Annotated in this window: 90 protein-coding genes, 4 tRNA genes, 2 other RNA genes and 1 pseudogene; 53 read left to right on the forward strand and 44 right to left on the reverse strand. The window is 67.2% G+C overall.

Features of this window, described 5'->3' with window-relative positions:
• From LL962_RS13805 to LL962_RS13860, 12 genes are all read right to left on the reverse strand, one after another.
• On the reverse strand, positions 1-95 hold a 95-nt coding region (locus tag LL962_RS13805), incomplete at its 3' end, for a GTP-binding protein (RefSeq protein ID WP_033013367.1).
• 46 nt (positions 96-141) lie between these two features.
• A tRNA-Thr gene (locus tag LL962_RS13810) sits at positions 142-217 on the reverse strand.
• 33 nt (positions 218-250) lie between these two features.
• A tRNA-Gly gene (locus LL962_RS13815) sits at positions 251-324 on the reverse strand.
• Positions 325-353: 29 nt separating this feature from the next.
• A tRNA-Tyr gene (locus LL962_RS13820) sits at positions 354-439 on the reverse strand.
• Between the two features lie 153 nt (positions 440-592).
• A complete protein-coding gene (ychF, locus tag LL962_RS13825) occupies positions 593-1,684 on the reverse strand; it encodes a redox-regulated ATPase YchF (RefSeq protein ID WP_104584662.1) in 1,092 nt (363 codons plus the stop codon).
• Between the two features lie 74 nt (positions 1,685-1,758).
• The gene (pth, locus tag LL962_RS13830) at positions 1,759-2,343 is read right to left on the reverse strand and encodes an aminoacyl-tRNA hydrolase (RefSeq protein ID WP_228317325.1); all 585 of its coding nucleotides are present in this window, start codon (positions 2,341-2,343) and stop codon (positions 1,759-1,761) included.
• 51 nt (positions 2,344-2,394) lie between these two features.
• Entirely contained in the window at positions 2,395-3,030 is a 636-nt protein-coding gene (locus LL962_RS13835; RefSeq protein ID WP_228317326.1) for a 50S ribosomal protein L25/general stress protein Ctc, read from the reverse strand.
• 110 nt (positions 3,031-3,140) lie between these two features.
• Entirely contained in the window at positions 3,141-4,100 is a 960-nt protein-coding gene (locus LL962_RS13840; RefSeq protein WP_104584667.1) for a ribose-phosphate diphosphokinase, read from the reverse strand.
• 159 nt (positions 4,101-4,259) lie between these two features.
• Positions 4,260-4,336 (reverse strand) — tRNA-Gln (locus LL962_RS13845).
• A 3-nt stretch (positions 4,337-4,339) separates the two neighbouring features.
• The gene (ispE, locus tag LL962_RS13850; protein WP_104585549.1) at positions 4,340-5,224 is read right to left on the reverse strand and encodes a 4-(cytidine 5'-diphospho)-2-C-methyl-D-erythritol kinase; all 885 of its coding nucleotides are present in this window, start codon (positions 5,222-5,224) and stop codon (positions 4,340-4,342) included.
• Positions 5,206-5,859, reverse strand: a complete 654-nt coding sequence (gene lolB / locus LL962_RS13855) for a lipoprotein insertase outer membrane protein LolB (protein ID WP_228317327.1) — start codon at positions 5,857-5,859, stop codon at positions 5,206-5,208. The genes ispE and lolB overlap by 19 nt, the downstream gene beginning before the upstream one ends.
• On the reverse strand, positions 5,856-7,544 hold the full coding sequence (locus LL962_RS13860) for a tetratricopeptide repeat protein (RefSeq protein ID WP_228317328.1): 1,689 nt from the start codon (positions 7,542-7,544) through the stop codon (positions 5,856-5,858). Before LL962_RS13860 ends, lolB begins: the two co-directional genes overlap by 4 nt.
• Before the next feature lie 65 nt (positions 7,545-7,609).
• Here LL962_RS13860 and hemA point away from each other — a divergent pair, with 65 nt between their 5' ends.
• The 5 genes from hemA (at position 7,610) to ppk2 (ending at position 13,308) form a co-directional block, all read left to right on the forward strand.
• Entirely contained in the window at positions 7,610-8,908 is a 1,299-nt protein-coding gene (gene hemA, locus LL962_RS13865; RefSeq protein WP_228317329.1) for a glutamyl-tRNA reductase, read from the forward strand.
• The gene (prfA, locus tag LL962_RS13870; RefSeq protein WP_228317330.1) at positions 8,886-9,971 is read left to right on the forward strand and encodes a peptide chain release factor 1; all 1,086 of its coding nucleotides are present in this window, start codon (positions 8,886-8,888) and stop codon (positions 9,969-9,971) included. The genes hemA and prfA overlap by 23 nt, the downstream gene beginning before the upstream one ends.
• On the forward strand, positions 9,968-11,674 hold the full coding sequence (locus LL962_RS13875; protein ID WP_228317331.1) for an O-linked N-acetylglucosamine transferase, SPINDLY family protein: 1,707 nt from the start codon (positions 9,968-9,970) through the stop codon (positions 11,672-11,674). Before prfA ends, LL962_RS13875 begins: the two co-directional genes overlap by 4 nt.
• A 300-nt stretch (positions 11,675-11,974) precedes the next feature.
• Positions 11,975-12,493 (forward strand): molybdenum cofactor biosynthesis protein B, encoded by a 519-nt coding sequence (moaB, locus tag LL962_RS13880; RefSeq protein ID WP_104584676.1) that lies wholly within the window; start codon positions 11,975-11,977, stop codon positions 12,491-12,493.
• 32 nt (positions 12,494-12,525) lie between these two features.
• Entirely contained in the window at positions 12,526-13,308 is a 783-nt protein-coding gene (gene ppk2, locus LL962_RS13885) for a polyphosphate kinase 2 (protein ID WP_228317332.1), read from the forward strand.
• Here ppk2 and LL962_RS13890 read toward each other — a convergent pair.
• The 4 genes from LL962_RS13890 to LL962_RS13905 form a co-directional block, all read right to left on the reverse strand.
• Positions 13,290-14,519 (reverse strand): hypothetical protein, encoded by a 1,230-nt coding sequence (locus LL962_RS13890; RefSeq protein WP_228317333.1) that lies wholly within the window; start codon positions 14,517-14,519, stop codon positions 13,290-13,292. The two genes, ppk2 and LL962_RS13890, sit on opposite strands and share 19 nt — an antisense overlap.
• 85 nt (positions 14,520-14,604) lie before the next feature.
• The gene (locus LL962_RS13895; RefSeq protein WP_228317334.1) at positions 14,605-14,868 is read right to left on the reverse strand and encodes an acylphosphatase; all 264 of its coding nucleotides are present in this window, start codon (positions 14,866-14,868) and stop codon (positions 14,605-14,607) included.
• Positions 14,868-15,473: a TlpA family protein disulfide reductase gene (locus LL962_RS13900; RefSeq protein ID WP_104584683.1), complete on the reverse strand. Its 606-nt coding sequence runs from the start codon at positions 15,471-15,473 to the stop codon at positions 14,868-14,870. Before LL962_RS13900 ends, LL962_RS13895 begins: the two co-directional genes overlap by 1 nt.
• The gene (locus tag LL962_RS13905) at positions 15,470-16,747 is read right to left on the reverse strand and encodes a YihY family inner membrane protein (protein WP_104584685.1); all 1,278 of its coding nucleotides are present in this window, start codon (positions 16,745-16,747) and stop codon (positions 15,470-15,472) included. Before LL962_RS13905 ends, LL962_RS13900 begins: the two co-directional genes overlap by 4 nt.
• A gap of 51 nt (positions 16,748-16,798) precedes the next feature.
• Between LL962_RS13905 and wrbA the strand changes: the two genes are divergently transcribed.
• The 4 genes from wrbA (at position 16,799) to ybaK (ending at position 18,957) form a co-directional block, all read left to right on the forward strand.
• Entirely contained in the window at positions 16,799-17,455 is a 657-nt protein-coding gene (gene wrbA / locus LL962_RS13910) for an NAD(P)H:quinone oxidoreductase (RefSeq protein ID WP_208621375.1), read from the forward strand.
• Entirely contained in the window at positions 17,452-17,796 is a 345-nt protein-coding gene (locus LL962_RS13915; protein ID WP_228317335.1) for a DUF2069 domain-containing protein, read from the forward strand. The genes wrbA and LL962_RS13915 overlap by 4 nt, the downstream gene beginning before the upstream one ends.
• Positions 17,797-17,993: 197 nt before the next feature.
• Positions 17,994-18,479, forward strand: coding sequence for an asparaginase domain-containing protein (locus tag LL962_RS13920; RefSeq protein WP_228317336.1), 486 nt, complete (start codon positions 17,994-17,996; stop codon positions 18,477-18,479).
• Between the two features lie 4 nt (positions 18,480-18,483).
• Positions 18,484-18,957, forward strand: a complete 474-nt coding sequence (gene ybaK / locus LL962_RS13925) for a Cys-tRNA(Pro) deacylase (RefSeq protein ID WP_228317337.1) — start codon at positions 18,484-18,486, stop codon at positions 18,955-18,957.
• 209 nt (positions 18,958-19,166) lie between these two features.
• Here ybaK and LL962_RS13930 read toward each other — a convergent pair whose 3' ends face one another.
• From LL962_RS13930 to sufT, 5 genes are all read right to left on the reverse strand, one after another.
• The gene (locus LL962_RS13930) at positions 19,167-20,864 is read right to left on the reverse strand and encodes a S8 family peptidase (protein ID WP_228317338.1); all 1,698 of its coding nucleotides are present in this window, start codon (positions 20,862-20,864) and stop codon (positions 19,167-19,169) included.
• Positions 20,865-21,205: 341 nt separating this feature from the next.
• Entirely contained in the window at positions 21,206-22,615 is a 1,410-nt protein-coding gene (locus tag LL962_RS13935) for a S8 family peptidase (RefSeq protein ID WP_228317339.1), read from the reverse strand.
• Positions 22,616-22,877: 262 nt separating this feature from the next.
• Positions 22,878-24,605, reverse strand: a complete 1,728-nt coding sequence (locus LL962_RS13940) for a S8 family peptidase (protein ID WP_228317340.1) — start codon at positions 24,603-24,605, stop codon at positions 22,878-22,880.
• A 325-nt stretch (positions 24,606-24,930) separates the two neighbouring features.
• Complete coding sequence (locus LL962_RS13945) at positions 24,931-26,016, reverse strand: branched-chain amino acid aminotransferase (RefSeq protein WP_228317341.1); 1,086 nt, start codon at positions 26,014-26,016, stop codon at positions 24,931-24,933.
• Positions 26,017-26,081: 65 nt separating this feature from the next.
• Positions 26,082-26,636, reverse strand: a complete 555-nt coding sequence (sufT, locus tag LL962_RS13950) for a putative Fe-S cluster assembly protein SufT (RefSeq protein WP_228317342.1) — start codon at positions 26,634-26,636, stop codon at positions 26,082-26,084.
• 195 nt (positions 26,637-26,831) lie between these two features.
• On the opposite strand from sufT, the gene LL962_RS13955 reads away from it, so the two are divergent.
• A complete protein-coding gene (locus LL962_RS13955; protein WP_228317343.1) occupies positions 26,832-27,251 on the forward strand; it encodes a hypothetical protein in 420 nt (139 codons plus the stop codon).
• Between the two features lie 469 nt (positions 27,252-27,720).
• On the opposite strand, the gene LL962_RS13960 is transcribed toward LL962_RS13955, so the two are convergent.
• Together LL962_RS13960 and LL962_RS13965 are read right to left on the reverse strand one after the other, a co-directional pair.
• Positions 27,721-29,178 carry an NAD(P)(+) transhydrogenase (Re/Si-specific) subunit beta gene (locus LL962_RS13960; protein WP_228317344.1) on the reverse strand — a complete coding sequence of 486 codons (1,458 nt, stop codon included), beginning with the start codon at positions 29,176-29,178 and terminating at the stop codon, positions 27,721-27,723.
• Complete coding sequence (locus LL962_RS13965) at positions 29,175-29,480, reverse strand: NAD(P) transhydrogenase subunit alpha (protein ID WP_104584711.1); 306 nt, start codon at positions 29,478-29,480, stop codon at positions 29,175-29,177. The genes LL962_RS13960 and LL962_RS13965 overlap by 4 nt, the downstream gene beginning before the upstream one ends.
• 113 nt (positions 29,481-29,593) lie before the next feature.
• Between LL962_RS13965 and LL962_RS13970 the strand changes: the two genes are divergently transcribed.
• The 4 genes from LL962_RS13970 (at position 29,594) to LL962_RS13985 (ending at position 31,500) form a co-directional block, all read left to right on the forward strand.
• Complete coding sequence (locus tag LL962_RS13970) at positions 29,594-30,157, forward strand: RNA polymerase sigma factor (RefSeq protein WP_104584713.1); 564 nt, start codon at positions 29,594-29,596, stop codon at positions 30,155-30,157.
• A complete protein-coding gene (locus LL962_RS13975) occupies positions 30,154-30,501 on the forward strand; it encodes a DUF3379 domain-containing protein (RefSeq protein ID WP_228317345.1) in 348 nt (115 codons plus the stop codon). Before LL962_RS13970 ends, LL962_RS13975 begins: the two co-directional genes overlap by 4 nt.
• A 5-nt stretch (positions 30,502-30,506) precedes the next feature.
• Positions 30,507-30,995, forward strand: coding sequence for a DUF3106 domain-containing protein (locus LL962_RS13980; RefSeq protein WP_104585551.1), 489 nt, complete (start codon positions 30,507-30,509; stop codon positions 30,993-30,995).
• Positions 30,996-31,424: 429 nt separating this feature from the next.
• Positions 31,425-31,500, forward strand: a non-coding RNA gene (locus LL962_RS13985) — sX9 sRNA.
• 24 nt (positions 31,501-31,524) lie between these two features.
• On the opposite strand, the gene LL962_RS13990 is transcribed toward LL962_RS13985, so the two are convergent.
• Positions 31,525-32,616 carry an NAD(P) transhydrogenase subunit alpha gene (locus LL962_RS13990; RefSeq protein ID WP_228317346.1) on the reverse strand — a complete coding sequence of 364 codons (1,092 nt, stop codon included), beginning with the start codon at positions 32,614-32,616 and terminating at the stop codon, positions 31,525-31,527.
• Positions 32,617-32,947: 331 nt separating this feature from the next.
• Positions 32,948-33,547 carry a TetR/AcrR family transcriptional regulator gene (locus LL962_RS13995; protein WP_228317387.1) on the reverse strand — a complete coding sequence of 200 codons (600 nt, stop codon included), beginning with the start codon at positions 33,545-33,547 and terminating at the stop codon, positions 32,948-32,950.
• A 120-nt stretch (positions 33,548-33,667) separates the two neighbouring features.
• Between LL962_RS13995 and LL962_RS14000 the strand changes: the two genes are divergently transcribed.
• The gene (locus LL962_RS14000) at positions 33,668-34,531 is read left to right on the forward strand and encodes an alpha/beta hydrolase (protein ID WP_228317347.1); all 864 of its coding nucleotides are present in this window, start codon (positions 33,668-33,670) and stop codon (positions 34,529-34,531) included.
• A 123-nt stretch (positions 34,532-34,654) separates the two neighbouring features.
• Here the strand turns inward: LL962_RS14000 and LL962_RS14005 are convergent, their stop codons facing one another.
• Both LL962_RS14005 and LL962_RS14010 read right to left on the reverse strand, forming a co-directional pair.
• On the reverse strand, positions 34,655-36,997 hold the full coding sequence (locus LL962_RS14005; RefSeq protein WP_228317348.1) for a DUF1631 domain-containing protein: 2,343 nt from the start codon (positions 36,995-36,997) through the stop codon (positions 34,655-34,657).
• A gap of 204 nt (positions 36,998-37,201) precedes the next feature.
• Positions 37,202-39,442: a DUF1631 family protein gene (locus LL962_RS14010; RefSeq protein ID WP_228317349.1), complete on the reverse strand. Its 2,241-nt coding sequence runs from the start codon at positions 39,440-39,442 to the stop codon at positions 37,202-37,204.
• Between the two features lie 259 nt (positions 39,443-39,701).
• Here LL962_RS14010 and LL962_RS14015 point away from each other — a divergent pair, with 259 nt between their 5' ends.
• Genes LL962_RS14015 through LL962_RS14040 form a run of 6 tightly spaced genes read left to right on the forward strand, consistent with a single transcriptional unit; the run spans position 39,702 to position 43,541 of the window.
• Positions 39,702-40,277, forward strand: a complete 576-nt coding sequence (locus LL962_RS14015) for a nitroreductase family protein (protein WP_228317350.1) — start codon at positions 39,702-39,704, stop codon at positions 40,275-40,277.
• Positions 40,274-41,260: a 5'-3' exonuclease gene (locus tag LL962_RS14020; RefSeq protein ID WP_104584729.1), complete on the forward strand. Its 987-nt coding sequence runs from the start codon at positions 40,274-40,276 to the stop codon at positions 41,258-41,260. Before LL962_RS14015 ends, LL962_RS14020 begins: the two co-directional genes overlap by 4 nt.
• A complete protein-coding gene (locus LL962_RS14025; RefSeq protein WP_228317351.1) occupies positions 41,257-41,808 on the forward strand; it encodes an NUDIX hydrolase in 552 nt (183 codons plus the stop codon). The genes LL962_RS14020 and LL962_RS14025 overlap by 4 nt, the downstream gene beginning before the upstream one ends.
• Complete coding sequence (locus LL962_RS14030; protein WP_228317352.1) at positions 41,801-42,586, forward strand: N-formylglutamate amidohydrolase; 786 nt, start codon at positions 41,801-41,803, stop codon at positions 42,584-42,586. Before LL962_RS14025 ends, LL962_RS14030 begins: the two co-directional genes overlap by 8 nt.
• 57 nt (positions 42,587-42,643) lie before the next feature.
• On the forward strand, positions 42,644-42,958 hold the full coding sequence (locus tag LL962_RS14035; protein ID WP_228317353.1) for a hypothetical protein: 315 nt from the start codon (positions 42,644-42,646) through the stop codon (positions 42,956-42,958).
• A gap of 1 nt (position 42,959) precedes the next feature.
• Positions 42,960-43,541 (forward strand): hypothetical protein, encoded by a 582-nt coding sequence (locus LL962_RS14040; RefSeq protein ID WP_228317354.1) that lies wholly within the window; start codon positions 42,960-42,962, stop codon positions 43,539-43,541.
• A gap of 218 nt (positions 43,542-43,759) precedes the next feature.
• Here LL962_RS14040 and pip read toward each other — a convergent pair whose 3' ends face one another.
• Together pip and prmC are read right to left on the reverse strand one after the other, a co-directional pair.
• Positions 43,760-44,701, reverse strand: a complete 942-nt coding sequence (pip, locus tag LL962_RS14045; RefSeq protein WP_228317355.1) for a prolyl aminopeptidase — start codon at positions 44,699-44,701, stop codon at positions 43,760-43,762.
• 127 nt (positions 44,702-44,828) lie between these two features.
• Positions 44,829-45,683, reverse strand: a complete 855-nt coding sequence (prmC, locus tag LL962_RS14050) for a peptide chain release factor N(5)-glutamine methyltransferase (RefSeq protein ID WP_228317356.1) — start codon at positions 45,681-45,683, stop codon at positions 44,829-44,831.
• Between the two features lie 201 nt (positions 45,684-45,884).
• On the opposite strand from prmC, the gene ahpC reads away from it, so the two are divergent.
• From ahpC to LL962_RS14080, 6 genes are all read left to right on the forward strand, one after another.
• Positions 45,885-46,448, forward strand: coding sequence for an alkyl hydroperoxide reductase subunit C (ahpC, locus tag LL962_RS14055; protein ID WP_039523700.1), 564 nt, complete (start codon positions 45,885-45,887; stop codon positions 46,446-46,448).
• A 191-nt stretch (positions 46,449-46,639) separates the two neighbouring features.
• Positions 46,640-48,232, forward strand: coding sequence for an alkyl hydroperoxide reductase subunit F (gene ahpF, locus LL962_RS14060; RefSeq protein WP_104584741.1), 1,593 nt, complete (start codon positions 46,640-46,642; stop codon positions 48,230-48,232).
• Positions 48,233-48,322: 90 nt separating this feature from the next.
• Positions 48,323-49,264, forward strand: coding sequence for a LysR substrate-binding domain-containing protein (locus tag LL962_RS14065; RefSeq protein WP_104584743.1), 942 nt, complete (start codon positions 48,323-48,325; stop codon positions 49,262-49,264).
• 390 nt (positions 49,265-49,654) lie between these two features.
• Positions 49,655-50,095 (forward strand): nucleoside diphosphate kinase regulator, encoded by a 441-nt coding sequence (rnk, locus tag LL962_RS14070; RefSeq protein WP_329957136.1) that lies wholly within the window; start codon positions 49,655-49,657, stop codon positions 50,093-50,095.
• A 52-nt stretch (positions 50,096-50,147) separates the two neighbouring features.
• Entirely contained in the window at positions 50,148-51,116 is a 969-nt protein-coding gene (gene tal, locus LL962_RS14075) for a transaldolase (protein WP_228317357.1), read from the forward strand.
• Positions 51,117-51,544: 428 nt separating this feature from the next.
• Positions 51,545-52,114, forward strand: coding sequence for a type 1 glutamine amidotransferase family protein (locus LL962_RS14080; protein ID WP_104584747.1), 570 nt, complete (start codon positions 51,545-51,547; stop codon positions 52,112-52,114).
• A gap of 328 nt (positions 52,115-52,442) precedes the next feature.
• Here LL962_RS14080 and msrA read toward each other — a convergent pair whose 3' ends face one another.
• Positions 52,443-53,093 (reverse strand): peptide-methionine (S)-S-oxide reductase MsrA, encoded by a 651-nt coding sequence (gene msrA / locus LL962_RS14085; RefSeq protein WP_228317358.1) that lies wholly within the window; start codon positions 53,091-53,093, stop codon positions 52,443-52,445.
• A 92-nt stretch (positions 53,094-53,185) separates the two neighbouring features.
• Positions 53,186-53,701, reverse strand: a complete 516-nt coding sequence (locus LL962_RS14090; RefSeq protein ID WP_228317359.1) for an SgcJ/EcaC family oxidoreductase — start codon at positions 53,699-53,701, stop codon at positions 53,186-53,188.
• 124 nt (positions 53,702-53,825) lie between these two features.
• Here LL962_RS14090 and LL962_RS14095 point away from each other — a divergent pair, with 124 nt between their 5' ends.
• The 3 genes from LL962_RS14095 to LL962_RS14105 are packed head-to-tail and all read left to right on the forward strand — an operon-like array spanning position 53,826 to position 56,919.
• Complete coding sequence (locus LL962_RS14095) at positions 53,826-54,533, forward strand: helix-turn-helix transcriptional regulator (RefSeq protein ID WP_228317360.1); 708 nt, start codon at positions 53,826-53,828, stop codon at positions 54,531-54,533.
• Entirely contained in the window at positions 54,530-56,440 is a 1,911-nt protein-coding gene (locus LL962_RS14100) for an ATP-binding protein (RefSeq protein WP_104584757.1), read from the forward strand. Before LL962_RS14095 ends, LL962_RS14100 begins: the two co-directional genes overlap by 4 nt.
• On the forward strand, positions 56,437-56,919 hold the full coding sequence (locus LL962_RS14105; RefSeq protein ID WP_104584759.1) for a response regulator: 483 nt from the start codon (positions 56,437-56,439) through the stop codon (positions 56,917-56,919). Before LL962_RS14100 ends, LL962_RS14105 begins: the two co-directional genes overlap by 4 nt.
• Before the next feature lie 104 nt (positions 56,920-57,023).
• On the opposite strand, the gene LL962_RS14110 is transcribed toward LL962_RS14105, so the two are convergent.
• Together LL962_RS14110 and LL962_RS14115 are read right to left on the reverse strand one after the other, a co-directional pair.
• On the reverse strand, positions 57,024-57,254 hold the full coding sequence (locus tag LL962_RS14110; RefSeq protein ID WP_104584761.1) for a putative signal transducing protein: 231 nt from the start codon (positions 57,252-57,254) through the stop codon (positions 57,024-57,026).
• Position 57,255: 1 nt separating this feature from the next.
• A complete protein-coding gene (locus LL962_RS14115) occupies positions 57,256-57,897 on the reverse strand; it encodes a glutathione S-transferase family protein (RefSeq protein WP_228317361.1) in 642 nt (213 codons plus the stop codon).
• Positions 57,898-58,128: 231 nt separating this feature from the next.
• Between LL962_RS14115 and LL962_RS14120 the strand changes: the two genes are divergently transcribed.
• From LL962_RS14120 to rlmM, 6 genes are all read left to right on the forward strand, one after another.
• Positions 58,129-59,868, forward strand: coding sequence for a glutamine--tRNA ligase/YqeY domain fusion protein (locus tag LL962_RS14120; protein ID WP_228317362.1), 1,740 nt, complete (start codon positions 58,129-58,131; stop codon positions 59,866-59,868).
• A 214-nt stretch (positions 59,869-60,082) separates the two neighbouring features.
• Positions 60,083-61,012 carry a DMT family transporter gene (locus LL962_RS14125; protein WP_228317363.1) on the forward strand — a complete coding sequence of 310 codons (930 nt, stop codon included), beginning with the start codon at positions 60,083-60,085 and terminating at the stop codon, positions 61,010-61,012.
• Positions 61,013-61,072: 60 nt separating this feature from the next.
• Positions 61,073-61,315: a hypothetical protein gene (locus tag LL962_RS14130; RefSeq protein WP_228317364.1), complete on the forward strand. Its 243-nt coding sequence runs from the start codon at positions 61,073-61,075 to the stop codon at positions 61,313-61,315.
• A gap of 106 nt (positions 61,316-61,421) precedes the next feature.
• Entirely contained in the window at positions 61,422-61,760 is a 339-nt protein-coding gene (locus tag LL962_RS14135) for a hypothetical protein (protein WP_228317365.1), read from the forward strand.
• Positions 61,761-61,933: 173 nt separating this feature from the next.
• On the forward strand, positions 61,934-62,494 hold the full coding sequence (locus tag LL962_RS14140; protein WP_104584769.1) for a nucleoside deaminase: 561 nt from the start codon (positions 61,934-61,936) through the stop codon (positions 62,492-62,494).
• 21 nt (positions 62,495-62,515) lie between these two features.
• The gene (rlmM, locus tag LL962_RS14145; RefSeq protein WP_228317366.1) at positions 62,516-63,559 is read left to right on the forward strand and encodes a 23S rRNA (cytidine(2498)-2'-O)-methyltransferase RlmM; all 1,044 of its coding nucleotides are present in this window, start codon (positions 62,516-62,518) and stop codon (positions 63,557-63,559) included.
• Between the two features lie 117 nt (positions 63,560-63,676).
• Here the strand turns inward: rlmM and LL962_RS14150 are convergent, their stop codons facing one another.
• The gene (locus LL962_RS14150) at positions 63,677-64,786 is read right to left on the reverse strand and encodes a Gfo/Idh/MocA family protein (RefSeq protein WP_228317367.1); all 1,110 of its coding nucleotides are present in this window, start codon (positions 64,784-64,786) and stop codon (positions 63,677-63,679) included.
• Positions 64,787-65,019: 233 nt separating this feature from the next.
• Between LL962_RS14150 and LL962_RS14155 the strand changes: the two genes are divergently transcribed.
• From LL962_RS14155 to LL962_RS14185, 7 genes are all read left to right on the forward strand, one after another.
• The gene (locus tag LL962_RS14155; RefSeq protein WP_228317368.1) at positions 65,020-65,922 is read left to right on the forward strand and encodes an SMP-30/gluconolactonase/LRE family protein; all 903 of its coding nucleotides are present in this window, start codon (positions 65,020-65,022) and stop codon (positions 65,920-65,922) included.
• An 81-nt stretch (positions 65,923-66,003) separates the two neighbouring features.
• The gene (locus LL962_RS14160; RefSeq protein WP_228317369.1) at positions 66,004-66,726 is read left to right on the forward strand and encodes a hypothetical protein; all 723 of its coding nucleotides are present in this window, start codon (positions 66,004-66,006) and stop codon (positions 66,724-66,726) included.
• An 80-nt stretch (positions 66,727-66,806) separates the two neighbouring features.
• The gene (locus LL962_RS14165; protein WP_228317370.1) at positions 66,807-67,214 is read left to right on the forward strand and encodes an EF-hand domain-containing protein; all 408 of its coding nucleotides are present in this window, start codon (positions 66,807-66,809) and stop codon (positions 67,212-67,214) included.
• 119 nt (positions 67,215-67,333) lie between these two features.
• Positions 67,334-67,807, forward strand: a complete 474-nt coding sequence (locus tag LL962_RS14170) for a MarR family winged helix-turn-helix transcriptional regulator (protein ID WP_104584777.1) — start codon at positions 67,334-67,336, stop codon at positions 67,805-67,807.
• Positions 67,808-67,839: 32 nt separating this feature from the next.
• Positions 67,840-68,667: a p-hydroxycinnamoyl CoA hydratase/lyase gene (locus tag LL962_RS14175; protein ID WP_104584779.1), complete on the forward strand. Its 828-nt coding sequence runs from the start codon at positions 67,840-67,842 to the stop codon at positions 68,665-68,667.
• An 80-nt stretch (positions 68,668-68,747) separates the two neighbouring features.
• The gene (locus LL962_RS14180) at positions 68,748-70,217 is read left to right on the forward strand and encodes an aldehyde dehydrogenase (protein WP_228317371.1); all 1,470 of its coding nucleotides are present in this window, start codon (positions 68,748-68,750) and stop codon (positions 70,215-70,217) included.
• A gap of 205 nt (positions 70,218-70,422) precedes the next feature.
• On the forward strand, positions 70,423-71,895 hold the full coding sequence (locus LL962_RS14185; RefSeq protein ID WP_228317372.1) for an AMP-binding protein: 1,473 nt from the start codon (positions 70,423-70,425) through the stop codon (positions 71,893-71,895).
• 118 nt (positions 71,896-72,013) lie between these two features.
• On the opposite strand, the gene LL962_RS14190 is transcribed toward LL962_RS14185, so the two are convergent.
• The 3 genes from LL962_RS14190 to LL962_RS14200 all read right to left on the reverse strand — a co-directional run bounded on the left by LL962_RS14190 (position 72,014) and on the right by LL962_RS14200 (position 74,345).
• Positions 72,014-73,015 (reverse strand): LysR substrate-binding domain-containing protein, encoded by a 1,002-nt coding sequence (locus tag LL962_RS14190; protein ID WP_228317373.1) that lies wholly within the window; start codon positions 73,013-73,015, stop codon positions 72,014-72,016.
• Positions 73,016-73,078: 63 nt separating this feature from the next.
• The gene (locus LL962_RS14195) at positions 73,079-73,438 is read right to left on the reverse strand and encodes a protocatechuate 3,4-dioxygenase (RefSeq protein WP_104584785.1); all 360 of its coding nucleotides are present in this window, start codon (positions 73,436-73,438) and stop codon (positions 73,079-73,081) included.
• A gap of 10 nt (positions 73,439-73,448) precedes the next feature.
• The gene (locus LL962_RS14200) at positions 73,449-74,345 is read right to left on the reverse strand and encodes a gallate dioxygenase (protein WP_228317374.1); all 897 of its coding nucleotides are present in this window, start codon (positions 74,343-74,345) and stop codon (positions 73,449-73,451) included.
• 225 nt (positions 74,346-74,570) lie between these two features.
• Here LL962_RS14200 and LL962_RS14205 point away from each other — a divergent pair.
• Positions 74,571-75,244, forward strand: a pseudogene (locus LL962_RS14205) (GntR family transcriptional regulator).
• Between the two features lie 140 nt (positions 75,245-75,384).
• Here LL962_RS14205 and LL962_RS14210 read toward each other — a convergent pair.
• From LL962_RS14210 to ubiH, 6 genes are all read right to left on the reverse strand, one after another.
• Positions 75,385-76,332, reverse strand: coding sequence for a SphA family protein (locus tag LL962_RS14210; protein ID WP_228317389.1), 948 nt, complete (start codon positions 76,330-76,332; stop codon positions 75,385-75,387).
• A gap of 202 nt (positions 76,333-76,534) precedes the next feature.
• A complete protein-coding gene (locus LL962_RS14215) occupies positions 76,535-76,966 on the reverse strand; it encodes a nuclear transport factor 2 family protein (RefSeq protein ID WP_228317375.1) in 432 nt (143 codons plus the stop codon).
• Positions 76,967-77,049: 83 nt separating this feature from the next.
• Positions 77,050-77,769 carry an alpha/beta fold hydrolase gene (locus tag LL962_RS14220; RefSeq protein ID WP_228317376.1) on the reverse strand — a complete coding sequence of 240 codons (720 nt, stop codon included), beginning with the start codon at positions 77,767-77,769 and terminating at the stop codon, positions 77,050-77,052.
• 82 nt (positions 77,770-77,851) lie between these two features.
• A non-coding RNA gene (locus LL962_RS14225) (sX9 sRNA) lies at positions 77,852-77,927 on the reverse strand.
• 107 nt (positions 77,928-78,034) lie between these two features.
• A complete protein-coding gene (locus tag LL962_RS14230) occupies positions 78,035-79,216 on the reverse strand; it encodes a UbiH/UbiF family hydroxylase (RefSeq protein ID WP_228317377.1) in 1,182 nt (393 codons plus the stop codon).
• Positions 79,213-80,421: a 2-octaprenyl-6-methoxyphenyl hydroxylase gene (gene ubiH, locus LL962_RS14235; protein ID WP_228317378.1), complete on the reverse strand. Its 1,209-nt coding sequence runs from the start codon at positions 80,419-80,421 to the stop codon at positions 79,213-79,215. The genes LL962_RS14230 and ubiH overlap by 4 nt, the downstream gene beginning before the upstream one ends.
• 174 nt (positions 80,422-80,595) lie before the next feature.
• Here ubiH and LL962_RS14240 point away from each other — a divergent pair, with 174 nt between their 5' ends.
• The 9 genes from LL962_RS14240 to LL962_RS14280 all read left to right on the forward strand — a co-directional run bounded on the left by LL962_RS14240 (position 80,596) and on the right by LL962_RS14280 (position 90,013).
• Positions 80,596-81,174 (forward strand): hypothetical protein, encoded by a 579-nt coding sequence (locus LL962_RS14240; RefSeq protein ID WP_228317379.1) that lies wholly within the window; start codon positions 80,596-80,598, stop codon positions 81,172-81,174.
• Positions 81,175-81,177: 3 nt separating this feature from the next.
• A complete protein-coding gene (locus LL962_RS14245; protein ID WP_228317380.1) occupies positions 81,178-81,735 on the forward strand; it encodes a cob(I)yrinic acid a,c-diamide adenosyltransferase in 558 nt (185 codons plus the stop codon).
• 131 nt (positions 81,736-81,866) lie between these two features.
• Positions 81,867-82,775: a histone deacetylase family protein gene (locus LL962_RS14250; protein WP_228317381.1), complete on the forward strand. Its 909-nt coding sequence runs from the start codon at positions 81,867-81,869 to the stop codon at positions 82,773-82,775.
• 126 nt (positions 82,776-82,901) lie between these two features.
• Entirely contained in the window at positions 82,902-85,322 is a 2,421-nt protein-coding gene (lptD, locus tag LL962_RS14255; RefSeq protein WP_228317382.1) for an LPS-assembly protein LptD, read from the forward strand.
• Positions 85,319-86,710, forward strand: coding sequence for a peptidylprolyl isomerase (locus tag LL962_RS14260; RefSeq protein WP_228317383.1), 1,392 nt, complete (start codon positions 85,319-85,321; stop codon positions 86,708-86,710). Before lptD ends, LL962_RS14260 begins: the two co-directional genes overlap by 4 nt.
• Positions 86,711-86,713: 3 nt before the next feature.
• Positions 86,714-87,685 (forward strand): 4-hydroxythreonine-4-phosphate dehydrogenase PdxA, encoded by a 972-nt coding sequence (gene pdxA / locus LL962_RS14265; protein ID WP_228317384.1) that lies wholly within the window; start codon positions 86,714-86,716, stop codon positions 87,683-87,685.
• A gap of 104 nt (positions 87,686-87,789) precedes the next feature.
• Entirely contained in the window at positions 87,790-88,578 is a 789-nt protein-coding gene (gene rsmA / locus LL962_RS14270; RefSeq protein ID WP_228317385.1) for a 16S rRNA (adenine(1518)-N(6)/adenine(1519)-N(6))-dimethyltransferase RsmA, read from the forward strand.
• A gap of 36 nt (positions 88,579-88,614) precedes the next feature.
• Entirely contained in the window at positions 88,615-88,998 is a 384-nt protein-coding gene (apaG, locus tag LL962_RS14275) for a Co2+/Mg2+ efflux protein ApaG (RefSeq protein ID WP_104584803.1), read from the forward strand.
• A gap of 28 nt (positions 88,999-89,026) precedes the next feature.
• The gene (locus tag LL962_RS14280; protein WP_228317386.1) at positions 89,027-90,013 is read left to right on the forward strand and encodes a symmetrical bis(5'-nucleosyl)-tetraphosphatase; all 987 of its coding nucleotides are present in this window, start codon (positions 89,027-89,029) and stop codon (positions 90,011-90,013) included.
• A gap of 47 nt (positions 90,014-90,060) precedes the next feature.
• On the opposite strand, the gene LL962_RS14285 is transcribed toward LL962_RS14280, so the two are convergent.
• Positions 90,061-90,549, reverse strand: coding sequence for a dihydrofolate reductase (locus LL962_RS14285; protein WP_228317390.1), 489 nt, complete (start codon positions 90,547-90,549; stop codon positions 90,061-90,063).
• Positions 90,550-90,563: the final 14 nt, after the last annotated feature.

Consider the following 90,563-nt stretch of genomic DNA (forward strand, 5'->3'; position numbering starts at 1 on the left):
AGCGCAGCTGTCAACGTGGTCTTGCCATGGTCGACGTGACCGATGGTGCCGACGTTCACGTGCGGCTTGGTGCGCTCAAATTTAGCTTTTGCCATGGGTGCGTGTCTCGGTAATCGTTTGGAGTTGAAGACGATTGAGTAATGGTGCTCACGAAAGGAATCGAACCTTCGACCTCCTCCTTACCAAGGAGGTGCTCTACCGACTGAGCTACGTGAGCGAGTTTTGCATTATGCCATGCATTTGCGTTCAATGGAGCGGGAGACGGGAATCGAACCCGCACCATCAGCTTGGAAGGCTGAGGTTCTACCGTTGAACTACTCCCGCGCCGGGAACTGCATGCCACAACGTGAAACTGGTGGAGGGAGGTGGATTCGAACCACCGAAGGCGTAAGCCAGCAGATTTACAGTCTGCCCCCGTTGGCCGCTTGGGTATCCCTCCAGCTTTTACAACCGGACCGCGCCGCCGCGTGGCGATTTCGGTTCGGGGTGAAGCAGCCCGTTATTCTGTTGTGGGCCACGCCCCGTGTCAACAAGAATTTCGAAAAATCGTCACGACTGAATGCGCGCGGCATCCGCTGCCGCGCACAGCCGATCAGACATTGAAACGGAAGTGCAGGACATCACCTTCCTGGACGCGATACTCCTTGCCCTCCAGACGCAGACGACCCGCATCGCGAGCGCCGGCTTCGCCGCGATACTTGATGAAGTCGTCGAAGCCGATCGTCTCGGCGCGAATGAAGCCCTTCTCGAAATCGGTGTGGATCACCGCCGCGGCTTGCGGCGCGGTGGAACCGGCCTTGACCGTCCACGCACGCACTTCCTTGACGCCGGCAGTGAAGTAGGTTTGCAGACCCAGCAGCGTGTATGCCGCCCGGATCACGCGATTCAGGCCAGGCTCGTCCAGACCGAGGTCGGCGAGGAACGTGTCGCGGTCCTCGTCGTCCAGCTGGGAGAGCTCCTCCTCGATGGCGGCCGAGACCGGCACCACTTCCGCACCTTCGGCCGCGGCATGCGCGCGCACTGCGTCCAGATGGGGATTGTTCTCGAAACCGTCTTCGAGCACGTTGGCGATGTACATCACCGGCTTGAGCGTCAGCAGGAACAGATCGCGCACCAGTGCCTTCTCCTCCTCGTCCAGGCCGGCCGCGCGGCCCGACTTGCCCTCGGCCAGTGCAGCCTGCAGCTTGGCCAGCACCGGCTTGCGTGCCGCCGCGTCCTTGTCGCCGCCCTTGGCGCTGCGTTCGGCGCGATTGAGCGCCTTTTCCACGCTATCGAGATCGGCCAGCGCCAGTTCGGTATCGATGGTTTCGATATCGGCGATGGGGTCGACCTTGTTGTTGACGTGGATGACGTCGTCGTTCTCGAAGCAACGCACCACGTGGGTGATCGCGTCGACTTCGCGAATGTGCGCCAGGAATTTGTTGCCCAGGCCTTCGCCACTGGCCGCGCCCGCCACCAGGCCGGCGATGTCGACGAACTCGACCGCGGTGGGAATCAGCTTCTGCGGCTTGACGATCTCGGCCAGCTGGTTGAGGCGCGGATCCGGCACCGGCACGATGCCGACATTCGGCTCGATCGTGCAGAACGGAAAGTTGGCCGCAGCGATGCCCGCCTTGGTCAGCGCGTTGAACAGGGTCGACTTGCCGACATTGGGCAGGCCGACGATGCCGCATTTGATACCCATGGGTCACATCCGGGATTCGGGATTCGGGATTGGGGATTCGTCGCGACGCCTGGCCGCGAATCCCCAATCCCCAATCACGCGCCCCTGCTGGTATGCAGGCGCTTCATCGCCTCGTTGAAATTGCCATCCATTGCCAGCGGCAGCACATCGATGGCGGCATCCACTGCCGCGCCGATCGCCGCATCGTCCTCGCGCCCCGCCCGCCCCAGCACCCACGGCACCACGCGGTCCTTGTGACCGGGATGGCCGATGCCAACGCGCAGACGGTGAAACCTGCCATGCCCGAGCAGGCGAATGGTGTCGCGCAGGCCGTTCTGGCCGCCGTGACCGCCGTCGAACTTGAGCCGCGCCGTGCCCGGCGCCAGATCCAGCTCGTCATGTGCGACAAGCAGGTGTTCCGGCTCGATCTTCCAGAACCGCAGCGCGGCGGTGATCGACTTGCCACTGATATTCATGAAGGTGGCCGGCTTGAGCAGCCAGACCGACTGCCCCGCGATATCGACCCTGGCCGTCTCGCCGAACAGCTTGCTGTCCAGTGCCCAGCGGGCGCCGCTGCGCTCGACGAGGGCATCGACGAAACGAAACCCGGCGTTATGCCGGGTTTGCGCGTGTTCCGGGCCGGGGTTTCCCAGCCCGACGATCAGACGAAGTGCAGACATGCCAGTCGCCGCAGCCGATTCCCCGCAGCATGCGGGGAACCGGCCGACGGATTACTTGGTCTCGGCGCCTTCGCTGCCTTCTTCGCCGGCAGCGTCGTCTTCCTCGACACGCACGTGCTTGGCGGCAACCACCGCAACGTCGTGTTCCTTGCCCAGCTTCAGTTCGGGAATTTCCACACCGGCCGGCAGCTTGATCTCGGACAGGTGGATCACGGTGCCCACTTCCAGGGCGCCCAGGTCCACTTCGATGAACTCAGGCAGGTCCTTCGGCAGGCAGACCACCTGAACTTCGTTGAGCTCATGGGTGACGACCACTTCGCTCGACTTGCCGGCCGGCGAGCTGGCTTCGTTGATGAAGTGCAGCGGCACGGACGCGCTGAGTTTCTCGTTGGCGCTGACGCGCTGGAAGTCGATGTGCATGATCAGCTGCTTGAACGGATGGCGCTGCATGTCACGCAGCAGCACCTGCTGCACGTCGCCATTGAGGTTCAGGTCCAGGATCGACGAGTAGAACCACTCGTTCTGCTGGGCGAGCCAGATCTGCTCATGGTTGAGCTGGATGCTGACCGGCTCCAGATCGCCACCGTAGACGATGGCCGGAATGACGCCAGCGTGACGCAGGCGGCGGCTCGCACCCTTCCCCTCGTCTGCGCGGCGCTCGACCTTGATTTCGTGAGTCTTTGCCATGTTGTTTCACTACCTAGATTGGAATACCGCCTCGCGGCGATGGAGCGTCTCACCCGCGACCAGGAGAGACGTATACCGGCACCCGCGGGATGCGGACGCCGAATGGGGTTCTAGTCGACGTAGAGCGAACTGACCGACTCGCCGAATGCGATACGGCGGATGGTTTCGGCCAGCAGCTCGGCCACGCTCAACTGCCGGATCTTCGGGCATGTGCGTGCGGCCGCGCTCAGTGGGATCGTGTCGGTGACCACCAGCTCGTCGAGTTGGGAATTGGTGATGTTGTCCACGGCCGGGCCGGACAGCACCGGATGGGTGATATAGGCCACCACCTTGAGCGCACCGCGCTGCTTGAGCGCTGCGGCGGCGGCGCACAGGGTGCCGGCGGTGTCGACCAGATCGTCCACCAGCACGCAGGTCTTGCCCTGCACGTCGCCGATGATGTTCATCACCGTGGCCACGTTGGCGCGCGGACGGCGCTTGTCGATGATGGCCAGGTCGGCGTCGTCCAGGCGCTTGGCGACCGCGCGTGCGCGCACCACGCCACCCACGTCCGGCGACACCACGATCAGGTTGTCGGTGCCATAGGCGCGCCAGATGTCGGCCAGCAGCAGCGGCGAGGCATACACGTTGTCGACCGGCACGTCGAAGAAGCCCTGGATCTGGTCGGCATGCAGGTCGACCGTCAGCACGCGGTCGGCCTCCATCGCGCAGATCATCTTGGCCGCGACCTTGGCGGTGATCGGCACGCGCGAGGAGCGCATGCGGCGGTCCTGGCGCGAGTACCCGAAATACGGAATCACTGCGGTGACCGAGGCGGCGCTGGCGCGCTTGAGCGCGTCGATCAGCACCAGCAGTTCCATCAGGTTCTCGGCGCTGGGCGCACAGGTCGGCTGGATGACGAACACTTCCTGCCGTCGCACGCTTTCTTCGATCTCGACCTGCACTTCGCCATCGGAGAACCGCGTGACCAGCGCCTTACCCATGCGCAGACCCAGTTCCTTGCAGATGCTCTGGGCAAGCGGCTTGTTGGCATTGCCGGAGAACACCAGCAGGTTGCGTTGATCTTGCATGGGATCTCTCGGGCGGCGGCGGCGAGCGTACGGACGATGGTGGAGCGGAACAAGGCCGGACAAACGCCGGGCCTTTCGTTAAATCCCCGCACATGGATGTGCGGGATCTTGCAGAGGGATCTGCATGTGCGGCTCTTGCAGAGGGATCTGCATCAATAGTGGCAGGGGCGGTAGGATTCGAACCTACGAATGCCAGGATCAAAACCTGGTGCCTTGGGCCTCTTGGCGACGCCCCTGCATCAAACCTGTAACGCGTCCAGTGCGTCGAGCAACGGCGAGTGCGCTGCACCCTCCGCCACCCACGCCCGCAGGCCGCCCGGCAACCTCGCCAGTGCCTGCTCTGCAGCAGCGCGCGTGGCGAATTCGACGAAACAGCCGCTTCCCGACCCGGTCAAGCGTGGCGTTCCGATCCTGGACAGCGCCTGGAACACGGCCTCGACGGCAGGTTCGCGGCGCCGCAGGACCGGCTCGAACGCATTGTCGAGCAGAGAACCGGAAGCGAAGTCCGCTATTTTCGCGGGCGCAGCATCCCGCGTCAATTCCCGCGACTGAAATAGGGCCGGCGTGGGCACGTGAACGCCGGGATCCACCAGCACATAGGCGGCCTCGGCGAGCGCCATCGGGGTCAGCCGCTCGCCCACCCCCTCGGCCCAGGCGTTGCGACCCCGCACGAAGACCGGCACATCCGCGCCCAGCTGCAGGCCGAGTTCGGCCAGCGTATCGACCGGCAATCGGAGGCCCCACAAGGCGTTGAGCGCCACCAGCACGGTCGCCGCATCCGAGGAACCGCCACCGAATCCGCCGCCGGCCGGGATGCGCTTGTCGACCCGGATCTCGGCGCCGGCCTGCGCAGTGGCGGCCGTTTGCAGCAGGCGGGCGGCGCGGATCACCAGATCGTCGTCTTCGGCCACGCCGGGCAAACTTTCCCCGACACGCCGGATCAGGCCGTCATTGCGCACACGAAGATGAATGGTGTCCCCCCAGGCCAATAGCCGGAACACCGTCTGCAGCAGGTGATACCCATCGGCGCGGCGTCCGGTGATCTGCAGAAACAGATTCAGCTTGGCCGGTGCGGGCCAGGCCGACCAGCCGTCCAGTGCATCCATCAGGGCGAGACCGTCCAGCGGTCGACCAGCAGGCGGACCTTGGCGCTGCCGTTGCGGGCCTCGATGCGCTGCGGCAGCTCGGGCTGGCCGTCGCCGGCCGGCGCCCAGGCCAGGAAATCGATGGTCCAGCCATCCTGTTGCACGGTGCGCGGACGTCCTGCGGCATCCAGATCCACGCGCTGCGCGGCGGGCTCGGCGAGCCGTAGCGCGCGCACCCAGTCGGGCATCTGGTTGACCGGGATGGTCCAGCCGGTGGCGTCGCGCAGCACCTGCTCGGCATCGGGGCCGCTGCGCGGGCCGCCCTCCAGGCCTTCGATGCGTCCCGCTCCGGTGGTGGTGTCGCCGCTGAGCACCCAGCTCTGCCGGGTCACCGGCGCACTGAGCTGCACGCGATAACGCGGGCCATCCTGCTGCCAGTCGATACGACCGCTCCCCCCATCGCGCTCCCTGCTGATCGCCACCCGCCCCTGGAAGGACCACTGCGGATGCGCCTGCAACCAGGCCTGCCGCGCAACTTCGGCCTGGCGTGCCTGCTGCGAGACCTGCTCGACGACCGACGCACCCGTGCCCTGCCCGCGCGGCACGCTGACACACGCGGACAGCCCGGCGAGCACCAGCCCACTCAGGGCCAGCGTGCGGATGGATCCCTTCATGGACCGAACTTCTCGATCGCGCGTTGCAGGGCACGGTTGTCCGGATCCAGCCGGCGGGCTTCGTCGAAGTAACGCCGCGCCTCGTCCTGTTTGCCACTGACCCACAGCACTTCGCCCACGTGCGCGGCGATCTCCGGATCCTTGGTCAGCGCCCAGGCACGACGCAGTTGCACCAGTGCCTCCTTGGTCCGGCCCATGCGGTAGAGCACCCAGCCATAGCTATCGACGATGGCCGGATTGTCCGGGTCTGCGGTGCGGGCGCGGTCGATCAGCGCCAGCGCCTCCTTGTAGCGGGTGGTGCGGTCGGCCAGGGTGTAGCCCAGCGCGTTCAGCGCTGCGACGTTCTCGGGTTCGGCGACCAAGATCTTGCGCAGGTCGGCCTCGGCGCGCGGCACGTCGTCGCGCCTCTCCCAGGCCAGCCCGCGGGCATAGAGCAGCGCGCCGTCGTCCGGATACGCGGCCAGGCCGCGTTCGAAGGCCTCCAGCTCGCCCGGCGCATCGCCGGCACGCTGCTGCAGTTCGGCTTCCAGCACATAGGCATCGCGACGGGCATCGTCGTCGGCACTGGCATCGCCCTGCAGCGCGCGCGCTTCCGCCAACGCCTCGGGCTTGCGCCCCAGTTCGTACAAGGCGCTCGCGGTACGCAGCCGCGCTTCGCTCAGCTGCGGGCCGCCGGGCACACCGCGGTACCACTCCACCGCCTCGTCGTAGCGCTTGAGGAACTCGGCGATCTTGCCGAGCAGCAGGCGGCGATCCGGGTCCGGCTTGGTCGCATTGCCCTTGAGCTCGCCATACAGCGCCTCCAGCGCGCTGCGGTCTTTTTCCTTGGCCAGCATGGAGGCACGCAGGCCGTAGGTCTGGGTGTCCTGCGGCCCGGTGGACAGGACCCGCGCGGCGGCCTCGGTCTGCCCCATGGCGTCATAGGCGAAAGCCAGCGCGCCACGCAGCTCGGAATCCTTGACCGCCTGCGGCTCGACATTCTTCAGCAGCGCCAGGGCCTCGTCGTTCTTGCCCTCCTGCTGCAGCTGCGTGGCATGCAACAAGGCCACGCGCGGCTCTTCGGGGAAGCGCCGCACCACCTCATCGACGATGCGCTTGGCCAGCGCCGGGCGCTCCATGCGCAGCGCGAGCCGGCCGAACTCCTGCCAGGCTTCGATCTGGTTGGGGATGGCGCCGGCCTTGACCAGGTCTTCAAGCACGTCGGCGGAGGCTTCCGGCTCGCGCCCGCCATTGGCCAGGGCGATCAGCGCGAAGCGCCAGCCACGCGGATCCGGCTCCTTGAGCAGACCGAGCAGATCGCGGCGCGCGGTGCGCAGGTCGTTGCGGCGCAGGGCCAGCGAGGCCTCGGTGCTGCGCATGGACAGCGACGAGGGCGCGCGGGCACGCCACAGCGCCAGGGCTTCGATGGCGCGCGGGTCGTCATTGGCCAGCATGGCGATGCGGGCGGCACGTTCGGCCAGTCCGGCATCTCCGGCTTCGGCCCTGGCGGCGTCGAGGTAGGCGCGCGCGGCATCGTCCAGCTGGCCGGCCTGCAGGGCGAACTCACCGGCCAGCACCGGCTCCAGCGCAGCGCTGGAGGTGTTGCCGGCCACGGGCGCAGGCGTGGCTTTTTTTGCTGCTGCGGTGGCGCTGGCGGAGGCTGCGGCCAGCAAAAGAACACACAGGATGCGAATCGGTACAGGCATCGGGGGCAACCGGGCCGTAAAATGGGGCCCTGAATGGCCGCCAGCTTATCGCAAGCAACTGAACAATGACGTTGTGGGTGCTCGGACTGAATCACCAGACCGCACCTGTGGACCTGCGCGAACGCGCAGCGTTCGCAGGGGACGCACTGCCGCGCGCGCTCGAATCCTTGCGCGCCTTGCCGCAGGTGCGCGAAGCCGCGCTGCTGTCCACCTGCAACCGCACCGAGCTGTATGCACTGGCGGACGATGCCCGGACACTGGCCAGCTGGCTGGATGCCCACGCGCCGGGCCTGAGCGGCCACCTGTACCAGCATCAGGAAGCCGAGGCGGTGCGCCACCTGTTTCGGGTCGCCACCGGGCTGGACTCGATGGTGCTGGGCGAGCCGCAGATCCTGGGCCAGGTAAAGGATGCCTGGGCGGTGGCGCGGGCGCACGGCGCGCTGGGCAGCGGCCTGGATCGCCTGTTCCAGCAGACGTTTTCGGTGGCCAAGCGCGCGCGCACCGATACCCGTGTCGGCGCCAATCCGGTGTCGGTGGCATCCACTGCCGTGCGGCTGGCGCAGGAATCGTTCGCCCGGCTCAACGAATCGACCGTACTGCTGGTCGGCGCCGGCGAAACCATCGAACTGGCCGCCAGACACCTGAGCGAAGGCCGCGTGCGCCGCCTGCTGATCGCCAACCGCACCCTGGCCCATGCGCAGACCCTGGCCGGCCAGCATGGCGGCTATGCGCTGCCGCTGACCGACCTGGAACGCCATCTGGCCGAGGCCGATGTCGTGTTCTCGGCCACCGCCGCGCGCGAGCCGGTGGTGACGCGGACACAGGTGGAACAGGCGCTGCGCTTACGCAAACGCAAGCCGATGCTGTTGTTCGACCTGGCGGTGCCGCGCGATATCGAAGCGTCGGTGGCGGAGCTGGGCGATGCCTACCTGTACACGGTGGACGACCTGGAACGCGCGGTCGAAGACAACCGCCGCAGCCGCCGCGAGGCAGCCGACCAGGCCGAGGCCATCATTGACCTGCAGGTGGCACGCTATGTCGAAACCGTGCAGGCCACTGCGCGCCAGGCCCCGCTCAAGCGACTGCGCGCCTTCGGCGACCGTACCCGCGACGACTTGCTGGCCAAGGCGCGTCAGCAGTTGCATAACGGCAAGCCGGCCGACGAAGTGCTGGAGCAACTGGCGAATGCGCTGACCAACCGCCTGCTGCATCCGCCGACCGCGGCCTTGCGCGAGGCGGCACTCAACAACGACCTGGAACTGACCAGCGCAGCCGAACGGCTGTTTCCGGAAAGCCCCGGTTACCAACATCCCCCTGGAGCTACCCCGATCGTGAGGACCGATGACGCCGACCCTGCGCCGTAAGCTCGAAGCGCTGGCCGAGCGCCGCGAAGAACTGCAGCACCTGTTGTCCGACCCGGAGGTGGTGGGCAACAACGACAGGTTCCGTACCCTCTCGCGCGAACTGTCGCAGCTGGAGCCGGTAGCGGTGGCACTGCAAGACGAAGCGCGCGCCAAGGCCGACCTGAGCGCGGCCGAAGCCATGCGCAACGACCCGGAAATGCGCGAGCTGGCCGAGGAAGAAATCGCCGCCGCGCAGGCGCGCCTGGAAGAACTGGATGCGCAACTGGCGCTGCTGCTGGTACCGCGCGACCCACGCGACGACGGCAACCTGTTTCTGGAAGTGCGCGCCGGCACCGGCGGGGACGAAGCGGCGATCTTCGCCGGCGACCTGTTTCGTATGTACGCGCGCTATGCCGAACGCCAGGGCTGGAAGGTCGAGATCGAGTCGGACAGCCCCGGCGAGCACGGCGGCTACAAGGAAGTGGTGGCGCGCGTGGTCGGGCGCGGCGCGTATTCGCGGCTGAAGTTCGAATCCGGCACCCACCGCGTGCAGCGCGTGCCGGCGACCGAATCGCAGGGCCGTATCCACACCTCGGCCGCCACGGTGGCGATCATCCCCGAAGCCGATGACGTGGAAGAGATCGCGATCAATCCGGCCGAGCTGAAGGTGGATACGTTTCGCTCTTCCGGCGCCGGCGGCCAGCACGTCAACAAGACCGAATCGGCGATCCGCATCACCCACCTGCCCAGCGGCGTGGTGGTGGAATGCCAGACCGAGCGCAGCCAGCATGCCAACCGCGACAAGGCGATGAAGCGGCTCAAGGCGCAGTTGCTGGAGACCGAGCGCAGCAAGGCCGCCGCCGCCGAAGCGCAGACACGCAAACTGCAGGTGGGCAGCGGCGACCGCAGCCAACGCATCCGCACCTACAGCTTTCCGCAGGGTCGCATCACCGATCATCGCGTGGACGGACTGACCCTGTACGACCTGCCCAACATCATCGAAGGCGATCTGGATGCCCTGATCGGCCGGCTGGTCCATGAGCATCAGGCCGACGAACTGGCGCGGTTGAGCGAGACCCCATGAACGCCGCGGTTCCGCGCGAGCTGCTGCAGTTGCGCGAGGCGGCGCGGCGCCAGCCCGGCGATCTGGTGGCCTGGTTGATGCTGGCCGATGCCGAGCTCGACATGGGCGCCACCGCCGCAGGTGAGCAGGCCGTGCAACGCGCACTGGTGCTGCAGCCAGGTCACCCGGAAGCGATCGCGCGGCTGGGACGCGTGCGCTGGGCGCAGGCGCGGCACGCCGAGGCGGCGCACCTGTTGCAACAGGCCTCCGACCTGGTACCGCAGCATCCAGGCATCGCGCTCTGGCTGGGCCATGCGCTGGAGGACGCCGGCCAGCCGGAGCAGGCCGCAACCGCCTACACGCGCGCATACCGGCTGCTTCCCGACGAACCCTATATCGCTGCGCAGTTGCTGAACTGGCGCCGCCGCCTGTGCGACTGGCGCGATCTGGAAGCGCTGTCCACGCAGGTGCGGGCCGCCGTGGCGCAAGGCGCTGCGGCAGTGGAGCCGTTCGCGTTCCTGAGCGAAGACGCGAGCGCGGCCGAGCAACTGGCCTGCGCGAGAACGCGGGCGCAGGCCATCGCGGCGATGCTGCAGCCACTGCCGCCGGTGGCGGTGCGCGGCCAGGGAGCGCTGCGGATCGGCTTCGTCTCCAATGGCTTCGGGGCGCACCCCACCGGGCTGCTGACGGTGGCGCTGTTCGAGGCGCTGCAGCGCCGCCAGCCGGACCTGCACGTGCACCTGTTCGCCACCAGCCCCGACGACGGGAGCGAGATCCGGGCGCGCCTGGCGCAGGCCGTCACGCTGCACGAAGTGACCGCGCTGGGCCACGTGGACACCGCCCGCCACATCCGCGCGCAGGGCATCGACCTGTTGTTCGATCTGCGCGGCTGGGGCGGCGGCGGGCGCCCGGAAGTGTTCGCGCTGCGGCCGGCGCCGGTGCAGATCAACTGGCTGGCCTATCCCGGCACCTCGGGTGCGCCATGGATGGACCATGTGCTGGGCGACGCGTTCGCATTGCCACCCTCGCTGGCGCCGTTCTACAGCGAGCAGGTGCTGCGCCTGCCACGCGTGTTCCAACCATCGGACACCTCGCGCACGGTGGCCGAGCCGCCCTCGCGCGCGGAATGCGGCTTGCCCGAGCGCGGCGTGGTGCTGTGCTGCTTCAACAACAGCTACAAGCTCAATCCGCGCAGCATGACGCGCCTGCTGGCGGTGTTGCGCGCGGTGCCTGGCAGCGTGCTCTGGCTGCTGTCCGGCCCGGGCGGGGCCGACGCGCGCTTGCGTGCGGTGGCACAGGCGCAGGGCGTGGACCCGCAGCGCCTGTTGTTCATGCCGAAACTGCCCCATCCACAGTATCTGGCGCGCTACCGGCATGCGGATCTGTTCCTGGACACGCACCCGTACAACGCCCACACCACCGCCTCCGATGCGCTATGGGCAGGCTGCCCGGTGCTGACCACGCCGGGCGAGACCTTCGCTGCGCGCGTGGCCGGCAGCCTCAATCATCATCTGGGTCTGGATGAGATGAATGTGGCCGATGACGCGGCGTTCGTGGCCAAAGCCATCGAGCTGGCGAACGATCCGGACCTGCTGGCTGAGGTACGCGCGCATCTTGCCGAGCAACGACAGCGCAGCGGCGTTTTCGATATGGATGGATTTGCGGACGATCTTGCGGCCCTGTTGCAGGCGATGGCGCGGGAGCGTGGTTGGTTGGGGATGTAAAGGGCGGTGTTGCCATTGAGGCTTCGCCCGTACCCTCACCCCCCCGCTCCGCGCCCCAGCCCGCGCTTGCGGCGCGGGCGCTCCAAGGCACGCGCGCCAGTGGCGCGCAAAGCTATGCCTTTTCGCCCCGCAGGAGAGGTGAACGTCGCAGCGCGGGATGGCTGACGCCCGATGTTTCCAGCACTGATCGAAGCCCAACATTGATCGAATTGCGGCCTTGTTCGATGTCGACCGCTTGGCGTCCCTCAAATTCACACCACAACGCTGTACCCGGCCACCCAGGCTCGCTAGGCTGCGCACATGCCTTCCAATCTCGACTTCATTCCGTTGCGCCTGTGCGTGCTGACCGTATCCGACAGCCGCACCCTGGCCGACGATCGCTCCGGCGATTACCTCACCGAGGCGCTCACCCGGGAAGGCCATGTGCTGCACGAGCGTGCGCTGTGTCCGGACGATCGCTACCGCATGCGTGCGATCGTGTCGGCCTGGATCGCCGATGCGCAGGTCGACGGCATCCTGGTCACCGGCGGCACCGGTTTCACCGGGCGTGACAGCACGCCGGAGGCGATCACCCCACTGCTGGACAAACTGATGCCCGGCTTCGGCGAGATGTTCCGCGCCGTCAGCGTCGATGAAATCGGCACCTCGTCGCTGCAGTCGCGTGCGTTCGCGGGGCTGGCCAATCATAGCTTCGTGTTCTGCCTGCCCGGCTCCACCTCGGCCTGCCGCACCGCCTGGGAAAAGATCGTGCGCGCGCAACTGGATGCGCGCACCAAACCCTGCAACCTGGCGACACTGCGTCCACGCCTGGGGCAATAGCCTGCGCGCTTTCCACCGTTGCTGGATCGCGCATGCCGCACCTCAAACGCAAGGCCTACAAGAAACTGCTGGCACCGCTGCAACTGGAACTGGTGGGCATGGCGCGCTGGCTGCGCCACACCAACCAGCGTGCGCTGGTGTTGGTGGAGGGCCGCGACACCGCCGGCAAGGGCGGCGTGATCCAGACCATCGCCAGCCACCTCAATCCACGGCAATGCCGGGTGGTGGCGCTGCCCAAACCCAGCGACCGCGAAAGCACGCAGTGGTACTTCCAGCGTTACGTGACGCATCTGCCGGCCGGCGGCGAGTTGGTGCTGATGGATCGCAGCTGGTACAACCGCGCCGGCGTTGAACGGGTGATGGGCTACTGCGCCGATGCGCAATACGTGGCGTTCCTGGAGCAGGCGCCACGCTTCGAACAGATGCTGGTCGACGACGGCATCCTGCTGTTCAAGTATTGGTTGTGCGTGGACCAGGCCGAGCAGGAAGCGCGCTTTGCCGAGCGCCATGAGAACCCGCTCAAGGGCTGGAAGCTGTCGCCGGTGGATCTGCAGTCGCGCGCGAAGTACGACGACTACACCGCCGCACGCGAGCGCATGCTCGAGGCGACCCATACGCCGGACGCGCCGTGGACGCTGGTGGATTTCAACGACCAGAAACGCGGCCGGCTGAGCCTGATCCGCGATCTGCTGGACAGGCTCCCGGACACGTCGGTGCCCGAGGAGCCAATACCGCTGCCGCCCCTGCCCGGCAAGCCGCAGCGGGAACGCTATGGCGTGCTGGAACCGATCGACGATTACGCCGGCCAGTCCTGAGAGACTTCGTCGCTGGCCGCAGCGGCGCGCGGCAACGGATGCAGGCCAGCCTGGCGCTCGGCCTGCTCGGCCTGCAGCACCAACTGGCTCAGGCGATGGCCGAACAACTGCATGAAGCCACCGTGCAGCGGACGCATCGCTTCCATGTAATCCACATCGTCGGCCTGCGCACCGAGCGGGCTGCACGAGGCCAGCAACAGCTCGTCCAGCCGCAGGGCGCTGTCGGGCAGGCGCACCAGGGCGGCGCGGCGCAACCAGTCGCGCATGCCGTGGCGGTACTCGGCAGCCAGGATGTAGGCCACTTCGACCTGGTCCAGGTCCACGTCAGGGTTCCAGGCCAGCACCTGGATCACCTGCGAACGTTCGTCCAGCATGCGGCTTTCGGCCACCAATGCATGCAGTTGCTGCAACAGGCGCCATTGCACACTGGCGGTTTCGCGCTGCGCGGCGGGCATGGCGGCGATGGCCAGCGCCAGGCGCCGCGCGAACAGGGCCGGCACCTCGGCCAGCACGGCCGGGCCGGCATCGGCACCGAGCAGGAAGCGTTCGGTCCGCAGCGCCGCGGTATCGGGCAGGTAGCCATCCTGCAGCGGGCGCATCACGCCGTGATCGAGCAGCGACAGCACCACGTCCAGCCAGTAGCGGCGCTCCTGTTGCAACGCACGGTTGGCGCTGGCGTTTTGCCAGGCGCTGCGCGCATCGTCCAGGCGCGCGATGCAGGCCTGAGCATCCAGGGCATCCCATGGCGCGCGGTCGGCGTCGTCGGGATCGAAGCTGTCTACGCTGAGCATGCCGCCGCCAAAACGGTGCCAGGCTGCACCACGCTGGGTGCCGGCCGGATCGGGCCTGACCGGGCCAGCCGGCGCCGCAGGCGCCGGGCGCAGCAGGGCCGCGTAGGCCTGCGTCCACGACTCGGGCAGACGCGCCGACATCAAGTAGCTCGCCGTCGGCTGACCCAGGCCACGGCGTGCCAGGCGCAGGCTCCACAGCAGCGCACCGATCGCAATGCCGCCGAAGGTCCATGCCAGCAACCAGCCGGCGGCGGCCTGCCCGGGTTGCAACACCCGCGTCTGCGGCTGCTGGAACAACAGCCAGCCAATGCCGACCAATGCGCCCAGATAGAGCCACGGCCCCCACTGCGCCAGCACGCGCGCGATGCCATTGGCAGGCAGGTCGTGCCCGTGAGAGTGATCCTGAGATGGAGCGGCCATTACATTCCCCTGAACGCCTGATCGCGTTGACAGGGTTATCGGCGAGTCGCCCCAACTCTGTTGCCCTCACTGCACCGGTCAGCGCTCAGCCAGTCACAAAGTCTTCAGACGGCGGGACCGGGCACGGCGTGCGCAGCACCGAGACGGAGGCCGCTGGCGGGCCCTGCCACAGCCAGCGCTCCAGTGCGTCCAGTGCCGCTGCGTTGCCGGCCGCGACAACCTCCACGCTGCCATCGGCCTGGTTGCGCGCATGCCCGCGCAGACCGAGCGCCAGGGCCTGCTCGCGGGTGGAGGCGCGATACCACACGCCCTGCACCACGCCGCCGACCACGAAGCGCGCGGAATGCATCAGCCGGCCTTGCCGGTGATGCCGACGGCCGTTTCGATCTCGCGCGCGGTGACCGGACCGAGGAACTGTTTGGCGACCTTGCCGTCCGGGCCGATCAGGTAGGTCATCGGCAAGCCGCGCGGGGTGGCGAAGTCCTGCGGGGGCTGATAGGGGTCGAGGATGGCCACCGGGTAGGAGACCGGATGGTCCTTCAGGAACGCCTGCATGTCGGCCGTGGTGATGTCTTCGTAGGCCAGGCCCACCACTTCGATGGTGTCGCGCATGGTATGCAGCGCCGACAGCTCCGGCATCTCCTTCAGGCACGGTGCGCACCAGGTGGCCCAGAAGTTGACCACCACCCACTGGCCGCGGTGCGCGGCCAGGTCGTAGGTCTCGCCGGACACGGTGGGCAACGACAGCCTGGGCATTTCGGCGGTCTGCTGCACCACCGATGCATTGGCCGCACCCGCCTGCCCAGCGGCAGGCTGATCGGGCGGCGCGGTGGAGGCTGCCGGTGCGCTGGCAGCGCCGCCAGCAGGCGCGCCCTCGCCACCGGGCTTGCAGGCGGTCAGCAACAGCAGCGGCAACAGCAGCGCGCAGGCGCTGCGCACAAGACGCACAGTCATGCAGGATCTCCTGGAAGATGAGTGTAGAAATCGCCGACCGGCTGCGTCAGCACGCTGCGCAGCGGCTCGCGCAAGCGATCCAGCGCCGCGGCCGCCGCCTGGCCATAAGCGTCGTCGCGACACGGTAGCGGGCGGTCTTCGACCGGTACGCGCAACTGGCAGCTTTCGTAGAGCTCGGCCAACGGCACCACGTCCAGATCGCGCGCCAGCAGCCACTGCCCGCGCTCGTCGCGGCGCAGCAGGCGGATGCGCTTGAGCTCGCACAGCAGCTCCTGCATCACCGTATCGGTGAGCATGGGCTCCAGCGCGAGGATGCGGTCCTCGTCCAGACCTTCGCCGTGGATGCGTGCCTGGCGGAAGCGACCCAGCAGGCGCAGCAGGCCGTAGATCTCGAAGCCCGGCGGCAGGCGCATGGCTTCGGGCTGGTAGCGGAACGCCGACATCGACGAGGCCAGCGAGGCGCCCAGCAGCACCGACACCCAGCTCAGATAGATCCACAGCAGCAGGATCGGCAGTGCCGACAACGCGCCATAGATGCGCTGATAGGTCTGGAAATTGCCGAGATAGAAGCCGAAGCCCCACTTGACGATTTCCATCAGGATCACCGCCAGCAGCGCGCCGGGCAGCGCATGCCGCAGGCGCACCGCATGCTGGGGTACCACGCGGTAGATCAACACGATGCAGACGAATTCCACCGCCATCGGCGCCAGTCGCCAGGCGAACTGGGCCAGCCACTGGCCTTCGGTGGTGCGGAACAGCGGCAGCGCGAACACGTAGGCGGCCATCGCCATCGAGGCGGCGGCCAGCATCGTGCCCAGGGTCAGCACCGTCCAGTAGATCAGGAACCGCGTCACCTTGGGCCGGGCGGCGGCCACCCGCCAGATGCTGTTGAAGGTCTGCTCGATGCTGTGCAGGGTGATCAGCAGCGACGCCACCAGGGCGATCATGCCGGCCACGGTGAACTTGCCCAGGTCTTCCAGCGAGCGGTTGAGATAGTTCTGCACCGAACGCGCTGCGCCAGGCACGAAGTTGTTGAAGATGAAGTCGGTCAGCGCGTCCTTCCACTCGTTGAAGGCGGGAAACGCCGACAGCACGCCGAACACCACGATCGCCAGCGGCACCAGCGCGAACACCGTGGTGTAGGCCAGCGACGCTGCGGCCTGGAACAGGCGATCGTCCAGGAAGCGGTGCCACAGGAAGCGCCCGAAGCTCGCCGTCCGCGCGCGGTCGTGCAGACGTTCTTTCCATTGGTGGAGTTTGTTCACACGCGCCATCGCGCAAGGGTACCCGATGCGCCGTCGTCGCGGCCTTGCCGCAGCCGCGGCGTGCAGCAAGGCGGCGGCTTGGCCGATACTGCGGCAACTCACACAGTCGGCAGGAACACGATGGCGGAGATTCTGGTGCTGTACTACAGCCGTGGCGGTTCGGTGGCGCGGCTGGCGCGGCAGATCGCGCGCGGCATCGGCGAGGTGCCCGGCACGAGCGCGCGTTTGCGTACGGTGCCGCCGGTGGCCGCGGTCACCCAGACCAGCGCGCCGCCGGTGCCGGACGAAGGCGCGCCCTATGTGGACCGTGCCGATCTGGCCGAATGCAGCGGCCTGCTGCTGGGCAGCCCCACCCGCTTCGGCAACATGGCCGCGCCGATGAAGCACTTCCTCGACAGCCTGGGCGCCGACTGGGCCAGCGGCACGCTGGCGGGCAAGCCGGCGGCGGTATTCACCTCGACCGCCTCGATGCATGGCGGGCAGGAATCCACCTTGCTGTCGATGCACCTGCCGCTGCTGCACCACGGCTGCCTGATCGTGGGCATCCCGTTCACCGAGGCCGCGCTCAGCCACACCACCAGCGGCGGTACACCGTATGGGGCCAGCCATGTCTCCGGCGCGGCCGGCGACCCGCAACCGAGCGAAGACGAGGCCCTGTTGGCACGCGCGCTCGGTCGCCGGGTGGCCGACATCGCGCGGCGGCTGACCGCCGCATGACACCGCGCGCAGTGCACTGGTCGCTGGCGGCCGCCTTGCTCGCGCTGGCAGCGCTGTTCGTGATCTGGTTCCACGACGATGCGCACCGCACTGCGGCCCTGCTGGTATTCGCGCTGCCACCGGCGCTGATGGGCGCGCTGGCGGTGCGCAGCGCACGCGCCCGTTTCTGGGCAGGCGTGTTCGCGCTGGGCTGGTTCAGCCACGGCGTGATGGCCGCCTGGAGCCAACCCGACGCACGCGGGCTGGCCTGGCTGGAACTGCTGCTGGCATTGCTGGTGATCGGGCTGGTCAGCGGGCCTGGTGTGGCCGCGCGCTTCGGCGGCAGGCGCAGGGCGCGCTGACCGGCGTACCGTGCAGGCACCGGCTTTCGCCAACAGCGGTGCCCGGCCGCACGCCGCCTACCGCCGCACGTGGGCGCAGGCTTTCGCCGTCCCTGCCCTGCCTGCCGCAATGCGCGCACTGCCAGCATCGCAGGCGGGCGGTATCATGACGGCCCTCGCGCGGCCTGCACCGCGCTGGCCCTACAGGATTGGCAACAATGGAAGACCTCCTGATCGTCACCACCGGTGGCACGATCGACAAGATCTACTTCGACGACAAATCGGACTACCAGATCGGCGACCCGCAGATCGGCCAGATCCTCAAGGAGCTGGGCGTGACCTTCCGCTTCTCGGTGATTCCCATCATCCGCAAGGATTCGCTGCATATCACCGATGCCGACCGCGAGCTGATCCGCGCCACCATCGCCGCCCAGCCCACCCGCCACGTGCTGATCACCCACGGTACCGATTCGATGGTGGACACCGGCAAGGTGCTGCAGTCGATTTCCGACAAGACCATCGTGATGACCGGCGCGCTGAACCCGGCACGCTTTCGCGGCTCGGATGCGGAATTCAACATCGGCTGCGCAGTGGGTGCCGTGCAATCCTTGCCGGCCGGCGTCTACATCGCCATGAACGGGCGCATCTGGAACCCGGAGAAGGTGCGCAAGAACGTGGCCGCCAACCGCTTCGAGTCGGTCTGAGGCGATGAGCAGGGCGACCCGTGCCACCCGCGCCCTGGACGCGGCTGGCGTGGCGTACGTGCTGCATCCTTACGACTACCAGGCCGATGCCGACGCCAAGGGCCTGCAGGCGGCAACCGCGCTGGGGCTGGCGCCGCAGACGGTGCTGAAAAGCCTGATGGCCTGGGTCGACGACCAGGCGGTGTGCGTGGTGATTCCCTGCGACCGGCGCCTGTCGCTGAAGAGACTCGCCAGCGCGCGGGGCGGCAAGTCCGCCCGCATGATGGACGTGGCCGACGCCGAGCGCCGCACCGGCTACAAGGTGGGCGGCATCAGCCCGCTCGGCCAGCAACGGCAAGTGCCGGTGCTGGTGGAAGCCACGGCCCTGGACGCGCCCGCGCTGTGGATCAACGCCGGCCAGCGCGGCCTGCTGCTGGAATTGCCTGCTGCCCAGTTGTTGCAAGCCCTGGCTGCGCAGGCCTGCGAGCTCTGCGAGTGAACCGCTGGCGGTCGTGCGCGGCACGCGGGCGGCGACGCAGCTGCGCGGTGGTCGGAGCGGCCGACTGGCAAGCCTCGGGCAGTGCAAAGCGTGCGCAGGAAGCGGTGCGCACGCGCGATCCACACCGATTCCGCACACCTGCCGCGTCGGCCCGATGGCGACGCGGCAGGCAGGATTCCCCCTGCTCCTCAGGATTGCAGCAGCGACGCTCAGTACGTTGCGGTGACACTGACTCCCGAAAACGCCAGCGTCGCCTTCAGCCGCACGTAGTAGGTGCCTGCGGCCGGCATGCTCAGCGTGCAACTGTCGGTATTGCCGGGCAGCACGCTGCGACAGCTGTAGGCGCTGTCGCTGGGCAAGGCGCCGGCCCGCACCGACAGATCCGCATTGCCGCTGCCGCCGTTGAGCGCCACCTTCAACGCGCGCGTCCCGGCCGGCACGGTGATCTGGTAGTACAGCGCATCGGACTGCGCTGCGCTCAGCCCGGCGCGCGCCACGTTGCGGGCCAGCGTATTCGCGGCGATCACCGCCGCCAGCGCCCCGTCGGCGTTGACCAGCCCCGCGCCGCATCCCTGCGCACAGGCAACCGGCAAGGGCCGCGCGCTGCTCTTGAGCAAGGCCTCCACCGTTGCAGGCGTGAGCGGGTTCAAGGCCACCGATTGCATCAATGCCACCACCCCCGCCACGTGCGGTGCGGCCATCGAAGTCCCGCTGTAGCTCGCGTACGCCGCATTACCCGGTACCGTGGTGCCGCTGTTGAGCGTAGAGACGATGGCCTGCCCCGGCGCCGCAATATCCACCCCTTTGCCATAGTTGGAGAAGCTGGCCTTCGCGCCGGCCGAGGTGGTGGCGGCCACTGCGATCACGTTCGGGCAGTTGGCCGGAACGCTGGTGGAAACGTCCATGTTGCTGTTCCCGGCAGCCACCACCACCGAACTGCCACGCGTCACCGCGGCGGCAATGGCGTTACTCATCGTCGCCGAGCAACTGCCGTAGCCGCCCAGCGACAGATTGATCACCGTGGCCGGATTCGGATTGGCCGGCACGCCGGTCACTTTCCCCCCCGAGGCCCAGACGATGGCATCGGCGATATCGGACATGTAGCCACCGCACCTGCCCAGCACCCGCAGCGGCAGCAGCCTGGCATTGAAGGCGGTACCGACCACGCCATTGCCGTTGTTGCCGACGGCCGCGACGATGCCGGCTACATGCGTGCCATGCCAACTGGAGCTGGACGCGGACGCCCCGGGACCGCATTCGTTCGCGGCCGTCCAGTCGCCCTGGTCGGCTGCGTTCGCGTCACGGGCATTACCGTCGCGGGCGGTTGCCGGATCGGTGATGAAGTCGTAACCGGGCAGGACATTGGCCGCCAGATCAGGATGCGCGGTGATGCCAGTATCGATCACCGCCACCACGATGCCCTTGCCGGTGGAACGATCCCAGGCGGGGCGGATGTTGAGACCGGCGTTACCGGTGCCCATCGCCCACTGCTGCGCAACGCCGGGGTCGTTGGGCACCAGCAGGGGACGCATCAGCACATCCACTTCCACGCGCTTGACCGCCGGGTCGGCGGCGAGCCGCCGCATCAGGCTTTCCGCATCCACGCGATCGAGCTTGCGGTCGGCGACCAGCAGCACCGGGCCGGTGCTGAGCCGGCGCGTGGCGGCCAGGCCCAATGCTCGCCCCTGGCGTGCCGGTACCGCGCGTGCGACCTCGTTCCAGGACGTGGACAGGCCGGTCGCACGGCTGCTGCCGACCCGGTCCTTGTAGCTGACGATGAAACGCTGATGGGTGGTGCCGGACGCCAGGCCCTGCAGGCCGACCTCGCCGGCGACGGCATGGAACGTGCAAGACAGTGCGCAGAGCAGCGCAGCATGGCGCAGTGCGCCAACCGATGGATGCGGCATGGATCAACTCCTTCCCCAAGGACCTGACAACATGAATGGCAACGCGCCGACGCCGTGGGCGAGGCGCGTGCCCGATCGTGAGGCGGCCAGCCCCACAGGCCCCTCATGCGGCGCTATCGGCAACGCCCCAGGGGTCTGAAGCAGCTTGGGTGCGCTGCTGCGCGCAGCGTTCAGGCGACGATCGGCAGGCGCGTTGGCCAGCGCTGCGATGGCTGGTGCGCAAACGCACACTGCCCCGCCGAGGCGGGGCAGTGTGAAACTCGAAACGCCGACAGGTCGGTCGGGATCAGCCCGACACCGTTGCCGGCGGCATCGCCGTCGGTGGGCGGCGATGGCAGCAGTTACGGGGTCTGGTTCACCGCACCCGCCGCGTTGACGATGCCGGCACCGCAGCCGCCCGAGCAGGCGCCCGGCAGCGGACGGGCGGTGTTCTTCAGCAGGGTTTCCACTGCCGCCGGGCTCAGCGGACGGCTTGCCGCCGACTGCACCAGTGCCACCACGCCGGCCACGTGCGGCGCCGCCATCGAGGTGCCGTTGTAGCTGGCATAGCTGGCCGAGCCCGGGGTGGTGGTGCCGCTGTTCAAGGTCGACAGGATCGCCGAACCCGGGCCGGAGATGTCGATGCCGGCGCCGAAGTTGGAGAAGCTCGAACGCGCGCCAGCCGAGGTGATCGAGGCCACCGAGATCACGTTGGCGCAGCTGGCCGGAGTGAAGTTGGCCACGTTGGCATTGCTGTTGCCCGCCGCCACCACCACCGTGGTACCGCGCGACACCGCCGAGTTGATGGCGTTCTGGTAGCTGCTCGAACAGGCGCCGCTGCCGCCCAGCGACATGTTGATCACTTCGGCCGGATTGGCGTTGGCGGGCACGCCAGACACCGAACCGCCGGAAGCCCAGACGATGGCATCGACGATATCCGAGGTTGCCCCGCCGCAGCGGCCCAGCGCACGGATCGGCACGATGCGGGCATTGAAGGCGGTGCCGGCCACGCCGGTGCTGTTGTTGGTGACCGCCGCGATGGTGCCCGCAACATGGGTACCGTGCCAGCTGGAGTTGGCCGCCGGCGAACCGGAGAAGCACTGATTGGCCGTGGTCCAGTCGCCCTGATCGGCCGGGTTGCTGTCACGGCCGTTGTTGTCGCGCGCACGCGTCGCATCGCTGATGAAGTCGTAGCCGGGCAGCACGTTGGCGTTGAGATCCGGATGGCTGGTGATGCCGGTGTCGATCACCGCCACCACCACGCCGCTGCCGGTGGCGGTGTCCCAGGCCGGACGCACGTTGATGCTCGAGGCGGACGTACCGAAGCCCCACTGCTCGGACAGACGGGTGTCGTTCGGGGTCAGCACCGGATACATGATCTGGTCCACTTCCACGTAGTCCACGCTGGGGTCGGCGGCGATGCGGCGCATCAGCGTTTCGGCTTCGGCGCGGTCCAGGCCACGGTCGGTCTTGAGCACCTCCGAACCCAGCGCAGTGCGGCGCACGTGATTCAGGCCCAGCGCGCGGCCGGCGCGTGCCGGCACTGCACTGGCAACGGAATTGAGCGAGGCGCGCATCGAGGTCTGGCTGACTGCAGCACTGGAGCCGTCCTTGTACTTGACGATGAAGCGATCCAGCGTGGGCTGCGACTCCAATCCGGCAAGATTGACCTGACCGGCGAACGCCGGCACCGCCAACAGGCACGTCAGCGCGGAAACACCCAGCACGACCAGGCCGCGCGCGGATGCGCGACGTTGCGACACATTGGACATTGAATCGTTCCTCTCTCTTGGTTGTGGTGCCGCAAGCGCGGCGAGTGGCCGAGCCTTGCCGCAACTGCGGGTCGGATCGGAAAGCGCGTGGGCGATGACGCCCGTTCAATGCCTGGCCGGGGGTGGCCGATCAGGCGGCAAGACGACGCCTGCGCCGGTCGGGACGACAGGCGTGGACGGCACATCGCGAAGAAGGAAGGCGAACGATCCGCGCCTGCCGGACGAACCGGCGAGCGCGAACCGCCCTGTTGCGACGACGGGCTTAGTAGCTGGCCCGCAGGGTCACGCCGGAGAAGCTGCTGTAGGCCTTGACGCGTACGTAGTAGGTTCCCGACGGCGCGCTGATGCTGCAGGTTTCGGCGTTGCCGCTGCGATACGGACGGCAGGTATAGGCGGTATCGGTCGGCGCACTTCCGGCACGCACGTACAGATCCGCATCGCCGGTGCCGCCACTGATCGCCACGGTCAGCGGGCCGCTGCCAGCCGGCACGGCGATGGTGTAGTTCAGTTCCGCACCCGCCGCCGCGGCCAGCCCGGTGACCGGGGTGCCATTGGTCAGCGTATTGCCACCGCCACCGCCGCCACCTCCACCGTTGAGCGCAGCGGCGACCGCAGCATCGGCATTGACGATGCCGGCGCCGCACCCGCCCGAACACGCGCCCGGCAGTGCGCGCGCGGTGTTCTTCAGCAGGGTCTCCACCGCCGCCGGCGTCAGTGCGGTGGGAGCGACCGACTGCACCAGGGCGACCACGCCGGCCACATGCGGCGCTGCCATCGAGGTGCCGTTGTAGGACGCGTAGCTGGCGCTGCCCGGCGTGGTGGTACCGCTGTTGAGGGTGGACAGCACCGCCGAACCCGGCGCGGAGACGTCGATGCCTGCGCCGAAATTGGAGTAGCTGGCCTTGGCACCGGCCGAGGTGGTGGCAGCCACGGCGACCACGTTGTTGCAGTTGGCGGGCAACGCGGTGGAGACGTTGGCCGAACTGTTGCCGGCCGCCACCACCACGGTGGTGCCGCGCGAGACCGCGCCGTTGATCGCGTTCTGCATGGTGACCGAACAGGCGCCGGTGCCGCCCAGCGACATGTTGATGACTTCTGCCGGATTGGGATTGGCCGGAACGCCGCTGACGCTGCCGCCGGACGACCAGATGATGGCATCGGAGATGTCCGACAGCGAGCCGCCGCAACGGCCCAGCACGCGCACCGGGACCACCTTGGCATTGAAGGCGGTGCCGGCCACGCCGACGCTGTTGTTGGTCACCGCCGCCACCGTGCCGGCGACATGGGTGCCGTGCCAGCTGGAATTGGAAACCGGACATCCGGAGGTCGAGTTCCAGTCGCCTTCGTCGGCCGGATTGCTGTCGCGGCCATTGCCGTCGCGCGCGGCAGCGGCATCGCTGATGAAGTCGTAGCCGGGCAGGATATTGGCGTTGAGGTCGGGATGGCTGGTGATGCCGGTGTCGATCACGGCCACTACCACGTTGGCGCCGGTGGACTTGTCCCAGGCCGAACGGATGTTGAGCCCGGCATTGGTGGTGCCGAAGGCCCACTGCTCGGACAGGCGCGCGTCGTTGGGCGTCAGCGTGGCATGCAGCATCTGATCCACTTCCACCGCCTGCACGCTGGGATCGGCAGCCAGCTGGCGCATCAGCGCTTCGGCTTCGACACGGTCCAGCGCGCGGTCGGCCTTGACCAGTTCCGGCCCCAGCGCCAGGCGCCTGACCGAATTCAGCCCCAGCGCCTTACCGGCCTTGGCCGGCATCGCCCGTGCGGCGGTGCGCAGCGAGGTGCTCAGGGCGGTGGGATTGGCCAGCGCCGTAGCGCCGTCCTTGTAGGTCACGATGAACTTCTGATGGGTCGAGGCGCTGGCCAGGCCATCCAGATAGACCTCGCCGGCGAATGCCGGGGTTGCCAGCAGCAGGGAGGTGAGCGCAGTGGCGCTGACGACGGTGAGCGCGCGACGGCGCTTGCGGAACGACTCGTTCGACATCGAATTCCCTTCCAAATCAAAGAGAACCGCCTTAGCGGTGTAACCGGCAGTGCCCTCTTGGGTCAGTGCCGAGCCCCCGAATCGAGCCCCCTGTTATCGATCCGTTCAGCGAACCTACCGCAACAGAAACGAACTGGACAATACGAATTTGGCATTTTTTGAAACCAAATATCATTTTTGTGACACAGCGCAGCTGTGTTCAGCCCGCTTGACGTATTCAGAGGCGGCCGCCGCGTCGTTTTTGCTGCACAGCAGGTCAGGGCAGGCCAAAAAAAAGCCCCCGCACTGACGCGCGGGGGCCTGTTTTTGTCGCCAGGGTGTCGGCTCAGGACAGACGCACCAGCCAGCCATGGCGGTCCGGGACACGCCCATACTGGATATCGGTCAGCTCTTGCCGCAGCGACATGGTGACCTCGCCCGCCGGCGCGGCGAGATCGCCGACCGCGAATCCATCGCCCTTGAGTTCGCCGATCGGGGTGACCACTGCGGCGGTGCCACAGGCGAACACCTCGGAAATCTCACCGGACGCCACGCCCTGTTTCCACTCGTCGATCGCCACCTTGCGCTCGACCACGCGCATGCCGCGATCGCGCGCCAGCTGCAGGATGCTGTCGCGGGTGATGCCTTCCAGGATGCTGCCGGACAGCTCCGGGGTCACCAGCGTGCCGTCCCGGTAGACCAGGAACACGTTCATGCCGCCCAGCTCTTCGATGTACTTGCCTTCCACCGGATCCAGGAACAGTACCTGCGAGCACCCTTGCGCCTGCGCCTTCTGCTGCGGCAGCAGCGAAGCGGCATAGTTGCCGCCGCACTTGGCCGCACCGGTCCCACCCTTGGCCGCACGCGCATAGTCGGTGGACAACCAGATCGACACCGGCGCCACGCCCTTGGCGAAATACGGGCCGGCCGGGCTGGCGATCACGTAGTACGAGGCCTTGTGCGCAGCGCGCACGCCCAGGAAGGCCTCGTCGGCAATCATGAAGGGGCGGAAATACAGGCTGGTCTCCGGTGCCGACGGCACCCAGCCGCCATCCACCGCCACCAGCTGGCGCAACGATTCGACGAACAGGTCCACCGGCAGCTCCGGCAACGCCAGACGGCGCGCGGAGCGCTGCAGCCGCTCGCCGTTGGCCTGCGGGCGGAAGGTCCAGATCGAGCCGTCGGCATGCCGGTAGGCCTTGATGCCCTCGAAGATCTCCTGGCCGTAGTGCAGCACCGATGCGGCCGGATCCAGCTGCAGCGGGCCGTAACCGCGCACCTGCGCGTCATGCCAGCCCTGCTCGCTGTTCCAGGAGATGGCGACCATGTGATCGGTGAAATGCAGCCCGAAGCCGGGCGCGGCCAGGATCACGGACAGTTCGTCGGCCGTGCGGGGCGACGGGGAACGGGTGGAAGCGAAGGACACGGACACCGGCAGATTCCTGTATGGCGGGCGGAAGGACGCAGCGCCACATCGGGTGACATGGCGCGTGACGATCAGAGCATGCCGGTCTCGAGACGGGCCGCTTCGGACATCATATGCCGGCCCCACGGCGGGTCGAACACCAGCTCCACGTCGGCCTCGGCAATGGTCGGGATCATTTCCAGCTTGCTGCGCACGTCGTCGACCAGGATCTCACCCATGCCGCAGCCAGGCGCGGTGAGGGTCATCTTGACGTCCACCCGGCGCTGGTCGTCTTCCTCGCGATGGCCCAGCACTGCCTCGTAGACCAGCCCCAGATCGACGATGTTGAATGGAATTTCCGGATCGAAACAGGTGCGCAGTTGCTGCCACACCAAGGCTTCGACTTCTTCGTCGCTGGCATTGTCCGGCAATTCCAGCCCGGGCGGGGCCTGCTTGCCGATCGCATCGCCGTCCTTGCCGGCAATGCGGAACAGATTGCCCTCGACGAACACGGTATAGCTGCCACCCAGCGCCTGGGTGATGTAGCCGTAACTGCCTGCGGGCAGGGTCACCGAATCGCCCTGCGGCACCATGACGGCATCGCAATCGCGTTCGAACTGGACGGGTTCGCTGCTACGGGAATACATGGGCTGGATATGGGGCCGCGCCGGACGCGCGCAAGTCGGCCATTCTAGCCGACCAGGGCGATGCCGCTGCCGGTCGCGCCGCCGACGCTGCATTCCATCTGAAACACAGTCATCTGCAGCCAGCGTGACTCACGCCGCCAATGCAGCGCAAAACACGCCTTGCGCTCTATCATGTGTGCACTGTCAGGAGCCCCAATGCCGCCCACCTCCGCGTCCGCCAGAAGCGCCCACTGGCTCTGGCCCCCGCTCCTGTTGCTGGGAAGCGTCACCGCCCTCATCGCCTGGCTGCTGATCGCCCTTGCGCTGGGCAACCAGGCCGGCTGGATGGCCCTGCTGGTTGCGCTGGAAGTGGTGTGGATGCTGCGCCTGGGCACCTTGCGCGCGGGCCGGTTGCGCATCGGTGTGGCAGTGGCGACCACCACATTGATCATCGTCGGCGCCAACTGGGGCATCGCTTCGGCGCAACTGGGCGGGCCGCTGGGTCTGGACCCATGGACCTCCGCGCAGAAAATGGGCCCGCGCCTTGCCTGGACGCTGCTGCAACTGGCCAACAACGCGTTCGATCTGCTGTGTTACGTCGCAGCGGTGGTGCTGGCGTGGTGGGCTGCGCGCTGAGCCGGGCGCGTTGAAAAGCGCTGCGCGTTTGCTGCAGGGCCCTTGCCCGCCCACCATCGCAGGACACGCTGCAAGTACGTCCATGTAAGCTCCTTGGCGGCATCCATGCCGCCAAGGGTCCCGCGACGGTGAGCGGGCAAGGACCAATCATGTTGGTAGGTGTGCAGAGCGTTCAGAAGAGCAGCAAGCAAACTGCGCAACGCGGTGCCTTGATTCTTGGACCAGGCAATCAGCCAACTGTCTGGCGCGGTGTCCTTGCCGATTGCGGGACGCTGTGGCGGCATGGATGCCGCCACGCAGCCTCCAGGGACGGATTTACGGCGTGTCCCGCGAGCGGTGAGGGCACCGCGCCTTCGACTCACCAGGCTTTTGATCCGACCGTGTAAACGCCCCTGCTAACGCAAGGCAAACGACCGACCCCGGCGTTTTGCCTCGAGCATTCGAGCGCACCTGGCGACCCACCAAAATCTCAATGCCCGCCGCCATCCAGGGCCTTCAATTCGCTGACCAGGGCACCGGCCGCCTCGGCCCCGTCGCCATAGAGCATGCGGGTGTTGTCGGCGTAGAACAGCGCGTTTTCGATCCCGGCAAACCCTGTGCCCTTGCCGCGCTTGATCACCACCGTGTTCCTTGAATTGACCACGTCCAGGATCGGCATGCCGTAGATCGGGCTGGCCGGGTCGGTCCTGGCCACCGGATTGACCACGTCGTTGGCGCCGATCACCAATGACACATCGGTGCTGGCGAATTCCGGATTGATATCGTCCATGTCGGCGATCAGGTCGTAGGGCACGCCGGCTTCGGCCAGCAGCACGTTCATGTGCCCGGGCATGCGTCCGGCCACCGGGTGGATCGCGAATTTCACCTTCACCCCACGCGCGATCAGGCGCTGCGCCAGCTCCCAGATCTTGTGCTGCGCCTGCGCCACCGCCATGCCGTAGCCGGGCACGATCACCACCCGCTCGGCGAAGGCCATCATCGCAGCCACGTCGCCGGCTTCGATCGGCTTCTGCGCGCCGCTGATTTCCTGCGCCTGCCCGCCACCGCCGAAGTTGGAGAACAGCACGCCGCTGATCGGCCGGTTCATCGCCTTGGCCATCAATCGGGTCAGCAGGATGCCGGCCGCGCCCACCATCATGCCGGCGATGATCAATGCCTCATTGCCCAGCACGTAGCCCTCGAACGCCACCGCCAGGCCGGTGAAGGCGTTGTACAGCGAGATCACCACCGGCATGTCGGCGCCGCCGATCGGCAGCGTCATCAGCACGCCCAGCGCCAGCGCCACCACGAAGAAGGCGATGATCGCCATCGGCTGCAGGCTGCTCGCCGCCCAGCCACCCAGCACCACCATGGCCAGTGCCACCACCAGATTGAAGGCCTGCTGGCCGGAGAAGGTCACCCGCCGGTCGAGCCGGCCGTCGAGCTTGGCCCAGGCGACGATCGAGCCTGACAGCGACACCGCACCGATCGCCGAACCGATCACCGCCAGCACCACCGTGGTGGTATCCGGCCGGCGTGCGGCCAGTTCGGCGATGGCCTGTGCGCTCCAGTGCGCGGTATCGCGGTTGACGAAGAACGAAAATCGCAGCAGCTCCACCGCCCCGATCGCCGCCGCCGAGCCGCCGCCCATGCCGTTGTACAGCGCCACCATCTGCGGCATGTCGGTGATGGCCACCTTCTTGGCCGACCACCACGCCACCCCGGTGCCGATCGCCAGCGCGGCCAGGATCAGCGGCACGTTGTGCAATTCGGGGAGCAGGAACGTGGCCCCGGTGGCGATCAGCATGCCCAGGCCGGCCCAGCGGATGCCGCTGCGCGCGGTCAGTGGCGAGGCCATGCGTTGCAGGCCCAGCAGGAACAGGGTGGCGGCCACCAGGTAGCTGGACTTCACCAGCCACGACAGCAACTCGGGCGTGGACACGTTCACGGCGCCTCCCCGCCCGGCGGCTTGCGGCTGGACTTGAACATGTCCAGCATGCGCTCGGTCACCACATAGCCGCCGGCCGCATTGCCGGCGCCCAGCGCCACCGCCACGAAGCCCAAGGCTTTTTCCAGCGTGGTGTCGGCGTGCCCCAGCACCACCATTGCCCCGATCAGCACGATACCGTGGATGAAATTGGAGCCGGACATCAGCGGCGTATGCAGGATCACCGGCACCCGCGAGATGATGACATGGCCGGCGATGGCCGCCAGCATGAAGATGTACAGCGCTACGAAACCGTCGCTCATCGTCTCTCGCTCCACTGGCCGGTGCGGCCCACCGATCATACCTATCCAACGGGCCTGTCAACCGAATCGGCACTCGGCCGTTGACGCCATATCGTCCTCGCGGAAGCTACGCTGTGCTGGTGGGAACCCCTTTCGATCCGCAGCCTGCCGTCCCGGCCGCCGCCGCACCCGTCTCGCTGGATGCGTTTCTGGCCGGCATCGGCCCGCGCGCATTCCGCTTCGCCGAGGCCGGGCTGCGTCATCGCGAAGACGCGCTGGATGCGGTACAGGACGCCATGGTGAAGCTGCTCGGCTACCGCGAGCGCCCGGCCGAAGAGTGGACGCCGCTGTTCTGGAGCATCCTGCGCAGCCGCATCATCGACCTGCAGCGCCGGCGCAGTTTCCGCCTCAAGTTCTGGGCACCGGCCGAGCGCGCCGATGACGAAGGCCCGATCGACTGGGCCGACCCCGGCATCGGCCCGGTTGGCGAGCAGCAGCACCAGCAGGCCTACCAGCGGCTGGTGCACGCGCTGCGCGGCCTGCCGGCACGCCAGCGCGAAGCCTTCACCCTGCGGGTGCTGGAAGAGCTGGATGTGGCCACCACCGCCAAGGCGATGGGCTGCTCCGAAGGCTCGGTCAAAACGCACCTGTCGCGCGCCCGCGACGCATTGCAAAAACAGTTCGAGGATTTCCTGTGAAACGCTCCAACGATCCGGCCCAGTTCGATGCGCAGCTGCGCCAACTGCACGCCACTGCGCTCGGCAGCCTGCCGCCGCAGACGCTGGCACGCCTGCGTCAGGCCCGCCACGCCGCGCCGGTCAGGCGCATGCGCCGCCATTGGCTGCTGGCCACCGCCTGTTCCGCGCTGCTGGCGGTTGGTATCGGCCTGCAATTGCAACCGAGCGTCGACACGCCGCCGCAAGCGGCACCGTCCCAGGCGATCGCCGACACCAGCGCCGGCGCCGAGACCGACGACCTTCTTTCGCAGAACCCGGACCTGTATGTCTGGCTCGGGTCCGACTCCGCACTGGCCATGGAATGAACACGATGACCCGCACCACCCGCCTGCTGCTGACCCTGTTGCTTTGCGTCGGGCCGTGCGCGCCGTTGCTGGCGCAGGACCGCCCGGCAGGACCGCCGGGGCCGCCGCCGCTGGACGGCCCCGGACCGCGTGGCCCAGGCCCGCGCAACGAGACGCCGATGCCGGAGTGGGACCGGCTCACCCCGCAGCAGCGTCAGGTGCTGATCGACGCCCTGCGCGAACGCTGGAACGACGTGCCCGAAGAACGCCCGCGGATGTATCGCCATGCAAGCCGCTGGCTGGACATGACGCCCGAGCAGCGCAAGCAGGCCAAGGCCGGCATGGACCGCTTCCGCAACATGAGCCCGGAACAGCGCCGCGAGGCCAGAGCGCTGTTCCAGCGGATGCGCACGCTCAACCCCGAGCAGCGCAATGCATTGCAGCAACGCTGGCAAAAGATGAGCCCTGCCGAACGCAGCACCTGGTTGCGCGAGCATCCGCCGACGGACGATTGAGCGTGCCGCCGGGGCGTGTGCCTGGCTGAGGCGGCTTTCTCCGGCAGACTGGACAGCTGCGGTCGCGGTTGGCCAGCACCGATGCGTCGTGGCAATGCTGACGATCATGCATTCGGCGTGGATCCTGTCTCGCGCAACGGGCGGCTTCCGCCGAGCGCTGTGCGTGTCCGCCGCCGAGCACGATGTATGTCCGGCAACTGGCGCAGTGGTTGTTCGTTGACGGACGAGGCCGCAAGACCGGGCGACTTCGCACCTCGCACCGCGCACTGCTACGGCATGGCCGTCCGGGATGCAGCCGACTGTACCTGCGTCAAGTGCGCTCGCGCCACACGCCAGCATCCGGAGCCACCCGCCAGCGCTTGAATAAGGGCAGCTAACAAAACGACTGCGCTCCCCGCCAGGCGGGCGCGGCCGGTGCTCGGAATCGGCATGTACCACTCGTACACTGCGGTTCCTCCGCGCCGTCCACACCCACCGGACGACCGCTCGCTGCGTTCTGTTAGCCGCTCTAAGTCTACGTACTGACGCGTCACGCAACAGGCGCTGCCGACCAGCGCGTCCTGGCAAGCAGTTCGTCGTCCCAGTCGAACGCCAGCGCGCCATCCTTGATCACCAATGCCGCGAACGCATAGACGTTGCGCGCGAACATTTCGCTGGCGTGCACCGCGCCCTGGCTGGCGAGGTTGAGCGGCCCGGCGATCGCCACGCCGTCCAGGTCATAGGTTTCGCCGGGGCGGGTGGCCGCGCAATTGCCGCCGGTTTCCGCGGCCAGGTCCACGATGACGCTGCCGGCGCGCATGCCGTGCACCATCTCTGTGGTCACGATCTTCGGCGCGGGCCGCCCCGGCACCGCCGCCGTGCAGACCACCACATCCACGCCCTTGAGGTGTTCGGCCAGGCGGCGCTGCTGTTCGGCGCGTTCGTCGTCGGTGAGTTGCCGCGCATAGCCGCCCTCGCCGGCGGCGCTGACGCCCAGATCGAGGAAGCGCGCGCCCAACGAGGCGATCTGCTCGCGCGTCTCCGGGCGCACATCGAAGCCTTCCACCTGCGCGCCCAGCCGCTTGGCGGTGGCGATCGCCTGCAGTCCGGCGACTCCGGCACCGATCACCAGCACCTTGCACGGACGCATGGTGCCGGCCGCGGTCGTCAGCATCGGGAAGAAGCGCGGCGCAAGCTGCGCGCCGATCAGGACCGCCTTGTAGCCGGCCATGCCGGCCTGCGAACTCAACACGTCCATGGCCTGCGCGCGCGTGGTACGTGGCAGCCGCTCCAGCGGGAACACGATCAACCCGCGCTCGGCAAACGCCTGCGCGCGCGCCGGGTCCGCATCGGGCGACAGCATGCCGATCACCACCGTCTGCGGCCTGCATTGCAGCAGCAGCTCGGTCGGCGGCGCCTGCACGCAGAGCACCATATCGGCCAGGGCGAGACTCTGCGCATCGGCCACGTGCGCACCGGCGGCGACATAAGCCGCCTCGTCCATGCTGCTGGCGCGGCCGGCGTCCGGCTCGATCCACACGCTGGCGCCAAGCGCGACCAGCTTTCTGACCGTTTCCGGCGTTGCCGCCACCCGGCGTTCGCCCGCCGCCCGCTCTTTCAGCACCAGTACCTGCACAGCCATGGTTGCTCCGGTCGCACGCCCAGTCGCCGCGATGCTAGCAGAGCGCAGCGCGTGGGCCGGCGGTGCGCTCGTGCGTATTGCAGCCGGTATGCAGCCGGCAGGTCTGACGCCCTCACTCCCGCTGGCTGTTCGCGGCACGACAACGCGTCGGGCATCGGAGCGCTGCGGCACCGGTGCCCGCGTGCCTGCAGGGCAGCACTGTGATCCCGCCGGCGCCGTACGTCCGAGCCGATGGGACAATCGTGGATGAAGCGCCCTGCTCCGGCGCGCCACCGGGCATCCGCGGTCTGCGGCGCTCCGGCCGCCGGCAGACCACGGACGTTGGACCGCGCTACGGCTCGAGCAAGCCCTTCAACAATGGCGCGAACAGGACCTCGGGGGGCATCGCGGACAGCGCCTCGTGCTTGCGATCGATCGCCAGCGATGCATAGCCATGCACCGCGCTCCAGGCCAGCAACGTGCGTTGCTCCAGCAGTTCGGGGTCCGGAGCGCTGCCGTGACGTGCGATCCATTGCGCCCGTAGCGTCTCGCGCAGGCGCGCCATGGCCGCCCCGCTGGCCTGCACCAGCCGTGGCAGGGTGCGCGCCCGCACATCCAGACCCAGCATCATCCGGAACTGCTGCGGAAACGCGAGTGCGAAGCGGATGTAACCCAGCCCGCCTCCCAGCAACGGATCGGCCGACTCCCGCTGGGTGGCCACGATGCAGTCGAGCATGCGCTCGTAGCCATCGGCGGCCAACTCCGTCAACAACCCTTCCAGCGAACCGAAGTGGTGGGCCGGCGCAGCGTGCGAAACCCCGGCCCGGCGCGCGCATTCGCGCAGCGTGAGCCCGCGCAAGCCGGATTCGCCAAGCAGCTCCCAGCCGGCACGCCGCAACGCGGCAGGCAGGTCGCCATGGTGATACGCCGTCGGGGTCTGTGCTCGCGCCATCGGCATTCGCTTATCGGGACTCCAGTGCAGCAGATAATCTTGACGCTGACAAGTTTCCAGCGCCAGACTTGCTCGTATCTTGCCATCGACAAGATGGCGCCCCCATCATCAGGAACCGCCATGAGCTCTCCCATTGCCAGGCTGCGCGCGCGTCTGCTGCGCCTCGTACTGGTCGGCGCCAGCCGACTGGCACCCGGCCCGACTGGTCGCTATCTGGCCCGCCGTTTCGTCACCCCAGGTCCGTCCGGGCGCCGGCAGGCAGCCGCCATTGCCGCCACACTGGACGATGCACAGCGGCAGAGCCTGCGCATCGACGGCCTGGATATCGCGGTGTACCAATGGGGCGATCCCGCACAGCAGCCGTTCGTGCTGCTGTCGCACGGCTGGGCCAGCTACGGGCTGCGGTTTGCCGCCTGGGTGCCGCAGTTGCGCGCGCTTGGCTACGCGGTGGTGGCCTTCGACCAGGCGGCGCACGGGCTGAGCGGCGGGCAGATCAGCAATCTGCCGCATTTTTCCAAGATCCTCGGCCAGATCGGCCGCCACTTCGGGCGCCCCGCCGTGTTCATCGGTCACTCGTTGGGAACGGCTGCGGCGGTGTTCGCCGACGATCCGGCATGGCAGCCGGCGCGCTATGTCATGATCGCCCCGCTGGTGGCGCCGGCCGGCAGCGCCAGGCGTCAGTTTCAGGCGGCAGGCATCGCGCCTGCGGCCTTCGCACCCTTCGAGACCTGGCTGATCCAGTTGATCGGCGCCTGTTTCGCCGATTTCGACGCGACCGCGCGCCTGCCGCAGTTCGATCGCCCGGCACTGATCATCCACGACCGCCGCGATCGCGAGACGCCGTGGGAAGAAGGCGCCCGCTTCGCCGCCCTGTGGCCCGGCGCGCAGTTGTTCAGTACCGAAGGGCTCGGCCACAACCGCATGGTCGATCACCCCTCGGTGATTGCGCGGGCCCTGGACTTCATCGGGCCGGCGGCGCCGTAACCGCGTGCGCGATCCGGCGCGTGCGCCGACTGCGATCGCCGTCGGCGCGCGGTGTCCTGTGCGGACCGCGCGTTGTTGCGCCATCGGTCCGCTTCATTCGCCCACGCCGCGGCGGGACGGCGCTCAATGCACCGTGCTGTTGGTGTGCAGCGGATCCAGTCGGTCGATCACGCCCTGCATCGCGCTGTCGAACGCACCGTCGTTGATGTGCTCGCGCAGGCGACCCAACCGCACCATCACGGCCAATTCTTCCGGCGACGCCACGCAGAAACGCACGCCGCGCCGGTTGACGAACAACAGGCGCTGCGAGATCGGGCTCACCCACGACAGCTTGCCCGCCTGCACCTTTCCGTCCTTGTCGACGAAATCCAGCCAGGTACCGATGTCCATCGCGCGGAAACGCTCGGCGTCGGCGCTGTCGGTGCTCTGCGCCACCGCTTCGGCGCCCAGTACCACACTGACGCTTTCGGCCGCCGGTGGCGGCAGGTTGACCTGCGGCAGTTCCGGCAATGCCTTCTCCAGTTCCGGGCGCGCCTCGGCGATCGCCTGCAAGGTATCGTGCAGCGCGGTGATCGCCACCACTGCCGCATCGCCGTGCAGGCCAACGCTGGCGAAAACGCGGTGCAGGGCCGGCTGCCAGACCTGCAGCCACGGCTTGCCGATGATGTGGCGGCGCGCCTCGCCCAGCTCTTCCAGCACCCCATCGGCCAACGCCAGCGCTTCCAGCGTGCCCGGGCCTTCTTCGCCGTCGCGCAGGATCGCCATGGTCAGATGGTGCAACCAGGGTTGACGCAGGAAATCCTCGACCGCCTTGGGCAGGCCCGCACCGTCGGGGACGCGCTGCTCCAGTTCCGCCAGCGCGCGACTACGCGCCAGCTCCAGCTTCTCCTGCCCACGCTGGGTCTCGGTGGCGCGACGCTCGGCGATTTCCACCCGCCGGCGGTGCTGGGACAGGAAATCGCGGAATTCCTCTTCAAGGGTCAGGAAGATGGCCAGGTTCTCGTTGAACTCGGCCACCAGCCGGTCGACGATCTCCTCCACCTTGCCCATCAGTACGCGCTCGGCCGGGCTGTCGCCGGTGTTGCCTTCGCAGGCCTCGGCCAGCGAATTGAGCAGGCGCCGCGCCGGATGGGTCTTCTGCACGAACATCTTGCGGTCCAGCAGCGCGACCTTGACGAACGGCACCACCAAGCGGCCGATCATCTCGCGCGAGCGGCTTTCCAGGTCGCGCTCGTCCAGCATCACGTCGAACAGCATGCCGACCAGATCGATGGCGTCTTCGTCCATCGGATCGAGTCTTGCGGTGGCCGGGTCCACGCCCAGCCGCGTGGCGCTGTTGAGTACTTCGTTCTTCAACCGCTGCGCGAGCGATTCGTTGTCGTCGCCGATCGCCGCCTGCAGGGTCGCGCTGGGCGTGGCCTGCAGCAGCGACAGCACCGACATCATTTCGCGCTGGCTCAACGGGCGCTGCTGACCGACCGCCACCGACGCGGCAGACGCGGCGCTGTCGCGCACGTTGCGGGTCTGCTGCAGCAGCTCGTGCAGCGCATCCAGCAGCATGCCCTGGCTACCGCCGGGATGATCGGCGTCGCCACCGTCCACGCCGCCGGCTCCGACACCCTCGGCATGACCGCGCTGGGCGGCCGCCTGCATGCGCCCGCGGCTGTGCGCCCAACGGTCCAGGAAACGGTTGGCCCAGGCCGGCGCGTACTGATCGTTCGGATCGTCGCCATCGCCACCCTGCGTTTCGGCCTGTGCCTCGGGCGCGGCGTCACGCGCGGGCACGCGCGGCGGCGGGCGCTTGGGCTGGGAGATCTCGGGCATCACCCCGGCCTTGGCCAGGGTCTCGTCCAGCCGCGCATACAGCTTGCCGATCGGCTCGGCCAGATCGCGCTCGCACAGCTTGATCAGCACCAGGCGCACTTCCGGCGCCAGATCGCAGGTGGCGAAGGCTTCATGGATGGCCACGCCCAGGTGTTCCGGGCCGAACGGATTGGTGTCGGCCACCAGTTCCAGCCCGCCGGCGATCCAGCCCAGCCGGCGATCGACCCGTGCCAGCACCTGCTTGAAATCGCGCAGCAGCACCGTGGCCAGGTTGCGCACCGCCAGCCGCGACTCGAGCACGTGTTCGGGCACCAGGCTCAGTGGACCCACCCCCATGTCGCCCGCCAGCACCACCTCGGCCGACAACGGCGTTCCCAACAGCAACGCCTGCCAGCCGTCTTCGAGCTGTTGGCGGAATCGTGTCGCCACTTCCTCGCGCTTGCGCCGCAATTCGCGCATGCCATCGAGGAACAGCAATTGCGAGGTGCCAGCCGATTCGGCGCGATCGAACAGCACATCGTCAAAGTGTGCCACTGCAGCAGCGAATACCTGCGCGAGCGCCGGCACGAACACGTCGTGGGCCTGATCGAGCAAGCGTTGGTCACGGCCCGGGTGTCCCGACGGACTGGGCTGGAAGGTCATGCGCAAAGGCTCCCCGCCTCTGCAGGCGTGAAAATTTTCAACCGAGAAGTAACAGACGCGGCCCCAAATTCCGCCCACGCATGGTAGGCGTTTCGCTCAACCGCTAAGTGTGACACATATCCCACTTTACTCGTGACCGCCCAGGGATGCCGCTCGGACAGCCATCCTAGCCCGCAACGCCGTGGTGGAGCCTGCCTTCGATCGTCATACCCCGGCTGGGGTTAAGCGTTCAGCGTGCTGGCGGTCGAGCCCGTCGATCACGTCCTGCATGGCGTCGTAGAAAGCATCGTCCTGACGATGCAGCCGTACCCGGTCCAGTCCCACCATCATCGCCAGTTCTTCGGGCGAAGACACGCACAGTCGACCGCCACGTCGGTTGACGAACATCAGCCTTCCGGAAATCGGGCTGATCCACGAGAGTCTGCCGACCTGCACACGTCCGGCGCGATCGACGAAGTCCAGGCTGGTGCCGATCGGCAGGGCGCTGAAAAAGTCGGCGGTGATGCGATCGAACTGCAGGGGTGTGTCGGCATCGAGTAACGGCGGCAGCGGATCGGCAGCGGGCTCGGCCGGCCCCTGCGGCAGGTCCGATGCGATCGTCATCGAGCCCGGCACCTCCGGAGTGGAGGCCACGGATTCCGGACCCAGCGCGCGTTGCAGCTCCCGTATCGCCTGCTCGACCATCGGCGCTGCCAGCCCCGCCAGCGCACCGACCTGCCGCAGTGGCGCATGCAGTTCCTCCAGCCCGTCCTCGGCGCAACCCACCCGATCCAGCACCGCATCGCCCAACGCCAGCGCGGCATCCAGCACCGGGCCGGCGCCATCGCCGCGCAAGGCGGCCTGCTGTACGGCGGGATGCCAGATGCGGCGGAGGAACTGCTCGACCGCCGGCGGCAGCGGTCCGCGTGCCAACCGTTCGGCCAGTGCGCGCGAGGCCATGTCGCGGGCGCGCTCGCGGCGCTCGTCTGCGCGCTGCAATTCGTTGGCGCGGCGCTCGGCGATCTCCACCCGGCGCCGGTAGTGCTCATGCGCGGCGCCGAATTCGGCCTCCAGCGCCAGGAACACCGCCGGATGCTCGTCGAAATCGCGCACGATGGCAGCCACCACCGCGGCCGCCTGCGCCAGCAAGCCCTGTTCGGCAGCCGTCTCGCCAGCATTGCCATCGCAAGCGTCCACCAGCAGATTGAGCAGACGCCGCGCCGGGTGGCCGTCGCGCACGAACAGATGCCCGTCGAGCATTGCCAGCTTTGCCATCGGCACCAGCAACTGCCCGAGCAGGCCGCGCTGGGCCGCCGACAGCTGGCTCTGGGCCAGGATCGCTTCGAACAGCAGCGCGATCAGATCCAGCGCATCGGCATCGCTCGCGTCGAATCGGCTGCTGGCCGGATCCACGCCCAGCGAGCCCGCCGCACGCCGGAGTTGCGCGCGCAGTCCACGCGGCAACCCCACCCCGACGCCCTCGATGCCCTCGAAACCGCCGCCGGGCATGGTCTGCAGCAGCGACAACGCCGACACCACTTCGCGTGGCGACAGCACGCGCTGATCGCCCACCGCTGCGGCGTCGACCTCCGGTTCGCGTGCCTGCCGGGCTTGCTGCAGTCGCCGGTGCAATGCCGCTGGCAGCACCTCGCGATCGCCGCGCACGTGCACGTCGATCGCCTCGACCCCGGCCAGCGCGCCCTGCCCGCCCGCCCAATCGGCGAAGAAGCGCGCGATCCAGTCCGGCGCGTCGGTCACAGCGTCGCTGTTCGCCCGACCCTGCCGCGGGATGCCGCTGCGGCGCTGCCGGGCCTGCGGCAGCTCGCGCAGGCGTGCGACCTGCGCCAGCGCATGTTCGAGCTCGGCGTAGCGCTGCCCCACACGCGGCATCAGTTGCTGCTCGCAGACCTTGAGCACCGCCAGATGCACCTTCGCCGTCAACGTCACGCCCTGGAGCGCCTCGTACAACGCAACCCCCAGATGCTCCGGACCGAACGGATTGCTGTCGCCATCGATACGCAGCCCGCCGGCGATGAAACCGAGGTAGCGGTTGAGCCGCATCAGCTCCGGCCGCCACCGATGTTGCAGCGCGCCGGCCAGGTTGCGTACCGCCAGCCGCAGCTCCAGATCGTGTTCGGGCAACAGGGTCAGTCCAGCGGCGCCGCGCGCCAGGGTGCGTTCGGCCGACAGCGGACGCCCCGACTCCAGCCCCTGCCAGGCTTTGGCCAGATGCGCGCGGAATCGCGCGGTGATCGGCTCGCGCTGCCGGCGCAGCGCCTGAATCGCCTCCAGGAAATCGTTCTGATCCCTGCCTGCGTCGGCGGCCAACTGGAACAGCGCCTGCGCCAGCACGTCCTGCACGTCGATGAACGCATCGGCCAGCGGCACCAGTACGAGATCGCGCACCTGATCGAGCAACTGCGGGTTGCGGCTGGGCAGCGGGTCGGTGGAAACGAACTGGGTCATCGGACGACGCACGCAACGAAACGAGGGGGGGCGGATACCCTGCGGCAAGCGGGGTCAGGCGGATGCAAACGGCGCCCGGGATTGCAGTGTACGTGGGCTGCGGCAGGGACCGCGCGGTGTATCGGCCCGACCGCATGCCGCCGCCGGCATCGGGTGCGTACAGGCATGCAGGGCCTGCCCGGTGCGTACCGTCGCGTGCGGCGGCCGTTGGGTAGCGCCCGTCTATACTCGCCGCATTCGTTCGCAGAACTCTTACCCCATGCACGCACCGTATTCGTTACAGGCGCTGGATGCGCGTCGCTCGGTCCCCTCCAAACAACTGGGCGAGCCCGGCCCGGACGAAGACACGCTGTTGCGCATGCTCGCCTCGTCCGTAAGGGTGCCCGACCACGGCAAGCTGGTGCCGTTCCGCTTTCTGCGCATCGGCGGCGACGCCCGCCATGCCCTGGGTGACTTCCTTGCCGAGCGTACCCAGGCCGCCGATCCGCTGGCGCCGGCGGCGGCGGTGGAGAAGGACCGCAACCGTTTCAACGATGCGCCAGTGGCGATCGCGGTGATCGCCACGCTGCAGCCGGACCACAAGGTGCCCGAGCAGGAACAACTGCTGACTGCCGGCTGCGTGTGCTTCGCGCTGCTGCAGGCCGCGCAGGCGCACGGCTTCGGCGCGCAGTGGCTGACCGGCTGGATGGCCTACGACCCGGCAGTGAGCGGCTACCTGGGCCTGCAGGAACACGAGCGCATCGTCGGCTTCATCCATATCGGCACCCCGCGCATGCAGGTGCCCGAACGCGAGCGGCCCGATCCGCGCGCACTGCTGCGCGACTGGACGCCATGAACACGCTGCCCAGCGCCATTGCGGCGGCGCTGCCGGGCGGCCCACGACCGCAGCCGCTGTATCTGGTGGATGCCAGCCTGTACGTGTTTCGCGCCTGGCACTCGATTCCGGACGAATTCCAGGATGCGCAGGGCTGGCCGACCAACGCGGTACACGGATTTGCGCGCTTTCTGCTCGACCTGCTCGAACGCGAGCATCCGCAGCACATCACCATCGCCTTCGACGAAGCGCTGGACAGCTGCTTCCGGCATGCGATCTACCCCGCCTACAAGGGCAACCGCGAACCCGCGCCGGATGCCTTGCGCCGGCAGTTCGCGCATTGCAAGGCGTTGTGTGCGGCGCTCGGCCTCAGCGTGCTCGCCCATCACCATTACGAAGCGGATGATCTGATCGGCAGCGCCCTGCACAACGCACGCGGGCACGGCCTGCGCGGCATCATCGTCTCGGCCGACAAGGATCTGTCGCAACTGCTGGCCGAACACGACGAGCAATGGGATTACGCACGCAATCTGCGCTGGGGCATGGACGGGGTGAAAGCACGCCATGGCGTGCATGCGCACCAGATCGCCGATTACCTGGCGCTGTGCGGCGATGCGATCGACAACATTCCTGGCGTCACCGGCATCGGCGCCAAATCGGCAGCCGTGCTGCTGGCGCATTTCGGCAGTCTGGATGCGCTGCTGGAGCGTATCGACGAGATCCCGTTCCTGCGCCTGCGCGGTGCGGCGCAGATGGCGGTGCGGCTGCGCGAACAGCGCGAACATGCGTTGCTGTGGCGCCAGCTCACCACCATCGCGCTGGATGCGCCGCTGGACCTGACCGCCACCGGTTTCACGCGTGCGCCGGCCGATACCGACATGCTGACCGGGCTGTGCGACAGCCTGCGTTTCGGGCCGCTCACGCGCCGCCGCCTACAGGCTGTCTGCGCGCACGCGACACCGCCGCTCCCTCCCGTTTCCCTGTCCCAAGGCCCGACTGCATGAACCGACACGACACCCCGCCCACCGTGGTCTACGAAGGCAAGTACCAGCGCATGGTCGTCCGCGGCACCTGGGAGTATTCCGAGCGCGTGCATGCCGGCGGCTTGGCCGCGATCATCGTGGCAGTGACCCCGGACGATGCGATGCTGTTCGTCGAGCAGTTCCGCGTGCCGCTGCAGGCCCGCACCATCGAAATGCCGGCCGGGCTGGTCGGCGATGTGCATGCCGGCGAGTCGATCGAGCTGTCGGCGATCCGCGAACTGGAGGAAGAAACCGGCTGGACCGCCGAACACGCCGAAGTGCTGATGATCGGCCCCACCTCGGCCGGCGCCAGCAGCGAAAAGATCGCCTTCGTGCGCGCTACCGGGCTGCGCAAGGTCGGCGACGGCGGTGGCGATGCCAGCGAGGACATCACCGTGCACGAAATCCCGCGCGCGCAGGTCGGCGCCTGGCTGGTGCAGAAGATGGCCGAGGGCTACCAGATGGACCCCAAGCTATGGGCCGGCCTGTACCTGGCCGACCACGCGCTGGATGGCACCCCGCGTGGTTGATGCAGCAATCGAGCCATTGCTCGGCGCCGGGGATCCGGCGCCGTTCACCGTCTACAACGCGCAGGCCGCATCGCCCTGGCTGTTGATTGCCGACCATGCCGGCCAACGCGTGCCGGCACGGCTGGCCAACCTGGGCCTGCCGCAGCGCGAGCTGGACCGCCATATCGGCTGGGACATCGGCATTGCGCAGGTCACCCGCCTGCTGGCCGAGGCGCTGGATGCGATTGCCATCACCCAGACCTATTCGCGGTTGGTGATCGACTGCAACCGGCCCGATGGCGCCGCCAGCCGGATGCCGGAGATCAGCGACGGCACCACGGTGCCCGGCAATCTGCAGCTGACCCCGACTGAGCGCCAGCAGCGCATCGATGCCATCTTCGCGCCGTATCACGGCCGCATCGCCGCCGAGCTGGACGCGCGTACAGCACGCCGGCAACCGACGCTGCTGGTGTCCATGCACAGCTTCACCCCGGTGATGGCCGGCCAGGCGCGCCCCTGGCATGCCGGCGTGCTGTACCACCGCGATACCCGGCTGGCGCATCGCCTGCTGCACGCCTTGCGCGCGGAACCGGACCTGGTGGTTGGCGACAACCAGCCGTATGCGGTCAGCGATGCCACCGACTACGCCATTCCGGTCTACGGCGAAGGCCGCGGCCTGCCGCATGTGGAACTGGAGATCCGCCAGGACCTGATCGCCGATACCGCCGGGCAAACCGCGTGGGCGCAGCGATTGGCGCGCCTTCTTCCACCGTTGGCCGATGGGTTGCTGCAGCGCTGATCGGGAGCGAACCAAACACCTGGATGCAGGGCGCGTTCGACGAAAGGAGGAAGCACGATGACGGAGACTCTATTCGAAGCCGATGAGCGCACGATGGAGAACCTGATGGAGGGCCCATGGGCCAGCATCGAGGGAAAAACCCATGGGCTGTCGCGCAGGACTGCATTGTTCAACAAGAGCGGCTTCGAAAAATACAGCCACCTTATCGATGCGTATGGGTGTGACGGATTCGCGATCGCGCCTGAGGATGTCGTGCAGGGCGAGTTGAAGGCGCATTTTTCGCCAGATTTCAGCAAGATTAAGAAATCGCGACGCGATCGTCGAGATCGGCATCCTGGGCAATGGCGTCTTCGCGGAAGACTTCGACTATGACGTGTTCAAAAGCTTCAGCAACGTCAAAGGACTCACGACACAGAACGTGTCTTTCGGCCCCCTCCTTCCAACCCTCTTCCCCGCGATTGAAACGTGGCAGAGCCTTGACTGGAAAAGCAACAAGCTCCACTCCCTCAACGGTGGCTGGACCAAACTTGTGCGTCTTTCCGTCCACGGATTTGGCGGGTCGCTGGACGTCTTCGACGACCGCCCCATTCGCAAGCTTTTCCTGATCTCGTCAACGATAAAGAAGATCGACGAGATTGCACGCTGCACCTCACTTGAAGTCTTGCAGTTTGTCGCCTGCCGCCTTGCCGGCGACGTCTCATCACTCTCGCGCCTCGCACAGCTGCGCGCGCTGCGCTTTGAAGGCAAAAATAAACTGCAAGGCTGGGAGTTCCTGCACAGCGAAACCTTACGGAATTTCTGGGCAACGGATCTGCCGTGCCGCTTCCGTCCAGAACAATTTCCACACATCGAAAACTATGTCATCAACACCTACCGGAACAAGGACCCGTTCCGAATGGTTGTTGGCGATCCAGATGCGATCGAAGACGCATTCGCCAGCATCTTCAACGAATAACACTCCGCATCGACGCCAGGCTGGTAATGGGCGTAGTTGAATCGCATGAGCGACGCGCTTTCGCGAAGATACGAAGCTCAGAAAGATCAACGCTACGCTCGATGCGCACCAGTGGCGTGGCCGAGATCGGCCACGCACCATGGCTGGCGTGATGGTGTGGTGGCTGCCTGCAGCGGGTGCGGCCAGGCCATGATGGCAGCCGCACCCGTTGCGATCGCTCAGGCGAACCGGTCTGTGGCGCGCACCAATGCATCGACGTTTTCCGGCTCGAACGCCGAGTGCCCCGAGGCCGGGCTGATCTGCAGCTGCGCCTTCGGCCAGACCTTGTGCAGATCCCAGGCGCTCTGCAGCGGGCAGACCACGTCGTAACGGCCATGCACGATCACGCCGGGGATGTCGGCGATGCGATGCGCGTCGCGCAACAGCTGGCCTTCCACCTCGAAGAAGCCCTGGTTGACGAAGTAGTGGTTCTCGATGCGCGCAAAGGCTAGCGCAAAGTGCGCGTCTTCATGCCCGGTGACGAAGTCCTCGTCCACATGCAGGAAGCTGGTGGCGCCTTCCCACACGCTCCAGGCCTTGGCGGCGGCCAGCCGGGTGGCCTCGTCGTCGCTGGTGAGGCGGCGATGGAACGCAGCGATCAGATCGCCGCGCTCGTCCTGCGGAATCGCATTGATGTAGTGCTCCCACGCATCCGGGAACAGCCGGCTGGCGCCTTCCTGATAGAACCATTCCAGCTCGAAGCGACGCAACAGGAAGATGCCGCGCAGCACCAGCTCGGTGACCTGTTGCGGATGGGTCTGCGCATAGGCCAGCGCCAGCGTGGAGCCCCAGCTGCCACCGAACACCTGCCAGCGATCGATGCCCAGATGCGTGCGCAGGCGCTCGATATCGGCCACCAGATCCCAGGTGGTGTTGTCGACCAGATCGGCATGCGGCGTGGAGCGGCCGGAGCCGCGCTGGTCGAACAGCACGATGCGGTACTTGGCCGGGTCGTGGAAGCGGCGCATCTTGGCGTTGCAACCGCCGCCAGGGCCGCCGTGCAACAGGACCACCGGCTTGCCCTGCGGGTTGCCACACTGTTCGAAGTACAGCGTATGACGATCGTCGACCTTCAGGCTGCCCTGCTCGTAGGGGGCGATCTCGGGATAGAGCGTGCGCATGCGTCGGTCCTGGCGAAAACCGCCATTGTATCGGCCAGCGGCAATGGGCATCGCCTGCGCTTCGCCCCAAGGCGCGCGCATGCGCCCGCAACACGCACGACCGGCACGCCGCAGCGGGCCGCCGGCATCAGGCTGCGGCGCTGGTCTCCCAGCAGCCCAGGCTGACGCGCTCGCGCAATTCCAGATCCGGATGGGTGGCGACCCGGGCGAATCCGCGCATGCGCAGCAACGCCGCCACCGCCCCCCCCTGATCCCAACCATGTTCGAGCAACAGCCAACCGCCCGCGCGCAGATGCGCCGGCGCCCCGTCCACGATCAGCCGAATGTCGTCCAGTCCGTCGTCGCCAGAGGCCAGCGCGCTGGCGGGCTCGTGACGCAGGTCGCCCTGGTCCAGGTGCGGGTCGCCGGCCGCGATGTAGGGCGGGTTGCTGGCGATCAGGTCGAAGCGCTCGGCCGCCAGTGGCACGAACCAGTCGCCGTGACGGAACTGCACGTTCGATAGATGGTAGCGATCGGCATTGCGCTGGGCGATGGCGAGCGCGGCCGCACTGGAATCGGTGGCGACCACCTGCGCCTGCGGCCGTTCGCTGGCAATGGCCAGTGCGATCGCGCCGCTGCCGGTGCCCAGATCGGCCACCCGGCGACCAGGCGCACGATCCAGCCGCTCCAGCGCCAGTTCGACCAGGGCTTCGGTATCGGCGCGCGGAATCAGCGTTGCCGGCGAGACCTCCAGATCCAGCGTCCAGAAGCCACGCGAACCGGTCAGGTAGGCCACCGGCTCGCCCGCCGCGCGCCGCTGCACCAGGGCCTGGAATGCGGTGCCGACGGCCGCCGGCACCGGATCGCGGCCATGCGTGAACAGCCAGGCCCGATCGCGGCCCAGCGCATGCAGCAGCAGCGGCTCGGCATCGCTGCGATCGATGCGCTCGGCCGCCTGGCGCAGCAGTTGGTCGGCCGGAAGACCGCTGGACACATCGCTCATACGGATCATTCACTTGTGCGAAACCTCGGCCTCCCATTATCCGAAAGGGAACGGCGCGCCGCATCGGCAGATGGCATCTGCGGAATCGATAGGCATGGACTATCTATCTAATTCCATCAATCGATTTGAGGAATCTATCGATCCTGCCTACCATGGCGCCTGTTCCATCCCCCGCCCCCCTTCACCGCACGAGGAAATTGAATGTCTCTCATCAACACCCAGGTCCAGCCGTTCAAGGCGAATGCGTACCACAACGGTAATTTCATCGAAGTCACCGAAGCCAGCCTGAAGGGCAAGTGGTCGGTGCTGATCTTCATGCCGGCCGCATTCACCTTCAATTGCCCGACCGAAGTGGAAGACGCTGCCGACAACTACGCCGCGTTCCAGAAGGCAGGCGCCGAGGTCTACATCGTCACCACCGACACGCATTTCTCGCACAAGGTCTGGCACGAAACCTCCCCGGCCGTGGGCAAGGCGCAGTTCCCGCTGATCGGCGACCCGACCCACAAGCTGACCCGCGCCTTCGGCGTGCATATCGAAGAAGAAGGCCTGGCGCTGCGCGGCACCTTCATCATCAATCCGGAAGGCGTCATCAAGACCCTGGAAATCCACGACAACGCGATCGCCCGCGACGTCACCGAGACGCTGCGCAAGCTGACCGCCGCACAATTCGTGGCCAACAATCCTGGCCAGGTCTGCCCGGCCAAGTGGAAGGAAGGCGCCAAGACCCTGGCTCCGTCGCTGGATCTGGTCGGCAAGATCTAAGCCGTCCACCGCATCCCTGGCCCGATGTTTCGGGCCGGGGGTGAACCGGAGCCGGTGCCGGTGCGCTCGCCCGCCATCGCCAGCTCGCGCCCGACCTCGCGCCGGCTGCGGTTCACCTCTCCCTTCCCCAGGCGAACTGCGTCCGCGCAGCGACGCCACGCCCTCCCCTTGCCCATTCCCAGGAGTTCTCCATGTTGGATGCCAATCTCAAGACCCAGCTGACCGCCTACCTGGAACGGGTGACGCGCCCGATCCAGATCCATGCATCGATCGACGACAGCCCCGCCTCGCGCGAAATGCTCGACCTGTTGGAGGACCTGGTGCTGCTGTCGGACAAGATCACCCTGGAAGCGCATCGCGACGACGACCAGCGCAAGCCCTCCTTCGCGCTGACCACGCCGGGCCAGGACATCTCGCTGCGCTTTGCCGGCCTGCCGATGGGTCATGAATTCACCTCGCTGGTGCTGGCGCTGCTGCAGGTGGGCGGGCACCCGTCAAAGGCGACCGCCGAGCTGATCGAGCAGGTGCAGCACCTGGAAGGCGACTACCGGTTCGAAACCTATTTTTCGCTGTCGTGCCAGAACTGCCCCGACGTAGTGCAGGCCTTGAACCTGGCGGCGGTGCTCAACCCGCGCATCCAGCATGTCGCCATCGATGGCGCGCTGTTCCAGGACGAAGTGCAGACCCGACAGATCATGTCGGTGCCCACCGTGTATCTGAACGGCGAGCTGTTCGACCAGGGGCGCATGACGCTGGAGCAGATCGTCGCCAAACTCGACACCAATGCAGCAAAGCGCGATGCCGCCAGGATCGCCACCAAGGACGCCTTCGACGTGCTCGTGGTCGGCGGTGGCCCGGCCGGCTCGGCTGCGGCGGTGTATGCCGCACGCAAGGGCATCCGCACCGGCGTGGCTGCCGAGCGTTTCGGTGGTCAGGTGCTGGACACCATGTCGATCGAGAACTTCATCTCGGTGCCGGAAACCGAAGGCCCCAGGATGGCCGCCGCGCTCGAACAGCACGTGCGCCAGTACGAGGTGGACATCATGAACCTGCAGCGCGCCGAGCAGCTGATCCCGGCCGGTGCCGATGGCCTGATCGAGATCAAGCTGGCCAACGGCGCTTCGCTCAGGAGCAAGACCGTGATCCTGTCCACCGGTGCGCGCTGGAGGCAGATGAACGTGCCGGGCGAAGACCAGTACAAGAACAAGGGCGTGGCCTACTGCCCGCACTGCGACGGCCCGCTGTTCAAGGGCAAGCGCGTGGCAGTGATCGGCGGCGGCAACTCCGGCGTGGAAGCGGCGATCGATCTGGCCGGCATCGTGGCGCACGTCACCCTGGTGGAATTCGACGACAAGCTGCGTGCCGACGAAGTGCTGCAACGCAAGCTGCGCAGCCTGCACAACGTGCGCATCATCACCAGCGCACAGACCACCGAGGTGCTGGGCGACGGGCAGAAGGTCACCGGCCTGGTCTACACCGACCGCACCGGCGGCGACACCCAGCATATCGAGCTGGAAGGTGTGTTCGTGCAGATCGGCCTGCTGCCCAATACCGAGTTTCTGCGCGGCACGGTGGAATTGTCGGCGCGTGGCGAGATCATCGTCGACGACCGTGGGCAGACCAATGTGCCGGGTGTGTTCGCTGCCGGCGATGCCACCACCGTGCCGTACAAGCAGATCGTCATCGCGATGGGTGAAGGCTCCAAGGCGGCCCTGAGCGCGTTCGACTATCTGATCCGCTCCAGCGCACCGGTCAGCGCCGAAAACGTGGCAGAGGCCGCTTAAGCGCAGCCCCTCAACCGCCGCCCGCGCACGGGCGGCGTAAGCTGCTTCCACACGTCAGTCCAACCGCCACCGCTACGAGGGCTGCTGCACATGAATCTGCGTGACCTGAAGTATCTGGTCGCCCTGGCCGACCACAAGCATTTCGGCCGCGCCGCGACGGCATGTTTCGTCAGCCAGCCCACCCTTTCCACCCAGATCAAGAAGCTCGAGGACGAGCTCGGCGTTCCGCTGGTGGAGCGTGCTCCGCGCAAGGTGATGCTCACGCCGGCCGGTCGCGAGGCGGCCATGCGCGCGCGCGGCATCGTTGCAGAGGTGGAGCAGATGAAGGAAGCCGCCCGTCGCAGCCAGGACCCGGAAGCGGGCACCGTGCGGCTGGGCATCTTCCCCACGCTTGCGCCATATCTGTTGCCGCACGTGGTGCCGCGCATCCGCGAGCGTTTCCCGCGCCTGGAACTGCTGCTGATCGAAGAAAAGAGCGACCAGCTGATGCACCAGTTGCGCGAAGGCCGCCTGGACGCAGCGCTGCTGGCGCTGCCGCTACAGGACGACCAGCTGCATGCCGAATTCCTGTTCGAGGAGCCTTTCGTGCTGGCCGTGCCCGACGCCCATCCGCTGGCGAACCACGACAGCATGACGTTGGACGATCTGTCCGAACAACGCCTGCTGCTGCTCGAAGACGGCCACTGCCTGCGCGAGCAGGCGCTGGACGTCTGCCATCTGGCCGGCGCTCTGGAAAAATCCGAATTCCAGGCCACCAGCCTGGAAACTCTGCGCCAGATGGTCGCGGCCAATGTCGGCGTGACCCTGCTGCCGCTGCTGGCAGTCAAGCCGCCGGTGGCGCGCTCGGACAGTATCCGGCTGATCCGCTTCCGCGAGGACAAGCAACCCAGCCGCCGCATCGCCATGGTATGGCGCCGCAGTTCGGCAATGACGTGCTTCCTCGAGCAGCTGTCGCAGCTGTTCAAGGAACTGCCGGAAGCACTGTTCGCGCTGGATCAGCCTGCTACCGGGCCCAAGGCGGTTGCGGCCTGAGGATTCGGGATTCGGGATTCGGGATTCGGGATTCGGGATTCGGGATTCGGGATTCGGTACAGCATCATGGCTGCGCTTGTTTGGCGCAGGATTCTGCCGGTATCGATCAGAGCGGTGCTGATGCGTCGCTTTGATCGGATCGGCTGGAATGCTGGTTCCCAGCCATGCCCGGATAAGCTGCGACTCCGGTATCGCGCACTTCAGCCCACGATTGCACCGCGTTGGCGCCGTTACCCGGTCACGCATTGGCACAGGTCGTCGCCGCGATGCGTGATCTGCTGGGGAGTCTTCGCGCCGCGCATGCGAGGTGATGCATTGCGATCGGTCCTTGGCGCCCTCACGTTCGAAGGGACGCTTGCCATGTCGGCGAGCCTGTCCGAGGAGAACGCCATGACATCGCAACACCGCAGCGGTTTGCCGCCCTCCATCCTGGTCTCCAGCCACGATCTGGCCAGACTGGAAGCCTTGCTGGATTCCCCCGCGTTCCACCAGCATCCTGCCGCAGCCGCGCTGAGCGACGAACTGGGCCGCGCCAATGTATTGCCGCCCGAGGACATGCCCGGCGACGTCGTCACCATGCATTCGCGCATCGACTGCGAAGACGAACTGCATGGCGAGCGACATACGCTCACGCTTGTGTACCCGCATGAAGCCGATGTCCAACAGGGTCGCATCTCGGTGCTTGCGCCGGTTGGCAGCGCATTGCTCGGCCTGTCGGTCGGCCAGAGCATCGACTGGCGCACGCCCGATGGGCGCGATCTGCGCCTGCGCGTGAGCGCCGTACACGATCGCCCCGCATCCGCGGGCGACTTCCAGCGCGCGGCGCGCTAACGTAGCGCGCTGTGTCATCCCCCGATCCGCTCCACGATTCGAGAGAACCCGCATGACTGCATCCCCCTCCAAGCTTGCCCAACTGCGCGACCTGTCCGTGGTGGTCGCCGATACCGGCGATTTCGACGCGATCAAACGTCTGAAGCCGGTCGACTGCACCACCAATCCCACCCTGGTCAAGAAGGCACTGGATCTGCCGATCTACGCCGACCTGATCGAGCGCGAGCTTGCCTGGGGTCGTGAACACGGCGGCGACGATCGCAATGCCACCATCAACGAAGTCGCCGACCGCCTGACTGTCGGCGTCGGCATCAAGCTGGCCGGACTGGTGCCCGGCCGCGTTTCCACCGAAGTCGACGCCGACCTGGCGCACGACACCCAGGCCACCATCGACAAGGCGCGCAAGCTCATCGCGATGTACGCCGAGCGCGGCATCTCCAAGGACAAGATCCTGATCAAGATCGCAGCCACCTGGGAAGGCATCGACGCCGCGCGCCAGCTCCAGCGCGAAGGCATCGACTGCAACCTGACGCTGATCTTCAACCACTCCCAGGCGCTGGCCTGCGCCGAGGCCGGCGTGTTCCTGATTTCCCCGTTCGTCGGCCGCATCCTGGACTACTACGTCGCGCAAGGGCAGACCCCGGCCAGCATCGACGAGGACCCGGGTGTGGTCTTCGTGCGCAAGGTGTACGAGGCGTTCAAGCGCCGCGGCTCTTCCACCGTGGTGATGGGCGCGTCGTTCCGCTCCACCGCGCAGATCGAAGCGCTGGCCGGCTGCGACCGCCTGACCATGTCGCCGGATCTGCTGGAGAAGCTCGACGCCGAGCATGGCGAACTGCCGCGCAAGCTCTCGCCGGTCCAGCCCGACAACGCGCAGATCACCCCGATCGACGCCGACCGCTTCGCCAAGGATCTGGCGGCGGACCCGATGGCCACCGAGAAGCTGGCCGGCGGCATCGACACCTTCGCAAAGGATCTGCAGGCCCTGCGCAAGACCATCGCCGACAAGCTGGCCAGCTGATCGCCGCAGGCCATGCACGATACCGACGCCCGCGGCCGATGGCTGCGGGCGTTTTGTCAGTGAGCCGCAGCTGCGCTGCCGGCAGCCAGGCCGGCAGCGCCAGACGTGCGGATGTCATTCCGTCGCGGGCAAGCGTCACCTCACCGCGGTGCGCGCCTGCGTCACGCCGCCCCGGCCATCTCACTGCGGGCGGAGTGGACAACACTGGCAGCAGCGATGCCGAGCGATGCTCCTTGACCGATGGCGCACATCACCTGACTTGTGGTCGATCGACGACTCAGTCGAACAGGCAGGCATTGGCTGCATCCATCCCGCCGGACAGGCCGCGCCGCCCGGCAGTCGCGCACGACAGCGTTTCTCCACACGACGCTTACAATCCCGCACCGCGCACTGCCTAGAATCCGGATTCCTCAACAGGCTGGCGGACAATGGCAAACATTGCAGTGGTGATGGTCGACGGCGTGGCCGACTGGGAAATCGGCGTGGTACTCCCGGCGGCGCGCGAGTGGTTCGGCGACCAGGTGGCCATCGCCAGCATCGACGGTCAGCCGGTGCAGTCCATCGGCGGGCTGCGTATCACGCCGGAATTCGCACTCTCGGATCTTGCGCCGCTGGAGGCGGACCTGTGGATCCTGCCCGGCAGCGAGCGCTGGCAGGCCGGCGAGATCCCGGGCCTGAGCGGGCTGCTGGTCGAACGCGTACAGCAGCAGCGTCCGGTCGCAGCGATCTGTGGCGCCACCCTCGCCCTGGCTTACGCCGGCTTGCTGGACGAACGCGCCCACACCAGCAATTCGCTGGCGTTTCTGCAGGAACACGTGGTGCCGTACGCCGGCGCCCACCAGTTCCGTCACGAGAAGGTCGTCACCGCCGACAGCCTCATCACCGCACCGGGCACCAGTCCGGTCGGCTTCGCGGTGGCCTGCATGCGCCTGCTGCATCCCGAGCGCACCGACATGCTTGCCCAACTCCGCGGCATGTTCGCCGGCGAGTTTGTCTGATCCAACGGATTCAGGCGCGCCCCGGCGCAGGGGCCGCACGGCGTGGATGCGGTGGATCGCCGCACCGATCCATTGCACCGACGAGCAGCAGGGATTGACCGCAATCCTCCGCCGGGCCGATTCGCCGATGAGCCACGCGCGGGGGCGCCGCCGCATCTTGCGCACGCCGCACAAAAAGATGGCCACGCCGTCTCCGACGTAGCCATTGAAGTTGCCTGGCATGCACTCCCATGCGCTGCCTGTCGTGATGACGCTGCCGGTCGCTGACGGCCATCGCGACGCGACCACACGAGCGTGGACAGCGCCTGGATCCGGCCTCGCCTTTCCGTCAGGCATCCAGCCCGATCGGGCAGCTCACTCCCGTTCCGCCAAGTCCGCAATACCCGTTGGGGTGCTTGGCGAGGTATTGCTGGTGATCGTCTTCGGCGTAATAGAAAGCAGGCGCCGGAAAACGGATCTCCGTGGTGATCGCGCCATAACCCGCGGCGTCCAGCTGTTGCTGGTATGCATCGCGGCTGGCAAGCGCGGCGTCGTATTGCTCTTGCGTTGTGCAGTAAATGGCCGAGCGGTATTGCGTGCCGACATCGTTGCCCTGACGCATGCCCTGGGTGGGGTCGTGGCTCTCCCAGAACGTGCGCAACAGTTGCGCGAACGACACCGATTGCGCGTCGTACACCACCAGCACCGCTTCGGTGTGGCCGGTCTGCCCGGAACACACTTCGCCATATGTGGCATTGGGCGTTTCGCCGCCGGCATAGCCCACCGCCGTGGTGTACACGCCCGGAACGTTCCAGAACTTGCGCTCGGCACCCCAGAAGCAGCCCAGCCCGAATTGCACCTGAGCCAAACCAGTGAACTCGCCGCGCAACGGGTGCCCGTTGATCAGGTGCGTGTTGTGCAGCGGCAGTGCCTGGTCGCGTCCTGGAAGCGCCTCGCCCGGGCGAGGCATGCGTTGTTTGAAAGCGCCGATTCCCAGCATGGTGCAACTCCGCAATCGTGAGGATTGCCTGCTGGATGGCGCCGACCGGGGCGGCTTTCAAGCCTCCGGCCGGCGCGCACAACCGACCCGGCTTACTTGGCCTTGGCGACCGCCGCACGCGTATCCACTTCCGGCATCGCCGAGCTGTGGTGATTGATGATCAGCCACTTGCCATCGCGCTTTTCGTAGACGAAGGTGTAGCGCGCCTGCACGTCGGTCTTCTTGCCGTCCTTGTCGGTCAGGGTGAAGGTGTAGACGCCGGCATCCACCGCGCTGTCGTCGTCCAGCACGCGCACGGTGCGGTAATTGACCACGCCCTTGGGCTTCTTGGTCAGGAACATCTCGAAGTACTTTTCGATCTGCTCGCGGGAGGCACGCACTTCGTTGGAGACCGTCGGCAACAGCACGCCGTCGGGCGCATACAGGTCGGCCACCTTGTGCGGATTGCCGGTGGCAAGCGCCGCATTCCAGGTATCGAACAGTGCGGCCACCTCGCGCTCCTCGCCTGCGGCCGGCAGCTTGGCCTTGTCGGTGTAATGCATCACGCCGCCAGCCAACGCCGGGGTGGCGGCCAGAGCCAGAACCAGGGAAGCAAGGGTGCGACGCATGGGGAAATCTCCGAGTTGAGTTAGGGGTGCCTCAGCGGGCGAGCTCAGTATCGAAATCAAGCGACCCCAACAATTCTGCCGGTTGGCATATACTCAAATATGCTGATCGGCCTAGAGAGAACCCATGGAAACCCCCACCAATGCAGGGGATTGGCGCCAGGCCCTGCGCCGCGAAGCGTCCGATGGCGCGCGCTGGCAGGCGCTGTGGGAGGCGACCGTGGCGTTGCGCCATGCCACCACGCCGGAGCAGGCGAGCGATGCGGTGCTGGCGCGCGTGCTGCTGTTGCTGGGCCTGGAGGATGGCGCGGTGCTCGCCCAGCGCGGGCCACGCACCTTGATCGTGGCCAGCCGGGGGCGTGCCCTGCCGCCCGGCGCCAGCGCCGCCGGCGACAGCCACGAGGCGGGCTGGTTGCTGCCGCCGCGCCCGCTCGACATCCGCGAGGCCAGGGTGCCCATCCAGGCGATGGGCAGCAGCCACGGCATGCTGTGCGTTGCCTGGAGCGACACTCGCCCAGCACCGGGCAACGACGATGTGCAGGCGCTGCAGGCGTTCGCGCTACTGCTGCCCGCGATGGTGGCCGAGCCGGCCAGGCCGGTGGCCACGCGTCGGCGCAAACCGCTGCAGGACGACCGCCTAGGCGCCTTGAGCAAACGCGAAAAGCAGGTGTTGTCGCTGCTTCCGCGCGGACTCACCAACGCCGGCCTCGCTGCTGAACTGGGAATTTCTCCGGGAACGGTGAAGGTGCATGTCGAGCGCATCCTGCAGAAACTTGAGGTAAAAGATCGCACCCAGGCCGCGGTGTACGCGGTCCAAGCCGGACTCGCGCTATGAATGCATTGGCGGTGCGTTGGAACGATTGGCCGATCACCCGCAAGAGCCTTGCGGTGGTCACATTGCCGTTGCTGTTGCTGGCGGTCGCGTTGATGGCGATCTACAGCGTGGAGCGGCAGAACATCGCCGCCGAGAACGACGTTCGCCAGACCCTGGAGGTGTTGAGCGACCTGTACGAGGCGCACGCACTGCTGGCGGAGACGGCGGCCGGCGTCCGTGGCTATCGGCTGGTGCGTCGGGATGAATTCCTGACGCCTTACCGCGACGCCGAACCGCGCCTGCAGGGCGTGGCCGACCGGCTCTCGCAACGCATCACCGACCCGGTGCAGGCGCAGCGCTTTGCGCGCATCAAACCGTTGTTCGCGGAGAAGATGCAGGGGTGGCGCCGCCTGCTGGCACCGGACCTGAGCCGCGAAGAAGAGATCCGGCAGCTGTGGGATGGCAAGTACAAGCTCGACATCCTGCGTGCGGAACTGCGCGAGCTGCGCAACTACGAAACCGCGCAACTGCAGGTGCGCAGCGCCAAGGCGCAAGGCCTGCGGCAGCGCAATCTCATCATCACGTTGAGTGCGGCGATGCTGGGCGGCCTGGGCGCGGTGTTCGCCGTGGCCTGGTTCGCCTCGGCGCTATCCGGGCGGTTGCGTACCCTGGCCGCCAACGCCGACCGCCTGGGTGAAGGGTTGCCACTGGCTCCACAGCCGCGTGCCGGCGATGAACTGGGCCAGGTCGGGCAACGGCTGGCGCAGGCCAGCGAACTGCTGGCCGCGCGCGCGGCCGAAGCACAACTGGCGCGACGCGAGGCGGAAACCGCCAACCACGCAAAAACCGAGTTCCTCTCCCGCAGCAGCCACGAACTGCGCACCCCGCTCAACGCCATCCTGGGTTACGCACAGGTACTGGAAATGGATCTGCCCGAACCGGGACCGCGACGCCATCTGCAGCACATTCTCGGTGCCGGCCGGCATCTGCTGGGGCTGATCACCGAACTGCTGGACATCGCCCGCATCGAGGCCGACCAGCTGGACCTGAGCCCGGAGCCGGTGCCGGTGGACGCGGCGGTCCACGAAGCCCTGGGCCTGATCGCTCCGGATGCCGACAAGCACGGCATCCGCCTGCAGCCGGCGGCCATCGAGGGCGCCTGGACGGTGCGTGCCGATGCGCAGCGGCTGCGTCAGATCCTGCTCAACCTGCTGTCCAATGCGGTGAAATTCAATCGCCCCGGCGGCCAGGTGCAGGTCAGCGCGCAGGCGGACGGCGGGCAGGTGCGCATTACCGTGGCCGATCAGGGCCAGGGTTTGACACCGCCCCAGATCGAGCGCCTGTTTACGCCATTCGAACGGCTGGGCGCCGAGCGTTCGGCGGTGGAAGGCACCGGCCTGGGGCTGGCACTGAGCAAGAAGCTGATCGAAGCGATGGGCGGGCAGATCGGGGTGGACAGTAGCCGCGACGGTGCGCGCTTCTGGATCTCGCTGCCGCAGGGCGAACCGCACCACACGACGCCTGCGCGCGCCCTGATGCCGCCCAGCGCCAGCGCCAGCGGCGTGTGCCGGCTGCTCAGCATCGAGGACAACCCGTCCAACCAAGCGTTGATCCGCACCCTGACCGAGCGGCGCCCGCAATGGCAGCTGTTCGAGGCGACCAGCCTGGCGCAGGCGCGCACGCTGCTGCAACAAGCCATACCGGATCTGATCCTGCTGGACCTGCATCTAAGCGACGGCAGCGGCGAGGAACTGCTGCGCGAGCTACAGGCGCAGCCGGCCACCGCACAGGTGCCGGTGGTGGTGATCAGCGCCGATGCCACCACGGCCACCCTGGCCCGGGTGGGCAATCAGGGCGTGCGCGCCTATCTGACCAAACCGCTGGACGTGGCGGAATTCTTCACCGTGATCGACAGGCTCCTGGCATGACGCGCGACGACATCCTCGCTTCCCGCATCCTCATCGTCGACGATGAGCCGGCCAACGTGCGGCTGCTCGAAGACCTGCTGCAGCGCGAAGGTTTCCAGCAGGTGATCGCCACCACCGATCCGCTGCGGGTGATGGGGCTGGTGTCGGCGTTCGCGCCGGATCTGATCCTGCTGGATCTGAAGATGCCCGAGCTGGACGGCTACGCGCTGCTGGAACAACTGGCCCGGCGGTCCGATCCAGACCACTTCCTGCCGGTGATCGTGCTGACTGCCGACCCCAGCCGCAGCGCGCGCCACCGCGCCCTGGGCCTGGGCGCCAAGGACTTCCTCACCAAACCGCTGGACACCTTCGAAGTGGCACTGCGGGTCTGGAACGTGGCCGAAACCACCGTGCTGTTCAAACGCCTGCGCGCGCTTGCGGCGCCGGAAGCGGCGCCGCCGGGCTGGCGGCAATCCGACCCAGGCCTGCAGGCGCCGTAGCAACGCAGCCGGGCGCGACAGGCCCTCCCGGGAAAGCTTCCTCGCGCCCGGGTACGCTATCTACGCTGGGCGCTGGGCTGCTTCCGCGCTACAGCGCTACAGCGCTACAGCGCGCGGGTGACCTCGCCACACAAACCGATCTCCGCCAGCACTGCCTGTGCCTGGCGCAGGTGCATATCGGCCACGCAGACCTGCAATACGCCGAAGGCCGGCAGTTCGCCAGCGCCGCCCAACAGCGATTCGCCGAACACGAAGGCGGTGATGCCCGCATCTTCCAGCGCGTGCTTGGCCAGATGCGCGTCGATGAGGTGGCTGGCGCGATAGGCGATCTGCATGTCAGCCGCGCCCGTCACGTTCGCGTTCGGCGTCCAGGCGCCACTGGCGCAACGCCGGCAACGCATCGAGTGCGGCCAGGTAATCGCCTGCCGCTTCGAACAGCGGTACGCCATAGCTGGCAAAGCGCAGGGCGACCGGCGCGTACATCGCATCCACGATGCCGAATTCGCCGCACAGGAACTCACCGGCGTGGCCATGCTGGGAGCGCAGGCTGGCCCATAGCGTCTGGATGCGGGCGATATCGCGCTCGGCCGCCGCATCCCATTGCGCGGGGCCAGCCTGACGGGCGAGATTCATCGGCAGCTGGGTGCGCAGGGCGACGAAGCCCGAATGCATTTCGGCCGCCGCCGCCCGTGCATGCGCGCGCACGGCCAGGTCGGCAGGCCAGCCACGCCCGCCGAGCCAGCGCTCGTTGCTGTACTCGCAGATCGCCAGCGAGTCCCAGACGTGCAGCGTGTCGTCCCAGAGTACCGGCACCTGGCGGGTGGGCGAGTAGCCGGCGATGCGTGCGTGGAATTCGGGCGTATCCAGCGGCAGGCGCACTTCCTCGAACGGCACCTGGAAGTGCCGCAACAGCAGCCACGGCCGCAGCGACCAGGAAGACAGGGTCTTGTCGCCGATGATCAGGCGGGGCAATGGCATGCGGGGCGCGTTCCTTGGGCGGTCGGCGCAGCGTACGCGTGGCTGGCGGCAGCCGCCAGCCACCTGTATGCGCGCAGGCGATGCCCGCCGCCCCCCCCACGGCGGGGCAACGCCAGTCTCCGGATGGCCCGCTGCGGCAGATGGCGATTCCGAACACCGGCCGGCGCGCCAGCGCCTACCCCTAACCGGTGCCACCGCCTAAACTGGCGGTTTACCCAAGCTGACGCGCGCATGTCCGAGATCCCAGCCACCGACGCCACCGCCCCGACGGAGAAGAAAGACTTCATCCGCCAGATCGTCCGCGAGGATCTGAGCAGCGGCAAACACACCGCCATCCGCACGCGCTTCCCGCCCGAGCCGAACGGCTACCTGCATATCGGCCACGCCAAGGCGATCTGCCTGGACTTCGGTCTGGCGGCCGAATTCGGCGGCCTGTGCAACCTGCGCCTGGACGACACCAACCCCGCCAAGGAAGACCCCGAATTCGCCGCCGCCATCCAGGACGACGTGCGCTGGCTGGGCTTCGAGTGGGCGCAACTGCGGCATGCCTCGGACTACTTCGAGGTGTACTACCTGGCGGCCGAAAAGCTGATCCGCGACGGTCACGCCTTCGTCTGCGACCTGTCCGCCGAACAGGTACGCGAGTACCGCGGCACGCTGACCGAGCCCGGCCTTAACTCGCCGTTCCGCGAGCGCGGGGTGGAGGAGAACCTGGACCTGTTCCGGCGCATGCGCGCGGGCGAATTCCCCGATGGCGCACGCACCCTGCGCGCCAGGATCGACATGGCCAGCGGCAACATCAACCTGCGCGATCCGGCGCTGTACCGCATCAAGCATGTGGAGCACCAGAACACCGGCAATGCGTGGCCGATCTACCCGATGTACGACTTCGCGCATTCGCTGGGCGATGCGATCGAAGGCATCACCCATTCGCTGTGCACGCTGGAATTCGAGGACCACCGCCCGTTGTACGACTGGTGCGTGGACAAGGTGGATCTGGCGGCGCATCCGGAATTGTTGCAGCCGCTATTGGACAAGGGACTGCCGCGCGAAGCCGCAAAACCGCGCCAGATCGAGTTCTCGCGGCTGAACATCAACTACACCGTGATGAGCAAGCGCAAACTCACCGCGCTGGTGGAAGAACAGCTGGTGGACGGTTGGGATGATCCGCGCATGTATACCTTGCAGGGCCTGCGCCGGCGCGGCTATACGCCTGCGGCAATGCGTCTGTTCGTGGACCGCGTGGGCATCAGCAAGCAGAACTCGGTGATCGACTTCTCGGTACTGGAAGGATGCCTGCGCGAAGACCTGGACGCCGCTGCGCCGCGCCGCATGGCCGTGATCGACCCACTCAAACTGGTGCTGACCAACCTGCCCGAAGGCCACACCGAGACGCTGCAGTTTTCCAACCACCCCAAGGACGAAGGCTTCGGCACGCGCGAGGTGCCCTTCGCGCGCGAGTTGTGGATCGAGCGCGAGGATTTCGCCGAGGTGCCGCCCAAGGGCTGGAAGCGGCTGGTGCCCGGTGGCGAAATCCGTTTGCGTGGCGCAGGTATCGCGCGCGTGGATGAGGTGATCAAGAACGCCGCCGGCGAGATCGTGGAGCTGCGCGGCTGGCTGGATCCGGAGTCGCGCCCGGGCATGGAGGGCGCCAACCGCAAGGTCAAGGGCACCATTCACTGGGTCAGCGCAGCGCATGCGGTGGAAGCGGAAATCCGCCTGTACGACCGTCTGTTCTCGGTGGAAAAACCCGACGATGAATCCGAAGGCAAGACTTATCGCGACCATCTCAATCCCGACTCCAAGCGCAGCGTGCGTGGGTATGTGGAACCGTCTGCCGCGCAGGCTGCGCCCGAGCAGGCATTCCAGTTCGAGCGCACCGGCTACTTCGTCGCCGACCGTCGCGACCACAGCGCTGCAATGCCGGTCTTCAACCGCAGCGTGACTCTGCGCGATACCTGGGCCAAGTGATCCGGTGCTCGCCCCCGGCGCTGTCGTCTACAGTGTCGGGGCAGGCGAGTCGACCGCAACGCGAACGGCGGCGCGCCTCCGTCGTTGTGTGGGTGGTGCGAATGCAAGCTGCGGTAGGGCTGCAATGACATGAACATGCCGCGCGGACCTTGGTCCGATGACGCGCCGCAGCGCGGATCGATCGACGCCTGACGCTGCGGGAAGGAGAGCTGCGATGCGTGAGCGTCTGGCGACGGGGGTGGCCTGCGGTGTCGGCGCAGGCGCCCTGTGGGGGCTGGTGTTTCTGGCGCCGCAACTGTTGTCCGCGTTTACGCCGCTGCAATTGGCGGTGGCGCGCTACCTGTCCTACGGCGCGGTTGCCGCGCTGTTGCTGGCACCACGCGCGCGACAGACCCTCGCCCGTATCGGCCGCACCGAGTGGTGGGCGCTGGTCCGCCTGAGTCTGCTCGGCAATCTGATCTACTACGTTTTGCTCGGTAGCGCCGTGCAGTGGGCCGGCGGCGCAGCGACCGCCCTGATCATCGGGCTATTGCCGGTGGTGGTGACCGTCATCGGTACGCGGGCCGCGGGTGCGATAAGTCTGCGGCGACTCGCCGCCCCGTGCGTGCTGTGCGTCATCGGGGTGACGCTGGTTGCACTGGATACCATGCAGGACGATACCGGACAACAGGCGAGCGACCGTCTTGCCCGCATCGCGGGCCTGCTGTGCGCCGTGGGGGCATTGGCGTCATGGGCCGCCTATTCGATCGCCAATGCACGCTGGTTGCGCCGTCGCCCGGATCTCTCCGGTGCGGATTGGTCGCTGCTGACGGGCGTGGTGACCGGCGCGCTGGCCGCGGTGCTGGCACCGGCGGCACTGATCGGCAGCGCGGCGCACGCACCGCTTCACTGGGCGGGTTTCTGGGGGGTCTCGCTTCTGCTGGGCATCCTGGCCTCGGTGATCGGCAATGCGCTGTGGAATCGCGCCAGCCGCGTCCTGCCGCTGACACTGGTCGGGCAGATGATCGTGTTCGAGACGGTCTTCGCGTTGATCTACGGGTTCGCCTGGGAAATGCGGTTGCCATCGCCATTGGAACTGGCAGCGATCACATGCCTGCTCATCGGCGTGCTGTGGTGCGCAGCGCTGCATACCGAAGCGAACTGACGGCAACCATCGGCACGTGCCCGCACTTAGATTGCCGGTGGAGCCCAGTGGAACGCTCGCATGCGCCCGATACGACCAGACCGGCAGACGCTCTACGGCACCGTGTTTTCGCTATCGATTGGCCTGATGGCCTGTTCTTCGCCGCAACACGGCGCGCAGGCAATCACCCCAGCCGAAGCCTTGTGCCGGTTTGCCCCGACCCCGCAGGACGAACAGCCGCAGACCGATCGCCGCGACGAAAGCATGCAGCAACTGACGCTGGCCAACGGCTGCGGTGCTGCGCCGGCCGGGCAACAGCGATGACACGCCGCCGGGATGCGGTGTGAACCGGCGGCCGGGCGGCGGGTTGCCGCACGCCAGGGATTCAGGGATTACCATGACCACTCACTCTCGCGATCGGAGCAGCCGCATGTCCCGTACCTTGTCCTGGTCTCTGAGCAGTCTGCTTCTGGCGTGTTCGTTGGCGCTGATCGGCTGTGTCGCGGCTGCTCCGACAGCGGCGACACCTTCGCCGGCGACACCGGCCAAACCGGTGACCGTGGTCACCACCTGCAAAGTCGATGCGGATTGCACCGTCAAGAACGTGGGCAACTGCTGCGGCGCGTTTCCCGCCTGCGTCAACGTCAACAGCCCCACCGATCCGGCCGGCGTGATGGCGCAATGCCAATCCAGCGGAATGATGAGCGTGTGCGGGTTCCAGGAGATCAGCGGCTGCCAGTGCGTTTCCGGTCAATGCACGGCCAGATAGCGCCCAGGTGCAGGCCGCGGCGCCCCGCATAGCCCCAGACGACGCGCCTGGTCGGCACGCCCCCGTGCCGCTGTGCGGACGCCGTGTTCTTCTCCGGCGGTGGCGCCGTTTTGCGCACCGCTCCCGGGCCGATACACTGCGCCGCTCGCCTGCTCTCTCTCGGTCGTCCAGCGATGCTCTACGCGCAAGTCCACCTCACCCTGCCCGCCTGGATCCACGACTTCGTGGATGCCAGCCGCGCCTACCCCAGCGACGACGACAAGGTGACGCTGGCGATCGCGCTGTCGCGGATGAATGTGGAAGCGCGCAGCGGCGGCCCATTCGGCGCGGTGGTATTCGGCCCTGACCACCACATCATTGCGGCGGCCGTGAATCGCGTGGTGCCGCAGACCACCTCGCTGGCGCATGCGGAAAACATGGCCTACATGCTGGCGCAGCAGCGCCTGCAGACCCCGCGCCTGAACGATGTGCTGGCACCGATCACCCTGGCCACCTCCGCGCAGCCCTGCTGCCAATGCTACGGCGCCACGGTGTGGGCCGGCATCGACCGGCTGCTGATCGGCGCGCGCGCCGAAGACGTGATGGCGTTGACCCAATTCGACGAAGGCCCGCTGCCGACGGACTGGGTAGGAGAACTGACCCGTCGTGGCATCGAGGTGGTACGCGACGTGCAACGCGAACAGGCGTGTGCGGTGTTGCGCAGCTATGGCGAGGGCGGCGGTGATCATTATTGACCGCTTGCTGCGAGCCTCGCAATGAAGGGTCTGCTCTGCTATTGCCGCCAGGGCTTCGAGCCCGAGCTGGCGGCCGAACTCAGCGCGCGCGCGGCCTTCGTCGGCATTGCCGGCTATGCGCGCACCCAGCGTAACGACGGCTATGTGTTGTTCGTCTGCGAAGACGCCGCGCAACTGGCCGCCAGACTGCAATGGCGCGAATTGATCTTTGCGCGACAGAAGCTGGTCGTCGTGGCCGAACTCAGGGGCATCGATCCCAAGGACCGCATCACGCCGATCCTGGCCGCGCTGGGCGAGCAACCGCGCTTTGGCGACCTGTGGGTGGAGCATCCGGACTCGGACGCAGGCAAACCGCTGGCAGGGCTGGCACGCAGCTTCGGTAACGCGCTGCGCCCGGCGTTGCGCAAGGCCGGACTGCTTACCGCCACACCGCAATCGCGCCTGCCGCGCCTGCATGTGTGCTTTCTCGATGGCGACCACGCGTTGCTGGCAGTGGCCGACGCCAGCGACAGCGCGCCATGGCCACTGGGGATTCCGCGGCTGAAACTGCTGCCCGAGGCGCCTTCGCGTTCTGCACTCAAGCTCGACGAAGCGCTGCTGACCCTGCTCACGCCCGAAGAACGCGAACGCCTGGTCAAGCCCGGCATGCGTGCCGCGGACCTGGGCGCGGCACCCGGCGGCTGGACCTGGGTACTGACCCGCCAGCATGTGCATGTCACCAGCGTCGACAACGGCCCGTTGCGCGAGCACGTGCTGGCCACCGGGCTGGTCGAACATCTGCGTGCCGACGGCTTCCACTGGAAACCAGCCCAGCCGCTGGACTGGATGGTCTGCGACATGGTCGAACAACCGCGTCGCGTGGCCGAACGCATGGCCACCTGGATCCGCGAAGGGTGGTGCCGCCACGCCATCTTCAATCTGAAGCTGCCGATGAAGAAGCGGTGGGACGAAACCCGCCTGTGCCTGGACCTGTTCGAAGAACAGGCCGAAAAATCGCTCACCGTCCGTGCCAAGCAGCTGTATCACGATCGGGAAGAGATCACGGTGCTGGCGATGCGGGAATGAGGCGGGCGATCGGGAGTCGGGAATCGTAAAGGCGGTTGGTCGGCTCCTTGGTTTTATGCGCTGCTGCCGCTGTGTGATGCCATGCCCGGCGGCGCTCGGCCGCCGGAACCGGCTCGCTTACAGCACGATGCGTTTGCTGCCTTCCCGCGCAGAGCGATAGATCGCATCGACGATGCGGATGTCGCGCAGGCCTTCTTCGCCAGGGACCCGCAGCGGCGTGCCGTTCATGATGGCAAGTGCGTCCTCGTCCATCTGCAGCGCCTGCTGGTGGGGCACCTTGGCATCGAACACGCGGCCATCGCTGGCCTTGCCCTTCACGCCCTGGTAGCTCTGGAACGGCGACAGCTCGTACCAGCCCCGCTCGCATTCGGCACGCAGCACATTCATGTTGGCGCCGAAGCTGGTCTTGCATTGCGCACGCACGGCGTTCGGGAACTCCAGCGTGAAGTCCATATGCTCGTCGACTTCGTCGAACAGCTCGGGACGATCGGTCCACCGCTTGGCGGTCACTGCCAATGGCTCGGCACCGACGGTGTAACGTGCCGCGTTGAGCGAATACACGCCCATGTCGTACATCGCACCGCCACCGAACTGCGAACGCAGGCGCCACGGACGGTCCGCCTTGGTGGTATCGCGGTAACCGTTGTAGCCGGCCTCCGCACGCACGCGCTGCATCGCACCGAACGGCTGTTCGCTGGCCATCGCGATCAACCGCCGCGTATTGGGTTCGTGCTGCATGCGGTAACCGATCGCCAGCGCTACCTTGTTGCGCTTGCAGGCCGCGATCATCGCCTCGCACTCGCCCGCGTGCATGGCCATCGGCTTTTCGCACCACACGTGTTTGCCGGCCGCGGCCGCGCGCAGCGTCAACGGCGCATGCAGATGGGTGGGGGTGACGACGTACACCACATCGATGTCGTCGTTATCGGCGATACGGTCGAAGTTTTCGTAAGAGTAGACATTGCGATCGGCGATGCCGTACTTGGACTGCCACTGCGCGATCTTCGACGGTGTGCCGGTGACGATACCGGCCAGTTTGCAATGCTTGGTCAGCGCCAGGCCAGGCGCCAGCTGTTCGCTGGCGTAGCTGCCAAGACCTGCAAGGGCGACGTTGAGCGGCTTGCCGGGCTTCTTCTTGGGCAACGCCCATGCAGGCGCGCCGAGCAGGATGCCCGCGCCGCCGAAAGCGGCAAGCAAGCGGCGGCGCGTCAAGGATTCCACGGACATGCAAACCTCCTTCGAGAGATGAGAACAGCGAACACCCGGCAGCGTCCGATCGCATCGCGTCGATGGCTGCACGGCATCGGTATCGACGCTCGCCGCCCAACGCCTGCATGGACGTGACGACTGGTGCCGAAACAAGACTGCCCGCGCACCTTACTTGATCGTGTGTGATCGTCGCCATGCGTGCTGCGCACGTTCTGGCACACTGCCAGCGCTTCCTGCAAGGAAATCCCACCATGCTGTGTATTGCCCGCACGCTACTGCCCCTGAGCCTGCTGTTGTCCAGTTCGCTTTGCAGTGCCACCGATACGCCGTTCGTGGCACGCGATCTGATCGGCGACGGCGTGTTCACCAGCAATGCCGAAGGCCCGGCGACCGGACCGGATGGCGCACTGTATGCGGTGAACATCGGCAAGGACGGCACCATCGCGCGCATCGTTGCGCAACCGGACGGAACCGCGGAAGCAGATGTGTTCGTGACGCTGCCAGCGGGGAGTACCGGCAACGGCATCCGCTTCCGCGATGGCGCGATGTACGTCGCCGACTACACTGGCCACAAGATCCTGCGCGTGGACATGCAGACGCGCGCCGTCAGCACGTTTGCGTCGCTGCCGGACGCGGACGGCCCCAACGATCTGGCGCTCGCACCCGACGGCACTTTTTACGCCAGCGATCCCGATTGGAAGACCAACGGTGGGCGCCTGTGGCACATCGGCCGCAGCGGCGCAGTGCGCCTGCTGGAAACCGGCATGACCACGCCCAACGGGCTGGACGTCAGCCCGGATGGCAAGCGCCTGTACGTCAACGAGAGCATGTCGCGCAAGGTGTGGGTGTACGACCTCAGCGACGATGGCGGCGTGCACAACAAACGCCTGCTGATCGCGTTTCCCGATTTCGGCATGGATGGCATGCGCTGCGACGCCGACGGCAATCTGTACATCGCCCGCTACGATGCCGGACAGATCGCGGTGGTGTCGCCGACCGGCAAACTGCTGCGCACCGTCGCGCTCAAGGGACGCAAGGCCAGCAACGTGGCATTCGGTGGCGCCGATGGCAGGCAGGTGTTCGTGACCTTGCAGGATCGCGGCGCGGTTGAAACGTTCAGCTCAGACCGCCCCGGCCGAGAAACCGGACGCTGAAACTGCTGTGCGCGTCGCATCGTTTCTCAGGCCGCGCAACGGGGTGCTGGCATCCTGCAGGTCACCCGCGGAGGACTCCCCATGCAACCGATCGAACTCAAGGACGCGGCCGCCTTCGGCAGCGAATTCCTGCGCCTGACCTTGCTGCAAGGCTTCCAGTCGCTGACCAAACGCGACCTGGAGCTGCTGATCTTCGTGCTGCTCGAACGCGATGGCGCCATTTCGCGCAACAGTTCCAATGCGGCGGTGGCGCTGCAGCTGCGTGTGACCTCTGCCAAGGTCAAGGCGTTGCGCCGCGACGGCTATGCGCGCTGGCGCGCGTTGGTCCCCGAGGAAGGCGACGCGGCGATGCAGCGCATCGTGGCCAACGTGCTGACCGAAGACAATCTACGCTCCGGGGCGAAGCACGTCAGCGAACGCAGCCGCAAGGAAGGATTTCTGGCCGTGCGCATCGAACACCCCGACGACGCGCAGCAGTTCGAGCAGGCCATTCTCGATGTAGGCGCGTTGCCGGTGTACGAACGCAACCGCGAAGTGGTCGCGGTGCGCTTCGACACCCTGCTCAAGATCGCGGAACGGTGGGGGTATCTGCAGCCCGATCCGCACGCCATCGTGCACGAATTGCGCAAGCTCACACCGACTGCCGAAGAAGTGTCCGACCTGCTGAAGAAGGACATCGCGCAACTGCGGTGGGAGGACGTGCGGCGCGCGCTCAACAGTCTGGGCGCCAAGGCCGTGGCCAGCACGGCCGAGGGCGGCCTCAAAGGTTTGCTGAAGATCGTGTTTCCGTTCATCCCGGGGTAGCGCGCGCGCGGCAGCGCGACGCTGCCGCCCCTGGGCGCCGCACGTTTATGCTTGCCGGCTGTTCACCACCAGGGGATCTGATGACCACCATCCGCGTTGCCACCCTTGCCGCCATACTGCTCGTTGCGTGCGGGCCCACCGCCGCACAGCAGTCACCGGCACCTACGCCCGCCAGCAGCGTCCCGCTGGTCGACGTCCCCGTCGCCATCCGGACCCAGCCGCTGTCCAGCGGCGAAATCACCCACCAGACCCAGCTGGAGCGCCCGCGCGGCGAATCCAGCGTGATCGTGCGATCGATCCAGCCCGACAGCGTGGTCGGCAGCCGCTACCGGATCGACTTCCAGGCCATGGACGTCGACGCGGACAGCCGCATCAGCCGTGCCGAAGCCCAGGCCAACCCTGCCCTGGCCGACGAGTTCGACGCGATCGACCTGCAGCGCACCGGGTTGCTGACCCGCGAACAGCTGGCCGGGTGGCTGATCCGCTAAGCGGCCGCCGAACACACCGCGAGCGCAACGCCGGCGCGCCGGCTTTCGATGGCACCGCCTCTTGCGGTGCGTCCGGCGGTCGGCTAGATTGTATTTAACGGATACAATCTGGATCGCCAATGACCGCTCGCTCGCCACTTGCCGCAGATCTGGGCTATCAACTGCAACTGGCCGCCCTGGCGTCCAGTCATGCCGCCCGCCAGGAACTGGCCGAACTGCGGCTCACCCCCGCGCGCGTCACCGCCTTGATCCACATCCGCGACCAGCCCGGCTGCGACCAGACCGAACTCGGCAACCGCCTGCTGGTCAACCGCGCCGCCGGCATGAAAATCGCCAACGCGCTGGCCGACCAGGGCCTGATCGAACGCCTGGCCGGCCGCGACCGGCGCAGCAAGGGGCTGTACCTCACCGCCACCGGCCAACGCACGCTGGTGGTGGCGCAAGGCTGCCTGGCGCGCGCGGTCGAGCGCACCTGCACCGGCCTGCAGCCCCACGAGCAGCAGGCACTGCTGCGTCTGCTCTGCAAATTGAACGCCAGCGCCACGCTGGAACGCACCGCCGCGCCAGACCCTGTGCTGGCCGACGACATCTGATTTCACTCACCCCGATTCGAAGGAGACACCGCTTGAACGAGCATGACGTGGTATCTGTCCGTATCGAGAACCGCATTGCCTGGGTCAAGTTCGCGCGCCCGGACAAGCGCAATGCGATGAGCCCTGCGCTCAACCGCCGCATGATGGACGTGCTGGACGAGCTGGAATTCGACGATGCCGTCGGCGTGCTGGTCCTGGGCGGCGAAGGGACGGCGTGGTCGGCCGGCATGGATCTGAAGGAATACTTCCGCGAGACCGAAGCGCAGGGGTTGCGTGGGGTACGCCGATCGCAACGCGAATCCTATGGCTGGTTCCGCCGCCTGCGCTGGTACCAGAAGCCGACCATCGCGATGGTCAACGGCTGGTGCTTCGGCGGCGGCTTCGGCCCGTTGTTCGCTTGCGACCTGGCGATCGCCGCCGATGAAGCGCAGTTCGGCCTGTCGGAGATCAACTGGGGCATCCTGCCCGGCGGCGGCGTGACCAAGGTGGCCGTGGAACTGCTGTCCATGCGCGATGCCATGTGGATGACGCTGACCGGCGAGATGGTGGACGGCAAGAAGGCGGCCGAGTGGCGCCTGGTCAACGAAAGCGTCCCGCTGGAGCGCCTGGAAGCACGCACCCGCGAAGTGGCCGAGCTGCTGCTGCGCAAGAACCCGGTTGCGCTCAAGTACGCCAAGGATGCGGTGCGTCGCGTCGGCACCATGACCTATGACGAAGCCGAAGACTACCTGGTCCGCATGCAGGAAGCGGCCAATTCCTTCGACAACAACGCCCGCAAGGAAGGCATCCGGCAGTTCATCGACGAGAAGAGCTACAAGCCCGGCCTGGGCGAGTACGACCTGACCAAGCACCGCGCCTGAGCGAGTCTGTGGTGCCCGAGTGCTGCGTGCACCCACGCAGCACCGGCGCCGCCAGTGGTTTTCTGCACCGAGGAGGGAGTATGGAAGCCTTATCCGCAACGCTGCGCGGCATCGCTGCGCGTGGCCCCCTGCAGCTGTACATCGACGGGCAGTGGCGTGCCAGCAGCGGCGATCGGCAGATGGATGTGATCGCACCGCATACCGAAGAACGCCTGCTGCGCTACGTCGAACCATCGCACGCCGATGCCGAGGCCGCGGTGGCGGCCGCCCGCGCCGCCTTCGACAGCGGCCCATGGCCGCAGCTGTCGCCGCCCGAGCGTAGCGCCGTGCTCAAGCGCGTGGCGCAACAGCTGCAGGCGCGCATGCCCGAACTGGCCGAAGCCTGGACCGGCCAGGTCGGCGCCACCATCGGCTTCAGCCAACGCGCCTCGCTGCAGGCGCCCGGCCTGTTCGACTATTACGCCGACTTGATCGCCGGCTATGCGTTCGTTGAGCCGCGCGCGCGCTCCAACGGGGGCCACGTGCATGTGGTCCAGGAACCGGTGGGCGTGGTTGCGGCGATCACGCCATGGAACGCGCCGCTGGTGCTGCTCTGCTACAAGGTTGCCGCGGCGCTGGCCGCCGGCTGCACGGTGGTGGCCAAGCCATCGCCGGAGACGCCGATCGATGCCTACATCCTGGCCGAGTGCATCAGTGCCGCCGGCGTTCCGGACGGCGTCTTCAACCTGCTGCCGGCAGGCCGCGAGATCGGCGAACAGTTGATCCGTCACCCACAGGTGGACAAGGTCAGCTTCACCGGCTCGACCCAGGCCGGACGGCAGATCGGGATCGCCTGCGCCGAGCGCATGGCGCGGGTAGGACTGGAACTGGGCGGAAAGTCCGCGGCGATCGTGCTCGATGACGCGGACATTGCCAAGGTTTTGCCCAGCCTGGTGCCCTACTCCATGCCGATTGCAGGCCAGGTCTGCTTCTCGCTCACCCGTGTACTGGTACCGGCACGGCGACGCGACGACGTTTTGCAGGCTTATTGCGCCGCACTGGGCGCGGTCAAACTCGGCGACCCCTTCGCTGCCGACACCGGCATGGGTCCCTTGGCGCTGGAGCGACAGCTCGAGCGCGTGCAGTCCTATATCGCCCGCGGCAGCGCCGAGGGCGCGCGGCTGGTCATGGGGGGCGGCCGACCGGCCGCGCTGCCGCGTGGTTTCTTCGTCGAACCCACCGTGTTCGCCGAAGTCACTGCGGACATGACCATCGCACGCGAAGAGATCTTCGGCCCGGTGGTGAGTTTCATCGACTACCACGACGAGGCCGATCTGATCGCCAAAGCCAACGCCACCGACTACGGCCTGCATGGCACCGTCTACGGCGAAGATGCCGAGCGTGCGTATCGCATCGCGCGCAGGGTGCGCAGCGGCAGCCACGCGATCAACGGCATGTGCGTCGATTACCAGATGCCCTTCGGCGGATTCAAACAGTCCGGTATCGGTCGCGAAGGCGGCATCGAAGGGCTGCAGGCTTTTCTGGAGACCCGGACCCTCTATCTCAGTTGACGCGCAGCGCCCGTAAGAGCGTGCTGCCGCATTCCAGGGCCGCACGCGATGTGCGGCCCACGCAGACGCCTGTTTCGCATCCTGGCCGCTTGCAGCCCAGTCAGCGCGGATGCGCGTCCCTGCACTGCGTGCGCGTGCCGCCTCTCGCCATTGCGCCCATTGCAGCCTCCCCTCCCTCTCAGTCCCGCATTCGGAAGACAGCGCCATGTACCCGCCGATCGACTCGATTGCCTTGCACGCCCGCCTCGCCCCGCACCGGCTCGCCGCCCGCGACCTGGTATTGAATCAGCAATGGACCTACGCCGAGCTCGACGAGCTGGTCGGCCGGCTCGCCGCCCTGCTGCAGGCGCGCGGCTGTGTCGACGGCGAGCGCCTGGCGGTGCTGGCGCGCAACTCGGTCTGGCAGGTGGCGCTGCATTTCGCCTGCGGCCGGGTCGGCGCCATCTATGTGCCGCTCAACTGGCGGCTCAGCGCCACCGAACTGGACACCCTGCTGCAACGTGCCGAGCCGCGCCTGGTCCTTGGCGACGAGGTCGCGGCCGGGCGTGCGCACGTCGATGCACTGGCGCACTTCGTCCAGGACGCCAGCGCGCTTGCCGCAGCCGACCTTCCCGCCATTCCACCCGAACGCATCAGCCTGATCCTGTTCACCTCCGGCACCTCCGGTCAGCCCAAGGGGGTGATGCTGAACGAACGCAACCTGCAGCAGACAGCGCAGAACTTCGGCGTACTCACCCAGGTGGACGCGCGCAGCAGCTTCCTGTGCGAAGCACCGATGTTTCACATCATCGGCCTGGTCACCAATGTGCGTCCGGTACTGGCCGTGGGCGGCTCGATCCAGGTGTCCAACGGGTTCGAACCGGCACGCACGCTGAACTGGCTATGCGATCGGGCGCAGGCGATCACCCATTACGTGGGCGTCCCGCAGATGATGCAGGCCTTCCGCCAGCAGCCCGGCTTCGACCCTGCGGGCTTGCGCCACCTCACCGCCCTGGTCAGCGGGGGTGCGCCGCATGCCGTCGAGGACCTGCTCGGCTGGCTGCAGGACGGCATTCCCATGGTCTGTGGCTACGGCATGAGCGAAGCGGGTACGGTGTTCGGCATGTCGGTGGACTGCGCCGTGATTCGCGCCAAGCTGGGCGCGGCAGGCGTCTCCACGCCAGCGGTGCAGACCCGCGTGGTGGACGCCCAGGGTCGGGACTGTCCGCCGGAGGTGCCTGGCGAATTGCTGCTGCGTGGCCCCAATCTCAGCCCAGGGTATTGGCGCGACCCGCAGGCCAGTGCTGAGGCCCTGGACCCACAAGGATGGTTCCGTACCGGCGACATCGTCAGGCGCGACGCCGACGGCTTCTTCTGGGTGGTCGACCGCAAGAAGGACATGTTCATTTCCGGCGGCGAGAACGTCTACCCCGCCGAGATCGAAGCGGTGCTGGCCGATCATCCGCAGATTCGCGAATGCGCGGTGGTCGGCATCGCCGACCCGCAATGGGGTGAGGTGGGATACCTGGCCATCGTGCCGGCCGAGCCGGCGCTGGATCTGGACCAGCTCCGCGATTACCTGATCGCGCGGCTCGCCAAGTACAAGGTGCCCAAGCATCTGCGCGTGGTCGAGGCATTGCCGCGCACCGCCACCGGCAAGTTGCAGAAAGCACGGCTGAAGCAGGCGTTGACCGAGTAGATCGCATCCTTGCGTGTCCGGCCACACTGCCAAACGCACGTGCAGCCGTGCGTGGGCCCATCGCATGCCCGGGCAACGGCACAGCGGCCGTGCACGCCGCCTGGGCAGTAAGGGTCGCCTACGCCGACGCGTCCAGCAGCAGGTCGTCTTCGCCCACCTGCCGATCCACCCACACCGCGCCCTGCTCGGCCATCAGTGCCAGCTGGTGTTCGAGTTCGCGCATCAGTAGCCGCACACCGGGCTTGTGGATGGCGCTGCCGTCGCGGTAGATGACGCCACCGGCACGCGCCTGCGCCGGCTGCTGCAGCTGAAAGGCGCGCAGCTCGCCACGAGCGATGTCGCCGGACACCATCATGCTCGGCATCACCGCGATGCTGTCGGTACCGAGCAGGATCTCGCGGGTGAAACTGGCCGAACTGGAACGCAGATGATCGCGCGTGGCCAGCCCGTGTTCGCGCATCACCTGCGCCACATCGCGCTCCACGTGCTGGCTCAAGGTCGGCAACACCTGTCGGTAGGCCGCAGCGTCGGCGATGCTCACCGGGCCGTTCGAGAACAGCGGATGGTCGCTGCGTGCCACCAAGGCAATCGGATCCTGGTACAGCACCTTGCGAATCAGCGCATCGTAACGGGCCAATGGATACAACCTGCCAACCACCAGATCGATCTCGTTGCCGGCCAGCTTGGGCAGCAGTTCGTCGGTGCGACCGTGCAACAGGCGCACGCGCAGCGTCGGCTCGGCACGGTACAAGGCGGCCAATACCGCCGGCAGCAAGCCGCTGGCCGCGACCGGCAATGCGCCGACAGTGATGGTCAGCGCATCGTCCTGCAGCAGGCCTTCAAAGGTGTCCTGCGCACGCCGTAGCTGTCCCAACACCACGTGCGCGGTCTGCACTAGGACTTCGCCCATGGCATTGGGACGCACGCCGCGCGAATGGCGCTCGAACAACGGTGCGCCGACGATTTCTTCGATTTCCTGCAGCGCGCGCGTGAGCGCGGGCTGGGTCACGTTCAGCACGCGCGAGGCGCGCAGCAGGCTTTTCTGTCGGTCCAGCGCCTCGATGACTCGTAGATGCCGGACCTTGATGCGGTGTTCGAAGAACACGGAGGACATGGTCATGGAAGGTGGGCCTTGCGTTGGAAAGTGGGATGCAGTGATGCGGCCAAGGCCGCGGGGTGAGGCTCAGCGCGCCTCGGGAACCCGCCGCGTCTGCATGAAATCTTCGAAGGATTCACCGCGCATGATCGCGTAGACCTGCAGATTGGTCATCCTCACGACGCGGGCGAATTTTTCGATGACGAAGAAATTGGCGCCGTATTGGACCAGACCGAGCCAGTCGCGTGCACGGATCAGCGCCTTTTCGTGCTCGCTCAGCTCCGCTTCCTGCATCAGCACCTCCGCGTCCTGCAGGAAGCGATCGCGCCACGGCGCGCGGATCATATGCCAGAAGAAGCGGTTGAGGCGCAGTGCTCGGTTGCTGGTGCGCAGGTCGAACAGGTAGGTTCCTGCGATCTTGTCCATGCCTTGTACTTGCGGATTCATCGGCAGGCCCTCATGCCGCGTGTGCGCTGCGCGCGAGCAATTCCGCCGAGCGCGGCGCGTCGGCGGCTTCCTCGCCGGGTTCGTACAGCACCACCGTCATCGCAGTGGTGGTCATCAGATAGTAGTTCTGATGCAGCTTGCGAATGGGGCCATCCAATGCGCCGCGCATGGCCAGCCACATGATCTGCTCCACGCTCTCGGCGCCGCCCAGTCGCACGTAGTCGGTATGGGTGAGATCGGTCAGCGACTGCGGCGCGTGCTGGAAGCGATCGAGGAATTCCATGTCCCAGTCGGTATTGTTGAAGCCGGTGCGCTCGCCGTGGATCTGGTGCGATAGGCCGCCGGTGCCGACCACGACCACTTTGAGATCCTCCGGATACGACTCGATCGCGCGGCGCACCGCCTGGCCCAGGCGATAGCACCGCCGTGCAGTGGGCAATGGGTATTGCAGCACGTTGATCGCGATCGGCACCACCGTTCCCGGCCAGTCCGGGACATGCGGCCACAGCAGCGGCAAGGGCGCCGCGCAGCCGTGATCGATCGGCTTGTCCTGAAAAACGGTCAGGTCGAATTCGTCGTTGACCAGGCATTCGGCGATATGCGCCTGCAATTGCACATCGCCGCGGATCGGCGGCAGGTTGCGCAACCCCGCCCCTTCGTCGGCGACCGGAAAGCGCTCGCCAACGCCGAGCGCGAAGGTCGGGTAGAGATCGAAGAAGAAGGTCGTGCAGTGATCGTTGTAGAAGAACACCAGCACGTCGGCCTGCCGCTCGGCCAACCAGGCCGCGACCGGCGTATAGCCGTCGAACAAGGGCTTCCACACAGGGTCCTGTTGTTTGCCCTTGTCGTAAGCCACCCCGATGGTGGGAACGTGCGAGGTTCCGATGCCGCCGATGATGCTTGCCATGCTGCACTCCTGAGACGCGGCCTGACGCAATCGGAGCAGGCGCGTTGATGAGGTTGGGACCAGCGACGCATGCGATCCCGACAGGGACGGTCGACCCCCTCGGATCACCGAGAATGTATCCTCAGGATCCAAATTGCCATCAAGCGCGCTCATCCGCAAGGTCTTTATACAAGTCATTGCCAGTTTTCCCCTTCCCGGGACCGCGCGCTGCCGGGGTGCGAGAGATTGGAGCCAATGGCGAACAACCACCGATTGCAGGCGGTCCGGCGGTTACGCGAATTGATCCTGTGCGGATCTTTGCCCCGGGCAAACGCATCACCGAAGCGGCCCTGGCCGAACGCCTGGCGATCTCGCGCACGCCTATCCGCCAGGCGTTACCGGCGCTGTGCCAGGAGGGCCTGCTGGTGCAGATCGGCAACCGTGGCTATGCGGTACGGCGTTTCAGCCAGCAGGAAAGCCTGGATGCACTGGCAGTGCGCGCGCTGATGGAAGGCATGGCCGCGCGCACCGTGGCCGAACAAGGCGCATCCGCCGCACTGCTCTCCACCCTGCACGATTGTCTGTGCGAAGGCGACCGGCTGTTTGCCAAGCGCAGCCTCAGTGCTGGCGACGAGCAGACCTATGGCGCAATCAATGCGCGCTTTCATCGCGCCATCGTGGTGGCGGCCAACAAACCGATCCTCACCGAAACGGTGGACCGCTGCACGCTGGTGCCGTTCGTCAGTCCGGTCAATGTGGTGTTTGGTCAGCGCTCGGCCACGCTTACCTACGACGATCTCTATTACGGTCACCGCCAGCATGGCGCGATTGTTGCGGCCATCGAACAACGCGATGGCGCGCGTGCGGAGTTGCTGTTCCGCGAACATGCAAATACGCAGCGGCACAGCATGGGGCTGTGACTCGCCGCCGGCTCTCGCAGCACTGCCACCTCTCTTGTGGCGGGCACTCCATCGCGTGCCGCACTGCGCCTGCCACCCGTTGCGGAGCAGCAGACATGGTCCATACGCGCCATGCCGTGGCGCGCGGGCCAGCTCGCGCGCTACAGCGAATGCACGAACATCAGGTTGAAGGTGTTTCCGGCCACCGAGTTCTTGACTTCGACCGGCAGGTAGACATTGAAATTGAGCACGTTCTTCGCGTCCAACCGCCACGAAAGCCCTGGCCCCATGTAGAACTGGGTGCGCTTGCTGTCGGGCACGCGCTGGTCGTTGGTCCGGTTGTCTTGTAGCTGCTGCAGATAGAAGCCGTTGACACCGACCCGCAGCTGCTCGGTCACCTTGACAGAGCTGGCAAAATTCAGCCATGCCAGATCGCCTGCCTGGCCGTTGCGGAACTGGAAGCCGGGGATTGGCGGCACCCCACCGGCACGGTCGGTGCGGAAGTTGTACATGTAGTGCAGCCGCATGCTGACCTCCCAGTTATCGGTGGGCTGTACCGTGAATGCCCAATGCGGCGAGAACGACCAGTAACCGGTGCTCTGGTTGATCGCGATGTCGCGATCGAACTTGCCCACCGGTGCAAAGGCCACCAGGGCGAAGCGCTGAAAAAGCAGGATCCGGCCATTGCGCATCACCGGCGGCATCTGCAATGCCGCCCCGACCGCAATATCGCCAATGCCGAATCCGTTATCGCTCAACCGCACCGGACTGTCGGCGGCAAACGAGGCATTCTGGTTGACCAGCGGCACGATGGCATCGATGGCAATCGTGCCCCCCAACCATTGATAGGGCGTGACATAGATGAGCTGGGTCAGGGCTGCCGAGCTACTGATCTTCGGATCACGAAACGCCGGCGAATCTTTGCCTTGCGCATCCAGGACGGCATTCAGGTTCGCATGGCGCAGATATTCGATCACCGTCCAGCCGGGTTGGGTGGAGCCAAAACCGTCGAAAAAGCTGGTGCCCCCCAGGTTGATGCCCTGCGGCACCGGAACCGTGTCGGGCACGGCCTGTGCAAAGACTGCCGCCGGCGCGAGTGCACCCAGCAGCAGAGTCAAGCTGCCGGCGCGCAGGCGATGCGAGCAGGGCGATGAGCGACGACGACCAACAGACGAGCATGCGCGTTCCACTAGGCGATTCTCCAACGAGGATGGGCGATTGAGGCAACGCGACTGGGGGGAGAGCAGTGTCGAGATGTCGCTTGCAATGGTCGGCGGCATCGTTGAACGGGCAAACAGCGGTCAATCTCGGTCAGTGCGCTTCGACGTGCAGCAGCAATGCACCGATGCGTTGCTTGAACAGCCATTGGTTGTCCTGGTGCACCAGCACATCGTCGAAAGTGCCGATCAATGCGGGTGCCTGTGCCGTCCAGGGAACAGCCGCATTGGTTTGCGGCGCGCTATACAGCAACACATGGCTATGCGCGTGGGCGAGCGTGCTTGATTGAACGCTGACCAGGGTATTGAGCATCAAATGACAGGTGCTGCGTGGCGCGCGAGCACGGAAGGATTCAAGGATCGCGTCGCGTCCATGCACGGGCACGTCCGGCGCGCTGGGGCGCGCAAACACGCCGTCGGCGGTGAACAGTGCGGCCAGACGGTCATGGTCGTGGCGATCGTTGTACAGCGCGAAGCGTCGGATCACCTGCTCGCAGGCCACAACGATCGCTGCATCGTCCTGCATTCCAGTTCCTCGGTAGCCATGCCAAAAGCAATCTGCGTGATCGGCGCCGGCAGGCGCCCGGCCGTCGCCTGGGATGCGCGCACTCATGCCGCGCGCAACCAGTCGCGCAAGGCGGTGGTGACCGCCTCCGGCGCTTCCAGCGGCGCCATGTGTCCGCTGTCTTCGAACACCACCAGGCGCGCCTGCGGGATCTGCCGTGCCATGTCCTGGTGTTGCGCCAGCGGGCTCCAGGCGTCCTGTCGGCCTACGCCCAGGACGGTCGGGCAGCGGATCTGCGCCAGCACCGGCGTGGCGTCGGGACGTTCCAGCAAGGCCGCGATCTGGCCGGCGAAACTCGCTGCGCTCTGCCGCCGCACCATCGCCGTCAGCTGCGCCATCAGCGTGGTGTCGTGCGCACGCGCCGGGTGCAGCATCGGCGGAAGCCAGCGCTGTGCGAGCGCCGCCATGCCCTGGGTCTGCGCCAGCTGCAGCAGCGCCTGACGCTCTGCCTGCTCGCCATCGCGGCGCGGTGCGATGCCGGTGTCGAACAAGCCGAGCCGCAGCACCCGCTCCGGCGCCTGGCGCACGATCTCCAGCGCCACCCGCCCCCCCATCGAATGGCCGGCAACGGCGAACTGCGCCGGCGCGCTGGCCAGCACGTGCGCCGCCATGCGCGGAATGCTGTCGAAACCGGCGAAATCCATCACCCGCACGTCGCCCAGATCGCCCAGGGCGGCACGTTGCGGTTCCCAGACCGCGGCATCGCAGAGCAGGCCGCAGAGCAGCAGCACGGTGGGCATGGAGGACGGGGCAAGCGGACTCATGGGTCGACTGTAGCCACGCCGGTCACATCCGTCGTATGGAAGATGCGGCTCCAGGTATTACCTAAAAGTCATACGTTGGAGCGGCCAACAGAACGTCGCGAGCAGTCGTCAGATGGGTGTGGACGCGCGCGCGGGACCGAAAAGCACGCATGGCACATGCCGCACCGAGCAACCGCTGCGGCCACCTGGCGGTGAGCGCAGTCGTTCTGTTGGCTGCTCCAGAGCCGGTCAGACTAACGGGGGCTCGCAACGATCCGCGAGCCCGTCAAGCTGTGCCGGAGGCCCGCCTCCACAGCGCATCCACCAGCGGCGGCAGCCTGCCGGCCAGGCCGAGCGCGGCGCCACGCACCAGGGTCAGGTGCATTTCGTCGTTGGAAAACAGGCGATTGATCGTGTCGAAGCCATAGGCGGCAACCGTGTTCTCGCTGCGCCGGGCCCGTGCCCAACGCTGCAGCCGGTGCGGGGCGGCCCAGTCGGCGCGCCTGGCCAGCGCCTGGCGCACGCTGTCGCGCAGTGCGGCGACATCGCGCAGGCCCAGGTTGACGCCCTGACCGGCCAGCGGATGCACCACGTGCGCCGCATCGCCCAACGTCAGCACCCGGCCACTGACATAGCGCTGCACCAGTTGTCGCTGCAACGGAAATGCAGCGCGCGCGGACACCACGCGCGCGTGGCCCAGCCGCGCCGCGAAGGCCTGGGTCAGCTCGCGCGAGAACACTGCATCGTCCAATGCCAGCACACGCTCGGCATCGGCCTCGGGCAGGGTCCACACGATCGAACTGCGGCCATCGGCAAACGGCAGCAGCGCCAGCGGTCCGGTGGTCAGAAAGCGCTGCCAGGCAGTGGCCTGGTGCGGCTGTTCGGTCTCCACGAAGGCCACCACGCCGCGTTGCGCATAGGCATGCCGCACTACCGGCATGCCGCTCAATTCGCGCAAGGTGGACGCCGCGCCATCGGCGGCGATGGCAATGGCCGCCTCCAGGCGGCTGCCGTCATCCAGGCGCAGGCGCACGCTGGCGGTTTCCTGTTCCAGCTCGACCACGCGCGCCGGGCAATGCAGATCGATCCCGGCCGCGTGCACGGCCGCCCAGAGGCGATCGACCAACAGATCGTGCTCGACGATCCAGCCCAGCTGCTCGCGCCCCAGCGTGTCGGCATCGAACCGCAGCTCGCCACCACCCCCGGCATCCCACACCCGCATGCGCCGGTACGGCTGCACGCGCGCGGCACGCACCGCCGCCCATACGCCCAGGCTGTCCAGCAACGCGGCGTTGTCGGCGGCAAAGGCGTAGACGCGCAGGTCGGCCCGGTCGGCATGCCAGCGCGTGGGCTCGCGCCCTTCCACCAGCGCCACGTTCAAGCTGGCATCGGCCAGCGCCAGCGCGCACGCCGCGCCCACGACGCCGCCGCCGACGATCACTGCATCGCGCATGGGGCGACGATTCATGCGTGCCCCCGGCATAGCTGCGGCACCTCGCCACGGAAGCCCATCGCACCGCCGACCAGCATCGATTGCAGTGGCGCCGCCTGCGAGGTCGCCAGCAGCCCGAGGCTGCGCAGCGGCCGCAGCAATGGCGCCGGATTGCCGGTGAGGCGCGCCAGGCCGCTGGAGAACGCGATGGTGTGATCGCGATCCACACGGCGCCGCGCCAGGTAGTCGGCCAGCAGCGCGCCGGCACCGGCATCGCTGCGATCGTGTTCGATCAGTTCGGCCAAGGTCAGCGCATCGCGCAGGCCCAGGTTGAACCCTTGCGCGCCGATCGGGTGCAGCGTCTGCGCCGCATTGCCCAGCAGCACCACGCGTTCGGCGATCAGGGCGTTCGCCAGCACCTGCACCAGGGGATAGGCGCTACGTTCGCCGCTGGCGACGAAACGCCCGGCCCGCCAGCCGGCCGCGCGCTGCAGCCGTGCCAGCCAGCCGGCCTCGTCGAGCGCAGCCACCGACTCGGCATCGGCACGTGCCACGCAGTGGATGGCGCCGTAATGGCGGTCGCCGCGTGGCAGCAAGGCGGTGGGGCCGTGTTCGCCGAAGCGTTCCCAGGCAGTGCCGTCCGGCGGCCTGGCGGCGCGTACGCGCGCCACGAACAGCGTCTGCAGGAAATCGTGCTGCTCGGATCCGATATGCAGCAATTCGCGCACCGCGCTGTGACTGCCATCGGCGCCCACGACCAGCCGGGCGGAAACGATCCGTTCGCCCTCGTCGCCGGCAAGCCGCAGGCCGCGCAAACCATCGCGCACCGGCTCCACACCGATGCAGCGCGCCGGGCGGTAGCGGCGCAGGTGGTGCAATTCCTCCAGACGGGCCTGCAAGGCTTCGCCGAAGTCGCGCGCCACCACCACCTGGCCGAAACTCTCGCGTCCGTAATCGGACGCATCCAGTTGCACGCGGCCGAAGTCGCCGGCACGGCTGACGTGGATGCGCCGGATGGGCCCGGGCGGGCTGCGCAGCTTGGCCATCACCCCCAGCGCGCCGAGCGCGTTGACGGTGGCCGCGGCGAAGCTCAGGTTGCGTTGGTCGAACACCGCCGGCGGGCTGCCGGCCGGGGTGGCTTCCACCAGCCCGACATCCAGGCCGAGGCGATCCAGGGCGATCGCCAGGCTGGAGCCGACCAGGCCGCCGCCAACGATCAGAACGTCATGTGGTTGTGTCATCGCCACATGATAAGCCCTCGCTCCAGACGCGTTGCCGCCGCTGCGTGCGGCATGTTGCCGCGTCCGCTGCGCCGCTCCGGAACCGCGCCGCCGGTCGCCGACCATGCCACGATGGCGCGGCTGCGGCGTGTTCCACGCTACACTTCACTGCCTGTGTTCCCGCCACCCCTGCGCATGACCTCTCGCTCGCACGACACCCTGATCCTGAGCCTGCTGGCCGTGCTGATGGCGGCCACGCGTATCAATCACTTCGCGCCGGTGCCGGATGCCTCCTGGGCGGTCTTTTTCATCGGCGGCTTCCATCTGGCCGCGCGCAGCAAGCTGGCGTTCCCGCTATTGATGGCGCTTGCGGTGGCCGTGGACTGGCTGGTGATCGCCCGGCAGGGCCTGAGCTTCTGGCAGCATTACTGCGTATCGCCTGCCTATTGGTGCCTGATTCCGGCGTACTTCGCGCTGTGGGCTGGCGGCGTCTGGCTGCGCCGGCGCTATCGCGGCGCGCAGTGGAGTGCGCTGGTCGCCCTGGTTCCGGCCCTGCTGATCGCAGTGGCGGTATGCCAACTGATCGCCCAGAGCAGCTTCTACTGGATCAGCGCCAGTGTGAGCGAACCCACCGCGGCCGGTTGGTTCAAGAACTACTCGGATTGGCTGTGGCCCTACCTGCGCAGCGCCGCGCTGTATGTCGCGGCGGCAGCGGCGATCCAGGTGGCCGCCGAACGCCTGGCCGCACCGCGCAGCCAGGCCCGGGCCGGCTGAGCCATGGGCAACCGGCTCTCACGTATCTATACGCGTACCGGCGACGACGGCACGACCGGCCTGGGCGACGGCAACCGTACCGGCAAGGATGCCCTGCGGGTGACTGCCTACGGCACGGTGGACGAAGCCAATTCCGCCATCGGCGTGCTGCTGGCGGCACCCGGCGTACCGGCCGCGGTTGCCGAGCTGCTGACCACCGTGCAGCACCAGCTGTTCGATCTGGGCGGCGAGCTGTGCATTCCCGGGCATGCGGCCATCGCCACGGCCGACATCCAGGCCCTGGAACGGCAGCTGGACCATTTCAACGACGGTTTGCCGCCACTGCAGGAATTCATCCTGCCGGCGGGAGGCGAAGCGGCCGCGCGCTGCCATCTGGCCCGCACCATCGTGCGCCGTGCAGAGCGCGAAACCGTCGCGCTGTCGCGCCAGGAGCAGGTGCGCAGCGAAGCGATCGGCTACCTGAACCGCCTGTCCGATCTGCTGTTCGTGCTGGCGCGCGTACTGGCGCGCGTCGATGGCCAGCAGGAAGTGCTGTGGCGACACGACCGCCGACGCGGGTGAACGCCCTCCGGTCCGGGACAGGCTTGGCGCATTGTGCGCGTCATCCCGGCAGACAGGCCGGGCCGGCCTCGAGGCGCCGCGGGCCGCTTCGCACTCACCACAACGTATCTGACACGCTCTAGAGTCGACCCATGCTGGTCTTTACCCATCCTGCCTGTCTCGGCCACGACGCAGGCCCCGAGCATCCCGAGAGCCCCGCCCGGCTGGAGGCGGTGGTCGATGCGTTGCGTACCGCCTTTCCGGATCTGGAATGGCGCGAGGCACCGCTGGCCAAGCTCGGCGACCTGTGCCGGGTGCATGACCGCGAACAGATCGATGCAGTGCTGGAAACCGCTTTCGACGGCTACCGCCAACTGGACGTGGATACGCGCATGGTGCCGGCCTCGCGCGCGGCCGCGCTGCGCGCCGCAGGCGCCGGCATCGCGGCAGTGGATGCGGTGATGCAGAACCTCACCCGCACCGCCTTCTGCGCGGTCCGCCCCCCCGGCCACCACGCCACCGCACAGGTGTCGATGGGGTTTTGTCTGTTCAACAACGTCGCGGTGGCGGCCGCCCACGCGCGCGACCGGCACGGACTGGAGCGCATCACCATCGTGGATTTCGATGTGCACCACGGTAACGGCACCCAGGCGATCTTCGAGCGCGACCCGGCCGTGCAGTATCTGAGTACCCACCAGTCCGGGCTCTATCCGCATTCGGGCGGCGTCCACGAGCGCGGCCTCGGCAACATCCATAACCTGCTGCTGCCACCAGGCAGCGATGGGTTGCGTTTCCGCAACGTGTGGGAAGACGAGATGCTGCCGCTGATCGATGCGTTTCGCCCGCAACTGATACTGATTTCCGCCGGGTTCGACGCCCATTTGCGCGACCCGCTGGCCGATCTGATGCTGGACGACGCCGATTTCGCATGGCTCACCGGTGCCTTGCGTACCCTGGCCGAACGGCATGCGGGCGGCCGGGTGGTCTCCCTGCTGGAAGGCGGCTACGACCTGCAGGCACTACGCGAAAGCAGCGTTGCCCACGTTGCCGCCTTGCGGTGACCGCTGCGCGCGCATGCGCGGTGCAGGGAACGGCGATGAACCCTGTCCTGTCGCGACCGGGACTCTTCATTGCCCCTATGCGGGCTATACGGCAAGCTAGTCGCCATTTTATTGGTTGAACCACGCGTGCGCCGAGCTCTCCGCCTGCTCCCCCTGCCCTTGAGCATCGCCATCTGCCTCCCGGCCATGGCCGCCGACAAGCCGTTGAACTGGGGACTGTGCCCGGCCGTGGACCCGCTACCAGGCTTCGACGGCGCGCCTGCCGCCGATCCCAAGGCAGCGGAGATCCGCCAGCAGCTGCCCACCGACATCGAAGGCGACCAGCTGTCCGGTACCAGCACCACCCCGCAGTATCAGGGCAACGTGGCGCTCAAGCGCGGCGACCAGTTCCTGGGTGCGGACAGCCTGCGCATGGACACCGAAACCGGCAACTACATCGCCGAAGGCAACGTCCGCTACCAGGACACGTCCTTCCGCATGGTCGCCGACCGTGCCGAGGGCAACCAGGACACCGACAGCCACAAGGTCACCAACATCCAGTACCAGTTGGTGGACCGGCGCGGCAACGGCGGCGCCGAATCGGTGGACCTGCAGGGCCAGGTCGGCCAGATGCACCGTTCGACCTATACCACCTGCGATCCGTCGCAGCCGATCTGGCGGGTGCGCGCGCCGGAGATCGACGTGGACAACGAAGAAGGCTTTGGCACCGCGCGCAACGCGGTGCTGCAGGTCGGCAAGGTGCCGGTGCTGTACTTCCCCTGGTTCAAGTTCCCGATCGACGACCGCCGTCAGACCGGCCTGCTGTTCCCGCAGTTCGGCCTGTCCGGGCGTAACGGCTTCGATTACCTGCAGCCGATCTACCTCAACCTGGCACCGAACTACGACGCCACCTTGCTGCCGCGCTACATGAGCAGGCGAGGTTTCATGTTCGGCACCGAATTCCGCTACCTGTACGAGGGCGGCCGCGGCGAGATCACCGGCAACTACCTGCCCAACGACAACCTGCGCAAGAAGGACCGCGGCAGCGTCTTCTACAGCGGCTTCCACAACGTGGACACGCACTGGCAGGCCCGCAGCAGCATCGCCTGGGTCAGCGATACCCGCTACGTGGAAGATTTCACCAGCCGCGTCAACGGCATGGGGTCGGCCTCCAGCCTGCAGAGCACCGTGGGCATCTACGGCACCGGCGAGACCTGGACCGCCGGCCTGATGGCCGACCGCTGGCAGCTCACCGACTACACCCTGGACGAACAGGCCCTGCCCTACAACCGCCAGCCGCGTGCGTATTTCACCTGGGAGAAGCCCCTCGGCATCTTCGAGGCCGGCGTGTATGCCGAGGCGGTGCGGTTCACGCACGACGATTCGTACCGGGTGGACTTCATTCCGAACAATGGCAACGAAGCGAACAGAGGCGACCAGTACGTACGCACCAACGTCCGCAACCGGGATTACGGAAGCGGGTCGCGCCTGGATCTCAAACCGTATGTCTCGATGCCGTTGTCCGGTGCGTCCTGGTTCCTGACGCCGACCTTGGCCTGGCGATACACGGCGTATCAGCTGGATTCCACGACCGCCAATACCGCCCCACTCACCGGCAACCGCACGCCCGCGCGCAGCCTGCCGATCGCCTCGCTGGATGCCGGGGTGTACTTCGATCGCGAAACCTCGGTGTTTGGAACCAACTATCTGAACACCCTGGAACCGCGTATGTACTACCTGTACGTGCCGTACCGCGACCAGGACGACCTGCCGGTGTTCGACACCCGGCCGTTCACCTTCAGCTACGGGCAATTGTTCCGTGACAGCCGCTACACCGGCGCAGACCGCCAGAACGATGCCAACCAGCTGACCCTGGCGGTGACCTCGCGCTGGCTGCGTCAGGACGATGGGCGCGAAAAGTTGTCGCTGAGCGCAGGCCAGATCCTGTACTTCAACGACTCGCTGGTCACGATCAACAATTCCGCCGCCAACAGTGAGCAGCCGATCGAGCAGGGCAAGTCGGCGTGGGTGGCCGATGCCAACTACATGATCAACGACCGCTGGTCGATGGGTGCCACCTACCAGTGGAACCCGAACTCGCGCAAGGAAGATCTGGCCAGCCTGCGGACCCGCTACCTGCTGGGCAACGACGGCATCGTCAACCTGGCCTATCGCTACCGGCGCAATCTGATCGACGAGAGCGACCAGCTCAAGCAGGCCGACTTCTCGTTCCTGTACCCGATCAATCCGACCTGGAGCGCAGTGGGCCGCTACTACTATTCGTTGCTGGACCGTAAACCGCTGGAAATCATCGGCGGCGTGCAGTGGGACAGCTGCTGCCTGGCGGTACGCGCGCTGGTACGCCGGTTCGTGCGCAACCGCGACGGCGAAATGGACAATTCCATCCAGTTCGAATTCGTGCTGAAGGGTCTGAGCTCGTTCGGCCAGAACACGGACCGCACTTTGCGCCGTGCTATTCTCGGCTATTACCGCGACGACCTGTACCTGGTCCCGCCCAGCAATACCACGACCAATCCGGACGATTACGATCCGAACCTGATTCCATGACCAAGCCTTTCTCCGTTGTTCTTGCCTCGTTGCTGGCAGTTGCCAGCACGGTCTCGCCGCTGGCCTCGGCGCAGCAGTCCCAGCCGCTGGATCGGATCGCCGCCATCGTTGACGAGGACGTGGTGCTGCAGAGCGAGCTCGATCGCGCCGTACGCAATGTCAGGTCGCAGTATGCCGGCCGCGAAAACCAGTTGCCGCCCGACGATGTGCTGCAGCGTCAGGTGCTCGAGCGCCTGGTGCTGGTCAAGCTGCAGGTGGGCCGTGCCGAAGGCAACGGCATCCGGGTCAGCGATGAGGAACTCAACCGCGCCATCGCCAGCATCGCCCAGCAGAACGGCACCAGTGTCGACGGGCTGCGCCAGAAGCTGGCCGCCGATGGCATGGGCTACGGCGATTTCCGCGCGTCGGTGCGCGACGAGATCATCGTGCAGCGGCTGCGTCAGAGCTTCGCGCAGAGCCGCATCAGCGTCAGCGAGGGCGAGGTGGATAGCGCGCTGGCCCAGCAGGCCACCACCGGCAGCCAGTATCACCTGGCGCATATCCTGGTCGGGCTGCCGGAAGGCGCCACCGCCGAGCAGATCGCCACTGGCCAGAAGAAGGTCGATGGCGTCAAGGCCCTGATCGACAAGGGCGAGCTGGATTTCTCCGCTGCGGCCGTACGTTATTCGGACAGCCCCAACGCGCTGGAAGGCGGCGACCTGGGCTGGCGTAGCCTGGACGAGATTCCGAATGCCTTCGCGCAGCTGATTCGCGACATGCAGCCAGGCCAGGTGGCCGGCCCGCTGCGTGGCCCCAGCGGCTTCCAGTTGCTCAAGCTGGTGGAAATGCGCGACGCCAATGCCGGCGGCGAGAAGAAGATGGTGACCGAGTACAACGCCCGGCACATCCTGATCCGCATCGGCGACAACCAGACCGAGGACCAGGCCAAGGCCAAGATCGACACCCTGCGTGCGCGCATCGTCGGCGGCGCCGATTTCCAGGCCACCGCCAAGGAAGCGTCCGAAGACGCCAACAGCCGCGGCCAGGGCGGTGATCTGGGCTGGTTCCCGGCCGACGCGTTCGGCCCGGACTTCGGCAAGCAGGTCGAGAGCCTGGCCGATGGCGCGGTCTCCGAGCCGTTCCGCACCCAGGCCGGCTGGCATATCGTGCAGCGCGTGGGCAGCCGCCAGACCGACGTCAGCGCCGACAACCAGCGTGCGCAGGTCCGCGAAACGATCGGCCGCCGCAAGCTGGAAGAGGAATACAACCGGTATCTGCAGGAGCTGCGCGGCGAAGCCTACGTGAGCTATCGCACCGGCGATCGCGCCGATGGCAATGCCACCGCCGAGCCGGCCAAGCCGGCAGAACCGGCTACCCCGACCCCGCCGCCGGCACAGCCGGCGCGCTAAGCGATGCAGGTCCCGTCGCTCGCGCTGGTGCCAGGCGAGCCGGCCGGGATCGGGCCGGAACTCTGCGTCCGGCTCGCCCAGCAGCCGCGCCCGGATGCACGTCTGGTCGCCTACGCCGATCCAGATACCCTGCACAGCGCCGCCCAGGCGCTGTCTTTGCCTGTGCGGCTGCTCGATCCCGACCAGTCTGCGCGGGCGCCGGGCGACCTGCCGGTGGTCCCGATCCGCCAGGTCAGCCCGACCCGCTTCGGCTCGCCCGATCCAGCCAATGCCACGGCGGTGATCGACGGCCTGCGCACCGCTGCCGGCGACTGCCTGTCCGGTCGCCTGCAGGGCATGGTGACCGGCCCGGTGCACAAGGCCGCGATCAACGCCGGCGGCATTGCGTACACCGGCACCACCGAATTGCTCGCCGAGCAGGCCGGCTGCCCGGTGGTGATGATGCTGGCCAACAGCATCGTGCGCGTTGCGCTGGTCACCACCCACCTGCCGTTGCGCGCGGTGGCCGACGCGATCACCACCGATGCGCTGGCACAGTGCCTGCGCATCACCCACGCCGCGCTGCGGCGCGACTTCGGGCTGCCCGCGCCGCGTATTGCCGTGCTCGGGCTCAACCCACATGCCGGCGAGGACGGGCACCTGGGCCGCGAGGAACTGGACGTCGTCATTCCGCTGCTGGAGCGCCTGCGTGGCGAAGGCCTGCATCTGATCGGGCCGCTGCCGGCGGACACTGCCTTCCTGCCGCAGAAACTGGGCGGCTTCGACGCGGTGGTGGCCATGTACCACGACCAGGGCCTGCCGGTGCTCAAATACAGCGGTTTCGAGCAGGCGGTCAACATCACCCTGGGCCTGCCCTACCCGCGCGTGGCGGTCGATCATGGCACCGCACTGGAACTGGCCGGGCGCGGCATTGCCGACCCCTCCAGCCTGATGGCCGCGACCGCCCTGTGCGCGCGTCTGGCGGCGCGCCGCTGAGCGAACGCCAGGCAAGCGGCTGCGTGTACGCGACACACGCCCCACCCGGCGCGAGGGGCAGCGCCGATACCACGTGCAGCCGCCTGCTCCGTTAAACTGGGGGGATGAATTCTTCCTTCAGCGCACCGGCCAAGAAGTCGCTCGGCCAGCACTTTCTTGCCGATCGCGACTACATCGACCGGATCGTGCAGGCGGTGGACCCGCGCGCCGGCCAGCAGTTGGTCGAAATCGGTCCCGGACAGGGCGCCATCACCTTCCCGCTGCTGCGCAGGCACGGCGCGTTGACCGTGATCGAATTCGATCGCGACCTGATCGCCCCGTTGACCGAGGCCGCCGCGCCGATCGGCACGCTGAGCATCATCCATCGCGACGTGCTCAGCGTGGATTTCACCACGCTGGCCAACGACAACCCGATTCGCCTGGTCGGCAACCTGCCCTACAACATTTCCTCGCCGATCCTGTTCCATGCGCTGGACCACGCCGCGGCGATCGCCGACATGCACTTCATGCTGCAAAAGGAAGTGGTGGACCGCATGGCCGCCGGCCCGGGCAGCAAGGTCTACGGCCGGCTGAGCGTGATGCTGCAGGCGTATTGCGAGGTCACCGCGCTGTTCGTGGTGCCGCCAGGCGCGTTCCGGCCGCCGCCGAAGGTGGATTCGGCGGTGGTGCGGCTGGTGCCGCGCGACCAGGCCACGGTGGCCATTGCCGACCGCCGCCGCTTCGCCGACGTGGTGCGTGCCGGTTTCGGCCAGCGCCGCAAGACCCTGCGCAACGCCTTGTCCGGCGTCTGCGAGCCGGCGCATTTCGAGGCCGCCGGTGTGCGCCCGGATGCCCGTGCAGAACAACTCGAGGTCGCCGATTTCATCCGGCTGGCCAATGTCGAGCTGGCGTGAGCGCCGCTCCCACACCGTTTTATTTAGACTTTTCGCATGCACGATGATCCGCGCTATCGGGTCGAGGTCGAGGTGGCACCACGCTTCCTCGCCCATCAATCGACCCCGGAAGAAGGCCGCTATGCCTTCGCCTACAGCATCCGCATCCACAACGCGGGCGCCGTGCCTGCGCGCCTGATCGCCCGCCACTGGAAGATCACCGACGCCAACGGCCGCACCGAGCAGGTCGATGGCGAAGGCGTGGTCGGCGAGCAGCCCTGGCTACGCCCGGGCGAAGCGTTTCATTACACCTCCGGCGTGCTGCTGGAAACCGAGCAGGGCCAGATGCAGGGCCACTACGACATGGTGGCCGACGATGGCACCGAATTCACCGCCCCGATCGCCGCCTTCGTGCTGAGCGTACCCAGGACGCTGCACTGATGACCGCTGGACCGATGGAGTGCACGCGATGAGCGTCTGGGCGATTGGCGACCTTCAGGGATGCCACGACATCACCCAGCGCCTGCTGGAAAAGATCCGCTTCGACCCGGCGCAGGACACGCTGTGGTTCTGCGGCGACCTGGTCAACCGTGGCGGGCAATCGCTGGAAACGCTGCGCCTGGTGCATTCGCTGCGCGCACACAGCGTGGTGGTGCTGGGCAATCACGACCTGTCGCTGCTGGCGATCGGTGCGCGCTCGGAGGAGGAACAGCGCAAGGTCAATCCGGATCTGCAGCGCATCGTGCTGGCCGAGGACCGCGACGTGCTGCTGGACTGGCTGCGCATGCAGAAGCTGGCGCACGTGGACCGCGAACTGGGCTGGATGATGATTCATGCCGGGCTGGCGCCGAAGTGGACCACGCAGATGGCCGAGAAGCATGCGCGCGAGGTCGAGCAGCAGTTGCAGGGCGGCGGTTATCGCAAACTGTTGCGCAACATGTACGGCGACCAGCCCGGCTGGTCGCCGGGTCTGAGCGGCTACGAGCGCAGCCGCGCGATCATCAACCTGTTCACGCGCATGCGCTATTGCACACCGCGCGGGCGCATCGCCACCGACGACAAGGGCACGCCCGGTACGCAGGCGCAGGGGTTGTATCCCTGGTTCGAGGTGCCGGGCCGGGTCGAGCGCGATCTGAAGATCGTGTGCGGCCACTGGTCCGCGCTGGGGCTCACCATCACCCAGGGCGTGCACGCCATCGATACCGGCGCGGTGTGGGGCGGCAAGCTCACCGCCCTGCAGCTCGATAGCGAGGAGCTGCGCGTGGTGCAGGTGCCGGGCCGCGAAGTCACAGCACCCGCCGCACCCACCACGAACGCGCCGCGGCGTCCACGCGAAGGCCAGGGCCGCCCACGCGGGCGTGGCCGGGGGCGCGGCAATGGCGGCAACACTGCGGGAAATGCGGGGAGCGGCGCCGCCGCGCCGGCCAAGCCGCAAGCTGGCGGCGCTCCCGAGTAAGTCGCCTTGACCCTGGTGCGCCGGTCACGCGCCGCGTCCTTGCCGGCTCAGCGCCGCAGGTAATCCACGAAAGAAAAGGCGAACGCATGGCGGTCATCGGCCGCATGCGCCTGGCGATGCGCTGGAACCCACACCGCCGGGTCGATCGGCGGGAAGTGCGTATCGGCGCCATCCACCGCCGTGTCGACCTCGGTCACCGCCAGCACATCGGCGCGGTCCATGGTCAGGCGATACACCTCGCCGCCGCCGATCACGCACAACTCCTGCGCGCCGTCCTGCGCGGCGCGCTCGATCGCCTGATCGACCGATGCAACCGCCTGCATGCCCTCGAACGGCACCTGCCCGGAGCGCGTCAGCACCAGATTCAGGCGTCCAGGTAAGGCACGCCCCAGCGATTGCGCGGTCTTGCGCCCCATCAGGATCGGCTTGCCCAGCGTCAGCGCCTTGAAGCGCTTGAGATCGTCCGGCAACTTCCACGGCAGATCGTTGTCACGGCCGATGGCGTGGTTGCGGTCGAAGGCGACGATCAGGGAGATGGAGAGCCGGGACC

It is taken from the genome of Xanthomonas sp. NCPPB 1067 (assembly GCF_020783795.1).
GTDB classification, from domain to species: Bacteria; Pseudomonadota; Gammaproteobacteria; order Xanthomonadales; family Xanthomonadaceae; genus Xanthomonas; species Xanthomonas melonis.

What these genes read in the sequence shown, in the direction of transcription:
- ychF (WP_104584662.1), bottom strand. Translation starts at nt 1,684, where the DNA reads ATGGGTATCAAATGCGGCATCGTCGGCCTGCCCAATGTCGGCAAGTCG.
- pth (WP_228317325.1), bottom strand. Translation starts at nt 2,343, where the DNA reads ATGTCTGCACTTCGTCTGATCGTCGGGCTGGGAAACCCCGGCCCGGAA.
- LL962_RS13835 (WP_228317326.1), bottom strand. Translation starts at nt 3,030, where the DNA reads ATGGCAAAGACTCACGAAATCAAGGTCGAGCGCCGCGCAGACGAGGGG.
- LL962_RS13840 (WP_104584667.1), bottom strand. Translation starts at nt 4,100, where the DNA reads ATGCAAGATCAACGCAACCTGCTGGTGTTCTCCGGCAATGCCAACAAG.
- lolB (WP_228317327.1), bottom strand. Translation starts at nt 5,859, where the DNA reads ATGAAGGGATCCATCCGCACGCTGGCCCTGAGTGGGCTGGTGCTCGCC.
- LL962_RS13860 (WP_228317328.1), bottom strand. Translation starts at nt 7,544, where the DNA reads ATGCCTGTACCGATTCGCATCCTGTGTGTTCTTTTGCTGGCCGCAGCC.
- hemA (WP_228317329.1), top strand. Translation starts at nt 7,610, where the DNA reads ATGACGTTGTGGGTGCTCGGACTGAATCACCAGACCGCACCTGTGGAC.
- prfA (WP_228317330.1), top strand. Translation starts at nt 8,886, where the DNA reads ATGACGCCGACCCTGCGCCGTAAGCTCGAAGCGCTGGCCGAGCGCCGC.
- LL962_RS13875 (WP_228317331.1), top strand. Translation starts at nt 9,968, where the DNA reads ATGAACGCCGCGGTTCCGCGCGAGCTGCTGCAGTTGCGCGAGGCGGCG.
- moaB (WP_104584676.1), top strand. Translation starts at nt 11,975, where the DNA reads ATGCCTTCCAATCTCGACTTCATTCCGTTGCGCCTGTGCGTGCTGACC.
- ppk2 (WP_228317332.1), top strand. Translation starts at nt 12,526, where the DNA reads ATGCCGCACCTCAAACGCAAGGCCTACAAGAAACTGCTGGCACCGCTG.
- LL962_RS13890 (WP_228317333.1), bottom strand. Translation starts at nt 14,519, where the DNA reads ATGGCCGCTCCATCTCAGGATCACTCTCACGGGCACGACCTGCCTGCC.
- LL962_RS13895 (WP_228317334.1), bottom strand. Translation starts at nt 14,868, where the DNA reads ATGCATTCCGCGCGCTTCGTGGTCGGCGGCGTGGTGCAGGGCGTGTGG.
- LL962_RS13900 (WP_104584683.1), bottom strand. Translation starts at nt 15,473, where the DNA reads ATGACTGTGCGTCTTGTGCGCAGCGCCTGCGCGCTGCTGTTGCCGCTG.
- LL962_RS13905 (WP_104584685.1), bottom strand. Translation starts at nt 16,747, where the DNA reads ATGGCGCGTGTGAACAAACTCCACCAATGGAAAGAACGTCTGCACGAC.
- LL962_RS13915 (WP_228317335.1), top strand. Translation starts at nt 17,452, where the DNA reads ATGACACCGCGCGCAGTGCACTGGTCGCTGGCGGCCGCCTTGCTCGCG.
- LL962_RS13920 (WP_228317336.1), top strand. Translation starts at nt 17,994, where the DNA reads ATGGAAGACCTCCTGATCGTCACCACCGGTGGCACGATCGACAAGATC.
- ybaK (WP_228317337.1), top strand. Translation starts at nt 18,484, where the DNA reads ATGAGCAGGGCGACCCGTGCCACCCGCGCCCTGGACGCGGCTGGCGTG.
- LL962_RS13930 (WP_228317338.1), bottom strand. Translation starts at nt 20,864, where the DNA reads ATGCCGCATCCATCGGTTGGCGCACTGCGCCATGCTGCGCTGCTCTGC.
- LL962_RS13935 (WP_228317339.1), bottom strand. Translation starts at nt 22,615, where the DNA reads ATGTCCAATGTGTCGCAACGTCGCGCATCCGCGCGCGGCCTGGTCGTG.
- LL962_RS13940 (WP_228317340.1), bottom strand. Translation starts at nt 24,605, where the DNA reads ATGTCGAACGAGTCGTTCCGCAAGCGCCGTCGCGCGCTCACCGTCGTC.
- sufT (WP_228317342.1), bottom strand. Translation starts at nt 26,636, where the DNA reads ATGTATTCCCGTAGCAGCGAACCCGTCCAGTTCGAACGCGATTGCGAT.
- LL962_RS13955 (WP_228317343.1), top strand. Translation starts at nt 26,832, where the DNA reads ATGCCGCCCACCTCCGCGTCCGCCAGAAGCGCCCACTGGCTCTGGCCC.
- LL962_RS13965 (WP_104584711.1), bottom strand. Translation starts at nt 29,480, where the DNA reads ATGAGCGACGGTTTCGTAGCGCTGTACATCTTCATGCTGGCGGCCATC.
- LL962_RS13980 (WP_104585551.1), top strand. Translation starts at nt 30,507, where the DNA reads ATGACCCGCACCACCCGCCTGCTGCTGACCCTGTTGCTTTGCGTCGGG.
- LL962_RS13990 (WP_228317346.1), bottom strand. Translation starts at nt 32,616, where the DNA reads ATGGCTGTGCAGGTACTGGTGCTGAAAGAGCGGGCGGCGGGCGAACGC.
- LL962_RS13995 (WP_228317387.1), bottom strand. Translation starts at nt 33,547, where the DNA reads ATGGCGCGAGCACAGACCCCGACGGCGTATCACCATGGCGACCTGCCT.
- LL962_RS14000 (WP_228317347.1), top strand. Translation starts at nt 33,668, where the DNA reads ATGAGCTCTCCCATTGCCAGGCTGCGCGCGCGTCTGCTGCGCCTCGTA.
- LL962_RS14005 (WP_228317348.1), bottom strand. Translation starts at nt 36,997, where the DNA reads ATGACCTTCCAGCCCAGTCCGTCGGGACACCCGGGCCGTGACCAACGC.
- LL962_RS14010 (WP_228317349.1), bottom strand. Translation starts at nt 39,442, where the DNA reads ATGACCCAGTTCGTTTCCACCGACCCGCTGCCCAGCCGCAACCCGCAG.
- LL962_RS14015 (WP_228317350.1), top strand. Translation starts at nt 39,702, where the DNA reads ATGCACGCACCGTATTCGTTACAGGCGCTGGATGCGCGTCGCTCGGTC.
- LL962_RS14020 (WP_104584729.1), top strand. Translation starts at nt 40,274, where the DNA reads ATGAACACGCTGCCCAGCGCCATTGCGGCGGCGCTGCCGGGCGGCCCA.
- LL962_RS14025 (WP_228317351.1), top strand. Translation starts at nt 41,257, where the DNA reads ATGAACCGACACGACACCCCGCCCACCGTGGTCTACGAAGGCAAGTAC.
- LL962_RS14035 (WP_228317353.1), top strand. Translation starts at nt 42,644, where the DNA reads ATGACGGAGACTCTATTCGAAGCCGATGAGCGCACGATGGAGAACCTG.
- pip (WP_228317355.1), bottom strand. Translation starts at nt 44,701, where the DNA reads ATGCGCACGCTCTATCCCGAGATCGCCCCCTACGAGCAGGGCAGCCTG.
- prmC (WP_228317356.1), bottom strand. Translation starts at nt 45,683, where the DNA reads ATGAGCGATGTGTCCAGCGGTCTTCCGGCCGACCAACTGCTGCGCCAG.
- ahpC (WP_039523700.1), top strand. Translation starts at nt 45,885, where the DNA reads ATGTCTCTCATCAACACCCAGGTCCAGCCGTTCAAGGCGAATGCGTAC.
- ahpF (WP_104584741.1), top strand. Translation starts at nt 46,640, where the DNA reads ATGTTGGATGCCAATCTCAAGACCCAGCTGACCGCCTACCTGGAACGG.
- LL962_RS14065 (WP_104584743.1), top strand. Translation starts at nt 48,323, where the DNA reads ATGAATCTGCGTGACCTGAAGTATCTGGTCGCCCTGGCCGACCACAAG.
- rnk (WP_329957136.1), top strand. Translation starts at nt 49,655, where the DNA reads ATGACATCGCAACACCGCAGCGGTTTGCCGCCCTCCATCCTGGTCTCC.
- tal (WP_228317357.1), top strand. Translation starts at nt 50,148, where the DNA reads ATGACTGCATCCCCCTCCAAGCTTGCCCAACTGCGCGACCTGTCCGTG.
- LL962_RS14080 (WP_104584747.1), top strand. Translation starts at nt 51,545, where the DNA reads ATGGCAAACATTGCAGTGGTGATGGTCGACGGCGTGGCCGACTGGGAA.
- msrA (WP_228317358.1), bottom strand. Translation starts at nt 53,093, where the DNA reads ATGCTGGGAATCGGCGCTTTCAAACAACGCATGCCTCGCCCGGGCGAG.
- LL962_RS14090 (WP_228317359.1), bottom strand. Translation starts at nt 53,701, where the DNA reads ATGCGTCGCACCCTTGCTTCCCTGGTTCTGGCTCTGGCCGCCACCCCG.
- LL962_RS14095 (WP_228317360.1), top strand. Translation starts at nt 53,826, where the DNA reads ATGGAAACCCCCACCAATGCAGGGGATTGGCGCCAGGCCCTGCGCCGC.
- LL962_RS14100 (WP_104584757.1), top strand. Translation starts at nt 54,530, where the DNA reads ATGAATGCATTGGCGGTGCGTTGGAACGATTGGCCGATCACCCGCAAG.
- LL962_RS14105 (WP_104584759.1), top strand. Translation starts at nt 56,437, where the DNA reads ATGACGCGCGACGACATCCTCGCTTCCCGCATCCTCATCGTCGACGAT.
- LL962_RS14110 (WP_104584761.1), bottom strand. Translation starts at nt 57,254, where the DNA reads ATGCAGATCGCCTATCGCGCCAGCCACCTCATCGACGCGCATCTGGCC.
- LL962_RS14115 (WP_228317361.1), bottom strand. Translation starts at nt 57,897, where the DNA reads ATGCCATTGCCCCGCCTGATCATCGGCGACAAGACCCTGTCTTCCTGG.
- LL962_RS14120 (WP_228317362.1), top strand. Translation starts at nt 58,129, where the DNA reads ATGTCCGAGATCCCAGCCACCGACGCCACCGCCCCGACGGAGAAGAAA.
- LL962_RS14125 (WP_228317363.1), top strand. Translation starts at nt 60,083, where the DNA reads ATGCGTGAGCGTCTGGCGACGGGGGTGGCCTGCGGTGTCGGCGCAGGC.
- LL962_RS14130 (WP_228317364.1), top strand. Translation starts at nt 61,073, where the DNA reads ATGCGCCCGATACGACCAGACCGGCAGACGCTCTACGGCACCGTGTTT.
- LL962_RS14135 (WP_228317365.1), top strand. Translation starts at nt 61,422, where the DNA reads ATGTCCCGTACCTTGTCCTGGTCTCTGAGCAGTCTGCTTCTGGCGTGT.
- LL962_RS14140 (WP_104584769.1), top strand. Translation starts at nt 61,934, where the DNA reads ATGCTCTACGCGCAAGTCCACCTCACCCTGCCCGCCTGGATCCACGAC.
- rlmM (WP_228317366.1), top strand. Translation starts at nt 62,516, where the DNA reads ATGAAGGGTCTGCTCTGCTATTGCCGCCAGGGCTTCGAGCCCGAGCTG.
- LL962_RS14150 (WP_228317367.1), bottom strand. Translation starts at nt 64,786, where the DNA reads ATGTCCGTGGAATCCTTGACGCGCCGCCGCTTGCTTGCCGCTTTCGGC.
- LL962_RS14155 (WP_228317368.1), top strand. Translation starts at nt 65,020, where the DNA reads ATGCTGTGTATTGCCCGCACGCTACTGCCCCTGAGCCTGCTGTTGTCC.
- LL962_RS14160 (WP_228317369.1), top strand. Translation starts at nt 66,004, where the DNA reads ATGCAACCGATCGAACTCAAGGACGCGGCCGCCTTCGGCAGCGAATTC.
- LL962_RS14165 (WP_228317370.1), top strand. Translation starts at nt 66,807, where the DNA reads ATGACCACCATCCGCGTTGCCACCCTTGCCGCCATACTGCTCGTTGCG.
- LL962_RS14170 (WP_104584777.1), top strand. Translation starts at nt 67,334, where the DNA reads ATGACCGCTCGCTCGCCACTTGCCGCAGATCTGGGCTATCAACTGCAA.
- LL962_RS14180 (WP_228317371.1), top strand. Translation starts at nt 68,748, where the DNA reads ATGGAAGCCTTATCCGCAACGCTGCGCGGCATCGCTGCGCGTGGCCCC.
- LL962_RS14185 (WP_228317372.1), top strand. Translation starts at nt 70,423, where the DNA reads ATGTACCCGCCGATCGACTCGATTGCCTTGCACGCCCGCCTCGCCCCG.
- LL962_RS14190 (WP_228317373.1), bottom strand. Translation starts at nt 73,015, where the DNA reads ATGACCATGTCCTCCGTGTTCTTCGAACACCGCATCAAGGTCCGGCAT.
- LL962_RS14195 (WP_104584785.1), bottom strand. Translation starts at nt 73,438, where the DNA reads ATGAATCCGCAAGTACAAGGCATGGACAAGATCGCAGGAACCTACCTG.
- LL962_RS14200 (WP_228317374.1), bottom strand. Translation starts at nt 74,345, where the DNA reads ATGGCAAGCATCATCGGCGGCATCGGAACCTCGCACGTTCCCACCATC.
- LL962_RS14215 (WP_228317375.1), bottom strand. Translation starts at nt 76,966, where the DNA reads ATGCAGGACGATGCAGCGATCGTTGTGGCCTGCGAGCAGGTGATCCGA.
- LL962_RS14220 (WP_228317376.1), bottom strand. Translation starts at nt 77,769, where the DNA reads ATGAGTCCGCTTGCCCCGTCCTCCATGCCCACCGTGCTGCTGCTCTGC.
- LL962_RS14230 (WP_228317377.1), bottom strand. Translation starts at nt 79,216, where the DNA reads ATGAATCGTCGCCCCATGCGCGATGCAGTGATCGTCGGCGGCGGCGTC.
- ubiH (WP_228317378.1), bottom strand. Translation starts at nt 80,421, where the DNA reads ATGACACAACCACATGACGTTCTGATCGTTGGCGGCGGCCTGGTCGGC.
- LL962_RS14240 (WP_228317379.1), top strand. Translation starts at nt 80,596, where the DNA reads ATGACCTCTCGCTCGCACGACACCCTGATCCTGAGCCTGCTGGCCGTG.
- LL962_RS14245 (WP_228317380.1), top strand. Translation starts at nt 81,178, where the DNA reads ATGGGCAACCGGCTCTCACGTATCTATACGCGTACCGGCGACGACGGC.
- LL962_RS14250 (WP_228317381.1), top strand. Translation starts at nt 81,867, where the DNA reads ATGCTGGTCTTTACCCATCCTGCCTGTCTCGGCCACGACGCAGGCCCC.
- LL962_RS14260 (WP_228317383.1), top strand. Translation starts at nt 85,319, where the DNA reads ATGACCAAGCCTTTCTCCGTTGTTCTTGCCTCGTTGCTGGCAGTTGCC.
- pdxA (WP_228317384.1), top strand. Translation starts at nt 86,714, where the DNA reads ATGCAGGTCCCGTCGCTCGCGCTGGTGCCAGGCGAGCCGGCCGGGATC.
- rsmA (WP_228317385.1), top strand. Translation starts at nt 87,790, where the DNA reads ATGAATTCTTCCTTCAGCGCACCGGCCAAGAAGTCGCTCGGCCAGCAC.
- apaG (WP_104584803.1), top strand. Translation starts at nt 88,615, where the DNA reads ATGCACGATGATCCGCGCTATCGGGTCGAGGTCGAGGTGGCACCACGC.
- LL962_RS14280 (WP_228317386.1), top strand. Translation starts at nt 89,027, where the DNA reads ATGAGCGTCTGGGCGATTGGCGACCTTCAGGGATGCCACGACATCACC.